This is a genomic window from Salinispora vitiensis (assembly GCF_000378825.1).
GTDB classification, from domain to species: domain Bacteria; phylum Actinomycetota; class Actinomycetes; order Mycobacteriales; family Micromonosporaceae; genus Micromonospora; species Micromonospora vitiensis.
Genome location: NZ_KB900388.1, coordinates 2,445,749 through 2,559,535, shown reverse-complemented (window position 1 = coordinate 2,559,535; position 113,787 = coordinate 2,445,749). Strand labels below are relative to the sequence as shown.

Below are 113,787 nucleotides of genomic sequence, written 5' to 3'. Positions count from 1 at the left end.
CCAACGGATCATCCGCCGGCCGCTCGTACCGCTCCCGGCCGAGTTTGACGTCCAACGACTCGCCGTCGAGTTGTTCGTCGGCGGTGGTCCCGAACCGGTCGACCGCGACCGGCATCCGGTCTCCGGGCAGCTGAGCCGGGTCTGGGCCGTCTGCCTCCCGCCCGGTCCGGACATCGTCCTTCGCTGTCGAGTCGTCGTCGGCGGTGTCGGGCAGGCCCATCGCCTCCGGGTCGGACACCGGAGTCGGGTACTCGTCGTCGCGCATGCCGATGCTCTACCCGCTGCCCCACGTCTCATAACCGTCGCTCCGGCCGCTGTCGCCGGTCTGTGGGTGCTGGTGGCGCTGTGCCGCCACCCGATCTGCCAGGTTTCGGCTCCCCGGCCCCTGGGTAATGGGACCCTCTGACCGGGAGGACCCGCCACCGTCACGATGCCTGGAGGTGACCATGCGCGTCGGTCTCGTCTGCGCGCACGCCGACCCGTCCCGGCCTGCCGGTGGCCGGTCTGTCGGGACCCATCAGCACATCGCCCGGGTCGCCGCCGAACTCGCCGGGCGGGGGCACGACGTCCGGCTCTACGAGCGCCACGACGCCCCGGAGCAGGCGGCGACGGCGACGGCGGACGGCTACCTGGTCGAGCGGGTCCCGGTCGGTCCCGCCGCGGCGGCACCCACCGGCGAGTTGGTTGGCCACGTCGCCGAGTACGGCCGTTGGCTGGCCGGTCGGTGGGCGGAGGACTGGGTGCCGGAGCTGGTGCACGGGCACTACTGGCTCGGTGGGCTCGCGGCCGCCCACGCCGTTCGCGAGACCGACATCCCGATCGTGCAGACGTTCCACTCGCTCGGGTTGGAACAGCTGCGCCGGCTCGGTGCGCGCTACGGTGCGCCACCGGAGCGAATTCCGTTGGAGCGGGCACTCGTACGCGTGGTGGACATCGCGGTGGCTCAGTCCAATGACGAGGTGGACGAGTTGGCCCGGCTGGGTCTGCAACGTGCCTCCGTGGCACTGGTCCCACCGGGGGTGGACGCGGAGCTGTTCCACCCGGACGGGGAGGCGGCGCCGCGCGAGGCGCGACCGCGGATCCTCTCCGTGACCACCCTCGACGCCGGCCACGGTCAGGAGGATCTGATCCGGGTGATCCGGATGATTGGCGACGCGGAACTGGTGATCGTCGGCGGCCCGCCGGGCGAGCGGCTCGCCGGGCACGCTGAGGCACGCCAGCTGCTGGAGCTGGCCGAACGCAACGGGGTGGCCGACCAGGTGACTCTGGTGGGGGCGGTGCCGCACGAGCAGCTGGCCACCTGGTATCGCTCGGCAGACGTGGTGGCCTGTACGTCGGGCTACCTGTCGGCCGGTCGGGTGTCGTTGGAGGCGATGGCCTGCGGCGTGCCGGTCGTCGGGTACGCGACGGGTGGGGTCGCCGACGCCGTCGTGGACGAGGTCACCGGACGGCTGGTCCCGCCGGGCGATGTACGTGCGTTGGGGGTGACGTTGCGTCAGCTGATGGCCGACAGTGCCGGGCGGTTCGCGTACGGGCACGCCGCCGTGGACCGGGTGCGGTGTAGCTACACGTGGGAGCGGACCGGTGCCGCCCTGGAACGGCTCTACGAGCGGGTGGTCCGTTCTCGCGCCCCGGTCGAGGCCGCCTGAGCGCTCAGCCGCCCCGGCGGCACCGAGCTGGCCGGGTCAACGCTGACCACCACCGGTTCCCGCCTACTGGTCGGGGCGGACTGGTGCTGCGGCTCCGCGTACCGGGTCAGCCCCAGCACGGCGGCGAGGGTGACCAGGAAGCCGGCTGCGGCCAGCCACTCCCGTCCCGGCCAGATCTGGTCGCCGAGCAGCAGCAGCCCGATGACGGCTGCCGGCACCGCCCCGGCCGCGTCCATCGCGGCCACGGCTGCCGTGGTTGAACCGCGTTGCATCGCCAGGCCGAGTAGCAGCTGGCCGATGACCGAGTGGGCCACCAGCAGGTAGAACAGCGGATTGCCGAGGAACTCCTCCGCCGAGTGGGTTGAGGCAAGTGGTCGGGCCGCCACCGCCGCGGCGGAAAAGGCCAGGCCGGCGAGGGAGCCGAGCGCGACCGATCCGGGCGCGCCGTGCAGCCGTACCGCGAAGAAGCCCAGGATGGCGATCACGCCCAGGGTCACCGCCAGGGTTACCAGGCCGGCGGTGCCGAGCTGCCGCGAGGGTGCCGGCCGGGCCGAGAGCACCAGCCCGGCGATGCCGGCGACGAGCAGTACCAGCAGAACGACCTCCGCCCTGGGTAGTCGCCACCTCAGCAGGAGCACCCCGAGCAGGGCGGTCACGCCGAGCCCCGCCGCCATGCTTGCCTGCACCAGGAAGAGCGGCAGGTCCCGTCGGGCCAGGAAGGCCAGCACGAAACCGCCGACTTGGCAGCCCAGACCGAGCAGGTAGGTGCGGTGTCCGGCCAGTCGCAGCAGTAACCCCGGGTCGAACGAGTGGTGCACGGTGGTCCGGGTTGCCGCGACCGACTGCAGTAGGTTGGCGATCCCGTACGCGATGGTCATTGCCGCGAGGAAGTACCAACCGGAGGAAACCACAGCAGAGAGGATAGAGGCTGACCGAGATCAGCGCGCAGGTGCTCGCCCCAGACGGGCGACGACGCCGGTGTGCAGCGGACCGTTCGTGGCAACCGCGCTGATCCCGCCGGGGGCGGCGGCCCCCGGGACGGGCTGACCGGCCAGATCGGTGAAGGCGCCGCCCGCCTCGGTCACGATCGGTACCAGTGCGGCGACGTCCCACAGCGACAGCTCCGGCTCCACCATGATGTCCAACGCGCCCTCGGCCAGCAGCATGTAACCGTAGAAGTCGCCGTACGCCCGGCTGCGCCACGCGTCCCGCATGATCTGGAGGACCGCCGGCAGCCGCCCGCGCTCCTCCCAGCCGTCGAGTGAGGAGTAGCAGAAACTGGCATCGGTCAGCTCGGCCACCGCCGACACCTGGATCGGTGCGCCGGACGCCTGGTCTGGCCCCGCGTACGCCCCCTCGCCGAGCGCCCCCCACCAGCGCCGCCCCACGGCCGGTGCGGAGACCAGGCCGGCGACCGGTTGGCCCCCCTCGAGTAGGGCGATGAGCGTGGCCCACACCGGTACGCCGCGAACGAAGTTCTTCGTCCCGTCGATCGGGTCGATCACCCACTGCCGCCCGCCCGGGCGGGCGCCGGACTGCTCGCCGTACTCCTCACCGAGGAGGCCGTCGTCGGGGCGCTCGGCGCGCAGCAGAGCCCGAATCTCCTGCTCGACCGCGGTGTCGGCGTCGGAGACCGGGGTGAGATCTGGCTTCGTGTCCACCCGCAGGTCCCCGGCGCGAAACCGGGCGGTGGAGATCGCGTCGGCGGCGTCCGCGAGGCGGTGGGCGAGGGTGATGTCGGCGGCGTAACCCTTCATCCAGGGAAGAGTAGTGCCGGTCTGGTCAACTCTCCGCCGACGGGCTACTCGGGTCTCGGGAGCTGGGCTTGGTGCGTGGCTCGCTCTCGCCCGTGCGCGAGGCGAGGAGCCGCCGGTACGAGGCCAGCCGGCGCGGGTCGGCCTGGCCGGCGTCGACCCGGGCGCCCAGCCCGCAGCGCGGCGCACCGGCGGTGTGTGGGCAGTTCGCCGGGCAGTCGGCCGCTCCCTCGGCGAGGTCGGGGAAGCCGTGCAGGAGGCTCTCGGCGGAGACGTGGGCCAACCCGAAGCTGCGGATGCCCGGGGTGTCGATGATCCAGCCCTCGGCGGCGTCGGCGACCGGCGGCAGCCGGAGCGCCACCACACTGGTTGACGTGTGCCGGCCCCGACCGATCGCGCTGACCTGGCCGACTGCCCGGGTGGCCGCGGGGACCAGGCGGTTGACCAGTGTCGACTTGCCGACCCCGGAGTGCCCCACCAGCACCGAGATCCGTCCGGCCAGGAGACCGCGTAGCGCGTCCAGGGTCGCCTCGGGGCAGATCAGGACGGAGGGCAGCGCCAAATCGGCGTAGTACCCGAGCACCTCGTCCGGTCCGGCGAGGTCGGCCTTGGTGAGGCAGAGCAGCGGCTCGATGTCGGCGTCGTACGCGGCCACCAGGCAGCGGTCGATGAAGCCGGTCCGGGGCGGCGGATCGGCCAGTGCGCTGACGATCACGAGCTGGTCGGCGTTGGCGACGACGACCCGTTCCAGTCGCCCTTCGGCGGTGGTCGCATCATCCTCGGCGGTACGTCGCAGCACCGAACTGCGGTCGGCTATGCGCACGATCCGGGCCAGCGCCCCGGGCGTGCCGGACGTGTCGCCGACCAGCCCGACCCGGTCGCCCACCACGACGGACTTGCGACCCAACTCCCGGGCCCGCATCGCGGTCACCGGTGCCTGCTTCGGGTCGGCGTTCGCCAGCATGCAGGTGTAGCGGCCTCGGTCCACGGCGATGACGAACCCCTCAACCGCGTCCGCGTGGCGCGGGCGCTTCCGGGTACGCGGGCGTGAGGATCTGCCGGGCCGAATCCGGACGTCGTCCTCGTCGTACTCCCGCCGCCTCGTCGCCAGGACAGCTCCCCTCAGCTCTTGCCGGTTACCATCGCCGACCATAGCGCCGGGAATTCCGGCATCGTCTTCGAGGTGCAGGAAACGTCGCTTAGCTCGATGCCGGGCACGGCCAGCCCGGCGATCGCGGCGGCGTGCGCCATTCGATGGTCGTGGTAGGTCTCGAAGACTCCGCCCCGAAGCGGCCGGGGTCGGATCGCCAGCCCGTCCTGGAATTCGGTGAGGTCGGCGCCGAGTGCGGTGAATTCGCGGGCGAGCGCCGAGATCCGATCGGTCTCGTGCCCCCGGATGTGGGCGATCCCGGTGAACTGGGAGGGGGAGTCGGCGAGCATCGCCAGCGCGGTCAACGCCGGGGTCAGCTCACTCACGTCGGACAGGTCGGCAGTCACGCCGTGCACGCTGCCGGTGCCCCGCACGGTCAGCCCGGCGGTGGAGAGGGACACTTCGCCCCCCATCTCCTGTAACAGCCCGCGGAGCCGTTCGACTGGTTGGACGCTGCCGCCCGGCCAGCCGGTCACGGTTACCTCTCCGCCGGTGACCAGCGCGGCGGCGAAGAAGGGGACCGCACCGGAGAGGTCCGGTTCGATCTCCCAGCCCCGGCCGGTCACTGGGCCCGGTTCGACCGTCCAGACGTCAGGGGTGGTGTCGTCGATGGCGGCTCCGGCGGCTCGCAGCATCTGCACCGTCATCCGGAGGTGGGGCGCGGAGGGCACCGGTGGGCCGACGTGTCGAACGACCACCCCTCGGTCGAAGCGGGGAGCCGCCAGTAGCAGCCCGGAGACGAGCTGGCTGGAGGCGCTGGCGTCGATCACGACCTCGCCGCCGCGAATGTTGCCGGCACCGAGCACGGTCAGCGGCAGACTGCCGGAGGCCGGCGAGGTGATTCGGACGCCGAGGTGGCGCAGCGCGTCCAGGAGCGGTCCGAGTGGACGTTGGCGGGCCTGCGGGTCGCCGTCGAAGGTGATTCGACCATCGGCGAGGCCGGCCACCGGGGGCAGGAAGCGCATCACCGTGCCGGCGAGGCCGACATCGATGTGTGCCGGTCCGGCGAGCGGGTGCGGCCGGACCAGCCAGCGTTCGTCGTCGCTGATCGAGACGTGCGCACCCATCGCCCGTAACCCGTTGGCCATCAACTCGGTGTCCCTGGCCCGTAGGGGCCGGGCGAGCGTCGATGGGCCGGTAGCCAGGCCGCTGAGCACCAGGGCACGCGCGGTCAGTGACTTGGATCCGGGTAGGCGCAGCGTCGTCGAGACCGGGTCCGAGGCGGTCGGCGCGGTCCACGGCCGTAGCGGCCGGGTAGCGGTCAGATGTCCCACGGTTACATTCTGCCGCCTTCGCCAACCGTTACCGACGGCTACCCCCGGTTGTTGGCCGGGTTCACGGGACGGCGGGCGACCGGTCGGGGCGCTAGCGTGTCCGGTGTGTGCGGGAGATACGCGACGACCCGGTCCGCGGGGGACCTGAGTGCGATGTTCGAGTCGTACGACGAAACGGGCGGTCGGCTCAGCGCGGCCTACAACGTCGCCCCCACCGATCCGGTGCCGTTGGTTCAGGCCACCGCGGCCGGCCAGCGGACACTCTCCCTGGGGCGCTGGGGCTTCGTCCCGGCTTGGTCACGCTCCCCGGCCGGCGCTGCTCGCATGATCAATGCTCGGGCTGAGACGGTGGCCACCAGCCGTGCGTACGCCCGTGCCTTCGCCCGCCACCGTTGTCTGCTGCCGGCGGACGGTTGGTACGAGTGGGTCCGTCACCCGGGCGGCAAGCAGGCGTACTACCTGACCCCCCGGGACGGCTCGGCGGTCGTCTTTGCCGGCATCTGTTCGGTGTGGGAGGGCCCGGACGGTCCGTTGCTCACCTGCGCCATCGTGACCACCTCCGCCCGCGGTGGCTTGGCCGACGTGCATGACCGGATGCCGCTGCTGCTGCCCAGCGAGCGGTGGGGTGCCTGGCTGGGGCCCACGGACCGGCCGGCGGACCTGCTCGCCCCGCCGTCGCTGGCGTGGCTGGCCGGGCTGGAGATCCGTCCGGTTGGGCCGGCGGTTGGCAATGTCCGTAACGACGGCCCGGATCTCGTCGAACGGGTTGCTGCGTCAGCACCGCACCGGCGTGGCAGCGGGCTCGGAGAGGAGACACTTTTCTGAAGTATCCGCCTTAGGGTCAGGTGATTTGTCGGTTTTAAGCGTAAAACTTTCTTGGTTTATTTAACTTTTTCCCGCTACCCCTTGTATCGACTTCAAAAAGTGCGATACACCAGAGCGCCGGTGGTGGGCGTCGATTCGCATGCGGGCGAATCGCGCCCCAAATTTTCCGGTCCCACGGGGGAGGTGGGTGGATGACCAGGGCACGTATGCCCCGTCCACACGAGGTTGCTGCGGCACGACGTGACACGCGCCTGTTGCGGGCGATGCACGAGCGCCAGCAAGACGAAGCATGGCGCACCAGAGGCCTGTGCCAGAGCGTTGACCCGGAGACTTTCTTTCCGGCGCCCAACGAGCCTGCGGACGCCGCTATCGCGCTCTGTCACACCTGCGATGTCCAGGGGGCTTGTCTCGCCTGGGCGTTGGAGGTCGGCGACTGCTACGGCGTGTGGGGTGGCACCACCCCACGCGAACGCCGGGCCATGCTGGTCGCCTGGCGCGGCGAGCACGGCCCGCCCGCGCTGACGGACGCTGCCGGGCCGCTGGTCCGGGGCCGACGGCTGACCCCGGTGCCGCTCGGCCGCTGAGGGTCGGTGCGGCCGAGCGGCCGGAGCAGCGTCGCGAGGGTCAGAATCGTGGGGTGCCGCCGACCGAAGAGATCAACACCCCGCACGGGCCGGCCGGGGTGGACCTCGACCGACCAGTCGGTTCGCCCTCCGCCCTGCTGGTGCTCGGTCATGGGGCGGGCGGCGGGGTGGATGCGCCGGACCTGCTCGCGCTGCGGGACGCCGGGCTAGCCGCCGGGCTGGTCGTTGCCCGGGTGACTCAGCCCTACCGGCTCGCGGGCCGCCGCGCGCCCGCGCCCGCGCGGCAGCTCGACGCCGCCTGGACGGTGGTGTTGTCCGTGCTTCGAGCACGGTGTCCCAAGGTTCCGCTGGTGGTGGGCGGCCGCTCCAGTGGCGCCCGAGTGGCCTGCCGTACCGCCGACGCGGTGGGGGCAGCCGGCGTGGTGGCCCTGGCGTTTCCGTTGCACCCACCGGGCCGACCGGAGCGGTCTCGCGCCGCCGAGCTGCCGGTCAGCGTGCCAACGGTGGTGGTGAACGGCGACCGGGATCCGTTCGGGATGCCGGTGGCCGCGGTGTCGACGGTGTGCGTCATCCCCCGGCCGGGGGAGCGACATGAGCTGCGCAAGGATCCGGTGGGCACGGCGGCGGTCGTTCTCGACTGGCTGCGCGCCGGTGGCTGGACCCGCCCCCCGGATCGGTCGTCGCGTGGGGCCGCATCGTCCGACTGCGCCGAGGAGGCGTGACCGCGGTGGGAGACTCTCGTTGCTTTGGATGGTGCCGCCCGCCCAGTCCGGTGGCGGCGCCGGTCCTCCCGGGCCCTTCCTGGTCCCAGTTCCGGTCCCCGCCGAGGTCGGGCCGGGACCAGGAAAGGGGGCCGATGGCTGGAATCCCGCCCCGCCGACCTGCGTTACACCCCCCGGACGACTTTTCCGACGAGGGGGATGGCCGATGCCGGTCGAGACGCAGGCCCGGGAGTTGGACGATCGGGACACGCGGCGGCTACACCGTGTGCTGGAGGGGCCGAGCTGGCCAGCGGTGGCGTCGGTAGCCCAGGCCTCACTCGGGCACCTGGGCGGAAGTGAATCTGTCGGCGAGCGGGTACACGTATCCTCGGCGGGGAAACGGCCGACGCGAGGGGATGTGCGGTTGACCACCGAGAAGACGGACGAGCGCAGGGCCCGCTTCGAGCGGGATGCGATGCCCTTCGTTGACCAGCTCTACGCAGCCGGCCTACGGATGACCCGCAACCCGGCAGATGCCGAGGACCTGGTCCAGGAGACGTATCTGAAGGCGTACGCGGCCTTTCACCAGTTCGAGCAGGGCACCAACCTGAAGGCCTGGCTGTATCGGATCCTGACCAACACCTACATCAACTCCTACCGGCGGCGGCAGCGGCAGCCGATTCAGGCGCCGACCGACGAGATCACCGACTGGCAGCTTGCCGAGGCCGAGTCGCACACCTCCAGCGGGCTGCGCTCCGCGGAGACGGAGGCGTTGGATCGGTTGCCGGACAGCGACATCAAGCAGGCTCTCCAGCAGCTACCCGAGGAGTTCCGGCTGGCGGTCTACCTCACCGATGTCGAGGGCTTCTCCTACAAGGAGGTGGCCGAGATCATGGGTACGCCGATCGGCACGGTGATGTCACGCCTGCACCGCGGCCGTCGTAATCTGCGCAAACTGCTGGAGCAGTACGCGGCCGAGCGGGGCTTCAGCTCTGCGCCGTCGGCCAAGGGCTCGACCGGCCGGGGGGTGTGACGTGAGCTGTGGAGAGCCGCACGAGACGGATTGCCGTGAGGTGTTGGCGGAGGTCTATCTCTACCTGGACCTGGAGTGCGCCGAGGAGCGGCGGAAGCTGATTCGACACCACCTCGACGAGTGCGGGCCATGCCTGCGCGAATACGGTATCGAGCAGGAGGTCCAGGCGCTCGTGGCCCGTTGTTGCGGTAACGAGACCGCTCCGGACCAGCTTCGCGAGCGGCTCCGCAGCAAGCTCGCCGAACTCGTGGTCTTCGGCGGTAGCGAGTCGCGCGAGTTGGCTGACTGACCGGGGTGACACCGCGGTGGCCCGGACCGATTTCGGTCCGGGCCACCGTCGTCCCCGCTGGCCGAGCCGGCTGGGCCTGGTCGCGGCGCGGCTCAGGAGTTGGGGCGCTTGCCGTGGTTGGCCGCGCCCTTCTTGCGGGCTTTCTTCTTTCGGGCCTTCTTGGCCATGGTGACCTCCTCGTGCTTCGTGGACGTCGCGGCAGCATGGCCGCCGCAACGGGAAACCGGACGCGTCCGACCCTAGTGCCGCTGCCGCGGACCGGCGGGCCCGGCCCGCGGCGCCGCCCCGGCGAGGAGGCGCGCTGCTTCTCGGAGCGTGTCCGGGCGGTCCTGGCACGGAAGTGGCTGGGATCGGGTCTTGGCGTGGCCACCCGCCCCGACCCGGCTCATGATTGGATACGTCGGCAGGACAGTCGCGAGAGAAAGGGCTGTGGAGATGGCCGAGGAGATCCGCGCCGAGATGGTGGCGAACGTCTGGAAGGTCGTCGCGTCGGCCGGGGACACCGTGTCCGAGGGGGACACGCTGGTGATCCTGGAGTCGATGAAGATGGAGATCCCGGTCGTCAGCGAGTCGGACGGCGTCGTGCAGGAGCTGGCGGTAAACGAGGGGGACGTGGTGCAGGACGGCGACCTGATCGCGGTGATCGGTTGAGTGTCCTGGTCCGTCCCGTCGAGCCGGCTGACCATGCCGCGGTCGCCCGGCTGACAGTCGCCGCCTACGAGGCGGACGGACAGCTCAAGGGGGAGCACGGGTACGCGGCTGTGCTCGCCGACGTCCCGGCTCGGGTTGAGCACGGCGAGGTGCTGGTTGCCGTGGACGCCGGCACCGGCGCCGTGCTCGGGTCGGTCCTCTTCGTGCTGCCCGGTACTCGTTACGCCGAGCTCTCCGGGGCCGGTGAGGCAGAGTTCCGGATGCTCGCCGTGGACCCGGCGGCGCAGGGGCGGGGGGTTGGCGCGGCTCTGGTGGAGGCGTGCGTGGCGCGGGCTACCGAGTTGGGCTGTTCCGCGCTGGTGATCTGCATCCGGGATGGCCTCGCCGCCCCGGCGCAGCGGCTTTATCGGCGGCGGGGGTTCATCCGGGCACCGGAGCTGGACTGGTCGCCGGTGGCCGATGTCCTCCTGCGTGGAATGCGGCTCTCGCTGCCCGCCTGAGCTGGCGGTTGGATTAGCGGGGGTCGTCGGTCGTGGGTGGGCCGATGGCGGTGATGAGTTCGTCGGCCACCTTCAGGGCGACCCCCCGTCGTTCCTGGTCGGTCAGGCCGGGCGCCCGTACCCCGAACCAACTGCTGTGTACGGAGAAGAGCGCGAGGGTGGCCCGGAGTTGGGCCTCGGGGGAGGAGTCGTCGCCGCAGAGCAGGTCGGCCAGCTGGAGCATCCGCTCCCGGATCCGCTGGCCGGCGGTGAGACTCCGTAGCGCGGTCTGGTTCTGCTCGAAGAAGCGCATCACCGACGAGTGTTGCCCGGCGCACATGGTGTCCGCGTACCGACCGATGATGCTCCGTCGGGTGGTCAACGTGGCGGGTTGCGCCTTGGCCCAGGCGACGAGGTCGTCCAGCTGATCGAGGCGGTCCTCGACGAAGCTGTTGACGATCTCGTCTTTGCTCTTGAAGTGGTAATAGAGCGCGGCCTTCGTCACATCGAGCCGCTCGGCGATCTCGCGGAGCGAGGTCTTCTCGTAGCCCTGCTCGGTGAAGAGCTCCAGGGCGACGGTCTTGATCCGTTCCCGCGTGCTGCTGGTGCTCTCCCGCACTGTCATCACCTGACCCGCTTGACTGTCGTCGGCACCCCAACTTACCGTACGGCTAGTAAGCTGGCTAGCCGGTCGGCAAGTAAGCTCACCACCCCGAGGGGAACGACGTATGACCCAGGCAACCCAGACCGCCCCGGCGCTGAGGCCACCGAATATTCGGATCGTGCTCTTCGGCCTGATGATCGCCATGATGCTGGCGATGTTGGACAACATGATCGTCAGCACCGCCCTGCCGAGGATCGTGGGTGAGTTCGGCGGGCTGGACCACTTCACCTGGGTCGTTACCGCCTATGTCCTCGGGACCACCGTCTCCACTCCGATCTGGGGCAAGCTCGGTGATCTCTTCGGCCGGAAGCCGATCTTCCTCACCTCGGTGGTGATCTTCCTGGTCGGGTCCGCGCTCTGCGGTATGGCGGGCTCCGACCTGCTCGGCGGGCCGGATGACGGGATGATGGAGCTGATCGCCTTCCGCGCGGTGCAGGGCCTCGGCGCGGGTGGCCTGATGGTCGGTGTGTTGGCGATCATCGGCGATCTGGTGCCGCCCCGCGAGCGGGGCCGCTACCAGGGGATGATCGCCGGGATCATGGCGATCGCCCTGGTTGCCGGGCCGTTGGTCGGCGGCTTCATCACCGACCACCTCTCCTGGCGCTGGGCCTTCTATGTCAACCTGCCCCTCGGCGGGGCCGCGCTGGTGTTGCTCGTCGCCACCCTGCGGCTGCCCCGGCACCGCACCGCGCACCGAATCGACTGGCTCGGTGCCGCGCTGCTCGCGGTCGGGATCACCGCGATCGTGTTGATCACCACCTGGGGCGGCAACGAGTACGCCTGGCGTTCGCCACAGATCGTTGGCCTGGTGGTTCTCGCGGTGGCGTCGCTCGCCATCTTCGTGCTCGTCGAGCGGCGGGCGGCTGAGCCGGTCCTGCCGCTGTCCCTCTTCGCGAACCGTAACTTCGCGCTGATCTCGGTGATCGGCTTCCTGCTCGGCTTCGCGATGTACGGGGCGATGAGCTTTCTGCCGCTCTACCAGCAGACCGTGCAGGGCGCCTCAGCCACCGAATCCGGGTTGCTGCTGCTGCCGCTGATGTTCGGCATGCTGGTGGTCTCGTTGGTGGTGGGGCGGACGATCACCAGGACCGGCCGGTACCGGGCCTTCCCCATCATCGGCGGTGTGGTGATGAGTGTTGGCATGGTCCTGCTGACGCGGCTCGACGCGCAGACCGAGGTGGCGGAGTCCTCGCTCTACCTCCTCGTGCTCGGCGTCGGCATGGGTTTTCTCATGCAGACGACGATGCTGATCGCGCAGAACAGCGTGGAGCAGCGTGATCTGGGCGCGGCCAGCGGCGCGGCGACCTTCTTCCGGTCGATCGGCGGCTCGTTCGGCATCTCGCTCTTCGGAGCCGTCTTCGCCAGCCGGTTGGCCAGCTCCCCCGCCGGCGGGATGTTCGGTGGCGGTGAGGCCGGGGCGGCGATGGACCTCGCGAAGCTTCGGGAGCTACCGGAGGCGGTCCGGGAACTGGTCCTCGGCGGCCTCGCCGACGCGATCTCGCACGTGTTCCTGTGGGCCCTGCTGTTCACCGTTGTCGTACCGATGTTCGCCTGGCTCATCAGGGAGATTCCGCTGCGTACCGAGAACATCCCGGTGCCGGCCGGCGAGGCGGAGCGCCAGCGCCCGGAGACCCACCGCTGACCTGGCACGGCCCGGCGAGGTCAGCGGCGGCGGAAGATCGTCGTAAGGCCTCGCCAGAGGCGGCGGAGCGGCCCGGTCGCTGCTGGAGTTGGTGGCCGGCCACCGGCCAGGGCCTGGGCCAGCGCTCGGGACTCCGGGGCCAGGTCCGGGGTGGCCAGGGCCAGGTGCGCCAGGGACCGGGCGATCGGGACCGGTCGGGTTCGTGCCACCTCAACCGCATCGGTGAGTCGTTCGGCGACCACCGCGGCGATCTCGGGGCGGACCGTCGGGTCGACCCAGGCGGCGGTGACCAGGGCGAAGAGTGCGGCTTCGGTGGCCCAGTCCTCGACGCCCCAGACCAGGTCCAGCAGGATCGACCGGCGGGTGGAGGTCGGCCACGGCTCGTCGGTGCGGTGGTGCAGCAGCCCGAGGCAGGCCCACACCTGAACGCTGCGGACCCAGAGCGATGGGTCTTGCTCGTCGAGGACCCGGCCCAGCGTGGTCGGTGGGGTCGCCGGCGGATGCGCCAGCAGACCGAGCAGGTCGGTCAGGTCCAGGGTGGCCAGGGCCACGCCGGCGTCGTACGCCGCCGGTGGGTGGGGCCAAGCCGGATGCACGAACTGCCGGAGGTGGTCCGCGGCCAGTGGCGAGGGTGCCTCGATGGCGGGTGTGCCGTCGTGCCGCCACAGGCGCCAGTCCACCGCTCGGCGGGGCTCGCGGGGGTCCGGTCCCGGACCCGGCGCCAGCTGGACGCGCAGGCCGGGCGCGGCCCGGGTGAGGGTGTGTAGGGCGCTCGGCGGTACCGGCGCCCCGAGCCGGATGGTGGCTCCCAGCTGACCGCCGGCATGGTTGGCCCGGAGCACGTCAACGGCGGGGCCGCCGGCCGGCGTGATCTGCCCGAGCCAGGGTTGGCCGGCGCAGGATTCGGCGAGGTCGGTGTGCTCGTGGGAATCCTCGGGGTACTCCCGGATGAAATCCGCCAGGGCGACCAGGTGGGCGACATCGCCGTCGCGCCGGAAGCGCAGCCGCTGTGCGGTGTGCACCGCACAGTCAAACGTCGGGTCCCGGGCGAGTGCCCGGTTGATCCAGTCCAGGGCTTCGTCCAGCCGTCCGTGGTCGCCGAGGGTACCGGCGATGTCGGCATAGACGGCCAGGTCGTCGGGGTCGTGCGCAACGGCACGTTCCAGCGCCGCGAGGGCGTCTGGGATCCGCCCCGCGCTGCGATAGGCGTACCCGAGCCACACCTCGCCGATCTTCGACGGCGTGGTGCGTAACCCCTGGGATGCCCACTGGACGGCGAGCGCTACCTCGCCGAGCCGGCGGGCCAGTGCGGAGGCGGCCCCGAACAGCAGCGCGTGTCCGTGGTGGGCGGTCACCGCATTGCGGGCCAGGGTGAGGTACGGGGTGAGGGCGGCTCGGCTGGCTCGGGGAACCGGGTCGGCGGTCACGGCGCAGATCTGCATGAGAATCTGGGCGGCGCGCTCGGGCCCGAGGCGTTCGGCCAAGTCGGGCGCGGTCACCCAGGGCACCTCGGCCCACGGCTCGGCCGGTGCGTGGCCAGTGGCCGCAACGAGCAGGTCCAACCCCTCGGCGGGCCGGCCGGCGGCGGCGAGTAGGTGGGCCCGGGCGACGACGGTCCCGACGAAGACGTTCTGGTGCAGGGGAAAGAGGTCGAGTCCGTCGCCGGAAACGGCAGCGAGCCGGGCGAGCAACTCGTGGGCCTCGGGGAGGGTTGGCGCCTGCGCCAGCGCCCCCGCGATGTGGGCGGCGGCGTGCGCCAGATCGCCCTCGGCAAGGGCTAGTCGGGCCAGGGTCAGTTCCTCCGCCGCCGGCAGGTCTCGCTTGTCCGGGGACACCTTTTCTCCCGCCGTGGTGGTATGCGCTCCGGTCGGTCAGCGTAGGTGATAGTGAGGATTTTTAGCGATGGTCGCGGGTTGCTGTTCGTTGTGTTGCGCTTCGGCGCTGAAAAGTGCAAGACTGAACACAATCGCGCGGGAATCGCGCACCAGGAGGAGTTTCTGTGACGCGTCCAGGGGCCGGCATGGCCGCCGACATTGACGAGCAGCCGGCGGCGTACGCCCGCCTGCTCTCCGCCGAGCACGCCGGGCCGATCGCCCGGGTCGCCGCCGCCATCGCCGCGCACCGACCGCGGCACGTGGTGTTCACCGCCCGCGGCACCTCAGACCACGCCGCGCTCTACGGCACCTACCTGACCGAGATCCGGTTGGGTCTGCCCGCCGGGCTCGCCTCGCCCAGCTCCATCACGGCCTACGGCGCCCGGCCGGACCTCTCCGCCGCGCTCGTGGTCGGGGTGAGCCAGAGCGGCGGCTCGCCGGACCTCACCGCGGTGCTGCAGGCCGCCCGGAACTCCGGCGCGCTCACCCTCGCGGTCACCAATGCGCCCGACTCGCCGCTGGCCCAGGCGGCGGAGCTGAGCGTGGACATCGCCGCCGGGCATGAACGGGCCGTGGCCGCCACCAAGACGTACACGGCTGAGCTGCTCGCCCTGCTCATGTTGGTGGAGGGCATCCGGGCCGGCGACGGCGTGCTGCCGGCCGCCGAACAGACCGCCCTCAACACGCTGCCGGAGCTCGCCGCGCGTACCCTCGCCGATCCGACGCCGGCCCAGCTCGCCCCCCGCTACCGCTTCGCCGCGCAGCTGGTCACGACCGGCCGGGGGTACGCGTACCCGACCGCGCGCGAGGCCGCGCTGAAGCTGATGGAAACCTCGTACCTACCGACGCTCGCCTTCTCCGGTGCCGATCTGCTGCACGGTCCGCTGGCCATGACCGATCCGGACGTGCCGGTGCTCGCGGTGGTCGGCTCCGGCCCCGGCGGCCAGGCGATGGGGGAGGTGCTGCCACGGCTCGGCGAGCGCCGCGCCGATGTGGTGGTGGTCGGCTCGGCGGAGGTGCCCACCACGACGCGGATCGCCGTTCCCGAGGTTGACGAGCGGTACGCGCCGCTGCTGGACATCCTGCCGCTGCAGCGGCTGGCCCTGTCGCTGGCGTTGGCCCGGGGCGAGAACCCGGACGCGCCCCGCGGCCTGAAGAAGGTCACCGCGACGATGTGAGCCCCGGCGTGGCAGGCTGGGCGGCGTGTCCACGCTGCGCGACCTCGCCGACGAGCACACCCAGCTTCGTCCCGCTGACATCGACCACCTGCACCGGATCGCGGGCGACTGGCAGCTGCTCTCCGACATGTCCTTCGCCGACCTGCTGCTCTGGGTGCCGGTGGGCGAGGACGGAACGTTCCTCTGCGTGGCCCAGGTTCGACCGACCACCGCGCCCACCGCGTACCAGCATGATCAGGTAGGGCGAATCACCGGTGGGCCGGAGGTGGACCACCTGGAGGTCGCCTACCGGCGAGGCCGGATCTGGCGGGAGGGCGATCCGGTCTGGTACGGGGACGTGCCCGCGCGGCACGAGGCGATCCCGGTACGGCTGCGGACCGACGACGGTGAGCAGGCCGAGGTGATCGCCGTGGTCGGCCGGGACACCAACCTGTCGACCGCGCGGACTCCCAGCCAGCTGGAGCTGAACTATCTGACCACGGCGGACGACCTGGCGCAGATGCTCGCCGACGGCACCTTCCCGCCGCCCCGGCACCCGGGGGAGACCACCTCGGCTCCCCGGGTCGGCGACGGGCTGGTCCGGCTGGACGCGGGCGGCAGAGTGACGTATTCGAGCCCGAACGCGCAGTCGGCGTACCGGCGGGTCGGCTACGCCTCGGACCTGGTGGGGGAGGACCTCGCGGCGCTGCACCGGCGCCTCGCCGACGACCCGTTGGAGGGGACCGACGCGGCCAACGCGGCGCTTGCCGCGCTGCGGGGTGAGGCGCCGCCCCGCCGTGAGATCAACGCGCGCGGGGCGACCATGCTGACCCGGGCGCTGCCGCTGATCCCCGCCGGAGTGCCGATCGGCGCGCTGGTGCTGGTCCGCGATGTCACCGAGGTCCGGCGTCGGGACCGGGCGTTGATGACCAAGGACGCCACCATTCGGGAGATCCACCACCGGGTGAAGAACAACCTCCAGACGGTCGCCGCCCTGTTGCGGCTGCAGGCCCGCCGGGTGGCCATGCCGGAGGCGCGGATCGCGCTGGAGGAGTCGGTCCGCCGGGTCGCCTCGATCGCGCTGGTACACGAGACGCTCTCCATGTCCAACGATGAGGTGGTCGAGTTCGACGGGATCGTGGACCGGGTGGCGAGCGCGGCGACCGAGGTGGCGGCGACCGAGTCGACCGTCCGGATGCGCCGTCAGGGCAGCTTCGGCGTGCTCACCGCCGAACTCGCCACCTCGCTGGTGATGGTCCTCAACGAGCTCCTGCTGAACGCCGTCGAGCACGGGTTCCCCGGCGATGACGAGGCTGGTGAGCAGTCCGGAGCCGCCGGCTGCTCCCCCGAGGTCGTGGTCTCGACGCACCGGTTTCGCAAGATCCTGCATGTGTCGGTGGCCGACAACGGTGCTGGGCTGCCGCCGGGCTTCGACGCTGAGCGCGGCGGCAGCCTCGGTCTGCAGATAGTCCGGGCGCTGGTCACCGGGGAACTGCGCGGCACGATCGAGTTGCGGACGAGTGCCAGCGGAGGCACCGAGGCGCTGCTCGTCCTTCCCCTCAACCGGCTGTGACCAGCGGGGAGATCGGCGCCGGCTAGCGGCGTACCAGGGCGACGGTAAGGCCCGGGGGGTGCCAGATCCGCTCGACCATCCGCCCGTCGCGCAGCGCCGCCCCCTTCGGGCCGGGTACGGCGGCCAGCGGGTCGTGGTGCCGACCGGCCAGCACCAGCCAGACCCGGTCCGCGTTAGCCAGACACTGGGCCGGGCGGGCACACTCGGCGGCCCACAGGTCACCCCGGCGGGCCGCACTGGCGGTGAGCAGTACGTCCTGGGGAATGTGGTCGCCCAGGTGATAGGCCAGGCCCAAATCGAGGAAGAGCCAGCCCTCCCGGGGCGAGTAGACGATCGCGTCGGTGGGGCGCTGTCCAGCCGCCACGATCTGGGCCGCCCCGGCGTAGTCGACCGGCGCCGAACGGGGCCACTCGTGGGTCCGCCGGAGCGCCGCCTGGGCCGGCAGGCCGAGCGCCCCGGCCAGGGCCACGACGGTCAGCGCCGGTAGCAACGGCACCCGGGCCAGGGCGGCACCGGCCAGCAGGCAGCCGAACGGCACCACGAAGACCAGGTATCGGGGTACCCAGAGGGGGACAACCGCGCCGACGGCGAAGACCAGCAGCACCGGCAGGAGCACGGCCAACCCGGGCAGCAGCGCCGACCGTCCCAATGCTGCGGCGCCGAGTGCGGCGAGCCCGACCAGCAGGCCGCCGACCACCCCGCTCTGCGTCACCCCGCCGGCCAAGGCGGCGAGATCGGCGGGGCGGGCCGGGTCCACCCAGTCGAGTTGGCGGGCGTGCTGGCCGTGGGCGACCCAGAGCAGCGGACCGACCAACAGCACCACGGGAACGAGCGCCAGCAGCCAGGACCCGACGAGGTGTCGGTCGGGGTGCCGGCGCCGGGCGGCGAGCACCACCACCGCGTGGGCCGGGAGCAGGGTGAGGGCGACCAGGTGGGTCAGGCCCAGCGCGGCCAGCGCCGCGGCGTACCCGGCCCAGCGGAGCCAACGACGGGTCGATTGTCCCGTCGGCCGCGGGTTCACGGCAGTGACGAGCAGCAGCGTCGCCAGGACCGCGAGGGCGGTGGCCAGCGCGTACGGGCGGGCCTCCTGTCCGTACCGGGAGGTGCTGGGAAGCACCGCGAAGAGGAGGCCGGCGAGCAGTCCGGCCGACCGACCGTACAGCCGGGCGCCGAGGAGTGCGGTCAGGGCCGCGGTGGCGGTCATGGCGAGTACGGCCGGCAGCCGCAGGGCGGCCACCGAATCGCCCGCTCCGGCCACCCAGATCTGCATCAGCAGGTAGTACGGCCCGGTGGCGGCGTCGATCGTGTCGGCGAGCCGGACCAGGTCGCCGAGCGGGCGGGTGGCCGCGCTCCACGTCGCCAATTCATCTCGCCAGAGCTGTGCCCCGGCCACGTCGGTGAGGGTGACCGCGAGCGTCAGCAGCGCCGGCGGCAGCCACACCGGCAGCTGCGGCACGGTTCGCGTGCCCATGCCGCTGAGCCTCGCACAGCGGCGGGCCCACCGGGGCCGGACCGGAGCACCGCCGACCGTGATGTGGGATGCCGCACCCGAACCTTGGCTGCTCCGGTGACGACGTGGCAGCATAATGGAATGGCTGCCGCCGTTGTCCGCTACTTCGTGGCCCGTCGCCACCTCGACTTCGGCCGCATGCGCAGCGCGATCTGTCCGGCCCACTGACGACGCCCGACCCAGCTGTCTCGGGCACGCTGCGCCGGCTGATCCGCCCCAGCCCAACCCGTCGTGCCGGGGCCGGCCACCGCGCTCGGCGCAGCGGCCACGAGGCACCCCAGACAATGGAGGAAGCCACGATGGCGCTGCGCAATCCGGCCCGGCCCGAGGATCCGATACCCCAGTCGGACCGGGCCCCCCGCCGTCCCCGCGGGGAGGGCCAGTGGGCTCTCGGCCACCACGAGCCGCTCAACGCCAACGAGCGGATCAAGAAGGACGACGACCCACTCAACGTCCGGGCCCGGATCGAGAACATCTACGCCCACCAGGGCTTCGCCTCGATCGACCCGCAGGACCTGCGGGGTCGGTTCCGTTGGTGGGGGCTGTACACGCAACGCAGGGCCGGCATCGACGGTGGGCGTACCGCCGTGCTGGAGCCGCACGAGCTTGAGGACGAGTTCTTCATGCTCCGGGTGCGGATCGACGGCGGGCAGCTCTCCGTGGCCCAGCTCCGGGTGGTGGCCGAGATCTCCCGCGAGTTCGCCCGGGACACCGCCGACCTCACCGACCGGCAGAACATCCAGTACCACTGGATCCGGGTCGAGGACATGCCGGAGATCTGGCGTCGACTGGAGTCCGTCGGCCTGCAGACCACCGAGGCCTGCGGGGACTGCCCCCGGATCGTGCTCGGTAGCCCGGTCGCCGGCGTAGCCCAGGACGAGGTGATCGATCCGACGCCGGCGATCGACGAGATCGTCCGCCGTTACGTCGGCGACAAGCAGTACGCCAACCTGCCTCGCAAGTTCAAGTCCTCGATCTCCTGGCTGGTGGACACGCCGTACGAGACGAACGACATCGCCCTGCTCGGGGTGGTGCATCCCGAGCACGGACCCGGCTTCGATCTCTGGGTCGGTGGCGGCCTCTCCACGAACCCGATGCTCGCCCAGCGGCTGGGCGTCTGGGTGCCGTTGCACGAGGTGCCGGACGTGTGGGCGGGGGTGGTGGGCATCTTCCGCGACTACGGGTACCGGCGGCTGCGCCACCGTGCCCGGCTGAAGTTCCTGGTCGCCGACTGGGGGGTGGCGAAGTTCCGGGAGGTGCTGGAGCAGGAGTACCTGGGCCGGGCCCTGCTGGACGGACCGTCGGCCGAGCTGCCGGCGCAACAGATCGACCACATCGGGGTGCACGAGCAGCGTGACGGGCGTAACTACGTCGGGGCCGCTGCGACGGTCGGCCGGGTCTCGGGTAGCCAGCTCACCCGCCTCGCCGACGTGGCCGAGGCGCACGGCAGCGACCGCGTCCGGCTGACCCCGTACCAGAAGCTGTTGGTGTTGGACGTGCCGCCGGACCGGACGGAGTCCCTGGTCGAGGCGCTGGGTGAGATCGGCCTGTCGGCTCGGCCATCGGCGTGGCGGCGGGGCGCCATGGCCTGCACCGGCCTCGAGTTCTGCAAGCTGGCCATCGTCGAGACCAAGGCGCGGGGCGCGGAGTTGGTGGCGCGGCTGGAGGAGCGGCTGCGGGACTTCGACGCCGACATCACCATCCACCTCAACGGCTGCCCGAACGCGTGCGCCCGTACCCAGGTCGCCGACATCGGCCTCCGCGGCCAGCTGATGGTCGGCGCGGACGGCCGCCAGGTGGAGGGCTTCCAGGTGCATCTCGGCGGTGGTCTGGGCATGGCGCAGGACCGGGCCGCGGGGTTCGGCCGCAAGCCGCGGGGCCTGAAGGTCACGGCGGCGGAGCTTCCGGAGTACGTGGAGCAGCTGGCTCGGCGCTACCTGGCTGGGCGTACCGACGGCGAGACGTTTGCCAGTTGGGTGCTCCGGGCGGACGAGGGGGAGCTGCGATGAGTGACACCCGTTCCGCCCCGCTGTACTGCCCGTACTGCGGGGAGGAGGACCTGCGGCCGAACGAGGCGGGGCACGGCGGTTGGGAGTGCCACGCCTGCGCCCGGGTCTTCACCGTACGGCTGCAGGGCCTGTTGGCGAAGGCGGTGCTCCGGTGAGTGGTCTGCGCTGGGCGGCCGATCTGGGCCTGGTCGGGGCCGGCGAACCGGCCGCCGCCGAACTGAACCGGCGGGAGTTGCGCACCTTGGCGGAGGAGGCTGGCCGGGACCTGGCGGGCGCCCCCGCGCTGGAGGTGGCCCGGTGGGCGGCCGAGACGTTCGGTGACCGGCTCTGTGTCACCAGTTCGATGGCCGACGCGGTGCTCGTACACCTGTTCTCTCGGGTCGCACCCGGCGTTGACGTGGTCTTCCTGGACACCGGGCTGCACTTCCCGGAGACGCTCAAGGTTCGGGACCAGGTCGCCCGCACGATGCCGGTGAACGTCCGTTCGATCCGACCCCGGCTGACCGTCGGCCAGCAGGACGGCGAGTACGGGCCGCGGCTGTTCCACCGTTCCCCGGATGACTGCTGCCAGCTGCGCAAGGTGGAGTCGCTGGAGCGGGCCTTGGTCGGCTACGACGCGTGGGCCGCCGGGCTGCGCCGGGACGAGTCGCCGTCCCGGGCGAACACCCCGGTGGTGACCTTCGACGCGGGGCGGGGCAAGGTGAAGATCAACCCGATCGTGGCGTGGACGCAAGCCGATGTGGAGACCTACATCTCCCGTTGGGATGTGCCGGTCAACGAGCTGTTCGGCCGCTCCTACAGCTCGGTCGGCTGCTGGCCCTGCACCGGGCGGACGAAGGCTGGGGAGGATCCCCGGGCTGGCCGGTGGGCGATGTTTGAGAAGGCCGAGTGCGGCCTGCACGGTTGAGCGGGACCGGGGGCGACGGAGATCCGGTGCTCCTGGTCGCGCATGGCAGTCGGGACCCGCGGGCCGCCGCGGCGACGCGGGCGCTGGCTGCGGCGGTGTCCGCCGCTCGGCCTGGCCGGCGGGTGGTGCCGAGCTGGCTGGACCACACCCGGCCCGGCCCCACGGAGGCGCTACGGGAGTTGGTTGGCGCTGGTTTTCACCGGGTGGTGCTGGTGCCGCTGCTGCTGACCGCCGCGTTTCACCGGCGGGTGGACATCCCGGAGGCCGTTGCGGCGGTCCGTCAGACGGTTCCCGAGCTGGCGGTACGGGTGACCGACGTGCTCGGTCCCGCTGCCCGGGCGGTCGATCCGGCGTTGTTGGCCGGGCTGCGCCGTCGGCTGCTCGAGGCCGAGCCGGGGGGCTACGACGGGTTGGTGCTGGCCGCTGCGGGCACCCGGGATCCGGTCGGGCGTGCCTCGGTGGGGCGGGTGGCGGCATCGCTGGGGGCGGCCCTGGCCGTTCCGACCCGGGTTTCCTATGCCTCGGCTGCCCCGCCCGCCGCTGGGGTGGCGGTGACCCGCCTGCGCGTACGGGGCGCGCGACGGGTGGCGGTGGCCGCGTATTTTCTGGCGCCCGGGTTGTTCCATGACGCGGTGGCCGTCTCGGCCCGGCAGGCCGGTGCGGTGGCGGTGGCGGCTCCGCTCGCCGATGCTCCCGAGCTGGTTGACCTGGTCCTTCGCCGGGTTGACGCGGTGTCGGACTAGGCCCTGTTGTGGTGTCGCCCCGCTGGTGGCGGGGTCTTGGTGGTGGCGGGGTCCCGGTTGACACCCCGCCGGGCAGCGAAACACCCCGGCGGTCGAGCCGACCGGGGCGTTTCGCTTTCGGCTGGTGGTCAGGCGGTGTGAGCGCGCAGCACCCGGAGGCCGCCGCGACGCTTGACGGCGCGCCGCTCCTCCTCGCTCATCCCGCCCCAGACGCCTGCGTCCTGGCCGGACTCGAGGGCCCACTGCAGGCACTGGTCCGTCACCGGGCAGCGCCGGCAGACGGCTTTGGCCTGCTCCACCTGCAGGAGGGCCGGACCGGACGTCCCGATCGGGAAGAACAGCTCGGGGTCCTCGTCGCGGCAGACAGCATGGTGGCGCCAGTCCATGGCGGCAACACTCCTCATTCTGGATGGGTGGCAGATGGCTTGCTATATGCATCCGCAGCGCCGGCCGTAACGGTTCGCGCCCGGCTTGCTGGCAGTGCGTGAGCAGGCTGTTGGCTCCGTCGACCTACTGGATCCGCTCATTCTGCTGAGCGAATCCAGGTGATGTCCCGGAAACTCAAGTCGCTTGTGAATACTTTCACGAACGCTCGCGATGTCAAGGGTGACGCTCCGGAAAACTTCACGCGGTGAGCAAGCCCACAACCAGTTTGTCCTGATTTGCCCGAGGCTCCGGATACTCGGAGTACCACAGTCGGGGATCAATATAGTACGGCGGCACTGATTTCGCTGACATTTCCGTCACTCACCCCAACGTGGCGCCAATCGTCATCGGACGGGCCGGCTCAACCGAGGGGAGTACCCGAGGACTAGCAGATTACTCGCACTGCTGCGGGTGTGGCGGTGAATTCAACTTTTTCGCGCTCGCCCAGATACTCACCGTCGAGCTGGAACGCCTGTGGGTGACGGGCGATCAAGGTGAACTCGGTCAGGTCGTGGAGGCGGAGTACCTGTTTGCCACGCGGACCCGGTGTTCGGCCGAAGAATTGAGTGATCGTCCGTGTTGTGCTGGTCACCCGGAGCTGCCGCAGTGCGAAAGCGTCTAGGCCGAGGTCGAACGATGCCTCCGGATTCGGGTTCACCTCCCGGTCGCCGAGGTACGTCCAGGGTGCGGTGTTCTGGACGATCACGGTGGCGAGCTGCTCCTCGGTGGGTTCGTCCGGCCGCTGGAGGGCGATGGCGGGGTGTCGGCGGTCCGAGGCGAGGAAGTACTGGGCCAGGGTTGATCGGAAGTACAGGCCGGGCGTGGAGACCTCCCCGCGCCGGCGGGACCGTTCCACCCGGTGGATCACCGCGGCGTCAACTCCGAAGCCGGCGCAGAAGGTGAAGTAGCGCTCATCCGCCCGGCCCAGGCCGATGGTGCGGTGCCGGTTTAGCCGCAGCCCTTCCAGGATCATGCTGGTGCTGTCCGGCCACTCCCGGGGTAGGCCGAGAGCGCGGGCGAAGACGTTCGTCGAACCGCCCGGCACGGTTGCCAGGGCGGGCAACTGCTCGGCCGGCGTCCTCCCGGTCGGCCCTGTCGTCGGCAGCGCGGACATCAGCCCGTTGACGACCTCGTTGACCGTGCCATCGCCACCGAGCGTGACGACCAGGTCAACGCCCTCCTCGGCCGCCTGGCGGGCCAGGGTCGTGGCGTGCCCCCGGTGTCGGGTGTAGCGCACCGACAGATCGACTTCACTGCGTAGCGCCCGGACCAGGACATCCCGGCTGCGCTCGCTGGTGGTGGTGGCCTTGGGGTTGACCACCAGGACGGCCCGCATGGGCGGCACTGTACCGCGTGACGGCATCGGTATCGTGGTCGCGTGACGATCGCCTCCAACCAGATACCCGGCCCGCTCCGCTGGGCCGTCCTTACGCTGCGTGGTGAGGCGGGCGCCGTCGGTCTGATCGCTGGCTGGCTGCTCTGGGCAAACCTCACGGCGCCCAGCGTTGACCTGACATCGGCGCTGCTGTTGACGGTGTTCGCCGCTGGTGTGGCAGCCGCGCTCTGGGCGCTGGGCGGGGCGCTCGCCCGGTGTCGGGCGGGCGCCCGAGCTCCGGCGATCGTGCTTCAGCTCATGCTGTTGCCGATCGGATGGTTCATGATCCAGGGCGGGCTTGGTTGGCTGGGCGGGCCACTGATGGCACTGGGCCTCGGCGTCACCGCCCTGCTGCTCAGTACCCCGACGACCCGTGCCCTCGGCTTCGAGTAAGGGCGTTTTCGAGTGCGGGCGCTGGCAGCCGTCGGTCCTGGCGGGTGCGGCGCGACCTAGCCGGCGACGCGACGGGTCAGCAGGGAGATGGTCGCGCGATCGTTGTCAGTGGTAGCGGCGGCCGAGGTGGTCAGGGCGGTGAGCACCCTCCAGGCAAAGGAGGACTCGGCCGGCAGTCGCGCACCGCGGGAGGTTGGCACCGTGACATCGACGGCGAGGGCATCGTCGGTTACGGAGAACCGGCACTCCAACTCGGCGTGCTGGGTGGCGACCGAAAGCAGCATGGCGCAGGCCTCGTCGACCGCGATGCGGAGATCCTCGATCTCGTCGAGGGCGAACTGCAGCCGGGCCGCGAGCCCGGCGGTGGCCGTGCGGAGCACGCTCAGGTAGCCGCCGTCCGCGGGCACGGTGAGGTGCACCACGTCGTCGCTGGTGGGTTGGCTGGTCGTCGGAGTCACGCGTCATCCCCCCGGGACGCCCGTTACCCGGATCGGGGATGGCGGCCCGCCAGGGAACTCTACCCGGTACCCCGACGCAGCCACCACGGCGACGGCCGGCGCCTCCGCGGACGCGCCGGCCGTCGCCGTGCCGTTTCACCTACGCCTTCTTGGTCTCCCAGAAGATCTTCGAGATCTCGTCGATCTTCTGCAGCAACTCGTCGGCCTTCGCCGGGTCGGTCGCGCCCTTGGCGCCGGCCGCGCCGGCCAGCTTGGTGGCCTCGTTGAAGAGCTGGTGCAGGTGCGGGTACTTCTCGAAGTGAGCCGGCTTGAAGTAGTCGGTCCACAGCACCCACAGGTGGTGCTTCACCAGCTCGGCCCGCTGCTCCTTGATCAGGATGGCCCGGGTGCGGAACTCCGGGTCGGTGTTGGCCTGGTACTTCTCGCAGATCATTTTCACCGACTCGGCCTCGATCCGGGCCTGTGCCGGGTCGTAGACGCCGCAGGGCAGGTCGCAGTGGGCGCTGGCGGTCACTCGGGGGGTGAGGATGCGTGGAAGTCGCATCAGGAGCCTCCTGGGAAGTTTGCGATGATCGAGCACGACATTACTTGGAGGCCGTACCCGGTGGAGGTGAACGGCATGCCCCCGTTCCCGCCGTGCCCGGCGCCGGGTGCCCGGTGGACGCTCTCCGCCGTCCTGGTGACGGGCCCCTCGATGGCGCCGACCCTGCGGCACGGCGACGCGGTACTGGTACGCCGGGGGGAACGCGGAATCCGGGCCGGTGACGTGGTGGTCGCGGTTTTTCGGAGTCGCCCCGACCTGCTGGTGGTCAAGCGGGCGATCGGTCCGACCGCGGAGGGCTGGTGGCTCGTGGGCGACAACCCGTTGATCACTGACGACTCACGGGCGTACGGTGGGGCGGACATCTGGGGGCGGGTGGTGGCGCGCTACTGGCCGCGGCCTCGGCTGCTGCGCCGCCATGGAGTATGACCCTACTCACATCCGGGCGGCATGCGCCGCACTATGCTCGGCAGGTGTCCCGGGTGACCCCCATGCCTAGCGCCGCCGGTCAACGCCCACCTCGCGCCCGGACCGGCTGGTCCAGCTGTATCGACAGATCCTGGAGTCACCAATGTCATCGTCCACTGTGGACCCCGCGGACCCGGTCTTCCAACTGCATCAGGGCGGGAAGCTGGCCGTCGCCTCGACCGTCCCGCTGAACAGCCGGGAAGACCTCTCCCTGGCGTACACCCCGGGGGTGGCCCGGGTCTGTGCGGCGATCGCCGCCGACCCCCGGCACGCTGATGACTACACCTGGGCCGGGCACACGGTCGCGGTCGTCACCGACGGCTCCGCCGTGCTGGGGCTCGGCAACATCGGCCCACACGCCGCCCTGCCGGTCATGGAGGGCAAGGCCGTGCTCTTCAAGCAGTTCGGTGGGGTGGACGCGGTGCCGATCTGTCTGAACACGCAGGACGTGGACGAGATCGTGGCAGCGGTACGGGCTCTCGCCCCCTCCTTCGGCGGCATCAACCTGGAGGACATCAGCGCGCCGCGCTGCTTCGAGGTCGAGCGGCGCCTCGACGAGGCGCTGGACATCCCGGTCTTCCACGATGACCAGCACGGCACCGCGATCGTCGTGCTCGCCGCACTCCGCAATGCGGCGGTGCTGCTCAGCCGAAAGCTCGGCGACCTTCGGGTGGCGATCAGTGGCGCGGGCGCCGCCGGGGTGGCGGTGACCAAGATGCTCGTCGCCGGCGGAGTCAACCCGGACCAGGTGGTGGTCTGTGACTCCCGGGGCATCATCGGGCCGCACCGCGAAGGTCTCACCAGTGCCAAGGCCGAGCTGGCGGAGCTGACCAACGGTTCCGGCCGGCGGGGCGACGTGGCCGAGGCGCTGCGCGGCGCCGATGTGCTGATCGGGGTCTCCGGTGGCCAGATCCCCGAGGCGGCGGTGGCCGGCATGGCTCCGGGTGGGATCGTCTTCGCGCTGGCCAACCCCACCCCCGAGGTGCAGCCGGAGGTGGCCGCCCGGCACGTCGCGGTGGTCGCCACCGGTCGAAGCGACCACCCCAACCAGATCAACAATGTGCTCGCCTTCCCCGGTGTCTTCCGCGGGGCACTGGACGCAAGGGCCACCCGGGTCACCGACGGCATGAAGGTGGCAGCGGCGGACGCGATTGCCGGGGTAGTGGCCGACTCGCTCACCCCCGAGGCGATCGTCCCGTCACCACTCGACCCGCGGGTCGCCCCCGCGGTGGCCGAGGCGGTCGCGGAGGCCGCACGCCGCGGCGGCGTAACCCGATAGCCGCCGCGGCAGGGTTGCCCGATAGCCCCCGCGGCGGGGCTGTCCGATAGCCGCCGCGGCGGGGTTCGCGCGGCGCGGTGGCGCAACCCCGACGTGTGGCCTGGCACACGCCAATGGGCCTTCTGGTCGCCCGCCCGGGTTGTTACCGTGCCGATCATGCGTGCCGCCTTCGCCTCCCGCTTCGACGACGCCAACCCGCTCGCCGCGCTCACCGTGGGCGAGCGGCCGGAACCCGCGCACCACGGCGACGACTGGGTGACCATCCAGGTCACCGCCAGCTCGCTCAATCACCACGATCTCTGGTCGCTGCGCGGCGTCGGACTACGCGCGGAGCAGCTGCCGATGATCCTGGGCTGCGACGCGGCCGGCGTTGACCCGGCCGGCAACCCGGTGGTTGTCTACCCGGTGCTCCCCACCCCGAGCGATCCCCGCCGGGTCTCGATTCTCTCCGAGCACTTCCCGGGCACGCTGGCCGAACGGGTCGCCGTACCCCGGGCGAATCTGCTGCCGCTGCCGGCGGGTCTGGCGGCGACCGATGCCGCCTGCCTGCCCACCGCCTGGCTGACCGCGTGGCGGATGCTCACCACCCGGGGCCGGGTGGACGAGGCCGCCGCCGTGCTGGTGCAGGGGGCGGGAGGAGGCGTGGCCACCGCGGCCGTCGCGCTCGCCGCCGCGATGGGTAAGCGGGTCTACGCGACCAGCCGGGACGCCGCCAAGCGGGAGCGGGTCGCGGCGCTCGGCGCCACCGCCGTCGAACCGGGCGCCCGGCTGCCGGAGCGGGTGGACCTGGTGATCGAGACAGTCGGTGCCGCGACCTTCGACCACTCGCTGAAGTCAGCCGCGCCGATGGCCCGGATCGTGGTCTCCGGCGCTACCGCCGGACACGAACCCACCGTCAACCTGCGCCGGGTCTTCGCCATGCAGCTGGAGATCCTCGGCACCTCCATGGGCACCCCGGACGAGCTGGCCGCGCTGCTGGCCTTCTGCGCCGAGCGGGGGCTGCGCCCGGTGGTGGACCGGGTGGTGCCCTTCACCGTGGTCGAGGAGGCCTTCGCCCGCCTGCACTCCGGCGACGTCTTTGGCAAGGTGGTCGTCGACCACCTTGCCTGAGCGACGTCAGCTTCGGCCCGCCACCTCCCGGGCGGAACGGGCGATCTCCCGCTCCTCGTCGGTGCCGATGACGAAGACCGCCACCTCGCTCCCGTCCGGCGAGATGACCCGGTCGCCACTGCCGGCGTTGCGCTCCGGATCGACCGCGATCCCGAGGCGCTCCAGTCCGGCCAGGGCCACCGTGCGGAGCTCGGCGGTGCGCTCGCCGACGCCGGCGGTGAAGGTCACCGCGTCGACCCGGCCGAGCAGCGCGTAGTACGCCCCGACGTAGCTGGTGATCCGGCGGCAGTACACGTCGAAGGCGAGCCGGGCGGCCGGGTCGCCGTCCGCCCGGCGGGCGAGCACCTCGCGCATGTCGTTGTCGCCCATGAGCCCGTACAGGCCGCTGCGGTGGTTCAGCAGGTCGTCGATCTCGTCGACGCTCAGCCCGCCCTCCCGCCGCAGGTGAAAGATCACCGCTGGGTCCAGGTCGCCGCTCCGGGTGCCCATGACCAGTCCCTCGAGCGGGGACATCCCCATCGAGGTGGCCACGCTGCGCCCGCCGGCCACGGCGGCGGCGCTCGCGCCGTTGCCCAGGTGCAGGGTGATGGTGTTGGTGTCGGCGTACGGACGACCCAGCAACTCCGCCGTACGCCGGGAGACGTACGCGTGGGAGGTGCCGTGGAAGCCGTACCGCCGGATGCCGTACCGGTCGGCTGTCGCCCGGTCGATCGCGTAGGTGGCGGCGGACTCGGGCAGCGTGGTGTGGAAGGCGGTGTCGAAGACGGCTACCTGGGGGACACCGGGCAGCGCCGCCCGGGCGACCTCGATGCCGGCCAGGTTCGCCGGGTTGTGTAACGGGGCGAGTGGCACCAGCTCTCGGATCGCGGTGAGCACCGCGTCGTCGATCAGGACCGGCTCGCCGAAGCGGCGGCCACCGTGCACCACCCGGTGGCCAACGGCGGCGAGCCCGGTCAGGTCGAGTTCGGTGAGGATCCCCCGGATGGCGGTACCGTGGTCCGCCGGCCCGCCCCCGGGTTCACCGATCCGCTCGACGGCGCCCCGGTCCAGGACGTCGTCGCCTTCGTAGAGCCGCCACTTGACCGACGACGACCCAGAGTTGAGTACCAGCACCCGGCTCATTTGCCTGCCTCCCCGGCCTGGATCGCGGTGATTGCCACCGTGTTGACGATATCCGGGACGGTCGCACCCCGGGAAAGGTCGTTCACCGGCCGGCGGAGCCCCTGCATGACCGGCCCGACCGCCACCGCGCGGGCAGACCGCTGGACCGCCTTGTACGTGTTGTTGCCCGTGTTCAGGTCCGGGAAGACGAAAACCGTCGCCCGGCCGGCGACCGTGCTGCCGGGAAGCTTCGTCGCCGCCACCGTCGGGTCGATCGCCGCGTCGTACTGGATCGGCCCCTCGACCAGCAGGTCCGGGCGGCGCTCCCGAACCTGTCGAGTGGCCTCCGCGACCTTCTCCACGTCGGCGCCGGCGCCCGAGCTGCCGGTCGAGTACGACAGCATCGCCACCCGCGGCTCGATGCCGAACCGGACGGCGGTGTCGGCGGACGAGATCGCGATGTCGGCGAGTTGCGCGGCGTCCGGGTCGGGATTGACCGCGCAGTCGCCGTAGACGAGTACCCGGTCGGCGAGCAGCATGAAGAAGACGCTGGAGGCGATGGAGACGCCGGGCAGGTTGCGGATGATCTCGAAGGCGGGGCGGATGGTGGCGGCGGTGGTGTGGGTGGCGCCGGAGACCATGCCGTCGGCGTACCCGGCCCACACCATCATCGTGCCGAAGTAGTTCGGCTGGGGCACGATGTCGTGGGCGAGGTCCGGGGTGACGCCCCGGTGGGCGCGGAGCTGGGCGTACCCGTCGGCGAACTCGTCGCGCCACTCGCTGGTGAACGGATCGATCACCCGTGCGCCGGCGATGTCGACGCCCAGTTCCCGGGTCCGGCGGGCGATATCGTCGGGCCGGCCGAGCAGGGTCAGCTCGACCACATCGCGGCGCAGCAGGATCTCGGCTGCCCGCAGGATCCGCTCCTCGTTCCCCTCCGGCAGCACCACATGCCGGCGCTGTGCCCGGGCCCGGTCGATCAGGTCGTACTCGAACATCAGCGGGGTGACCCGCTGGGACCGGGTGACCCGCAGTCGGCGGGACAGGTCGTCGGTGTCCACGCAGCGTTCGAAGGCGCCCAGCGCGGCCTCCACCTTCCGCGGGTTGCTGGCGCTGAGCCGGCCCTCGATCCGGTTGCAGGCGGCCACGGTGTCGTAGCTATCGCTGGGCACGGCGAGCACGGCGAGGCCCGGCCGGAGCCGCTCGACCAGCCGCATGGTGCGCGGATCCGGCGTTTCACCGAGGGTGAGGACCAGTCCGGAGAGCGCGACCTGTCCCGCGACGTGCGCGGCGTTGGTGGCAACCAGGAGATCGTCCCGATCCCCTGGCGTGATCACCAGGGCGCCTTCGGTCAGGTGGTCAAGCAGTGTGGGCACGTGGGCCGCGCCGACGACATAGTCGAGTACGTCGCGGCTGAGCGCGGCGTCGTCCCCGCCGAGCTGGGTGGCGCCGAGCGCCGTCGCCACCTCGGCAACGGTCGGCGCCGACACGCTGGGCACCTCGGGGATCAGGTACGCGGGCACCGGCAGTTCAGGCAGGGTGAGCGGACCGGTCACCCGGTTCGCGACGACCGCCAGCACCGTCGCGCCGAGGTCCGCCAGGTCGTGGTACGCCCCCCGGGCCGCCGCCGCGACGGTGCTGTTCTCCTGCTCGTACCCGTCCACCACGGGGACCACGACGCTGCCGAACTCGGTCGCGAGCCGGGCATTGAAGGCCAGTTCCCGGGGCCCGGCGCCGGCGCCGTCGCCGTCGTCGGCGAAGTCGCTGCCCACCACGACCACGGCCGGGAACTGCCGCTCGATCGCGCGGTACCGCTCGACGATGCGGGAGACGAGTTGCTCCCGCCGGCCTTCGGCGACCATCCCGGTGGCCTCGGCGTAGGTGGTGCCGGTGAGGTCCTCGATCGGCAGGTCGACCCGATAACGTTCGCTGAGTAGGGCGAGGATCGGGTCCGGCTGGTCGCCTCGGACCAACGGCCGGAAGATTCCGACTCGGCCAACCTGTCGGGACAACAGCTCCGCCAGTCCCAGGGCGACGGTGGACTTGCCGCCACCGGAACTTACGCTGGTCAGATACACACTCCGCGCCACGAGATCCACTCTAGGAGCTCGGTGGGCTGTCCGCCCGGGTCCTTCGGCCCAGTCATCCGGCCCGGGGGGCCCGGGTCTTCGTCCTGCACCGCGATTCTCCGGGGGGTTTCGTGCCGTTCCCGGGGGTTTCATGCCGTTTTTGACAAGTTCGTGCCGTTTGGCTCCCGGGGGACTTTGCGGCCCTACTCGTCGTCCTCGTCGTCCAGCCGAGCCAGGTAGGTGGCGAAGCGCTCGATCGGGGTCTCGAAGTCGGGGTTCTGGTCGACGAAGTCGCGTAGGCGCTCGGCAAGCCACTCGATGCTGACCTGCTCGTCGCCGCGGCGCTCGGTCAGTTCCTCGATCCCTCGGTCGGTGAAGTACATGCGTTCCTCGGTCACGTCGTGAAGTGGGGGGCCGGGACCGTTGTCCGGGCCCCCCACATGTACGGGTTGGGTGGTGCTACGGGCGGGGGAGTGCGGCGTCGAGCAGGGCGGAGAGCTCGACGTCGTGCATCTTGGCCGAGCCGACCGCCGGGGCGGCGGCCGCTGGGCGGGAGATGCGGCGCAGCCGTACCCCGTCCAGGTGTTCCAGCATGTTGAGCGCGACGAACGACCAGGCGCCCTGGTTGGCCGGCTCCTCCTGGACCCAGGCGAAGTCCACCGCGTTCGGGTACGCCGCGAGCGCGGCCCGAATCTCCTCGATCGGCATCGGGTAGAGCTGCTCGACCCGGATGATCGCGGTGTCGGTGATACCGCGATCCTGCCGGGCCTGGAACAGGTCGTAGTAGACCTTGCCCGAGCAGAGCAAGACCCGCTTCACCTGCTCCGGGGCGGGGGTGCCCCCGTCGGGCAGCACCGGCTGGAAGGTGCCGTTGGTGAAGTCCTCGACCTGCGAGACGCAGAGCCGGTGCCGCAGCAGGGACTTCGGCGTGAAGACGATGAGGGGCTTGCGCTTCGGCGACAGGGCCTGTCGACGCAGCAGGTGGAAGTAGTTCGCCGGGGTCGTCGGGATCGCCACCCGCATGTTGTCCTCGGCGCAGAGCTGGAGGAACCGCTCCGGGCGGCCGGAGGTGTGGTCCGGGCCCTGGCCCTCGTGGCCGTGCGGCAGCAGCAGCGTGACCGCGGAGCGCTGGCCCCACTTCACCTCGCCGGAGGAGATGAACTCGTCGATCACCGACTGGGCGCCGTTGACGAAGTCACCGAACTGGGCCTCCCAGCAGACCAGCGCGTTGACGTTCTCCACCGAGTAGCCGTACTCGAAGCCCATCGCCGCGTACTCGGACAGGAGCGAGTCGTGCACGAAGAAGCGGGACCGCACGCCGCCGACGGTGAGTGCCGCCAGAGGCAGGTGGTCGTCGCCGGTCTCGGCGTCAACGACGGAGGCGTGCCGCTGCACGAACGTGCCGCGGCGCGAGTCCTGCCCGGCGAGCCGGATGGTGACCCCGTCATGCAGCAACGCGCCGAAGGCGATGATCTCGCCGAAGCCCCAGTCGATGTTGCCCTCGCTGGCCATCTTGGCCCGCCGGTCGAGCAGCTGCTGGATCCGCTTGTGCGGGGTGAACGCCTCCGGCAGGTTGACGTGCGCCTCGCCGATCGTCCGGATGACCTCGGCGTCGGTGGCGGTCTCCACCGGCGGCTCGGGCTCGTCCTTGCGCTGCGGTCGGCTGAGCTGACGGGGTGCGGTGGCGGCGTCTCGGGTGGCCTTGAAGACCCGCTCCAGCTGCGCCTGGTAGTCGCGCAGCAGCTCCTCCGCGTCCTCCAGGGTGATGTCGCCCCGCCCGATCAGCTCCTCGGTGTAGAGCTTGCGAACCGATCGCTTCGAATCGATGATCCGGTACATCTCCGGGTTCGACATCGACGGGTCGTCGCCCTCGTTGTGCCCGCGGCGCCGGTAGCAGACCAGGTCGATGACGACATCCTTGTTGAACGTCTGCCGGTACTCGAAGGCCAGCTGGGCGACCCGCACCACAGCCTCCGGGTCGTCACCGTTGACGTGGAAGATCGGCGCCTGGATCATCCGGGCCACGTCGGTGCTGTAGAGGCTGGAGCGGCTGTACTCCGGTGCGGTGGTGAAGCCGACCTGGTTGTTGACCACCACGTGCACCGTGCCGCCGGTGCGGTAGCCGCGGAGCTGGGACAGGTTCAGCGTCTCGGCGACGACTCCCTGGCCGGCGAAGGCCGCATCCCCGTGCACCGCCAGCGGCAGTACGGTGTAGCCCTCCAGCTTGAGGTCGATCCGGTCCTGCTTGGCCCGGACGATGCCCTCCAGCACCGGGTCGACGGCCTCCAGATGCGACGGGTTCGCCACCACCGAGACCTTGACCGAGTGCTTGCCGTCCGGGGTGGTGAACTTGCCGTTCTGCCCGAGGTGGTACTTCACGTCGCCGGAGCCCTGCGTGGAGCGCGGGTCCAGGTGTCCCTCGAACTCGGAGAAGATCTTCTCGTACGGCTTGCCGACGATGTTGGCCAACACGTTCAGCCGGCCCCGGTGCGCCATGCCGATGACGACCTCGTCCAGCCCACCTTCGGCGGAGGCCTCCAGGACCTCGCCGAGCAGCGGAATTAGCGACTCGCCCCCCTCCAACGAGAAGCGCTTCTGGCCGACGTACTTGGTCTGCAGGAAGGTTTCGAAGGCCTCCGCAGCGTTCAGCCGGTTGAGGACGTGCTTCTGCTCGTTGACCGACGGCTTCTCGTACTTGCGCTCGACCCGCTGCTGGATCCAGCGCCGCTCCTCCGGGTCCTGGATGTGCATGTACTCGATGCCGACCCGGCGGCAGTAGGTGTCCCGGAGTGCGCCGAGGACACTGCGCAACTTCATCCGCTGCCGATTGGCGAACCCGTTCACCGGGAACTGGCGGTCCAGATCCCAGAGGGTGAGCCCGTGCTGGAGGACATCCAAGTCCGGGTGCTTGCGGATCTTGAACTCCAGCGGGTCGGTGTCGGCCATCAGATGGCCCCGCACCCGGTAGGCGTGGATCAGCTCGTGAACCCGGGCAGTCTTGTTGATCTGCCCCTCGCCGTCGATCGCGACGTCGCGCATCCAGCGCACCGGCTCGTACGGGATGCGGAGCGAGGTGAAGATCTCGTCGTAGAAGCCGTGCTCGCCGAGGAGTACCTCGTGCATCACCTTGAGGAACTCGCCGGACTGCGCGCCCTGGATGATCCGGTGGTCGTAGGTGCTGGTCAGCGTGATGACCTTACTGACCGCCAACTCGGCGAGGGTGCCCTCGCTCATGCCCTGGTACGGCGCCGGGTACTCCATCGCGCCGACACCGATGATCGCGCTCTGGCCGGTCATGAGTCGTGGCATCGAGTGCACGGTGCCGATGCCGCCGGGGTTTGTCAGCGAGATGGTGGTGCCGCCGTAGTCCTCCATGGTCAGCTCGTTCTTCCGAGCCCGCCGGACCACGTCCTCGTACGCCTGCCAGAACTGCCGGAAGTCCAGCTGCTCACAGGCCTTGATGGAGGGCACCACGAGGTTGCGGCTGCCGTCCGGCTTGACCAGGTCGATCGCGATTCCGAGGTTGATGTGCTCGGGGCGGACCAGCGTCGGTTTGCCGTCCACGACGGCGAAGGAGTTGTTCATCTCCGGGTGCATCGCCAGCGCGCGGACCAGCGCGTACCCGACCAGGTGGGTGAAGCTGACCTTCCCGCCGCGACCGCGGGCGAGATGGTTGTTGATCACGATGCGGTTGTCCACCAGCAGCTTGGCCGGGACGGCGCGCACGCTGGTCGCGGTCGGCACGCTCAACGAGGCGTCCATGTTCTGGACGATTTTGGCGGCGACCCCGCGTAGCGGTGCGGTCTGCGGGCCGGACGAGGTGGGCGTGGCGGCCGGCTTCGTGGGGGCGGGCTTAGCGGCTGGCTTCGTGGCGGCCGGCTTGGCGGCGGGCTTGCTGGGAGCGGCCTTGGTCGACCCGGATCCGCGCTCCGGGGTGGTAGCGGGCGGTGCGGCCGAGGAGGCCGGCCGGCCGTCGGGCTCCGGCTTCGCGGCCGGTTCGCCATCCCGCGTCTCTCCCGAGCCCGGGGTGGGCCGGTAGTCGGCGAAGAAGTCGTGCCAGGCCGGGTCGACGCTGGTGGGATCGGTGAGGAACCGCTGGTACATCTCTTCGACGATCCACTCGTTCGGGCCAAAACCCGCCAGTGGGTTCTCCTGCGAGGTCTGCTGGGTCGACACGGCCGGTAATCGCCTCTTTCACGCAAGTTTGTGGGTTACGCCGAACGCCGGGGGCCCCGGACACACGAGTCAGGTTCCAGGCTACGCCGTACCAAACCGATAGGAGTTGCCGACTCGGCTCCGTGGGTGGTTTCACAGAAAATGCCAGAAGTTTGCCAGTCGCGGTGTCTCCCGTCAGCTCCTGGTAACCCGGCCCGAGCCCGTTAACCGCGGACGGGCGTACCTGCCCGAAGAGCAGGCACGCCCGTCCACCTGATGGACTCCGTCAGGAGATGTCCCGCCGACGCATGAGGAGGATGCCGATCAGCCCGGAGACCACCCCATAACCGATGAGTACGGCGGCGCCGGCCCAGCGCGGCGGCTCCCCCGGGATGTCGACCCCGGTGATCATGAGTGCGGAGGCCAGCGACGGCACCAGTAGTTGCAGGTTGTTGACCCAGTCGCCGAACTTGCTGGCCGCCATGGCGAGCACGGTCAGCGCCCCGATCGTGCCCCCCAGATACAGCAGAATCCCGGTTACGGTGGCGCCGATCTGGCTGCGGATGAGCGTCCCCAGGCCGACCCCGAAAAATGCCCAGAGCAGGTAGGCCAGCCCGTTGAGCGCGACGGCCTCCCAGACGGCGCCGCCCCACTGGGCGCCCACCCCGACCTGCTCCAGGATCGCCATCCCGGCGAGCAGGTTCGCGCCGGTCGTCCCCAGCCAGAAAATCAGCGCCAGGCAGGCGGTCGCGGCGAGCTTGGCCAGGACGACCGCGCTGCGCCGCGGAGTGGTCAGGAAGGTGGTGGTCACGGTCTGGTGGAAGAACTCACCGGTTACCACGATGATGCCGAGCAGCATCACCATCAGCAGGGCGAGGAACTGGCCGTTGGTGTAGAGGTTGGCCGCCAGCGCATCCGGCTGGGACACCGCCCGCACCGCCTCGGCCTGTTCCGCCGGCACGTCGCCGAACCGGTCCCGGGCGACCAGCTCGGTCTGCCACCAGTTCAAAAGCAAGGCCATGCCCCACAGTGGCAGGTAGATCAGAGCCATGATCCACCACGTCTTGGTCGTGCGGATCTTGAACAGCTCGGCGCGGATCAGGTTGCTCATCGGATGCCTGCCCTTCCGGCCGTCAGCTCCAGGAAGACGCCCTCCAGGTCGGGGCGTTCGGTGGCGAGTTCGTGTAGTTCCACGCCGGCGGCCAGGGCGGCCCGGCCGACCGTCGGCCCGTCCGCGCCGACGACCAGCAGCGCTCCCTGGTCGTCCACCTCCACCGTCGCCGAGGCCTTCTCCAGTGCGGTGCGTAGCGTCTCGGCCTGCGGGGTGCGCACCCGGACCCGGGCGGTCTGCGCCATCGAGCCGATGACCCGATCCACCGGGCCCTGCCGGACCAGTTGGCCCGCGGCGATGATGACGACATCGTCCGCGAGGAGCTGCATCTCCGACAGCAGGTGGCTGGAGACCAGCACGGTGCGCCCCTCGGCGGCCAGGCCCTTCAGGAAGCCGCGCATCCACCGGATGCCCTCCGGGTCGAGCCCGTTGGCCGGCTCGTCCAGAATCAGCACCCGGGGGTCGCCGAGCATCGCCGCGGCGATGCCCAGGCGCTGTTTCATGCCCAGCGAGTAGCCCTTGAACCTGCGCTGGGCCGCCGGCGCCAGACCGACCTGGGCCAGCACCTCGTCAGCCCGGGAGCGGGGCAGCCCGGCGGCGGTGCAGATCATCCGCAGGTGGTTGATGCCGGTACGCCCCTTGTGCGCGCTGGAGGCCTCCAGCACCGCGCCGACGTGCCGCAGCGGGTCGGGCAGGCTGGCATACCGTTGCCCGCCGATGGTGGCCTGGCCAGCCGTCGGGGTGACCAGGCTCAGCAGCATGCGCAGGGTGGTGGTCTTGCCGGCACCGTTCGGGCCCAGGAACCCGGTGACTCGACCCGGCTCCACCCGGAAGGAGAGGTTGTTGACCGCGCGAACGTTGCCGTAGATCTTCGTCAGCCCGGAGACCAGGATCTCGCCGGTGGTATCGGGGCTCGACCGTCCGTCCGTCATTCTTCTCCCAGGGTTGTGTCGGGATCACCGTCGCCAGTTTGACCGGGCGGCGCAAACTCACCGCGGCCTGGCATTCTGCCCGGACCGATGCCGGTCGGCTACCCCGCGATCCAGGTGGCACGGGCGTAGCCGAGAAGCCCACCGTCCGGGCCGAACAAGCTGCTGTGCACCTCGGCTTTGCGGCCCTGGGCGCGCACCAACACCCCGGTGACCACGCACTCGTCGTCGGGGCGCGGTGCGGCCAGCACCACCGCGGAGATCCGGCCCAGCAGGTACGGCCGGCCGGGCGCGATCACCGACCAGCCCCCGGGGCAGTCCAGCGCCGCCCACGTGGTGACCACGTCTGCTCCCGCCGGCACCCGGAACGGGGCGGCGGTGCGCCCGGCGGCCAGCGGACCGGGGAAGATCCGCAGCCCGTCGGCGCGCTCCGGGCCGCACACGTAGCAGCTGGGAAACGGGTGGTTGACCAGCCCGGGGTAGTCGGCTGCGGCAGCCCGGGCGGTCGCCAGATCCACCGGTTCCGCCACTGGCTCGAAGGCGGCAACCGTCGCGATCTCGGCGATGAGGTGGCCGGCCGGATCGCGGACCTCGCCCGCGTCGAGGGTCAACGGCGTCTCCAGCGGCGGCGGCCGGCGCAGGGTCACCTGCACCGGATCCGGGTCGGGTCGGGGGTGCCGACTGCCGGGCGTCGGTAGCGGAGCGTTCTGGGCGGCCACCGCGAACGTACCCGCGCTCCACCCGCCGTTTCCCGAGCCCGGCGGGCCGTTGTGCCGCGAGTCGATGATCACGCTGTCCTCCTCCGGTCGGCGCCGGCCCGGTCGCCGGGTCCGCCGGGCAGCCTCCCATGGCCCTGCCGCAGCTGCCCAGGGGGCGGCCGGATCCTCCGTTCACAGGGTCTTTTCAGGAACCACCCAGGCATGTCGCAGCCGGGGCGCGGATGATGGCCGCATGGCGGCTACCCAGACCGAGGCCCGACTGCTCGTCGTCGAGGACGACCCGAACATTCTCGAGCTGCTCTCCGCGAGCCTGCGCTTCGCTGGTTTCGACGTGGCGACCGCGACCAGCGGTAGCGCCGCGCTGAGTACGGCGAAGACCCACCGCCCCGATCTGGTCGTGTTGGACATCATGCTGCCGGACCTGGACGGGTTCGAGGTCATCCGGTTGCTGCGCGAGGGGGGCACCCGTACCCCGGTCGTCTTCCTGACCGCGCGGGACGCCACCGACGACAAGATCCGCGGCCTGACCCTGGGTGGCGACGACTACGTGACCAAGCCGTTCAGCTTGGAGGAGCTGACCGCCCGGATCCGGGCGGTACTGCGCCGCAGCGCCAGCGGTGAACAGGCCCCGGCCCGGCTCACCTTCGCCGACCTCGAACTCGACGAGGAGGCCCACGAGGTGCACCGGGCGGGGCAGCGGGTGCAGCTCTCCCCGACGGAGTTCAAGCTGCTGCGGTACCTGATGTTGAACGCCAACCGGGTGCTCTCCAAGGCGCAGATCCTCGATCACGTCTGGAACTACGACTTCCGGGGCGACGACAACATCGTCGAGTCGTACATCTCGTATCTTCGACGCAAGGTCGACAACACCCAGCCCCGGTTGATCCACACCCTCCGCGGAGTCGGGTACGTGCTCCGCAAGCCGGCAGCGTGAACGCCGTTTCGCAGGCGAAGGCCGGACTGCGCCGGATCCCGCTCCGGGTCAAGCTGATCGCCGCGGTCCTCAGCCTAGTGGCGGTCGCGCTCCTGGTGATCAGCACGTTGACCACGGTTTTCCTCCGGAGCTACCTCATCGACCAGGTGGACGTGGGGTTGAGGGTCACGACCCAAAACTTCGACTCTTCACAGTTACCGGACGGCGAGTTCAACATGTCCGATCGTATGCCTGTCTTTCCGACGGACTATCTGATCGTCGTAATAAGTGCCAGAACCGGGCCGAACGGCGTGGGGTGGTACGACGTAGACCGGTTCGAGGGTCGGGACCTACCGCCGGTGTCGACGGACGCCGCGAGTGTCGCGCGCCTGGCCGGTGAGCCGTTCACCGTCCGCGCGCGGGGCAACGATGTGCACTGGCGAATGCTCTACACGGAGCTGCCGACCGGAGATTGGCTGGTCGTCGGGCAGCACCTGACCGAGGTGGATCAGGCCGTCAAGCGGCTGGTCTGGATCGATCTGCTGGTGGGCACATCGGTGTTGCTCCTGCTCGCCTCGATCGGCGCGGGCATCGTCCGTGCCAGCCTGAAGCCCCTCGACGAGATCGAGCAGACCGCCGCCGCGATCGCCGGCGGCGACCTGACCCGCCGGGTGCCGGACCCCGAGGCGGGTAACCCGCAGCCGACCTCGGAGCTGGGGCGGCTGTCCCGGGCGCTCAACATGATGCTTACCCAGATCGAGGCGGCCTTCGCCGCCCGAGCCGCCTCGGAGACCGCCGCCCGCGCCGCCGAAACCACCGCTCGGGACGCCGCCGCGCACGCCCAGGCGTCCGAGTCCCGCGCTCGGAGCTCTGAGGAGCGGATGCGGCAGTTCGTCGCGGACGCCTCGCACGAGCTGCGTACCCCACTGACCACCATCCGGGGCTTCGCCGAGCTGTACCGGCAGGGCGCTGCGCGGGATCCTGAGCAGACCGGCGACCTGCTGCGTCGGATCGAGGACGAGGCGGCCCGGATGGGGCTGCTGGTGGAGGATCTGCTGCTGCTCGCCCGGCTGGACCGGGAGCGTCCGCTGTCGCCGGCCCCGGTCGAGCTGCCGGTGCTGGCCGCCGACGCGGTGGCGGCGGCCCGGGCGGTGGCCCCGGACCGGCAGATCGACCTGGACATCGTCCCGGGCTCCGGGCCGCTGGTGGTGTACGGCGACGACGCGCGACTGCGGCAGGTGATCGGCAACCTGATGACCAACGCCCTGACGCACACCCCACCGGGGGCGTCGGTGACGCTACGGCTGCGGTCCGAGCCCGGTGCGCTGGCGGTGGTGGAGGTCGCCGACACCGGGCCGGGGCTCTCCGGTGAGCAGGCCGAGCGGGTGTTCGAGCGCTTCTACCGGGTGGACGCGGCCCGGACCCGCCGGGCCGGTGGCAACACCGGGACCGGGCTGGGGCTGGCGATCGTCGCCGCGCTGGTCGCCGCCCACCAGGGCGCGGTGGAGGTGGCGCAGACTCCGGGCGGAGGCGCGACCTTCCGGGTCCGGCTGCCCCTGGCGCCGGCACCGGACGGTGTCGAGGTGTAATTTCAGCCAATCCACAGCTGGGTTCCAGGCTGATCGAAGTGGTAGCGGAGAAGGTGGTTCCATGACCGACTACGAGTCCGACCCGCAGCGTCGGCAGACCCCCGGGGAGGCCGAGCCGCCGCACCCCACTGCTGATCTGTCCCGCCTCGAGGGCACCCAGTCCGACTCTTCGGCCGCTACCCCCGGTGCGGACCGTGGCGCCGCGCTGCCCGCCGACGCCCCGGCCGACCGTACGGAGGTGTTGCCGCCTTCGGTCCCGGACGCCCCGCTGTCGGCCGACCGTACGGAGGTGTTGCCGCCTTCGGTCCCGGACGCCCCGCTGTCGGCCGACCCCGCGGTGCCGCTCGACCCCCAGCTCGGCGCCGCGCCGGTCACCGGGCCGCCCGGTGGGCACCCCTATCCACCCGGCTACTCGCCACAACACCCCGGCGCTCCCTGGTACGGGCCGCAGTCCACCGCGTGGAGCGGGGGGCAGCCGGGCGGGTACGGAGCCCCCTTCTACCCGGGTCAGCCAGCGCAGCTGCCCGGGCAGGCCACACCACCGTGGGTGGCGCCGCGAACCGGTCCGAATCCGGGCAGCCGGGTCGCGAAGTTCATCGGCGCGGGCGTCGCGGTGCTCGCCCTGATGTTCGGCTCCGGTGTCGCCGGCGGCGCACTCGCACTCGCCCTGAGCGACGGCTCCGGCATCACGCGTACCTACTCCGCGGCCCCGATCATCGACAGCGCCGACCTGCCTCGGATCGCCGCCGCGGTGCAGCCGAGCGTGGTGTCGATCGGCACCGACAGCGGCGGGGGCTCGGGCGTGATCCTCACCGCCGACGGGTACGTGCTGACCAATAACCACGTGATCGCCACCGCCAGTGGCGGCACCGTGCTGGTGACCTTCGCCGACGGCGAGACGGCGTCGGCGGAGATCAAAGGCACCGACCCCAAGACCGACCTGGCGGTGGTGAAGGCCGCCGGGGTCAGCGACCTGACGCCGGCGGAGTTCGGCGACAGCGACGAGATGCAGGTCGGCGATCAGGTTCTCGCCCTCGGTAGTCCGCTGGGCCTGCAGGGGTCGGTGACCGCCGGCATCCTCAGCGCGCGGGACCGCACCATCCAGGCCGGCGGTTCGGAGCGGGACCCGGCGGCGGGAGTCACCTCGATCTCGGGGCTGTTGCAGACCGACGCGCCGATCAACCCGGGCAACTCCGGTGGGGCGCTGGTCAACACCCGAGGTGAGGTGATTGGGATCAATACCGCGATCGCCACCAGCGGCCAGGGCAGCACCGGCAACATCGGGGTCGGCTTCGCCATCCCCAGCAACAAGGCCGAGGATGTCGCCGAGAAGCTGCAACGGGGTGAGAAGGTCAGCCACCCCACCCTCGGTGTCAGCGTCACCGCCGCCGAGGGCGGCGGCGCCCTGGTGGCCGATGTCCTTCCCGGCAGCGCTGCCGAGCGGGCGGGTTTCCAGCAGGGCGACGTCATCACCCGGTTCGGCGAGAAGGTGATCAGCGACTCCGAAGATCTGGTCGCCGTGGTCCAGGCCGGGAAGGTGGGGGACCGGGTGGATGTGACCTACAAGCGAAACAATATTGAAGCGACGGCAACCGTGACGCTCGCCGAAGCGTCCTAAGAAGTGATGCCCACCCAGGGCGTCACTGCGATCGGGACTTTCCTCCTCCCTCCTGCGGCGGGTGGTGGAGCCAAGGGGGTTGGCTCCACCACCCGCCGCGTCCTTTGGTGACGGTGGTTCACCCCGGAGTGGGTGAACCACCGTCACCTCGGCTTCCGGCGTAGTCGACGGGCGAACCAGGGCCGGGCCGGAGCAGCGGGGGTGCGCCCGGCTTGTCCGGTTTAGCCGGGTGACAACCGGGAAACCGCCGCCGACTGGCAGCCGTGCTGGGGGCGGGCATGGCGGTGCCCACCAGCGGCCCCGGAGGGGGACTCGTGGCGCGCAACCGCGGGGACGGCAGCGTGGCCGGGCGGCCACTACGGATCGCGATGGTGGTCCCGCCGTGGCTGTCGGTGCCGCCAGCCGGCTACGGCGGCCTGGAGCACGTCGTCGCTGGCCTGGTGGACGGGCTGATTGCCCGGGGCCACCCGGTGACCCTCTTCGGGGCGGGCGAGCAGACCGGGACCACCGCGCGCTACGTCTCGACCGACGCCGAGCTGAAGTTTCACCGGATGGGTGAGGCGCTGCCCGAGCTGGCCCACCTTGTTCAGGTGAATCAGTTCGTCACTCCGGAACACTTCGACGTGGTCCACGACCACACCACGATCGGACCCCTGTTGGCCGGCCGCCGGTCCGTGCCCACAGTCGCGACCGTGCACGGCAACCCGGTCGGGGAGTACGGCACCGTACTGGGGGATATCGACCAAGATGTCGGTCTGGTTGCCATCTCCCACGCCCAACGGCGGCTCAACCCGCGGCTGCCCTGGGTCGGCACCGTGCACAACGGGCTGGACATCGAAGAAATCCCGCACAAGCTGACGCCGGGTCGGGGGCCGGTGCTCTGGCTGGCCCGGTTCAGTCCGGACAAGGGGCCCGATCTCGCCATCCGTGCCTGCCGAGCGGCCGGCCTGCCACTGATCCTCGCCGGCAAGTGCAACGAACCAGCCGAACGTCGCTACTTCGACGAGGTGGTCCGGCCGATGCTCGGCGAGGACGTCACCGTCATCCTCGACGCCGACCGGCGGGACTCGTTCCGCCTGCTCCTCGACGCCCGCTGCCTGGTGCTGCCGATCCAGTGGGAGGAGCCCTTCGGCGTCGTCATGCTGGAGGCGATGGCCACCGGGACGCCGGTGGTGGCGCTACGTCGAGGTGCCGTGTCGGAGTTGATCGTGCCGGGCCGTACCGGGCTGATCTGCGAGAGCGGGGACGAGTTGCCGGGGGCGCTGCGGCAGGTGGGCGGGCTGGACCCGGCGGTCTGCGTCGCGCATGTGGCGGAGAACTTCTCCATCGCCCGGCTGGTTGACGGCTACGAGACGGTGCTGCAGCGGTTCGTCGCGGCGGTGGTCCCCGCGCGCGAACCCGCCCCCACCACGTTCCGCTGAGGGCGGCGGAACGGGTCCACGTAGGGTGACCGGGTGGAGGAGATCTGTGTGGTGACGACGGTGGTGGACGAGCGTTCGGTCGCGGCGGGGCTCGCGGACGCGGCGGTTGTCGATCACCTGGCGGCCTGCGCGCAGGTGGGCGGCCAGGTGGACAGCACGTACTGGTGGCAACAGCGCGTCGAGACCAACTCCGAATGGTCCGTGCAGTTCAAAACCGCCCCGGGCCGAGTCGCCGCCCTGGTCGAGCAGATCCGGGCCAACCACCCCTACGACGTACCGGAGATCCTGGTGAACCGGGTGGAGAGCAACCCCGACTACGCCGCCTGGGTGCACGAGCAGACCCGTCCGTAGCCCGCCCCGGTAGGGCGTACCCCACCGTCGGCCGGGGGCGTAATCCCACCTCCAGTCGGGGGCGTACCGGCTTACTCGGCGCGACCGTCCTCGGCAGACTCGATGTCGAGGTCGAGCTGACCGGCGCGACCGGAGTCGAGGAGGGGGTGGGCGATGATGCGGCAGCTGGTGTCGGATCCGCCGGTACGGGGCAGCGACTACGCCGAGCTCTCCCGGCGGATTCGGGCGGCGGGACTCCTGGAGCGCCGTCCCGGCTGGTATGCGGTGCGGATCGCGGCAACCAGCGCGTTTTTCGGCGCGGCCTGGGCGCTGGTCATCCTCGTCGGCGACTCCTGGGGACAGGCCGCGGTCGCGGTGCTGATGGCGGTCGCCAGCACCCAGGTGGCCTTCCTCGGCCACGACGCCGGGCACCGACAGATGTTCCGGCGGCGCGGGCCGAGCGAACTGGTCGGCCTGCTCGCCGGGAACCTGGCGGTCGGGCTCAGCTACGGGTGGTGGGTGGAGAAGCACAATCGGCACCACGCCAACCCCAACCACGCCGACGAGGACCCGGACGTGGCGGCGGGCGCGTTGGTCTGGTCGGTGGAGCAGGCCCGGGCGACCCGGGGGTTCACCCGGTGGCTGGCTCGCCGGCAGGCGTTCCTCTTCTTCCCGATGCTGCTGCTGGAAGGGCTGAACCTGCATCTGTCGAGCCTGCGGGCCATCGCTGGGCGAGGGCCGGACGGGCGGTTCCAGACGCCGATGCGGCACCGGGGTGCGGAGGCGTTCCTGCTCGCCGCGCACACCGTTGGCTACGTCGGTGGCCTGCTGCTGGTGATGTCACCGGGGAAGGCGTTGGTCTTCGCGGTGGTGCACCAGGGGCTGTGGGGGCTGTACATGGGGTGCGCGTTCGCTCCGAATCACAAGGGCATGCCGATGCCGACCGTCGGTGACCAGCTGGACTTCCTGCGGAAGCAGGTGATCACCGCACGGAACGTACGAGGTGGTCGGTTTGTCGATGTCGCATTGGGTGGGTTGAACCAGCAGATCGAGCACCACCTGTTTCCGAGCATGCCGCGCGGCAACCTGCGCCGGGCCCAACCGATCGTCCGGGCCTACTGCGCGCAGCGGGGCGTCCCGTACGTCGAGGTGGGGCTAATGGAGTCGTACCGGCAGGCGCTCGCGCACCTGCACGCGGTCGGCCGACCGTTGCGCTGAGCGGGTAGCGCTCCGGCAGTGGCGAGCCGGCGTCGGCACCGCTGGTCAGCTCCCTACCAGTGGTGCCGGTAGGGTCGGCTCGTGGCAGCCGTGCGCACCGGGCGGAGGGCGACCCTCGTGGGGGAGATCCGATGAGATTCGAGATCAGTAAGGTGCTGGACGCCATTGAGGGCCGGGTGTCCACCGACCCCTGGCTGACCCGCGCGGTGCTCGACCTGGCCGAGGTGATTCGGTACCAGGATATTGACGGTGGTCGGCCGGCCAGTCTGCTCCGCCTCGGCATGGTGATTGACGCCCTGGCGCGTCACCTGGAGGAGGACAGCGTCCCGGTCTACGCGGTGGTGCACCGCGGCGTGCTCTCGGACGCCGACCTGACCTCGAACGAGCGGATGGTGGTGCGGCGCTGGGCCGACGACGGCTTGGTGGAGGTGCTGGACAATCCCGGTGGTCGGATGCTGGAGGTCGCCGACCTGCTCGGGCTTCCGGTGCTGAGCCGGGCCCGGTTCGACGGGTTGCGGGGCCGTTACCCCTGGGTGGCCGACCAGCCCGGCCGGGTGGTCGCCCCGGTCCCCGCCCAGAGTGGGCCGACCTTCGTCGCGCACGTCGGGGGTGGGGACGCCCTCTCCGCCGGGGAACGGTCCGTGGCCGGCGCCAAGCTGTTGGCGCGGCACTGGCGCTGCCCCGAGTCCCCGTGTGCGCTCTTCGGCCAGGGCGGTGGGGGTGGGGCCTTCGCCGATCTGGCCGCGGTCAGCGATCGCAGCCCGGTGACGCAGCCGCCGCCCAGCTTGCGCGGGGGAGTGCCGACCTGCCCCCGGCACGGCGCTCGGCTCAGCGACGCGGGTCCGCGTCCGCGGTCGGCGGTGTTGGCGGTCCGGGTCGGTGGCCTGATCCGGCGTCGGTTCGTGCTCACCGACTCCGAACCGGTGCTGGTCGGGCGGGCTCCGGAGGCGGACGGCGGGATCATCCTCGGCCAGTGGCTCAACGATGAGGCCCGCCGGTGGATCAGCCGCAGCCACCTGCGACTGGAGTTGCGGGTCGGCGAGATCGTCGTCACCGACGTGAGTACCAACGGCTCGGGGATCCGGCCGAACGGGTCGATGGTGGAGGCGGAGCGGGTCCCGCTGGCGCCGCAGCAGTCTCGGGTGCTGGCCGAGGGGGAGATGGTGGAGCTGTACCCGGGCGTGCAGGTCGGGCGCCCGGACGAACTGCCGGCCGGCGCGCCGTACACCCCGGCCTCGGTGATGGCCGAGGCGCCGACGATGGCGATGCGCCTGCCGCGTTGATCCGGCCACCGCAGGGTGCCGGGCCGTGACCCGGCTCCCCCGCGGTGGTACGAGGGCTATTCGGTGAGGATCGCCGCGAGCTGCGCCACCGCGTAGTCGATCTCTTCCTCGGTGATGACCAGGGGCGGGGCCAGGCGGAGGGTGGAGCCGTGGGTGTCCTTGGCGAGGACGCCGCGGCTCATCAGCCGTTCGCTCGCCTCCCGCCCGCTCATCAGAGCCGGGTCGATGTCCAGGCCGGCCCAGAGCCCGCGGCCCCGGACCGCGAGCAGGCCCTTGCCGACCAGCGCCTGGAGCCCGGCGTGCAGGCGGGCGCCGAGTTCGGCGGAGCGGCGCTGGAATTCGCCGGTGGCCAGGAGCCGGACAACCTCGGTGGCGACCGCGGCGGCGAGGGGGTTCCCGCCGAAGGTGGAGCCGTGCTGGCCCGGTTGGAGCACGCCGAGCACGTTGGCATCCGCCGCGACGGCCGAGACCGGCACGATGCCGCCGCCGAGAGCCTTACCGAGCAGGTACATGTCCGGCACCACAGCGTCGTGCTCGCAGGCGAACGTGGTGCCGGTGCGGCCGAGGCCGGACTGGATCTCGTCGGCGATCAGGAGCACGTTCCGGTCGGTGCAGACCCGCCGTACGTCCGGCAGGTAGCCGGCCGGCGGCACGATCACCCCCTGCTCGCCCTGGATCGGCTCGAGCAGCACCGCGACGGTGTTCTCGTCGATGGCGGCGGTCAGCGCCGCCAGGTCGCCGTAGGCGACGAGGCGGAAGCCCGGCGTGTACGGGCCAAAGTCGGCGCGGGCGTCCTCGTCGGTGGAGAAGCTGACGATGGTGGTGGTGCGACCGTGGAAGTTGCCCTCGGCCACCACGATGTTCGCCTGCTCCGCCGCGACCCCCTTGACCCGGTAGCCCCATTTGCGGGCCACCTTGATGCCGGTCTCGACGGCCTCGGCCCCGGTGTTCATCGGCAGCACCAGCTCTTTGCCGCAGAGCTGGGACAGCTCCCGACAGAAGTCGGCGAACTGGTCGTGGATGAAGGCGCGGCTGGTCAGGGTGAGCCGGTCCAGCTGGGCGTGGGCGGCCTCGACCAGCCGCGGGTGGCGGTGTCCGAAGTTGAGCGCCGAGTAGCCGGCCAGGCAGTCTAGGTAGCGGCGGCCGTCCACGTCGGTCACCCAGGCGCCGTCGGCCGAGGAGATGACCACCGGCAGCGGATGATAGTTATGCGCTGTCCACCGTTGTGCGTCGCGTACGGCCGCGGGTGTCCGTACCTCGTCTTTGATCATCTACTCGCCTCCCTGCCGGAGTCGCAACGTGCAGCACTTCGGGCCGCCGCCGGCCTTACGCAGCTCGGACAGGTCGATCCCGATCGTCTGGTAGCCCCGCTCCCGTAGCTGCGCCGCCAAGCCGGTGGCCTGCGCCGGCAGGACGACGTGCTGGCCGTCGCTGACCGCGTTGAGGCCCAGGACCACGGCGTCGGCCATGCTGGCGAGTACGGCGTCCGGGAAGAGCCGGCGCAGCACCGCCTGGCTGCCGGGGGAGAAGGCCTCGGGGAGGTACGCGACGGTGTGCTCGTCCAGCACGGTCAACGCGGTGTCCAGGTGGTAGAAGCGGGGGTCCACCAGCTGCATGGTGAGGACCGGGTAGCCGAAGACCTCCTGCAACTGCGCGTGGGCGGGGTGCGCGGTCCGGAATCCGGTGCCGGCGAGGAGGTGGCCACCGGCGAGCAGGATGTCGCCTTCTCCCTCGTTGACGTGCTTCGGGTCGTGCACCTCGAGGCCGGCGGCTTCGAACCAGGCCCGGTAGGCGGGCGCCTCGTCGGCGCGCTGCGGGTCTCGGAACTGCACCGCCATGGCCCGGCCGCCGAGGACCGTGCCGCCGTTGGCGGCGAAGACCATGTCGGGTAGGCCCGGCAGCGGGGTGATCTCCTCGACGGTGTGGCCCAGGTCCCGGTAGGTCTGGCGTAGCTGTTCCCACTGCCGGTTCGCCAGGTCGACGTCGACCGGCGCGGTCGGATCCATCCACGGATTGATCGCGTAGTCGACGGCGAAGTATGTCGGCCGGCACATGAGGAAGCGCTGGCGGGTGGCGTCCATCGGCATTGTCCTGCTCCCAGGGGTCGGGCGCGCCCCGGCCACCGTGGCCCGTGGGCTGGCGCCGTTGCTCCACGGTATGTGGGGCAGGCCAGCGGGATCCACCGTAGGAAGTTGCTTTGGCCGTCGGATCATTGCGTTTGACGCCTTATCAGCAGCGTTTCATTGCAGGTGCGCTCCGGAGGGGGTCCCGACTGCTCCGGCCCGGACGGTGAGGTGGGCCCGCGTCACCGTCCGAGGGCGTCAACGGCCTTCCGCGCGGCGATCAGCACCGGGTCCCAGACCGGGGAGTACGGCGGGGCGTACCCGAGGTCCAGGGCGGTCATGTCATCCACCGTCATGCCGTTCCAGAGCGCCACGGCCAGGGCGTCGATCCGCTTCGCCGCCTCCGACCAGCCCACGATCTGGGCGCCGAGGAGCCGCCCGGTGGGCCGTTCGGCGATGAGTTTGACGGTCATCGGGCGGGAGCCGGGGAAGTAGCCGGCGCGGTTGGTGGACTCGGTGATCACCGAGACGAACTCGAAACCCGCCGCCGCGGCGTCCTGCTCCCGGAGCCCGGTACGGCCGACCTCCAGGTCGCAGACCTTGATCACCGCGGTGCCGATCACCCCGGGGAAGGTCGCGTAGCCGCCACCGATGTTGACGCCGGCGACCCGGCCCTGCTTGTTGGCGTGCGTGCCGAGCGGGATGTGTACGGGCATTCCGCTGACCCGGTGCAGGCACTCCACGCAGTCACCGGCGGCCCAGACGTCGTCAACTCCGGGTACCCGCATCCGCCGGTCCACCCGCAGCGCCCCGCTGGGCCCGATCGGCAGCCCGGCGGCCTCGGCGAGCGCGACGTTGGGCCGGACACCGAGGCCGAGTACGACCAGGTCGGCGGGGATCGGTCCGTCGGAGGTGAGCACCGTGCGGACCCGCCCGTCTCGCTCCTGTAGGCCGGTCACCTCCAGGCCGGTGCGGATCTGCACCCCCACTCCGTGCATGGCGTCATTGACCAGCTCGGCCATGTCCGGGTCCACGGTCGACATCGGTTGACTGGCCTTCTCGACCAGGGTGACCTCCAGTCCACGCTGGATCAGCGCCTCGGCCATCTCGACTCCGATGTAGCCCCCGCCGACCACGACCGCCTGGCGGGGTCGCGGATCGGTGTCCAGCCAGTCCCGGAGGGCGGCGCCGTCGTCGAGGGTCTGCACGCCGAAGACGCCCTTCACCCCGGTGCGCGCCCAGCCGGGCCGCAGCGGGTGGGCACCGGTGGCGTAGACCAGGGTGTCGAATCGCTCGCGGACCTCGCCGCCGTTGGCCAAGTCCCGGGCGACCACCTCGCGCCGGTCGAGGTCGATCGCGGTGACCTCGTGCCGGAGCCGGACTCCGATGTCGAATCGCTCGCGGAAGGTCGTCGGGTCGCGGGCGACCAGTTGGTCGCGTTGCGGCACCAGGCCGCTGATCCAGTACGGGATGCCGCAGGCCGAGTAGGACGTGAACCGGCCCCGCTCGAAGGCGATGATCTCCAGGTCGTCCGGGCCGCGGCGGCGGCGGGCCTGGGACGCCGCCGCCATCCCGGCGGCATCGCCGCCGATGACGATCAACCGTTCTGCCACCAGCTCATCCTGTCACGGATCGACCCGGGCCCGGGGGTGCTGAGCGGAGGTGGAAGAGATCGACATTGACAACTGCGTGGCGGGCACGTACAACCGGAGAGAGCGCTCTCTCGACCCGTCCCCCAGAGAGGCACGTTCATGGACACCCCACCCGGGGCGCCTGCCGCCCTGCCCGCGAGACGCCGGAAGCGACTGGCGTTGGCGCTGTTCACTGCCCTCACCACCACCGCCCTGGCCGGTGTCGCGGTCACCGCGAGCGCCGCCGTGCCCACGCCCGCCCCCGGCTGGAGCCTGGTCTGGAGCGACGACTTCGACGGCGCCGCCGGCACCCTGCCCTCCTCGGCCAACTGGATCATCGATCTCGGCACCAGCTACCCCGGCGGCCCGCCCAACTGGGGCACCGGCGAGATCCAGACGTATACCGACAGCACCGCCAACCTCAGTCACGACGGTGCGGGCAACCTACGAATCACCCCCCTGCGCGACTCGGCCGGCGGGTGGACCTCGGCCCGGATCGAGACCGTACGGACCGACTTCAAGCCCCCGGCCGGCGGCGTCCTCGCGATCGAGGGCCGGCTCCAGGTGCCGAATGTGACCGGGGCACCGGCGGCCGGCTACTGGCCGGCGTTCTGGGCGCTCGGGTCGCCGTACCGGGGCAACTTCCAGAACTGGCCGAGCGTCGGCGAGTTCGACGTGATGGAGAACGTCAACGGGATCAACTCGGTGTGGGGCGTGCTGCACTGCGGCTATGCGCCGGGCGGGCCGTGCGACGAGTTCAACGGCATCGGTGCCGCCCGAACCTGCCCGGGAGCCACCTGTCAGTCGGCGTTCCACACCTACCGGTTCGAGTGGGACGCCTCGGTCAGCCCGCAGGAACTGCGCTGGTACGTCGACGGCGAGCAGTACCACACGGTGACGCAGACCCGGGTCGGTGAGCCGGCCTGGTCGCAGATGACCAGTCACGACGGCTACTTCCTGCTGCTCAACGTGGCGATGGGCGGCGCCTTCCCGAACGGTGTCGCCGGGGGGACCACCCCGACCGCCGCCACGGTGCCGGGGCACCCGATGCTCGTGGACTACGTCGCGGTCTACAGCCGGGGCGCCGGCACCGCGCCACCCACCACCGCCCCACCCACCACCGCCCCGCCCACCACCGCGCCACCGACCACCCCACCGCCGGGTGGGGCGCGGGACGCGTACGCGACGATCGAGGCCGAGTCGTTCGACGGCCAGTACGGCGTTCAGGTGGAGAACGCCACCGAGGGCGGGGAGAACATCGGCTACCTGCGCAACGGTGACTGGGCCCGGTACGACAACGTCGAGTTCGGCGCCAACGCACCACGGGACTTCGTCGCCCGGGTCGCCTCCGGCGCCGGTAGCGGGGTGAGCGGGTTGGTCGAGGTGCGCCTGGACAGCCCGACCAGCCCACCGATCGGCAGCTTCGCGGTCGGCAACACCGGCGGCTGGCAGAGCTGGCGTTCGGTGCCCGGCAACGTCGCCGGCCCCACCGGTCGGCACACGGTCTACCTGACCTTCACCAGCGGCCAGCCGAACGACTTCGTCAACGTCAACTGGTTCACCTTCCGCCGCTAGCGGTGCGAGTGGCCCTGGTCGGCGCCCGTCGGCGTCAGCCAGGGCCGCTCGCCGGCTTCTCCCCTCGGCAGCCCGACCAGGATCGGCACGCCCACCGCGGCGCCGCGGACAACCGATCGAGCACCTGAGCGCGACCGCTTCCTGGGCGGGCAACGAGTCGACCCGAGTGGGCTAAGCTCCTCGGATCGATCGACGTTACTGGGAGGTAGCATGTCGGAGCAGCGGGTCGCGATCGTGACCGGCGCGGCGCGGGGCATCGGAGCGGCCACCGCCCGACGGTTGGCCGCCGACGGGTTGGCCGTAGCGGTGGTGGACATCGACAAGTCCGCGACCGATGCGACCGTCGCCGCCATCGCCGAGGCGGGTGGACGGGCGCTCGGCGTCGGTGCGGACGTGTCGGACCGGGCCCAGGTGGAGGCGGCCGTCGAGCGGGTCGCCGCCGAGCTCGGTGCCCCCACCGTCCTGGTGAACAACGCCGGTGTGCTGCGGGACAATCTGCTGTTCAAGATGTCCGACGCGGACTGGGACACGGTGCTGGGCGTGCACCTGCGGGGTGCTTTCCTGTTCAGCCAGGCCACCCAGCAGCACATGGTCGAGCAGCGGTGGGGCCGGATCGTCAACCTCTCCAGCACCTCCGCGCTCGGTAACCGGGGGCAGGCGAACTACGCCGCGGCCAAGGCCGGTCTGCAGGGCTTCACGAAGACCCTCGCGATCGAGTTGGGCCCGTTCGGGGTGACGGTCAACGCCGTCGCTCCGGGTTTCATCGTCACCGACATGACCGCGGCGACCGCCGCCCGCATGAAGGTCGACTTCGAGGCGCTGCAGAAACACGCGGAGGCGGAGATCCCGGTCCGCCGGGTGGGCCGCCCGGAGGACATCGCGCACACCATCTCGTTCCTGGCCAGCGCGGGCGCGTCCTTCCTCTCCGGGCAGGTCCTCTACGTCGCCGGCGGGCCGAAGGACTGATCCGGCGCGACCCGGGACGGCCTCGACCGGCTGGCCGCGGCCAGGTCGAGGTCGTGGCGGGTACGCCAGAGCCAGAGCAGCCCGAGCACCGGCAGCACCAGCGGGATGTAGCCGTACCCGCTGCCGAAGCCGGACCAGACCGTCTCGTCCGGGAACAACTCCGGCCGGGCCCGGCTGACCGCGCCGACACCCACCACCCCGACCAACTCGACCGTGCAGCAGGCCAGTGCGATCAGGCGGCCGGTGCGACCGGCCCGGCCCAGCCCCACCGCCGCCACGATGTAGACCGCGGCGGCGAGGGCGGAGAGGAGGTACGCCATCGGCGCCGCCTCGAACCGGGTGGCGATCTGGAGGCCGGCCCGGCTGGTGGCGGCGATGGCGAAGAGCAGGTAGACCGCGATCAGGAGGCGACCGGGGCCGGAATTGGTCCGGGTCCGATCGGCGGGCGGGCGCCCGGCGGGTTGCGGGCGCTCGGCAGGTCCCGGGCGCTCGGTGGGTTGCGGGTCAGCCACCGAGCACCGTCCAGGTCTGCTGGAGTCGGACCAGAACCACCGGGGTGACCAGGCAGATCGTGCAGACGATGGCCGACCCCCACCGGGTGGGTTCCATTCGGGCCAGCACCCAGGCCAGCGGGGGTAGGCAGACCAGGGTGGCCAGGTAGCCGAAGAAGGATCCCGGCTCGTCCGGCCGCTGGCCCCCGCCGAGGGCGACCAGGGTGACTACGGTGAGCACGAGCAGCGCCGCTTCCAGCACGGCCAGGCCGGCGAACTGCGCCCGGTCCGGGGCGCGGTGCCGCAGCGTCGCCACGAGCGCCCAACCCGCGATGAGGAGGGAGAGCGCGATCGGGACGGCGGCGAGGAGCCCGTCGACTGGGAGGTCGCCAGCAGCGCTGGTGGTCGCGCTCGCTTCGGTCACCGGCACACTCTACTAATCCGGGTAGTACACCTTCCGGCGGTGTCCTTGCCCCGCCGGATAGCGTTGGCTGCGACACCGCGGTGGGCCGCGGCGCCGACTGGTTGGAGGTTCGTGGTGCGGTTTGGGTTGTTCGGTACCGGGCACTGGGCGGGCGAGACGCACGGAGCGGGCCTGGCCGCCCATCCCCGTACGGAATTGGTCGGTGTCTGGGGGCGGGACCCGGTCAAGGCCGCCGCGCTCGCCGAGCGGTACGGCGTGCCGGCGTTCGACGACGCCGACGCGCTGATCGAGGCGTGCGAGGCCGTGGCGATCGCCCTGCCACCAGATGTGCAGGTCGAGCTGGCGACCCGGGCCGCCGCGGCGGGACGGCACCTTTTACTCGACAAGCCGCTCGCGTTGACCCTCGCCGACGCCGACCGTCTGGTCGCCACGGCCCAGGCTGCCAACGTCGCCTCGCTGGTCTTCTTCACCCAGCGCTATCACCAGAACGTCACCAACTTCCTCGCCGCCACCGCCGCGGACGGCGGCTGGCAGCACGCCGAGGCGACCCTCTTCGCCTCGATCTTCCAGCCGGGCAGCCCGTACGCGGGCTCTGCCTGGCGGCGTGAGCACGGCGGGCTCTGGGACATCGGTCCGCACGCGCTGTCCCTGGTCCTGCCGGTCATGGGGCGAGTCACCCGGGTCGCGGCGATGGGTGGCCCCCGGGGTCTGGTGCACCTGCTGCTCACCCACGACAACGGCGCTACCAGCAGGCTGTCGCTCACCCTGGACGCTCCCAGCGGAGCGGTCCGTCAGGACGTCGTCTTCTACGGCGACAGCGGCATCGAGACCGCTCCCCACGGCAACGGCACCCTGGCCGGGGCGTTCGGGACGGCGATCGACCAGCTCCTGGCGGAGATCGACTCGGGGACCCGGGATCACCGCCTCGACGTCCGGTTCGGTCGTGAGGTGGTGGCCATCCTGGCCGCGGCGGAGACGGCCCGCACCGAGGCCCGCACTGTTGAGGTGCCCGCGTAGCCGCCTAGCACGTCCCGACCGGCGCCGGTACGGCGATGATCTGCACCTGCGTCGGTAGGGCGAAAATCTGTCGTGCGCGGCGACCGGGGCGACTACAGTCCGGGCCATGTTCGCGTACCCCCTGACTGAGTGGGCTGCCGTGCCGGCCGCCCACGGGCCGCTGTTGGTGGCCCGTCCGCGCGTTCGGCGTCCGGCCCCGGCCGGCGCCCGCCGCGCCTGACCAACCGCGCACCGCGCGCCCGCGCCGAGGGCCGTCCGAGTCCCGATCCATTCGGACAGGCCCCGATTCCGGCTGCCTGTCCAGCGTCGCCACCGGGCGACAGACAGGACGACGATCCATGGCGCCCCGCCGTACCCAGGTAACCGAACGTGACCGGTCCCGTCGCGTACTCTCCCAGAATTTTCTCGTTGATCCGGCCGCGATCAGCCGGCTGACCCGGGCCGCCCAGCCCGACCTGGACCGCCTTCTGCTGGAGGTGGGTGCCGGGCATGGCCAGTTGACCCGGCTGCTCGCCGCCCGCAGCCGTCGCCTCATCGCCTACGAGGTAGACCCGGTCGCCGCTGCCGAGCTGCTCCGAAGCTGCGCGGGTCTGCCCACTGTGACCTGTCGGCAGGCCGACTTCCTGACCGCCCCGGCCCCGCGGGCACCCTTCGATGTGGTCGGCAACATTCCGTGGTCACTGACCTCCGCCGTGGTCCGCTGGTGCCTGGCCGCGCCGGGCCTACGCGCGGCCACCCTGCTCACCCAACTCGAGTACGCCCGCAAGCGCAGCGGTGACTACGGGCGGTGGACGCGGTTGACCGTGCGCAGCTGGCCGGAGTTCAGCTGGCGGCTGGCCGGGCGGGTGCCCAGAACGGCGTTCCGTCCGATCCCGCGGGTGGACGCCGGCATCCTGCGCATCGAGCGCCGCCGGGAGCCGCTGCTGCCGGTGGCGGCGCTGCCCGCGTACCGCCGGATGGTGGAGTTGGGCTTCGACGGCGTCGGCGGCTCGCTCGCGGCGTCGCTGGCCCGCCACCACCCGCGGGCGCGGCTGGCGGCGGCACTGCGCGCGACCCGACTCGATCCGGCGACCCCGGTCGGTCAGGTCTGGCCGGAGCAGTGGCTGGTGCTGTTCCGCCTGCTGGGGGCTTAGCGCATGTTTGCCCACCCGGTGGGCAGGGTAGCCGCCCGGCATGCTGGTGCGGCGGCTCGGCGCCCCGAGTGATTTCGACCCGTTGCTGGAGCGCGCCCGGGACGCCCGGATCGTGATGCTCGGGGAGGCGACCCACGGCAGCCATGACTACTACCGGCTGCGCGGGGAGCTGACCCGGCGGTTGATCGCCGAGGGTGGCTTCTCGTTCGTCGCGGTGGAGGGGGACTGGCCGGACTGCGACCGGGTGCACCGCTCGGTCACGGCCGCCCCCGACGCCGCCGTCGAACCGCAGGCCGCCCTCGAACGGTTCGAACGGTGGCCCACCTGGATGTGGGCGAACGCGGAGGTGGCCCGCTTCTGCCGCTGGCTGCGGGGGTGGAACGGGCAACGGCCCGAGCCGGAACGGGTCGGTTTCCACGGGCTGGACGTCTACAGCTTGTGGGAGTCGATGCAGGCCATCTTCGACTACCTGGGGGAGGAGGCGCCGGGGGCGCTGGACGCCGCGCAGGACGCCTACCGGTGCTTCGAGCCGTACGGACGGCGGATCGAGGAGTACGGCGCAGCGAGCCGGTTCGTCTCCGCGCGCTGTGAGGACGAGGTGGTCTGCCTGCTGGCGCGGATTCGGGAACACGCGGCGACCGACGGTGCGGGCGCCTTCTCGGCCTGGCAGAACGCGGAGGTCGTCTCCGGCGCGGAGCGGTACTACCGGGCGATGATCGGCGGTGGGCCGGAGTCGTGGAACATCCGGGACCACCACATGGCCGACACGCTGGACCGGCTGCTGGAGCGCTACGGCCCGGAGGCACGTGGGGTGGTGTGGGCCCACAACACCCACGTCGGGGACGCGCGGGCAACCGACATGGTCGCCGACGGCATGGTGAGCCTCGGCCAGCTGGCCCGGGAGCGGCACAGCCGGGACGATGTCGTCCTGGTCGGGTTCGGTAGCCATCGGGGCACGGTGGTCGCCGCGCCGCAGTGGGGCTCGCCGGCCGAGAAGATGAACGTTCCGCCGGCCCGGGAGGGGTCGGTGGAACGGCGGCTACACGAGCTGCTGCCGGAACAGGCAGTGCTGGTCTTCGGCGGCGCCGACCAGCCCGGCTGGGTGACCGAGCCGCTGGACCACCGGGCGATCGGGGTGGTCTACAACCCCTCGCTCGAGTCCTGGGGTAACTATCAGCCGACCCGGCTGGGGGAGCGGTACGACGGGTTCGTCTGGTGCGACGAGGCGACCGCGCTGGACCCGCTCCCCGCCCGGGGCACCCGCGGCGAGTTGGAGACGTACCCGGCCGGGGTGTAGCGGGCCCGCCAGGGGGAGGCCCGGGTCCACGTACAGCGGGAGGGGCCCCTGCTCCGGCACGTCACGCGTACCGGAGCAGGGGCCCCTCGCCAACCTCAGGTGCGGGCGGGCTCCTGCTCCGCCAGGTGGTTCCGCAGTCCTTCACCCTCCACGTCCACGTTGGGCAGGACCCGGTTCAGCCAGCGCGGCAGCCACCAACCGGCGTCGCCGAGCAGCGACATGACCGCCGGCACGATCGTCATCCGGACCACGAACGCGTCGATGGCGACGCCGACCGCCAGCGCGAAGCCCATCGACTTGATGATCGGGTCCTCCATGAAGATGAAGCCACCGAAGACGGAGATCATGATGAGTGCGGCCGCGGTGACCACCCGAGCACCGTGACCCATCCCGTTGATGGTGGCCTGCCGGGCGGTGTCGCCGTGGATGAAGTCCTCCCGCATCCGGGAGACGAGGAAGACCTCGTAGTCCATCGCCAGTCCGAAGAGGATACCGATGAGCAGGATCGGCAGGAAGCTGATCAGCGGCCCCGGTGTGTCCAGACCGACCAGGTCGGCGAGGTGGCCCTGCTGGAAGACCGCGACGGTGAGTCCGAAGGTGGCCGCCACGGTGAGCAGGAAGCCCAGCGCGGCCTTCACCGGCACCAGCAGCGAGCGGAACACCAGCATCAACAGCACGATCGACAGCCCGACGACCAGGAGTAGATAGATCGGCAGGGCGTCGGCGAGTTTCTCCGAGACGTCGATACCGATCGCGGTTACCCCGGTGAGCAGCACGTCGGCCCCCTGGATGCCGCCGACCGAGCCGCGGATGTCGTCCACCACCTGCTCGGTCGCCGGGTCGGTGGGACCGGTCTCCGGGATCACGCCGAGCAGGGCGGTCCGCCCGTCCGGACTCAGCTGCGGTGGCGTCACGGCCAGGACGTTGTTGGTGTCCTGAACCAGGGCCGCGACCTGGGGTACGGCTGCCGCCGTCGCCTGCGGGCTGTCCCCGGCCACCACGATCGCCAGGCGACCGGTGAAGCCCGGTCCGAAGCCCTCGCTGATCAGGTCGTTGGAGACCCGGGCCGGTGAGCCGACCGGTGCGGTCCCCTGGTCCGGGAGGGCCAGCCGCATGTCGGAGGTGGGTAGCGCGAGCGCGCCCAGCCCGAGCAGGGCGACCAGGATCACCGGCACCCGGAACCGGATGACCAGCCGGGCCCAGCGGAAGCCGAAGGTGGAGCGGTCCTCGGCCGACGCGGCCGGTTCGGGTGCGTCCGTCTTCGACTCGGTCGGGGTGGACCGGTACTGGTGCCGTTGCTTGCGGCGGAGCACCCGGCGGCCGGCGAAACCGAGCAGCGCCGGCTGCAGGGTGAGGGCGACCAGCACGGCGACGACGACCGTTCCGGCGGCGGCCAGACCCATCACGGTCAGGAACGGGATGTCTACCACTGCCAGTCCGGCGAGCGCGATGACCACGGTGGCGCCGGCGAAGAGCACAGCCGAGCCGGCGGTGCCGACCGCCCGGCCGACCGCCTCGTCCGGCGGCAGGCCTTCGAGCAGGTTCTGCCGGTAGCGGGAGGTGATGAAGAGCGAGTAGTCGATGCCGACCGCGAGACCGAGCATCAGGGCGAGGATCGGCGCGGTGCTGGTCAACTCGACCGTGCCGCTGAGCGCGTAGAGACCGGCCATACCGACGCCGACCCCGATCAGCGCGTTCAGCATGGTCATTCCCGCCGCTACCAGCGAGCCGAAGGTGATGACCAGGACGATCGCCGCGACGGCGACGCCGATCGCCTCGGAGGAGCCGGCCTTCGGCTCGGCGTTGAGTACCTCACCGCCGGGGGCGACCTGCCAGCCCTGCGCCTTGGCTGCGGCGCCGACCTGCTCGTACGCCTCCCGCTCCTCGTCGGTGACCTTGTCCGCGCCCTCGGCGAACTGGACCTGGATCAGCCCGTACTCGCCGTCGGGGCTGATGGCCTGGGCCGTGGCTGGGTCCACCGCGTTGAGCACGCCGGGCAGTGTCGCGGCCTCCTGGGTGACCTCAATGGCCACCGCCTGGCCCTGCGGCGTGCCGAGCAGGCCCGGCTGTGGGGCTTTGAGCGCGATCGTGCCGGTGGCGCCGCTGGCCGCCGGGAACTGCTCCTCGAGCAGATCCCGCGCCTGCTGCGACTCGGTGCCGGGCATGCTGAAGTCGCTCGCCGTCGGGCCGCGCAGGTTCAGGGCCGCCAGGCCGAGACCGACGAGCACGACTAGCCAGATCGCGGCGACGAGGCGTCGTCTGCGCATCGCGCCGCGGCCGAGCCGGTAGAGCAGGGTCGACATGAGTCGATATCCTCCGTCGTTATTGGTTGGGGTCAGTTGACCGGTTCGAGTGCCCGGCGGACCAGTGCGAGCAGCGCCGGACGTAGTTCCGCCTCGGGGAGGTCGATGAATTCGCCGCACGTCTCGGCGATGCCGGCGAGGATCACCAGCGCCGCGACCCGGGCAGCCGGGTGGTCGGAATGTCCGGCGAAGGCGCGGGCGAGCCGATCCGGGATGTGTTGTAGGTGGCTGAAGGGGGGTTGCTGGAACAGGCCGGGGAACTCGCCGCGGAGGAACGCGGTCTCGCGGCGGAACTGGACGGCCAGGTCGACGAAGCCCTCGGCCGCGACCCGTTGCGCCTCCGCCGGGCTGCTTGCGGCGGCGATGCGCTCGTCGAGCTCCCGTAGCTGATCGATCGGCCGGGCTACCAACTCGGCAAGAATGGCCCTCTTGTCGGCGAAGTGGTAGAGCACCGCCGCCTTCGAGCAGCCCACGTCTGCCGCGATCTCCTGCAACGACGTGCCCCGGTAGCCGGATTGCGCAAACCGTCGCCCCGCCGCTGCGAGAATATCGTCGTGCCGCTCGGGCGCTGCCCGTGTCATGTCGGTCCCACCTCCTCGAACAGCATGCCTGACCGATCGGTCAGATGCCCGGCTGATGTGGAATCCAGTGGCGTTCGCCACACCCAGGTAGGTCCGTTTGGCCGTGTCGAGGGAACTTTGGGCGATGCTCTGGCGGTGGCCCCCGCCCGGTGCCGGAGCGCGGCTGGCCGACGTGTTCGCGTTGACGGCCTGGTGTGTTGACCACCGCCTCAGCCGTCGGCAGGGTGACCAGATGGGCAAGGTCGAGGAGACCCGGGACGGGGTGGCGCTGACCAACCTGGGGCAGCCGCTGTTCGACGGTGCGGGCGCGACAAAGCGCGACCTGGTGAACTACCTGGACATGATGCGCGACCGAATCCTGCCGCACCTGCGGGAACGGCCGCTGTCGGTCATCCGGGTACGCCCCGGGCAGCCCCCGTTCATGCAGAAGAACCTGCCGAAGTACACCCCGGACTGGGTTCCCCGTACGGGGGTGTGGGCGGCAGCGTCGCACCGCGAGATCTCGTACGCCCTCTGCGGCGACCGACGTACGTTGCTCTGGCTCGCCAACCAGCGGGCGGTGGAGTTCCACCCCACCCTCGCCACGGTCGCCGCCCTGCAGTGCCCGACCCACCTCGTGCTTGACCTGGACCCGCCGGAGGGCGCCCCGTTCGAGGTGGCGGTGGCCGCGGCCCTTTTGGTCCGCCGGGCTCTCGCCGGCGCCGGGCTTGCCGGTGCGGCGAAGACCAGTGGTGCCAAGGGGGTGCACGTGTTCGTGCCGGTGACGGCGGAGGCGACGGCCGAGGAGCTGGCCGCCGCCACCCGAGCGCTCGCGCTTCGGGCCGCACGCCTCGACCCGGAACTGGCGACGACCGCCTTCATCCGGGAGGACCGGAGTGGGAAGGTCTTCATCGACTCCACCCGCGCTGGTGGGGCGACGGTGGTGTCCGCCTATAGCCCGCGGCTACGGCCCGGCGTGCCGGTTTCGTTCCCGGTGCCCTGGGACCTCCTGCCGGCGGTCACGCCCACCGATTTCACGATTCAGACCGCGCCCGCCCTGGTCGCCGCGGCGGACCCGTGGGCGGACGGGATGCCCCCGGCGCAACGGCTCCCCGCCGACCTGATCGCCGAGGGGCACACCATCCCGGTGGCTCGGGTGCAGGCGATGCAGGAGGGGAAGCGCCGGGCCCGTGCCCGGCGGGTTGCCGGCTGAGTGCGTCCATCGCTCCGCGGTCAGCTGACGGCCAGATCGAGGACGTCGGCGAGTTCAGCCGGGGCAGACAACATCGGCCAGTGCCCCGTGTGCAGGTCGAACCGGCGCCACGGCGGCTGGCAGAGGGACGCCAGGGCCGGTACCCCGGCGTTCAACAACTCCCGGAAGTCGTTGCACGTGACCAGGACGCGGTCGACGTCGTGGCGGGGTTCGGCCGGGCCGGCGAGCCGCTGCTCGTAGGTCCCGAAAGGTTGGGCGGTGGCACGGGCCCGCAGCAGCTCCCGTTCGTTCTGGTCGAGTCCGTCGAGGCTGCTGGACATCCCCAGGACCTCAAAGGGGGGCATCGGAAGTCGCCAACCCCCGCCATCCGTTGCGACCTGGTGGCGCAGCTGGTCGGCAGCCTCCGGTGGCATGAGGTCGAGCATGCACATGCCAGTGGCGAACGGAGCGCTGTCCACGTACACCACCCGCTGCAGCCGTTCATCGAGTTGTGCAGCCGCTCCGGTGACGGGAGCACCGGCGTAGCTGTGGGCGACCAGGGTGATGTCGTGCAGGTCACTTCGCTGGACGAAGTCGATTATGTCGGCGATGTGGGTCTCCAGGTTCGTCGCCGGAGTGCCCCGGTCGGCGTACTCGCCGAGGCCGGTCAGCGTCAGCGGAAGCGCCGTGTGCCCGCGCCCAGTCAGCGCGTGGGCGGTGTCTTGCCAAGCCCAGGCGCCGAGCCATGCGCCGGGAACGAGTACGAAGGTAGCCATGTGATCTCCCTGACTTGAGGTGTCGTAAGAGTAGGATCAATACAGGACAGCTTCCGTCCGGATATGGTAAGTGACCTATGTCTCATCCGCTGACCCGTGTCCTGACCCTGCTCGAGCTCCTGCAGTCGCACCCGCGGCTTACTGGTCGGGAGCTGGCCGATCGGCTCGGCACCGACGTTCGAACCGTCCGTCGCTACGCCGCCCACCTGCGCGATCTCGGGATTCCGGTAGCGGCCGAACGGGGCCGTCACGGCGGCTACTGCCTGGCCCGCGGCTATCGGATGCCGCCCCTAGTCCTCACCAACGACGAGGCCCTCGCCGTTGTCGTGGGACTGCTCGCCGCGGAGCGGCTGGGCATGAGCATGACCACCCCGGCGCACTCGGGTGCCCTGGCCAAGATCGAACGGGTCCTTCCGCGCGGCCTGCGGGAACCGCTGGCTGCCATCCGGGAGACCCTCTCCTTCACGACGAACACGGTGACCGCACAGGCACCCGAGACGGGCGTGCTGCTGGCCCTGGCCCAGGCGTCGCGCGCCCGCACCGCGGTCCGCATGAGCTACCGGTCCTGGCGACAGGAGCAGACCGAACGCGACCTCGACCCGTACGGTGTCGTCTTCCATCGCGGCCGCTGGTATGTGGTCGGACGCGACCACCAGTACGACAGCCCAAGAACCTTCCGTATCGACCGGATCGCTGCGCTTGCCACTGGTACGCGAACCTTCACGGTCCCGGACGGCTTCGACCCCGTCACCCACCTGACGTCGGCGCTGGCCCGTGTTCCGTACCGCTGGGACGTCGAAGTTCTCATCCACGGGCCGCTGGACGAGGTCGCCCGCCGACTGCCGCGCTCCGCCGTGACGCTTGCGGCGGATGCCGCCGGTGTCGTGCTGCACGCGCGGGCCGAGCGCCTGGACGGCATGGCCCGCCTGCTGGCCGCACTGGAGTGGCCCTTCACCATCCGCCGGCCCGACGAGTTACGGCCGGCGCTGAGGGACCTGGCTGACCAGCTCACGGCAGCCGCAGACCGGGGTGCCGAATAGGCTGTCGTAGCGGGAGGGCGCGACCGGCGTCGTGTTGCCGCCGGCATCGCCCGGCGGTCCTGGGGCCTTAAGCCACCGCGGGAAGGATGACCTGTTCCAGCACCGTGAGCGGGGTCCGCCACTGGTCGGGGTCGTCGTAGTTGCCGGCGGTGACGGCTACGGTGAGGTCCAGTTCGGGCAGGACGAACAGGCGCTGGCCGCCGTTTCCCATGCCGGCCACCAGCCGATGGCCCTGGATGGATTCGATGTACCACTGGTAGCCGTACTGCCCGCCCCAGGTGGTGTGCAGGCGCGGCTGGAGCATCGTGCGGATCAATTCGGCGGGGACGATCCGCTGACCGTCCCAGGTTCCCTCGGCCAGCACCAGCTCACCGAGCCGGGCCAGGTCGCGCGGCGCGAGTCGCAGCCCGGACGCTGCGGAGGCCACTCCGTCCGCGCCGGTCATCCACTCGAAGCTGCCGATGCCCAACGGCGCGAACAGCACGGCCTGCGCGTACTGCGGCAGCGACTGCCCGGTGCCGCCGGCGATCAGCCGGCCGAGCAGAGCCGTGGCACCGCCGCAGTAGGTCCATCGGGTGCCGGGCGGCTCGACGACCGGCCGCCCCAGGATGTACCGGTATCGGTCCGGCGCCAGCTCCATCGCGATCTCGGCGTTGGCCGGGCTGTCGTACGGGAGGTCTTCGCGCCATTCCAGGCCCAACGACATCGTCAGCGCGTGCTCGACGGTGAGCCGGGCCCGCCGGGGGTCGGCCGCCAGGTCGGGGTACTGCGGGAACCACGGCAGGAGCGGCTCCGCTGGCGGCGGGACCAGTCCTTCGCCGAGCGCGATGCCGTACAACAGGACGGTCACGCTCTTGGTGACGGATCGGATGTCGTGCAGGACCCCGGGCCCGAACTCGACGACGCCCAGTGAGTCGCCCCAGACGAAATCTTCGCCGGCCTGGTAGTACTCCAGCACGGTTTGACCACCGCGAACCGACGCGACGGCGTGCAGACCGCCGACCTGCCCAGCTTGGAGTATCTGGTCGAGACGGGCACGCAACTGCGTCGTCATGGACCCTCCGAGGGGGGCGAGGTCGGCCAGCGGGACAGCATGCTCGTTATAGCGGAACTTCCGCTTCTGGAGCGACCCGGTCGGAAGGAAATCCAGCCCGGCCCGCGGCGGGTGCCCCGGCGGGCGATCATGCCGGCGCGGCAAGTGTTCAGTGCTGGTTCCAGCTCAGGCCCCAGTACGCGAGGACCTTCCGCTGGTCGCCGGCGTAGCGGGCCGTGCCGCCGTCGCGTTGCCAGAAGGGGCAGCCCAGATGGATTGTCACCGCACGCTGTCCGGGGTAGCCGAACACGACGCTGCGCCGCAGAGACGGGATGTACATCAGGCAGGCGTCATCGTCTCCGGATGAGATCGCCAGCCCGTTGATGTAGTCGGTCAGCTCGGTGACGTCGCTGGTGTTGCGCCTGGTGCTGCCGAGGCTCCATGGTTCTGTCCCCAGCGTGGGGTAGCTGCACATCAGAACCTCGGTCGCCCCGGTGGGGACCATGACCTCCGGTGCGAACGGGGTGGCCGGCGGTACCGTTTCGTACCACTGCTCGGGACAGCGGACCGGCCCCGCATCGGTGTTCGCCACGGATGCGGCCTGCACCGGGCCCAGCTCGGGCCCCGGGTCGCCCGGTACCACTCCGGTGGCCAGCGCGAGACCGACGGCGACAGCAGCAGCCAGAAGGAGACCGCCCGCATGGCGACGCGCGCGGCCGGGAGTGGGACCCTGCGTTTGTTGGGTCTTCATCGGCATGTCTCCCTCTGCCCTTGCGCGGCATCGTACGCCGCGTTGCCCCTGCACTCCGACAAGTCGGTGGGCTGGGCCGCGTCAAGTCCTGCGACCCACCGCCCGGGTACCGCCGCCCCTGGCTTCGGCGACGAAACTCGGCCGGCACTGCGCACCGAATCGCGGACAGGGCCGAGTGGCCTGGGCAGTCGGTAGAGGTGTTGCCCAGGCGAACACCTCGCCCACACGGCGGGGATCCGGATGCCGAGGATGCACCCGCCCTCCGGAAAATGATCAGCCGCTCACGGCTCTGCCGAGAAGAGGTAGTTCTGGCGGCCGATGGGCAGTGGCGGCTTCAAAGCACCTTCCCCTAAAGATAGATAATCAGTGTCGATGCGGGGACTGGGCGTCACAGAAGGTAACCGGTCCGCCATGTGCTTCAGCTCCCGGTGCTGCCGACGCCACGGGCAAGGCCCCGGTCGTTTCGAGGTAGCGGCAGCCCGATCACAAAACAGAAGGGGCGGACGCCTTGGCGTCCGCCCCTGTCGCTCAAACGTTCTACGTGCCCCCGGCAGGATTCGAACCTGCGCTCCCGCCTCCGGAGGGCGGTGCTCTATCCCCTGAGCTACGGGGGCTCAGCGACCGGAGAAGAGTAGCAAACCCTTCCCGCGATCACCGAATCGGTACGCACGGATGCGCTCCAACCGCCCGCATCCGGCCGGGCCGGTGGTCACGCGGCGACGGCGCGACCGCAGCTGGGCAGCGGGTGTAGCGCGATGCGGCGGGGTAGCCGACGTGGCCACTCATTGCGGGGCCACGAGCCGTCCACGATCAGGTGGACGGTGCGTTGCTCCGCTCCGCTGAGTCGGAGTACGAAGTCGCGGGGGAGCGGCGGGTCCACCGACGGCGTAGTGACCATGAATTGGACCCGTCCCCGAGACGAAACCGCGGAGATGATGTCCGCCGCTGGCATCGTGCCGCGGAGCCGGATCCGGCCGATCCAGTGCACGTCGGCCAGGTGCTCCTGAGCGGCCCGGATGATCGCCGGGTACTCGGTGCGTACCCAGCGCTCCACCGCGCCGACGCAGAGCCCGCAGGCGCGCTCGCGTGGCTCCCGGGGGCCGAGCCCCCATGCCCGCAGGTATGCCCCGACAGCGCCGTTGTCGAGCGGCAACCCGAACCGGTTCTGGATGATGGTGTGCAGGCCCTGCCGCGTCCAGAGCCCCTCCTCCAAGCCGAACGCGTCGGGGTAGCTGCCCCGCAAGGTGTCGATCAGCTCGAGTTCCTGTTCGCGGCTGAGCGCTCCTGGCTCGCTCTGCCGCACTCCGCGACGGACGGCCGCCACCGCCCCGTCACCGCCGATTGTGTGGCGCCGGCACCAGCTGGTGACCGAACGCCGTGCGTCTCTCAGTGCAACACCCACGTCTTACGCAACGAGCCCGAATCACAACTGGTCACGATATGTGCGGAGAAACTTCTCTTTGAGATGTATTCGCCCTAACCGGGAGTAACCCCGTGAATCGGACTTACCGCGTCCTCTGACCATGACAAACGACCCGCACCACCCGGTGGTGGTGCGGGTCGCGGACGGCCCGGCCGCCCGATCAGCCCTTGATGCGCTCGAGTGCGTTGCGCAGGTTGGTCAGATCTGTCTGCTGGGTGTTCTTCATCGTCTGCGCGGTCTGGACCACGTCCTGCTCGTCGCTCTGGTCGAGCAGCGCATCAACCATGTGGATGCCACCGATGTGGTGCGTGATCATGAGCTCGAGGAAGAGGACATCCAACTCCGTGCCCTGGGCCTCCCGGAGCTGGGTCATCTGCTCCGCGGTGGCCATCCCTGGCATCAGCCCGTCGCGGATCATCTCGGTGCCGTCCGGCAGCCACGCCATCCGGGGCTCCGAGCCGGTCGGGTCCAGCTCCCAGGACCGCAGCCAGCCCTGCATGATGCCGATGTCACCCTGCTGGCCGAGGGCGATGTCGTTACCGATCGTCTGGACCTCCCGGTCCGTGCCGTGCTTGAAGGCGATCAACCCCATCTCCACCGCCTGGGCGTGGTGGGTGGTCATGTCCCGCGCGAAGCCCGCCTCGGCGGAGGTATCCCCCGGTCGATTGAGGTCGGGGGTGAGTAGGCCGCCCGCGTAGCCGAGCAGGAGGCCGATCACGATGGCGATCGCCACCACCGCCGTGCCGAACTGGGCAGCGGGTCGACGGGCGCCCTCGGCGGGCGGAGCCCCGTCGGGCTTGTCTTCGAGGGTCGTGCGGGTGGACATCCCGGCTCCTTAACTACTGTGGCATCTGCGGGCCGAGATCCCGCGGTGTGGTGCCGACGGCGGTGACGCCCTGGGCGCAGAGGGCGGTGGGGCCCTCGATGGAGGCGTTGACCCTCAGCGTCTTGATGAAATCGTCGATCCGGCCGTCATCGGCGTTGTCGACCTTGAGCTGGTAGCCCCAGGCCTGGAGCGAGATCGGCTGGTCCAGGCCTTCGTACGGGCTGAGGAAGAGCTTCTCGTTGCCGCGTACCCGCTCGGCCAGCTTCTCGACCTGGCCGGCGTCGAGGTCCGGCTGGTAAGTGATCCACACCGCGCCGTGCTCCAGGCTGTGCACGGCGTGCTCGTTGGCGATCGGGGCGTCGTAGATGTCGCCCATGCAGTTCTGCCAGGCGTCGTTGTGTGGGCCGGCGACCGGGGGCAGGACGGAGTACTCGATCGAGCCCTGCTGGTGGTTGCCGCCCGCGACCAGCTCCGGGTCCTGCTCGCGGAAGTTGACGAGGTCGGCGATATCGTTCGCCCGCTCGTCCCACGGCTTGGAGCCCTGGAACGCCGCCCAGCCGCCGTAGCCGACGATCGCGACAGCGAGCACGCCGACGGCGACGAAGAGGGCGATCGGCCCCCAGTTGCGCTGCTGGCTCACCTTGACCGGAGTGATCGGCTTGCGTGGCTTCTTGCCGCCGCGCTGGCTGCCCACTGGTTTACCGGACCCCGGTCTGCCCCCCGCTGGCTTGCCGGATCCGGGCTTGCCGCTGGCCGGTCTGCCCCCGGCTGACTTCTTCGTGGTGCTGGCAACGGTCGGACGGCGCTCCGGGCCGCCCGGGGTGCTGATGCTCATCGTGCCTCGTCAGGTCGGTCGGTCGGGGGATCTGGCGGGCTGGGATCACATGCTGGGTCGCCGCCGCGGGGACTGAGTCTACCCCCGATAGCATGGTTCGGTGACTCCCGCAGAACTCGCCGAGGTCGTCCTCACCGCAGCCCACGCCGTCTTCACCGAGCGGGGCCTGGACCGCTCCACGCTCCCGGAGCAGACCGCGGTGGAGCGACCCCGCAACGTCGAGCACGGGGACTACGCCTCGACGCTGGCCCTGCAGCTCAGCAAGAAGGTGGGGGTCCCGCCGCGGGAGCTCGCCGCCGCGCTGGCCGAGCAGCTCGGCCGGGCCGTGGGGGTCAAGTCGGTGGAGATCGCCGGCCCGGGCTTCCTGAACATCCGCCTCGACGCGGCCGCCGCGGGCCAGCTGGCCCAGGTGATCGTCGAGACCGGCGCGGAGTACGGCCGCAGCGGCCGGCTCGCTGGTCAGTCGATCAACCTCGAGTTCGTGTCGGCCAATCCGACCGGCCCGGTGCACATCGGCGGCGTCCGGTGGGCGGCGGTCGGTGACGCGTTGAGCCGGTTGCTGCGCGCCACCGGGGCTGCCGTCGCCACCGAGTACTACTTCAACGACGCCGGTTCGCAGATCGACCGGTTCGCCCGCTCCCTGCTGGCCGCTGCGAAGGGGGAGCCGGCGCCGGAGGACGGGTACGCCGGCGCGTACCTCGCGGAGATCGCGCAGCAGGTCCAGTCCCGGCGGCCGGACGTGCTGGCGCTCGACGACGCCGCCGCCCAGGAGGTGTTCCGGGTCGAGGGCGTCGAGCTCATGTTCGCTGAGATCAAGTCGTCGCTGCGTGACTTCGGCGTGGAGTTCGACACCTACTTCAACGAGAAGGACCTGCACGACCGGGGCGAATTGGAACTCGCCCTGGCGCGGCTCCGGCAGCAGGGCCACATCTTCGAGGCCGACGGCGCCACCTGGCTGCGCACCACCGACTTCGGTGACGACAAGGACCGGGTACTGCGCAAGTCCGACGGCGAGTGGACGTACTTCGCCGCGGACTGCGCCTACTACCTGGACAAGCGGGAGCGCGGTTTCGAGCGGGTCGTGCTGATGCTCGGCGCGGATCACCACGGCTACCTGGGCCGGATGAAGGCGATGGTCGCCTGCTTCGGCGACGACCCGAGCCGCAACCTGGAGATCCTGATCGGGCAGATGGTCAACCTGGTCCGGGACGGGGCCCCGGTGCGGATGAGTAAGCGGGCCGGCACCGTGGTGAGCCTGGAGGATCTGGTCGACGCGGTCGGTGTGGACGCCGCCCGGTACGCCCTGGCGCGCTACTCCACCGACTCCCCGATCGACATCGACATCGAGCTGTGGACCCGGGCCAGCCGCGACAACCCGGTCTACTACGTGCAGTACGTGGCGGCGCGTACGGCGAATGTCGGGCGTAATGCCGCGGAGGTCGGGCTGGCCCGGGGCGGCTCGGCGGACTTCCACCCCGAGCTGCTCGACCATGACAAGGAAAACGAGCTGTTGAAGGCGCTGGCCGAGTTCCCGGCCGTGGTGGCCACCGCCGCCGAGCTACGGGAGCCGCACCGGATCGCCCGGTACCTGGAGGACCTGGCCGGGGCGTACCACCGCTTCTATGACAACTGCCGGGTGCTCCCCCGGGGCGACGAGGAGATCACCGACCTGCACCGCGCCCGGCTCTGGCTCAACGACGCCACCCGCGTGGTCATCGCCAACGGCCTGCGGCTGCTCGGCGTCGCGGCCCCAGAGCGGATGTGACATGCGAGCGCGAGGAGTGAGCTTGCGAGCCCCGCAGTCGGGAAGCGGAGATTAAGTAATGCGTGCACACGAGGCCGGTGCCCTGCATGGGGAGATCGGCAGCCAGGGGACGGCGTGGCTGCGTGCCCCACAGGACGTCAATGCCCTGCTGCCCGGGCTGTGGCCGCGCACCGTCAGCCGGGCGGCGGACGGTGCGCTCGCCGTCGCGGGTTGTTCGGTGCGGGAGCTCGCGGCCGAGTTCGGTACCGCGGTGTATCTCCTGGACGAGGAGGATCTGCGGAGCCGCTGCCGGGAATTCCGTGCCGCTTTCCCGACCGAGGATGTCTACTACGCCGGCAAGGCGTTCCTCTGCCGGGCGGTCGCCCGAATGGTCGCCGAGGAGGGGCTGTACCTGGACGTGTGCAGCGGTGGCGAGTTGGCTACCGCGCTGGCGGCCGGGGTGCCGGCGGAGCGGATCGGCTTCCACGGCAACAACAAGTCGACCGCCGAGTTGAGCCGGGCGCTGGAGGTCGGGGTGGGGCGGATCATCGTCGACTCATCCCACGAGATCGACCGGCTCACCGCGTTGGCCCGCGCGCGGGGCGTCCGCCCGCGGGTGCTGGTGCGGGTCACCGTCGGCGTGGAGGCGCACACCCACGAGTTCATCGCCACCGCGCACGAGGACCAGAAGTTCGGCTTCTCGCTGGCGGACGGTGCGGCGATCGCCGCCGCGCTGCGCATCCTCGACGAGGACGTGCTGGAGCTGCGCGGTCTGCACTCGCACATCGGGTCGCAGATCTTCGATGCGAGCGGGTTCGAGGTCTCCGCCCGCCGGGTGCTGGCGCTCCAGGCGCAGATCCGCGACGCGCGGGGGGTGCAGTTGCCGGAGCTGGACCTGGGCGGCGGGTTCGGCATCGCGTACACCTCGCAGGACGACCCGGCCACGCCGGCCGACTTGGCGAAGCGGCTACGCAAGATCGTTGACGGGGAGTGTGCCGCCGAGCGGCTGGCGGTGCCGCACCTGTCGATCGAGCCGGGCCGGGCGATCGTCGGCCCGGCCATGTTCACGCTCTACGAGGTGGGCACGGTCAAGTCGGTGCCGGTCGGAACCGGTGGCGACGCGACGGATGGGCGTCGTTGCTATGTGAGTGTTGACGGCGGCATGAGCGACAACATCCGGGCCGCGCTCTACGACGCGTCGTACTCGGCGACCCTGGCGTCCCGGGCGAGCGCCGCCGAGCCGGTGCTTGCCCGCGTTGTGGGAAAGCACTGTGAGTCCGGGGACATTGTGGTGAAGGATGAATTCCTGCCCGCGGACGTGCAGCCCGGAGATCTTGTCGCCGTGCCCGGCACGGGTGCGTACTGCCGGAGCATGGCCAGCAACTACAACCACGTGCCGCGCCCCCCGGTGGTCGCGGTGCGCGACGGCCGGGCTCGCCTGATCGTCCGCCGGGAGACCGAAGAGGACCTGCTCGCTTTGGATGTGGGATGACATCACCTGTGCGCGTGGCGCTGCTCGGCTGTGGCACGGTCGGCAGCGAGGTGGTTCGGCTGCTGCACTCGCAGTCCGCCGATCTCGCCGCCCGGATCGGCGCCCGGCTGGAGATCGCCGGCATCGCCGTACGGCGGATCGGCCGGGACCGGGGGGAGCTGCCGGTCGACCCGGCCGTCTTCACCGCTGACCCGTTCGACCTGGTCAAACGGGACGACATCGACGTGGTGGTCGAGTGCGTCGGCGGCATCGAACCGGCCCGGAGTTGGCTGGTGGAGGCGCTGCGGGCGGGTAAGAGCGTGGTAACCGCGAACAAGGCGCTGCTCGCCGAGGACGGCGGGGCGCTGCACGACGCGGCGGCGCAGGGCGGGGGCGACCTCTACTACGAGGCGGCGGTGGCCGGTGCGATTCCGCTGCTGCGCCCGCTGCGGGAGTCGCTGCACGGGGACCGGGTCACCCAGGTGACCGGCATCGTCAACGGCACCACCAACTTCATCCTCTCCGCCATGGACACCACCGGCGCTGGCTTCGCCGAGGCGTTGGCCGAGGCGACCGATCTGGGGTACGCCGAGGCTGACCCGACGGCCGACGTGGAGGGCTTCGACGCGGCGGCCAAGGCGGCGATCCTCGCCTCACTGGCATTCCACACCCGGGTCGGTGCGGCGGATGTGCACCGGGAGGGCATCACCGAGGTCACCGCCGCCGATGTCGCCAGTGCCAAGGCGATGGGCTGCACCATCAAGCTGCTCTGCATCGCGGCCCGGGGCACCGCGGCGGATGGCCGGGAGACCGTCAGCGTACGGGTGCATCCGGCGATGATTCCGCTCTCCCATCCCCTCGCCAGCGTGGGGGACGCCTTCAACGCGGTGTTCGTGGAGGCCGAGGCGGCGGGGCAGCTGATGTTCTACGGGCCGGGTGCGGGTGGGGCGCCGACCGCCAGCGCGGTGCTCGGCGACGTGGTGGCGGTCTCCCGTAACCGGCTCGCCGGGGTCCGGGCGGCCAGTGAGTCCGCCTACGCCGACCTGCCGGTGCGGCCGATGGGGGAGGCGCTCACCCGGTACCACATCAGCCTCGACGTGACCGACCGCCCCGGCGTGTTGGCGGCGGTGGCGGGCGTGTTCGCGGAGCACGGTGTATCGATCGCAACCGTTCGGCAGGGCGCCGCGGGCAGCGGCGTGGCCGGCCGGGACGAGGATGCCGACCTAGTCATCGTCACCCATGTCGCGCCGGACGCCGCACTCGCCGCGACGGTCCAGGCGTTGCGCGGGCTGGACGCGGTCCGGTCGGTGGCCAGCGTGCTGCGGGTCGAGGGAAGCGCATAGCTCAGTCGGGTGGAGGCGGAGGAGACGACATGTGGCGGGGTCTTATCGACGCGTACCGAGAGCGGCTGCCGGTCACGGCGACCACCCCGGTCGTCACCCTGCACGAGGGGAACACCCCACTGCTGCCGGCGCCGGTGCTGTCGGCGCGGACCGGGTGCGAGGTCTTTCTGAAGGTCGAGGGGGCCAACCCGACCGGCTCCTTCAAGGACCGGGGAATGACCGTCGCGGTCTCCAAAGCGGTCGAGGCCGACAACAAGGTGATCATCTGCGCCTCGACCGGTAACACCAGCGCATCGGCCGCGGCCTACGCGGCGCGAGCTGGCCTGACCTGCGCGGTGCTGGTGCCACAGGGAAAGATCGCGCTGGGCAAGCTCGCCCAGGCGTTGGTGCACGGTGCCCGGCTGCTCCAGGTCAGTGGCAACTTCGACGACTGCCTGTCGTTGGCCGCCAAGCTCGCTCAGGACTACCCGGTCGCGCTGGTGAACTCGGTGAACATCGACCGGCTACACGGCCAGAAGACCGCCGCCTTCGAGATCGTCGAGGCGCTTGGCGCGGCACCGGACATTCACTGCATGCCGGTCGGCAACGCCGGGAACATCTCCGCCTACTGGCTCGGCTACTCGGAGGAACAGGCCGCCGGAAATATCACCCGGACCCCGAAGCTGTACGGCTTCCAGGCCGCTGGTGCGGCGCCGATCGTCACCGGGCAGGCGGTGCGCGAACCCGCCACGATCGCCACCGCGATCCGGATCGGCAATCCGGCGAGCTGGCCGAGAGCGCTGGATGCCCGGGACGCCTCGGGCGGTCTGATCGCCGCGGTCACCGACCGGGAGATCCTGACCGCGTACCGGCTGCTCGCTCGCGATGTCGGGGTCTTCGTCGAGCTGGGCAGCGCCGCGAGTGTCGCGGGGCTGCTCCAGCAGGCCGCCGCGGGTACGGTGCCGCCGGGTTCCACGATCGTCTGCACGGTCACCGGTCATGGCCTGAAAGACCCGGAGTGGGCGATATCGACCGCCCCCGCGCCGATGACCATCGCCAATGATCCGCTGGCCGCGGCCCGTTCGCTCGATCTGGCCTGAAGGCCGCGACGGGCTCGTTCGCGGTGCCGGCGAACGAACCCGCGGGCGTTGCTGATTGAACTCGCGGGCCGCAACGGGTGAACCCCGTCGCGCCGGTGCCGGACCAGTACGGGACACTCGACTCACCCGCACCCAATTCCCGCATCAGGAGTGAGCCCAGCCGATGTCGCTGCTCGCCAGATTCAGTCTTGCCAATCGAGGGCTGATTGCCCTTGTCGCGGTGGTCGCCACGGTGTTCGGAGCGTTCGCCGTACCGTCGCTGAAGCAGCAACTCCTACCGTCGATGGAGTTCCCGGCCGCCTTCATCGTGGCGGCCCATCCCGGCGCCGGTCCGGAGGCTGTTGAGTCGCAGGTAACCGTGCCCATTGAGAACAGCCTCCAGGGCGTCACCGGGCTGGAGAAGATCACCTCGACCTCCCGCGAGGGGTCGGCGACCATCCAGGTCGAGTACGAGTTCGGTACCGATGTGGACGATGCGGTCAACCAGCTGCAGGGCGCGGTCAACCGGGTTCCCGGGCTGCCGGACGGGGTTGAGCCGCAGGTCATCGCCGGCGGCACGGATGACCTGCCGGCGGTGGTGCTCGCCGCCTCCGGTGGGGCGGACCAGCGTGCGCTCGGCGAGCAGCTGCGCAGTACGGTCCTGCCGGAACTGGCCGCGATCGAGGGTGTGCGTACGGTCGACCTGACGGGCACCCCCGACGAGGTGCTGGCGATTACCACGGATGTGGCGAAGCTCACGCAGGCCGGCATTCGGCCCGACGCCTTCGCCCGGGCGCTGCAGGCCAACGGCGTCGCTATCCCGGCCGGCGCGGTTGTCGACGGTCAACGAACGCTCCCGGTGCAGGTCGGCACCCCGCTGGGCACCCTCGACGAGCTGCGCGACATCATCCTCACCGTGGCGCCGGCCGACCCGGTGCGCCTCGGCGACGTGGCGACGGTCGAGGAGCAGCCCACGCCGGTCACCGCGATCACGCGTACCAACGGCCAAGACAGCCTGGGCATCGCCGTGACCGCGACGCCGGACGGGAACGCGGTGGAGATCTCCCAGGAGATCCGGGACCGGCTCGCGGAGCTGCGCACCGCCTCCGGCGCCGAGCTGACCGTCGTCTTCGACCAGGCCCCCTTCGTCGAAAAGTCGATCAAGGGTCTCGCCACCAAGGGGCTGATCGGCCTCGTGATGGCCGCCCTGGTGATCCTGGTCTTCCTGTTCTCGGTGCGCTCCACCGTCGTTACCGCGGTCTCGATCCCGTTGTCGGTGGTGGTCGCGCTGATCGCGCTCTGGATCGGCGACTACTCGCTCAACCTGCTCACCCTCGGCGCGTTGACCATCGCCGTCGGCCGCGTCGTCGACGACTCGATCGTGGTGCTGGAGAACATCAAACGGCATCTCGAGTACGGCGAGTCCAAGCAGGAGGCCATCCGTACCGCGGTCCGGGAGGTGGCCGGGGCGGTGACCGCCTCCACCCTCACCACGGTCGCCGTCTTCGCCCCGATCGCACTGGTCGGTGGATTCATCGGGCAGCTCTTCGCGCCATTCGCGATCACCGTCACGGTGGCACTGCTCGCCTCGCTGCTGGTGTCACTGACCCTCATTCCGGTGCTGGCGTACTGGTTCCTCCAGCCGGCCGGTCAGACGGCGGGCGAGGCGGCGGTGCGTCAGGCCGCGGAGGAGAAGGAGCTGCGTAACCCGCTGCAGCGCGCGTACCTGCCGGTCATCGGCTTCGCCACCCGAGCACGGTCGACCCGGTGGATCACCCTCGGCCTCGGCGTCCTGGTCCTCTTCGGCACGTTCGGCCTCTCCCGCCAGCTGGAGACGAACTTCCTCGACGACTCCGGCCAGGACACGATGACCATCACCCAGGAACTGCCGGCGGGCACCGGGCTGGCGGGCACGGATGCGGCGGCCCGACAGGTGGAGGAGGTCCTGGCCGGGACCGAGGGCATCGAGACCTATCAGGTCACGGCCGGTGCGGGGGGTAACCCGTGGGCCGGTGCCGGTGGCAACAGCGTGGCGACCTGGTCGCTCACCCTCACGGATACCGACGCCGAGCAGACGCGTGCTGTCCTGCGCGAGAAGTTCGATGAGTTCGGTGCCGAGGCGGGTGAGTTCCGGTTCGGGGCCGGGCAGGGTGGAGCCGCCGGGAATCAGCTCGAGGTGGTCGTGCAGGCCGCCGATCCGGCGATCCGTTCCCAGGCCATTGACGAGGCGTTGGCGGCGATGACGGGGCTGCCCGGCGTCGAGGACGTGACCACCAGCGTGGCGACCCAGGTCGGGCAGATCGAGGTCAAGGTTGATCGGGCGAAGGCCGCGGCGGCCGGGCTCACCGAGGCGGGTGTCGGGCAGCTCGTCGCGCAGGCATTCCGGGGCGCCCCGCTGGGGCAGCTGACGATCGAGGGCCAGCAGCGGGACGTGGTCCTGCAGACCGGCCAACCGCCGCTGTCGCCCGAGGAGTTGCGGGCGCTGCCGGTCGGCGCGGTCCCGCTGGGCGCCATCGCTGAGGTCAGTGAGGTTCTCGGCCCCCAGCAGATCACCCGGATCGACGGTGAGCGCAGCGTCTCGGTGACCGGCACGGCCACCGGCTCCGACCTCGGCGCGACCAGCCAGGAGCTGCAGGAACGGCTGGACGCGATCGACGTCCCCGGGGCCACCTTCGTCATCGGTGGCGTCAGCGCGGACCAGGAGGAAGCCTTCGCCGATCTGGGGCTGGCGGTGCTCGCCGCGATCGCGATCGTCTTCCTGATCATGGTTGTGACGTTCCGTAGCCTGACTCAGGCGCTGATCCTGCTGGTCTCCGTGCCGTTCGCGGCGACCGGCGCGATCGGGCTGCTACTGGCTACCGGCACCCCCCTGGGCGTGCCGGCGTTGATCGGTGTTCTCATGCTGGTCGGCATCGTGGTGACCAACGCGATCGTCCTGCTCGACCTGGTCAACCAGTACCGGGCGCAGGGCCTGGGGGCCCGGGAGGCGGTTGTCGAGGGCGGCCGGCGGCGGCTGCGCCCGATTCTGATGACCGCGGTCGCGACCATCTTCGCGCTGCTGCCGATGGCCCTCGGCCTCACCGGCGAGGGCGGCTTCATCTCGGAGCCCCTGGCGATCGTGGTGATCGGTGGTCTGCTCAGCTCGACCTTGCTCACCCTGGTGCTGGTTCCGACCCTGTACGTGATGGTGGAGCACGCCAAGGAGTCGATCCGGGACTGGCGGGCCGGTCGGCGGGGGCCGCGGGCCGGGGCGGATGCCGCGGTCGGCACGCCCGCCTCAGCCGAGCCGGCGGCCACCGGGCCCGGTGCGGCCTCCGCCGCGGTCGGCGGTCCCGGTGCGGCGGAGTCGGCGGGTTCGGGCGGTGGCGCCGACACCGGCACCGCCGGCGAGGTGTCCGACCAACCGACACCCTCGCCGGCGCTGGTTGAGGGAACTGACCAGTTCGAGGTGCTGCGACTGCCCAGAAGCCGTACCTCGCCGCTTCCGCCAGCGGAGTAACTACGCGGCTCGCGGACGCCCTCGACGGCTGGTCGAGGGCGTCCGCGCCGTTTCCGGGCCCTGCTGTCCGCACGATGACCAAAGCGCGGCATCGCGGTGGATAGGGTTCGGTGATGCCGTCCGTCCTCTCGGTTCTGCGTCGTAACCGGAGCTTCCGCAAACTGCTCCTGGCCGAGCTGATGGTCTTCGGCGTGGACTGGTTCGTCATGGTTCCGTTGCTGGTGCTCCTGCCGGCGTTGACCGGCAGCGGCGTGTGGGGTGCGCTGCTGCTGGCCATGGACACCGGCGTCGTGGCGCTGCTGCTGCCGTACACCGGGGCGGTGGCGGACCGGTTCGACCGGCGCCGGATCATGATCGGGGCCAACCTCGCCGCGCTGGTCGGCGTCCTGCTGCTCCTCGGGGTACGCGATGCCGGCACCGCCTGGCTGGCCTTGGTGGGGATCGGGGTGGTGGCGGTAGCCAAGGCGTTCTACTCGCCGGCGGCGCAGGCTGCTCTGCCGAACGTGCTGGACCGGGACGAGTTGGCGGCGGGTAACGCGGTCGCGGGTTCGGCGTGGGGCACGATGACGATTGTCGGGGCGTCGCTGGGCGGGGTGCTGAGCAGCGCCACCGGACCGTACGTCGCCTTCTGGGTGGCGGCCGGCGGTCTGGTCCTGGCGGCGATCCTGGCCGCGCTGATCCGCCGGCCGTTGCAGGCCCCCCGAGAGCAGGATCGGCCGGCACAGCAGACCTGGGCGGCGGTCCGGGAAGCGCTTGGCTACATCGGCCACCGGCCCCGGGTGCTGGCCTTGGTCACGGTGAAGTCGGCAGTCGGTCTCGGTAACGGTGTGTTGACGGTTTTTCCCTTGCTGGCAGCGACCTATGGGGCCGGCCCGATCGGCGCCGGTCTGCTCTTCGCGGTCCGTGGGGCGGGAGCTCTGGTCGGTCCGATCCTGATGCGACGGGTCCTGGGTAACCGGGCCTGGCTGCTGCCGGGCCTGGCGCTGTCCATGTCGCTGTACGGGCTGGCCTACCTGGGCACCTCGGCGGTGAACTGGTTCCCGCTGGTGCTCGTGTTGGTCTTTGTGGCGCACTTCGCTGGGGGCAGTAACTGGGTCATGTCCAACTATGCCCTCCAGGGTGAGGTCCCGGACCGGTTACGTGGGCGGGTTTTCGCCACCGACATGATGCTGGCGACGCTCGCCATCTCGGTGAGCCAGCTGGTGGTGGCGTCGGTGATTGACGTGGTGGACGAACGGGTGGTGCTGGCCGGTGGTGGTCTCGTCACCCTGGTCTACGCGATCGGCTGGCGGGTGGCGACCCGCCACCTCTCGCTGACCGAGCCGGTCGCCGAGCCGGAGTCGGCTCAGCGTTGACCGGCCGCGGGTTCTCCGCCCATTATCTCCCCGACAGCCGGGCCGGGGGCGGTGGTTCGAAACGTCGGTACGCGGTCCTAGCATGAGCGCGTGTCGACCAATTTCTTGCCCGGCCCGGTCCGGGTGCGAGTCGCTGCCACCAGCGCCAATCTGGGGCCGGGGTTCGACGCCGTCGGGCTCGCCCTTGGACTCTATGACGATGTCTGCGCCGAGGTCACCGCTGGCGGTGTCACGGTGCGGGTGCTCGGCGAGGGCGCCGGTGAACTGCCCAGCGACGAGCGGCACCTCGTGGTGGGCGCGATGCGGGCCACCTTTGCCGAGTGTGGCGGCCAGCCGGCGGGGCTGGCGGTGGAGTGCGTCAACCGGATCCCCCAGGCGCGTGGCCTCGGCTCGTCCTCGGCGGCGATCGTCGCCGGGGTGCTGCTGGCCCGGGCCCTGCTGCCCGACGGGCAGCAGCGGCTGGACGATGCGGCCGTGCTCCGTCTCGCGGCCCGGCTCGAGGGCCATCCGGACAATGTGGCGCCCTGCCTGCTGGGTGGGTTCACCGTCGCCTGGACCGAGTCGGAGGGAGCTCGGGCGGTGTCGCTTCCGGTCGCCGTCGGGGTCCGGCCGACGGTGTTCGTGCCGACGGAGCGGGGGCTCACCGCCGCCGCGCGGGCCGCCCTGCCGGCTACCGTGCCGCACCAGGACGCGGCGCACAACGCGGGCCGGGCCGCCCTGCTGGTCCATGCCCTCAGCGTCGCGCCGGAGCTGTTGCTGCCGGCCACGGTTGACCGGTTGCACCAGGATTATCGGGCCGAGAGCATGCCGGCGACGGCCGCGTTGGTCGCCGAACTCCGCGCGGCGGATGTGCCAGCGGTGGTCTCCGGGGCCGGCCCGACTGTGCTGGCGCTGCGTGATCCCCCCGCCGACCTGGTAACGGGGCCAGACTGGCAGGTTTGGTCGTTGCCGGTAGAGGTGCACGGCGCCCGGGTGGGACGGGGTAGACTGGGACACGCGGAGCGGGATCCTGTTGCCGCAGGTCGGAAGAGTTGATTACGCTCTAGACTTAGCACAGCCGCGAAGCACGCGATCTTCCTGCGGGTCGGCGCACCCCCGAAGCTATCGGCGGTCTGCCCGTCACCCCTGCCTAGAAACGCCGCACCGCAGTGCGCACCGGTCGCGGCAGACGGCGAGCCCGTCCTCATCACCTCGGTGAGTCGGGAAGGCTACCGGCTGCTGTGCCACCATCTCCCGCGACGCGTCCATGCGAGGCGGGTGCACCGAGGCCGCCCGGCCACCTGTATGTCGATTCCGGGCAGTCCCGGCCTATCGAGGGAAGGATTCCATTGAGCGACACCACCGACGTGACGTCGGATGTTTCCAACGTCGCTGGCGATGCCACGACCGCTGCTCCCACCCGTCGTCGGCGTAGCGGCACAGGTCTGTCGGCGATGCTGCTGCCGGAGCTTCAGAGCTTGGCCGCGTCGCTCGGCATCTCGGGCACGGCCCGCATGCGCAAGGGTGAGCTGATCAGCGCGATCACCGAGCGTCAGAGTGGCGGGGCAGCCACCGGAACCCCTCGACCGCGGGCCGAGGTTGCGGCTGCTGCGGCCCCCGCCCGGGGGGAGGTCCACGCGGAGGTTCGGGAGTCGGGCGAGCGGCCGGAGGCCGAGTCGCGTCCCGCCGAGTCGTCAACAACCACGCCGACCACCGGCCGCGCTCGTGGCCGACGTGGCCGGGCGGCCAGCGAGGCCGGTGAGGCCCGCGCTGAGACGCGACCGGAGGGGACCGAGGCCGGCGAACGCCGGGAGCGCGGTGAGGGTCGCGGCGGCCGGGACCGTGCTGAGCGCGGCGAGCGTGCTGAGCGCGGCGAGCGCGGCGAGCGTGGTGACCGCGGCGAGCGTGGTGACCGTGGCGAGCGTGCTGAGCGCGGTGACCGTGGCGAGCGTGCTGAGCGCGGCGAGCGCGGCGAGCGTGGTGACCGCGGCGAGCGTGGTGACCGTGGCGAGCGTGCTGAGCGCGGTGACCGTGGCGAGCGTGCTGAGCGCGGTGACCGTGGCGAGCGTGGCGACCGTGTTGAGCGCGGCGAGCGTGGTGACCGTGCTGAGCGCGGCGAGCGGGGCGACCGGAACGACCGGGGTCAGCGTGACAACGACGGCGAGGAGGAGAACGAGGGCGGCGGTCGGCGTGGCCGGCGCAGCCGCTTCCGGGACCGTCGGCGCGGCCGTGGTGACCGGGACGGCGATGGCGGCCGGGAGCCTCAGGTTAGCGAGGACGACGTCCTGGTCCCGGTGGCCGGCATCATCGACGTGCTCGACAATTACGCTTTCGTCCGGACCACCGGTTATCTGGCCGGCCCGAACGATGTTTACGTCTCTATGTCCCAGATCAAGCGGTACGGTCTGCGGCGCGGTGACGCGATTACCGGTGCCGTCCGCGCGACGCGGGAGGGCGAGCAGCGGCGGGACAAGTACAACCCGCTGGTCCGGCTGGACACCATCAACGGGATGGAGCCGGAGGAGGCGAAGCGCCGGCCGGAGTTCTACCGACTCACCCCGCTCTACCCGCAGGAGCGGCTGCGGCTGGAGAGCGAGCCGCACATCCTCACCACGCGGGTGATCGACCTGGTGATGCCCATCGGCAAGGGCCAGCGGGCACTCATCGTTTCGCCACCCAAGGCCGGTAAGACGATGGTGTTGCAGGCGATCGCGAACGCGATCACCCACAACAACCCGGAGTGCCACCTGATGGTGGTGTTGGTGGACGAGCGCCCAGAAGAGGTCACCGACATGCAGCGGTCGGTGAAGGGTGAGGTCGTCGCGGCGACCTTCGACCGTCCGCCGCAGGACCACACCACCGTCGCCGAGCTGGCGATCGAGCGGGCGAAGCGGCTGGTCGAGCTGGGCCACGACGTGGTCGTGCTGCTGGACTCGGTGACGCGGCTCGGCCGGTCGTACAACCTGGCGGCGCCGGCCAGCGGCCGGATCATGTCGGGTGGTATCGACTCCACCGCGTTGTATCCGCCCAAGCGGTTCCTGGGTGCGGCCCGCAATATCGAAAACGGCGGTTCGCTGACCATCCTCGCCACCGCGCTGGTGGAGACCGGTTCGACGGCGGACACGGTCATCTTCGAGGAGTTCAAGGGCACCGGCAACGCGGAGTTGAAGCTGGACCGGAAGATCGCCGACAAGCGGACCTTCCCGGCCATCGACATCCACCCGTCCGGCACGCGTAAGGAGGAGATCCTGCTCGCACCGGAGGAGCTGGCCATCGTCCACAAGCTCCGGAAGGTGCTGCACGCGCTGGACTCACAGGCCGCGCTGGATCTGTTGCTGGACCGGCTCAAGCAGTCCCGGACCAACATCGAGTTCCTGATGCAGATCGCGAAGTCGACGCCCGGGGAGTGAGCCCCGGTCGGCCCGGGGCACGGCCGCGTGGGTCGTGCCCCGGCGCCGGGTAACAGCGGCGACACCGCGGCGGACCGTCCGTGCGCCTGGAGCGGAGGCGCCCGGGCGAATGCTCGGCGGCGGATCGGGGAATGCGGTGGTACGGGCCGACGTTTACGCTGCCAGTGCTGTGGCACGGCCCGCCTGCCAAGCCGACGTGACCCCGTGGCAGACTGGTTCGTCGGCCACCGGTTCCGGTTCACGCCCATCCGTCGTACACCTGCGGCCGGGCGACCCGGCGACCACCAACGAGAGGACCGAGGCGACATGAAGCCCAACATCCACCCGGAGTACGCGACCACGGAGGTCGCCTGCTCCTGCGGTAACACCTTCACCACCCGCAGCACCGCCAAGGGCGGTTCCATCCACGTGGAGACGTGCAGCGCCTGCCACCCGTTCTACACCGGTAAGCAGCGCGTTCTGGACACCGCCGGCCGGGTGGCCAAGTTCCAGCAGAAGTACGCCAAGGTTCAGGCCAAGAAGGGCAAGTAACGCCCCGGTCGGCGCCCGTGTCCGGTTTTTTGCCGGGCGCGGGCGTCGTCCGTATTCCGCCCCGGCGGCCCGGGGCATCGCCGTCCAGCGCCGTTGTCGAAGGAGTAGCTGTCCATGAGTAGCGAGCGTCTGGCCACCCTCCTCGACGAGTACGCGGAGCTGGAACGGCGGCTGGCCGACCCGGCTATTCACGCCGACCAGAACGCGGCTCGCCGAGTGGGCCGTCGGTACGCGGAGCTGGTGCCGCTGCACAAGGCCGCCACCGAGCTGGCGCAGGCCCGAGCCGACCTGACGGCGGCGAAGGAGCTGGCCGCCGAGGAGCCGGCCTTCGCCGCCGAGGCCGAGGCGATCGCGGCGACCCTGCCGGCGCTGGAGGAGTGCCTCGCCGAGCTGCTGATCCCGCGGGACCCGCACGACGCCAAGGACGTCATCGTCGAGATCAAGGCGGGGGAGGGGGGCGAGGAGTCGGCGCTCTTCGCCGGCGACCTGCTGCGGATGTACACCCGGTATGCCGAGCGCTGTGGCTGGCTGGTCGAGGTGATCGACGCGCAGGACTCCGACCTAGGCGGGGTGAAGGACGTTTCACTCGCCATCAAGTGCAAGGGAGTGCCGGAGGGCGGCAACGGGGTGTGGTCCCGGCTCAAGTGGGAGGGCGGGGTGCACCGGGTGCAGCGGGTGCCGGTCACCGAGTCGCAGGGACGCATCCACACCAGCGCCGCCGGCGTACTGGTGCTGCCGGAGGCCGAGGAGATCGACGTGACGATCGACCCGAACGAGCTTCGGATCGACGTGTTTCGCTCCTCTGGTCCCGGTGGTCAATCGGTGAACACCACCGACTCCGCGGTCCGGATCACCCACCTGCCGACCGGCATCGTCGTCTCCTGCCAGAACGAGAAGTCCCAGTTGCAGAATCGCGAGCAGGCGATGCGGATCCTGCGGGCCCGACTCCTGGCGGTGGCGCAGGAGCAGGCCGACGCCGCCGCTTCCGACGCGCGTAAGGCACAGGTCCGGACGGTGGACCGCTCGGAGCGGATCCGCACCTACAACTTCCCGCAGAACCGGATCACCGACCACCGGATCGGCTACACCGCGTACAACCTGGACCTGGCTCTCGCCGGAGAATTGGACGGCGTGCTGGCGGCGCTCGCCGAGGCCGACCGGGCGGCCCGGCTGGCCGGCAACGTGGAGTTGGGGCGCCGCTGACCCGCCCGGCCCGGGCAAGCGCCCCGCCCGCCCCGGGCAGCGCCCCGCGGACGGTACGCGGGCCCGCTCGGTGGCTGTCAGGAGGCGCGGGGGCGGGTCTTGGCGCGCAGCATCTCCCGGTCGGCGGTCTCGAAGGCGACGCTCAGTGCGTCCGGTAGGTCGGTGCCGGTGGCGGCCACCTCGGCGAAGCCGATGCTGACCCCGACCGGGGTGCCGGGCACGAGCGATTCCCAGTCCTCGGTCCGCACGGCGGACTTGATCCGGCGCGCCACCTCCTGGGCCTCGGCCATGTCCGTACCGGGTAGCACCACGACGAACTCGTCGCCGCCGTAGCGGGCTACGAAGTCGTCTCGCCGCATCACCCGGTTGACCACTCCGGCGATGCGCTGCAGGACCAGGTCGCCGGAGTGGTGTCCGTGGTAGGTGTTCACCGCCTTGAACCCGTCCAGGTCGCAGACGCCGATCACCACCCGTTCCCCCTGGGCCATCACGGCGGCGATGTGCCGTTCCAGCCGGCGTCGGTTGGGTAGCCCGGTCAGCGGGTCGGTCAGCGCCTCTCCCTCGAAGCGGGCGGCCTCGCGGCGCATCTCCTCGTGGTCGATGCGAGCGGCGATTCCGTCGATGTAGACGTCCCGAAGTCGATCGTTGCGTTGCGCGGCGAGCCGGAACGCCCGCCGGTCGACCCGATGGGCGGCGACGTGCTCACCGGCCCGGCCCAGCGCGATGCTGCGGAGCCGATCGGGTTCGGCCGCGCCCAGGGTCTCGGTGGAGACCTGCACGGTGTCCAGTCGGCTGACCGCCTCGATCGGGCGGTCGGCCGCGATGGCCAGGCAGACCCCGCCGAGTTGGCGCATGTCCCGCGCCCGGGCACTGTCGCCGCCGTGGCCCAGCAGTCGGGCCGGAGCGGCGTCCGTTCCCACCTCCAACCGGTCACCCAGGGCGGCCTGCCGCGCTGCGGCGTAGCCGTACGCGGCGAGGCTGCTGGGGCGGAGCCGTCCGGCCTGTCCGGCTTGCAGGAACTGCCTCAGGTCGCTGCCGATGTCGCGGAGGACCCGCAGGCAGCCGTCGCTGTCGCCGGTGTGGTCCAGCGCGACGGCGTTGCGCAGTCGGATGCCGGGGGCGGCGAAGGTCTCCGCCGGGATGCCGGCGGCGAGCCCGAGCTGTCGTGCCCGCTCGATCGCACCCAGCGCGTATCCGTGGAAGCTGAGGTAGGAGTAGGCCATCGCGAGGTCGTGCCAGCCCCAGGCGGTGTCCCGGTCGGGGTCGCTGACGGCGCCCAGCGCGCGAGCGGCCCGTACCAGGTGCATGACACACCGGTCCAGCGCGCCCTGGTGGTGGGCGGCGAGCGCGGCGAGCGCGTGGAGGTGCCCGTGCGGGTACGGCTCGGCGAGGTCCCGGACGGCGGTGGTGGCCTCCTCGATGGCCCGGGTGTACTCCGCGGTCCGGCCCAGGTTGACCACCGCGGAAAGGCGTTGTACCAGGGCGTCGGCCCGGGCGTATCGGTCGTCGGTGGTGGCGAGCACCTCCGAGAGGATGCGGTACGCCTCGGCGGAGCGGCTCGATTCCTGCAACCCGCGTGCCCGGGTCAGGGTGTCAACCTGGTCGCTGACTTGGTCCAGCCAACCCACCCGCGACCTCCTGTCTGTGTGCGTCTGACCGCACCGGCTCGTGGTTGGTTGCGTGACGCTTCATGATTATGGCGTGAGCTTTTTGGCGCAACAGCCGTCCGAAGGGACGAACCGGGAGCGACCCACGCGGGCGGTCGTCCGGGCCGCCCGGGTGCTGGCCGATGCCGGGGTGGAGGGATCCCGGGGTGAGGCGGAGGTGCTGGCCGCGTACGTCCTGGGGGTACCGCGGGGACGGCTGGCGTTGGCCGACGGGCTGAGCCTGGAACAGCGTCGCCGGTTCGACGCGTTGGTGGCGCGCCGCGCCGGCCGGGAACCGTTGCAGCACCTCACCGGCAGCGCCCCCTTTCGGCATCTCGACCTGGCGGTCGGGCCGGGCGTCTTTGTGCCTCGCCCGGAGACGGAGCTACTCGCCGGGTGGGGTGTTGAGCAGGCACGCCGGGAGGCGGCGCCGCTGGTTGTGGACTTGTGCAGCGGCTCCGGGGCGATCGCCCTGGCGGTGGCGCAGGAGGTACCGGCGGCCCGGGTGGTCGCGGTGGAGCGTTCCCCGGCGGCGCTGTCGTGGCTGCGGCGCAACGCGGCCAGCCGGGCCGCTGCCGGCGATCGGCCGGTTGAGGTGGTGGTTGCCGATGTCGCGGCGCCGGAACTGCTCGACGACCTTCTGGGCCGGGTGGATGTGTTGCTGTGCAACCCGCCGTACGTGCCGGCGGACGTGGTGGTGCCGCCGGAGGTCGGCCGGCACGATCCGGCGTCTGCGGTCTTCGCCGGCGCGGACGGGTTGGCCGTGATCCGGCCGGTGGTGTCCCGGGCCGCGCTGTTGCTGCGGCCCGGGGGCCGGCTCGGGATCGAACACGACGACACGCAGGGTGCGGCGGTGCCCGGGCTGCTGGCCGGGGATGGCCGGTACGACTCGATCGCCGAGCACGCCGACCTCGCCGGCCGCCCCCGATTCGCTACCGCGGCCCGGCGTCGGGAGGCCGGGGGCCCGCGAGGGTCCGGTGGGGACGGCGGTGACCCGCGAGGGCCCGGCGGTGACGGCGGGAACCCGCCCGAGCCCGGCGGCGTTGGCGGCTAGGCCGGTGAACTCGCCCACCTCCGGGGTAGGGGTGGAGCGCGTGTCTCCCGCCACCCCGGTATGGCCGGCACACCGCCCGGACGCGGGCGTGGCAGACTGCTGCTCGTGATGCTCTACGACTGCCGGTCGCCCGTCGACCGGGACCGCGGCATCGCGGCAGCCATCAAGGCGATCCGCGACGGCGAGTTGGTCGTCCTGCCGACCGACACGGTCTATGGGATCGGGGCGGACGCGTTCGCTCCGCACGCGGTCAAGGCCCTGCTCGACGCCAAGGGCGGTCAGCCGGTGCCGCCACCGGTGCTGATCGGTTCCCGGCACACCCTGGACGGGCTGGTCTTCTCGTTGCCCAGTGCGGCCCGGGACCTGGTGGCGGCCTTCTGGCCGGGTGCGCTGACCATCGTGGTCGAGCACTCGCCCAGTCTGCGCTGGGATCTGGGGGAGACCGCGGGCCGGGTCGCGGTGCGGATGCCGTTGCATCCGGTCGCGCTGGAGGTCCTCCGGGAGACCGGCCCGATGGCGGTGGCGTCGGCGAATACGGCTGGGCTGCCCGCGGCGACCACCGCGGAGGCGGCCCGTGGACAGCTCGCCTACTCGGTGCGCACGTACCTGGAGGCGGGTCCGGCGGTTGATCCGGTGCCGAGCACGATCGTGGACCTGACCGGGCCGGTGCCCCAGCTGCTCCGGGCCGGTGCGATCGAGCTGGACCGGCTGCGGGATGTGGTGCCGGAAATCGACTCGAACCGGGTGGCCTGAGTGCCACCGTTTACCGTTCTCCACGTCTGTATGGGCAATATCTGTCGCTCGCCGATGGCGGAGCGGCTGCTGGTCCTGGCTGTCCAGGAGCAGCTGGCCCGGCGCGGCGATGCCGTACCGGGGCGCGCCGACGAGCTGCTGCACAGTCACAGCGCCGGCACCGGCGGCTGGCACGCCGGTGAGGAGATGAACCCGCCAGCGGCCCGACAGGTGACTGGGCGGGGCGGTGGCACCGATGGTTTCGCGGCCCGCAAGCTGCGTTCGGAGCACATCGACGGCGCTGACCTGGTGCTCACCGCGACCGCCGACCAGCAGGAGTTCGTGTCGGTGTTGCGGCCGGACGCGGTTTCCCGCACCTTCGTGCTGGGTGAGTTCGGCCGTCTGCTGCCCGTGGTGGACCTGGCTGGTCTGCCGGCGGCCGGAGCGAACCCGGCTGCCGTCTACGCGCGGGGTGTGGCGCTGGTGGAGGCGATCGACGCCGTTCGGGCTGGGGCCGAGCCACTGCCCACCGATGACCTGGACGACCCGTGGGGCCGGGGCGACCAGTGTTTCGGCCGGGTCGCGGACGAGGTGGAGGCGACGGTGCGTCCGTTGACGGCGGCGTTGTTGCCGTAACCCACCCGGGTTACTCGCCGAGGAACGAGACGGACAAGAGGCGCATTCAGGTCATTCTGGACGGGTCCTGCCGGCTCCTGCGGGGAGAGCTGATGTCCCGGGCACGCCTGAACAAGCTGATGACAGTCCTGCTCGCCGGCCTGCTGGCCGGTCTCGGGCTCGCGGTGGCGGCCTTGCCCGCCGCCCTGGTGTACGGGGTCGGCCTCTCGGCGCTCGCCGCGCCCTACACCGAGCTGCCGAACACCCTACGGACGCCGCCGACCCCCCAGCGGTCCAACCTGTACGCCAACGACGGCAGTACGTTGATCACGTCCTTCTACCAGGAGGACCGGGTGGATGTGCCGCTGAACGAGGTTGCCCCGGTGATGCGTCAGGCGATCCTCGCCGCTGAGGATGCCCGCTTCTACCAGCACCGGGGGGTGGACCTGCGGGGCGTGGTCCGGGCCTTTACCGCCAACCAGCGCGGCGGGGTGGTCCAGCAGGGGGCGTCGACCCTGACCATGCAGTACGTCCGCAACGTGCTGTCCAGCGACCCCCGTCTAACCGAGGAGCAGCGCCGGGCCGCCACCGAGGTCACCCCCGCGCGCAAGGTGCAGGAGGTGCGGTACGCGCTGGCGCTGGAGCGGGAGCTGGGCAAGGACGAGATCCTCGCCCGGTACCTCAACATCGCGTACTTCGGTGCCGGTGCGTACGGGGTGGCGGCAGCGAGTAAGCGCTACTTCACCAAGTCCCCGGCGGACCTGAACCTGGCCGAGGCGGCGTTGCTCGCCGGACTGGTCCAGTCTCCGCACACCGACGACCCGATCAACGGGGATGCCGATGCCGCGTTGGAACGCCGGGCGTACGTGCTGGACCAGATGGTCGAGGCCGGTCAGCTCGCGGCGGAGGAGGCGGCCCGGGTGGCGGCCGAACCACTGCGGCTGCGTCCGACCGAGACGCCGAACGACTGCGCGGCGGTGCCGGCGGAGCAGAACGACTGGGGCTTCTTCTGCGACTGGTTCACCCGCTGGTGGAATTCGCAGGAGGCGTTCGGATCGACGGTTGACGAGCGGCAGCTCGCCCTGCGTCGGGGCGGCTACCAGATCGTGGCGTCCCTGGACCCGGCGGTGCAGCAGGCCGCGATTGAGCAGGTGCGGCGGATCTATTCGGCGGAGCATCCGCACGCGCTGCCCACCGCCGTGGTGCAGCCCGGCACCGGGCGGGTGCTCGCGATGGCGGTCAACCGTACCTACGGGGTGGCGCCGAACCCGGCCGGGTGGAAGAACCGCCCGAACACGGTCAACCAGCTGGTCGCGGGGGGCGGCGCGATCCAGGGCTACCAGGGCGGAAGCACATTCAAGCTGTTCACCGTACTGGCCGCGGTGGAGTCGGGGTTGCCGTTGAACACCGTGTTTGACGCGCCCGACCGGATCGTCACCGGTTTCCCGGTCAGCGGTCCGGTGAGCTGCGACGGCAGGTGGTGCCCCCGCAACGCCAGCCCGCTGGTCCGGGGCGAGCACACCATGTGGAGCGCGTTCGGCAAGTCGGTCAACACGTACTTCGCCTGGTTGGCCGAGCAGGCCGGCGCGGATCGGGTGGTGGAGATGGCCGAGCGGCTGGGCATCAAGTTCCGGGCACCCAGCGACGAGCAGCTGGCCCGGCACGGTGCCCAGGCGTGGGGCCCGTTCACCCTGGGGGTCTCGGCCACGACTCCGTTGGACCTGGCGAACGCGTACGCCACCATCGCGGCCGAGGGCCGGTGGTGCGCGCCGCTACCGGTGGTGCGGATCACCGACGCGGCCGGGCGGCCGGTCGCGGCGGGGTCGCCGGACTGCCGGCAGGTCGTGGACCGGGACGTGGCCCGGGCGGCGGTGGATGCCGCCCGCTGCCCGGTCGGGGACCAGTCGATGTACCGGGGCTGTGAGGGGGGGACCGCGGAGGAGTTCCGCTCCCAGCTGGGACGTCCGGTTGCCGGTAAGACCGGCAGTTCAGAGGGGTACGGCACGGAATCCTTCGTCGCGTTCACGCCGCAGCTCGCGGTGGCGGCGATCGCCACCAATCCGGATGAGCCCCGCGATGCGGTGGGGCACGCGGTCCAGGCGCGGATGGCCGACGGGGTGGCGGAGCTGATGTCCGTCGCGCTGCGGGGGCAGCCGGTTCGGGACTTCGTCCCGCCGAGCCAGGTAACCGCCTTCGACGTCACTCAGGCTCGGACCGGGCAGTAGGAGTGCCGCCACCGGGACGGACGTTCTCGCCGCGGTGCGGCGCGGTCCCGCCCGCGGGGCGCGGGAGTCGCCTGCCGGTGTGCCCCGTCGCACCGCCGCACCTGGCGTCGCGCGGCCACCGGCGCGGGGAGCAATAGACTGTGGTGCTGTGAGCACCGAGACGACGCCGACCGCCCGGGGGCGGGACGACGACCAGCCGCGGCGGACCGATCCTGCCGCGGGCGAGCCGGGCGCGATCCGTGCGCGGCTGCCGTACCTGCGGCTGCCCCTGGCCGCGTGTGCCCTCCTCGCGGTCGCCGCGGTACCGGTCGCGGCGGCCGTCCGGGGTGCGACCTCCGCGGTCGCGGTGGCGGCGGGGATCGCGCTCGTTGTCGTGAGCTATCTGGTCTCCGGTCTCTCGGTGGCCTGGGCGGACGCGGTCAGCCCGCAGCTGATCATGTCGGTTGGGCTGGTCACCTACGTCACGAAGATGGTGCTGCTGGGCGTGGCGATGGCGGCGGTCGCCGCGACCGGTTGGGCCGGGCTGCCGGACCTGGGGGTGGCCATCATCGTCGCCGTGGTGGTCTGGACGGCCGCCCACCTGACCTGGGCGCTCCGCGCTCCGCTACCCACAGTCGACTCGTCGCGGAGCTGAGTGGCGTCGGCGGGCACCCCAAGGCGGACGACTGGCGCCTACCCGACGTTTTGATGTCCTGTGCGGCGTGTCGGACAGGAGTAGGCTAGCCCGGATTGATGCGCCAGCCGCCGCCCGCACGCCATCCTGCAGTGTGGGGGGTGCCGCACACTCCTGCGTGTTACGGCTGCTAATGTACGCGTCGTAATGGCCGACAACCCAGACCGCGAACCGTCCGACGCGCACTCGTCGGAGGGTGTAGCGGGTGCCGTGCTTGGCTACCTCCTCGCCGGCATCCTGGTCTGGGGATTTCTCGGCTGGTTGGCAGAGGGCTTCCTCGGCGTGCCGGCCGGCGTGGGGATCGCCGTCGGCATGATGCTCGGCGCAGCCGCAGCGATCTACCTGATCATGAAGAGGCTCGGTGCCTGAGTGTCGGCACGCGCCGGTCTGTCGAGTGTGGAGGATGACACGGTGAGCGGACAGCTGGTCGTCGCCCAGGACCTTCCCTGGCCCCCCAGCGTCAATGACTTCTACCCGCCAGCGGTGGCTGGACCGTGGGTCACGAAGTTCACCCTCATGGTCTGGCTGGCCGTCGGGCTGGTGATCATCTTCTACATGACCGCCTACCGGAACCCAAAGCTGGTCCCCAGCAAGGGGCAGTGGCTGGCCGAGTCGGTCTACGGGCTAGTTCGGGACAACATCACCCGGGAACAGATGGGCAATGCCGGCATCCGGTTTGCCCCCTACTTCACGGTGCTGTTCAGCTTTATTCTGCTCACCAATATCTTCAGCATCGTTCCCGGGCTGCAGATCTCGCCGAATTCGCACATCGCCTTCCCGATCGTGCTCACCGCGATCTCCTACGTGCTCTATCTCGCTGTCGGGGTCCGCAAGCACGGTCTCTTCAAGTACCTCAAGATGACCCTGATCATCCCGGGCGTGCCGTGGCCGATGCACTTCCTGCTGGTCCCGATCGAGTTCTTGCAGAACTTCATCAACCGGCCGGTTACCCTGGCCCTCCGGCTCTTCGCCAACATGTTCGCCGGTCACCTGCTCCTGCTGGTCTTCACCGTCGGTGGCTTCGTGATGCTCTCCGCGGACAACCTCTTCGTTCAGGTGACCTCGGTCTTCTCCTTCGTGATGGCGATCGTGATGGCCTTCTTCGAGGTGCTGGTGGCCGTGCTGCAGGCGTACGTCTTCGTAACGCTGACCGCTAACTACGTCGGCACCTCGCTGGCCGAGGAGCACTGAGATCCCGCTCGGCGGGCTGCCCGGCCCGACCAAGCTTTCTGGTACAAACCCCGAACACGTGAGCCCTCACGTGTGAGCTAGGAGGAATACCCGCAATGGACGTTCTCGCCGCCCTGGAAGGCAACCTCAACACCGTCGGCTACGGCCTCGCCGCCATCGGCCCCGGTATCGGTGTTGCGCTGGTCTTCGCGGCCTACATCCAGGCCAGCGCCCGCCAGCCGGAGTCCGCCGGCTTCAACCGCACCTGGCTGGTCCTGGGCTTCGCGCTGGTCGAGGCGCTCGCCCTCTTCGGCCTGGTGCTCGCCTTCGCCTTGAGCTGACGAGTACCCTTCCCCGACCCGGAGGTCTGACATGTATCTCGCCGCCGAAGGGCACAACCCGATCCTGCCGATCTGGCAAGAGCTCGTCGTCGGGACCGTCGCCTTCGCCCTACTCGTCTTCGTGATGCTGAAGTACGTCATGCCGCGCATGGAGACGATGTACCAGGCGCGGGTAGACGCGATCGAGGGTGGCCTCAAGCGCGCCGAGGTTGCCCAGGCCGAGGCCAACCAGCTGCTCGAGCAGTACCGGGCCCAGCTGGCCGAGGTCCGCACCGAGGCGGCCCGGATCCGGGACGACGCCCGAGCCGACGCGGAGGGCATCCGGCAGGACATCCTCGCCAAGGCGCGGGAGGAGTCCGACCGGATCATCGCCGCGGGCAAGGAGCAGCTCGTCGCCGAGCGGACCACGATCGTGCGCGAGCTGCGCACCGAGGTCGGCACGCTCGCGGTGGACCTGGCCAGCAAGATCGTTGGCGAGTCGCTCGCCGACGAGGCACGCCGGGCCGGCACGGTCGATCGGTTCCTGGACGGTCTCGAGAGCGCGGGGGCCCGCTGATGCAGGCCGCCACCAGCCGGGAGTCGTACAAGATCGCGGCCGACCGCCTCGACGCGTACGTCCGGGGCGCGGAGTCTTCGGCGGTGGCCGCCACCGCCGAGGACCTTCTCTCCGTCGCCGACCTGCTCCGGCGCGAGCCACGGCTGCGCCGGGCCCTCGTTGACCCGGCCCGCTCCGGTGCGGACCGGGCCGAGCTGCTCGCCGGAATTCTCCGCGGGAAGGTCGGCGGGGACGCGCTCGACCTACTGACCACGCTGGTCTCCCACCGCTGGTCGGCCTCGTCGGAACTCCTCGACGGTGCCGAGCGGCTCGGGGTGGCCGCGCTGTTGGCCGCCGCCGACAAGGCGGGCGACCTCGGTGAGGTCGAGGACGAGCTGTTCCGTTTCGGTCAGGTCGTGGCCGGCCAGTCGGCGCTCTCCAACGTGTTGTCGGACTCGGCGGCCCCGGCCGCGCAGCGGGCCACCCTCGCCGGTGAACTGCTCGCCGGCAAGGCCCGCCCGGTCACCGTCCGGCTGGTCGAGGTGGCGCTCGGCGGGTTCGGTGGGCGCTCCTTCGTCGGGGCGCTCACCCGGCTGGTCGAGCTCGCCGCCGACCAGCGGGACCGGCAGGTGGCGTACGTGACCGTCGCGGCCCCGTTGGGTGCGGAGGAGGAGCAGCGCCTGGTCGCCCGCCTCTCTGCCATCTACGGTCGCGAGGTGACCGTCAAGCAGTCGGTCAACCCCGAGGTTCTCGGTGGAGTCAGCGTCCAGGTCGGCTCCGACCTGTACGACGGCACCGTCCTGCGCCGCCTCAACGAATCCCGTAACGCGCTCGCAAAGCGCTGAGCCGGAACTGCCGCGCCAGCGCCTGACTAGACGTCATTCGGACCGGTCGGTACTAGGTATCCCGGGCCCCTGATACTTAAGGAAGCAGAGGATGGCCGAGCTGACCATCTCGACGGAGGAGATCCGCGGCGCCCTGGAGCGCTACGTCTCCTCCTACAGCGCCGACGTGTCCCGCGAGGAGGTCGGCACCGTCGCTGACGCCGGCGACGGCATCGCCCACGTCGAGGGCCTGCCCTCGACCATGACCAACGAGCTGCTCGAGTTCGAAGACGGCACGATCGGTGTGGCGCTGAACCTCGACGTCCGGGAGATCGGTGTCGTCGTCCTCGGCGACTTCGCCGGCATCGAGGAGGGGCAGCGCGTCAAGCGCACCGGCCGGGTGCTCTCGGCCCCGGTCGGCGACGCCTTCCTCGGCCGCGTGGTAAACGCGCTCGGCGAGCCGATCGACGGCCTCGGCGACATCCCGAACGAGGGCTACCGGGAGCTGGAGCTCCAGGCACCGAACGTGATGTCCCGGAAGTCGGTCGACGAGCCGCTGCAGACCGGTATCAAGGCCATCGACGCGATGACGCCGATCGGCCGGGGCCAGCGCCAGCTGATCATCGGTGACCGGAAGACCGGTAAGACCACTGTCGCCCTGGACACCATCCTTAACCAGCGGGACAACTGGCGCTCCGGCGACCCGAAGAAGCAGGTCCGCTGCATCTACGTCGCCGTCGGCCAGAAGGCCTCCACGATCGCCTCGATCAAGGGCGTGCTGGAGGAGGCGGGCGCGATGGAGTACACCACGATCGTGGCCTCCCCGGCGTCCGACCCGGCCGGCTTCAAGTACCTCGCCCCGTACACCGGCTCGTCGATCGGGCAGCACTGGATGTACGGCGGCAAGCACGTCCTCATCGTCTTCGACGACCTGAGCAAGCAGGCCGAGGCGTACCGTGCCGTGTCGCTGCTGCTGCGTCGCCCGCCGGGCCGCGAGGCGTACCCGGGTGACGTCTTCTACCTGCACTCCCGGCTGCTGGAGCGCTGCGCGAAGCTCTCCGACGAGATGGGCGGCGGCTCGATGACCGGTCTGCCGATCATCGAGACCAAGGCGAACGACATCTCGGCGTTCATCCCGACCAACGTCATCTCCATCACCGACGGCCAGATCTTCCTGGAGACGGACCTGTTCAACCAGGGCGTCCGGCCGGCGATCAACGTCGGTACCTCGGTCTCCCGGGTCGGCGGCGCCGCGCAGGTGAAGCCGATGCGGAAGGTCGCCGGCTCCCTGCGGCTGAGCCTGGCCCAGTTCCGTGAGCTGGAGGCGTTCGCCGCCTTCGCCTCGGACCTGGACAAGGCCTCCCGCGCCCAGCTGGAGCGGGGTTCCCGCCTGGTCGAGCTGCTCAAGCAGTCGAACTACTCGCCTTTCCCGGTGCAGGATCAGGTCGTCTCGGTCTGGGCCGGTGTCGAGGGCAAGCTGGATGACATCCCGGTCGGCGAGATCCGTCGCTTCGAGTCGGAGTTCCTGCAGTACCTGCGGCACAAGCACGAGGGGATCCTCGCGCAGATCGCGGGCGGCACCTGGGGCGACGACGTCATCGCCTCCCTGGACGCGGCGATCAGCGACTTCAAGAAGCTCTTCCTGGGCAAGGAGGACGAGCGGCGGATCAACGAGCCGGCCGCCGAGCCGCTGGCTGGTGTGGAGGACCGGGAGACGGTTACCCGGTTCCAGGACGAGCCGACCGACCGTCCGGCTGGAAGCTGACCGATGGCCGCCCAGGTACGCGTACTCCGCCAACGCATCCGCGCGGCGAAGTCGATGAAGAAGATCACCAAGGCGATGGAGCTCGTCGCGACGAGCCGCATCGCCAAGGCCCAGGAGCAGGTGGCGGCCTCCCTGCCCTACTCCCGGGCCATCACCGAGGTGCTCACGGCGCTGGCGTCCAACACGCGGATCGACCATCCGCTCCTCACTCCCCGGGAGCGAGTGCGGCGGGCCGGCGTGCTGCTGGTCACCAGTGACCGGGGCCTGGCCGGCGGCTACAGCTCCAACGCCATCAAGACGGCGGAGTCGCTGCTCGCCCGGCTGCGCGCCGATGGCAAGGAGCCCTCGCTCTACGTCATCGGCCGCAAGGGCGTGCAGTACTACCGGTTCCGTAACCGGCCGATGACGGCGTGCTGGACCGGCTTCTCGGAGCAGCCGACCTTCGCCGACGCCCGGGAGGTGGGTGAGACGCTGATCAAGGCGTTCACCGCCGGCGTGGACGACGGCGACGGGGATCCGGGGCCGGACGGGGTCTTCGGTGTGGACGAGCTACACATCGTCTCCACCGAGTTCAAGTCCCTGATGACCCAGGTGCCGGTACCGCGGATCCTCGGACCGATGCAGATCGAGGACAAGCCCCGTTCCGAGGGCATTCTGCCGGCCTACGAATTCGAGCCGGAGGCGGAGGCGCTCCTCGACGCGCTGCTGCCGAAGTACATCAACACGCGGATCTACGCGGCGTTGGTCGAGTCGGCGGCGAGTGAGTCGGCGTCGCGGCGGCGGGCGATGAAGAGCGCCACCGACAACGCCGAAGAGATGATCGAGAAGTACACCCGCGAGATGAACTCGGCCCGCCAGGCCGGGATCACCCAGGAGATCAGCGAGATCGTCGGCGGCGCGAACGCGCTGGCCGCGTCGGGAAGTGAAGTGTGATGACTGTTTCCGCTACTGCTGATGGGCCGGCCGGCACCAACGCGGCCACCGGTCGCGTGGTCCGGGTCATCGGCCCGGTCGTCGACGCCGAGTTCCCGCGCGACGCGATGCCGGACCTGTTCAACGCCATGCACGTGGACGTGACCCTCTCCGGCGGCGAGAAGACGCTGACCCTGGAGGTCGCCCAGCACCTGGGGGACAACCTGGTCCGCGCCATCTCCATGCAGCCGACCGACGGTCTGGTCCGCGGGGTGGAGGTGCGGGACACCGGGTCGCCGATCACGGTCCCCGTGGGTGACACGGTCAAGGGCCACGTGTTCAACGCGATCGGCGAGTGCCTCAACCTGGAGCCGGGTGAGACGCTCAGCCCGGACGACCACTGGCAGATCCACCGCAAGGCCCCGGCCTTCGCGGACCTGGAGCCGAAGACCGAGATGCTGGAGACCGGCATCAAGGTCATCGACCTGCTCGCCCCGTACGTCAAGGGTGGCAAGATCGGTCTGTTCGGCGGTGCCGGCGTGGGCAAGACGGTGCTGATCCAGGAGATGATCACCCGGGTCGCCCGGAACTTCGGTGGTACCTCGGTCTTCGCCGGGGTGGGTGAGCGGACCCGCGAGGGTAACGACCTGATCGCCGAGATGACCGAGTCCGGCGTGATCGACAAGACCGCGCTGGTCTACGGCCAGATGGACGAGCCGCCGGGCACCCGCCTCCGCGTCGCCCTCTCCGCGCTGACCATGGCGGAGTACTTCCGGGACGTGCAGAAGCAGGAGGTGTTGCTCTTCATCGACAACATCTTCCGGTTCACCCAGGCTGGCTCCGAGGTCTCCACGCTGCTCGGCCGGATGCCGAGCGCCGTGGGTTACCAGCCCACGCTCGCCGACGAGATGGGCGAGCTCCAGGAGCGGATCACCTCGGTCCGGGGGCAGGCGATCACGTCGCTGCAGGCGATCTACGTGCCCGCCGACGACTACACCGACCCGGCGCCGGCCACCACCTTCGCCCACCTGGACGCGACCACCAACCTGGAGCGTTCGATCTCCGACAAGGGCATCTACCCGGCGGTGGACCCGCTGGCGTCCTCGTCCCGGATCCTCGCCCCGGAGTTCGTCGGCCAGGAGCACTTCACGGTGGCCACCGAGGTGAAGCGGATCCTGCAGCGGTACAAGGACCTGCAGGACATCATCGCGATCCTGGGTATTGAGGAGCTTTCCGAGGAGGACAAGCTCACGGTCGGCCGGGCGCGCCGGATCGAGCGCTTCCTGTCGCAGAACACCTACGCCGCTGAGCAGTTCACCGGCATGAAGGGCTCGACGGTCCCGATCAAGGAGACCATCGAGGCGTTCAAGAAGATCAGTGAGGGTGAGTATGACCACTTCCCCGAGCAGGCCTTCTTCATGTGCGGTGGCCTGGACGACCTGGAGAAGAAGGCCAAGGAGCTGATGGCGGAGGGCTGATTGCCCCACTGTGGCTACCGCCGCAGGCAGCGCGCGCAGCGACGAAAGGCCGCTCTGGTTGACACCGGGGCGGCCTTTCGGTGCATTCGTTGCCGCTGCTGGCCGCGAGCTCCGCATCGGCGGTGGGTGATCTTGATGGGTGGCGCGGTACCGTTCACGCGCGTCGCGCTTCCTGTTCGCGCATTCGTGCAATCATGCGCTGACGTACGCCCGTCCCGACAGACGTTGACGAACGGAGATGATCGTGGGTAAGGCCGGCAAAGGCGGTAAGAAGAAGCCGTCGGTGTGGGCGGGCGTGCCACGGTGGGCCCAGGTGTGCACCGTCTTCGGCGCGGTCTTGATGTTTGTCAGCGGCGTGGCACTGGTCGGCGTCGAGGCGCTGGTGGCACGGTACGAGGGCGCGGTGGGCAAGGCGGACCTTTTCGGGGATCAGGCGGCGGGAGCCAGTGAGCGCACGAGCGACATCGAGGGCCCGCTCAACATCCTGCTCGTCGGTGTTGACCCCCGCAAGGAGGAGCAGCTACCGCTTGCTGACTCGATCATGGTGCTGCACGTGCCGGAAGGGCTCGACCAGGCCTACCTCTTCTCGATGCCCCGGGATCTCTACGTCGAGATTCCCGCTTTCGACAAGGCCGGGTTCAGCGGCGGTACGGACAAGCTCAACGCGGCGATGTCGTACGGCAGCCGGGTGCAGGGGGAGAACCCCAGCACGGCGCAGGGCTTCGAACTGCTCGCCGAGACGGTCCAGTCGATCACCGGCATCCAGCGGTTCGACGCCGGGGCGATCATCAACTTCGGTGGTTTCATCGACATTGTGGATGCGATGGGTGGCGTCACCATGGACATCGAGCGTGAGGTTCGCTCGGAGCATCGCCACCCCGACGGCACGCACCGGGAGCTGCGCCCCGGCGGTGGGGGGTACCTCGGTGAGCAGGCCGTCTACCCGGAGGGGGAGCAACTCCTCGTGGGTTGGCAGGCGCTGGACTACGTCCGTCAGCGCTACCCCAAGAACGGTGTGCCGGACGGCGACTACGGCCGCCAGCGGCACCAGCAACAGTTTGTCAAGGCCATGGCGAGCCAGGCCCTCAGCGCTGATGTGGTGACCAACCCGATCAAGCTGGACTCGGTGCTTCGGGCGGCCGGTGAGTCACTGGTCTTCAACGGTCGGGGGCACAGCGTGATTGACTTCGGTCTCGCCCTGAAGGACCTCCGGCCGGGCAACATTCAAATGATCAAATTACCCGGTGGTGGCATCATGGATGGCGGGAAATACCGCGGTGAGCGCTTCGAGCCGGCCGTTCAGGATTTCTTCAAGGCGCTGCAGGATGAGCAGCTCGATGCGTTCCTGCTGGAGCACCCCGACTTCCAGAACAAGATCTGACCGCATCGGGCCAAATCCGAACCCGAGTGGCGTACGTCTCGCCACCCGCGTTACCGGCACCCCGATGGCGAGACTAGAATTTCGGCAACCCGCCGCCGCAGCAAGGAGACAGCGTGGCACAGCAGCTTCACGTCGAGCTCGTAGCCGTCGACGAGACGGTATGGTCCGGCGAGGCCGAGATGGTCATGGCCCGGACGACCGAGGGTGAGCTTGGTGTGATGCCGGGGCATGCTCCCCTGCTCGGCCAGCTCGCGGAGTCCGGCCAGGTTCGGATCAAGGTCCCCGGAGGTGACCAGCTCTCCTACGAGGTGGCTGGCGGTTTCCTCTCCGTGAGCGACAAGGGCGTCACCGTCCTGGCCGAGAGCGCCAGCCCGGTCCGGGCCGCGCAGGGTAGCTGAGCGCCACCCGGCGATGGAGATCGTCGAAGGGGTCGGGATCGGCATCGCCGTTGTCGTCGGCGCGCTCCTGATCCTCTTCGTCCGGCGGGCGTTGGTCACCCGCAGCGGGGGGATTATCCGGCTCAGCGTCCGGACCTCCGCGATGCTCGATGGCCGGGGTTGGGCCCCCGGCTTCGGCCGTTTTGTGGGGGACGAGCTTCGCCTCTACCGGATGTTCAGTCTCGCCCTCCGCCCCCGGCGGACGCTCTCCCGGAAGGGCCTCGCGGTGGAACGCCGTCGGCTGCCGGAAGGGCAGGAGCGGTTCTCGATGCCCGCCGATTGGATCATTCTCCGCTGCACCAGCCGGCGCGCCCCGGTCGAGATCGCTATGGCGCGCTCGACCGTCACCGGGTTTCTCTCCTGGCTTGAGGCCGCTCCTCCGGGGGTGGCCTCGCCGAATCTAACCGCCCAGGACTGGCCGGCGGCCTAGCGCCCCCGTCGCGGGCGGGTACGGAGCCTGCCGGGACACAGCGCGGGTGCGGAGCTCATCGACCGAGCGGGCCCCGGCGGAGCGGCACCGCGAACCCCGTTTTTGGCACCGGGAAGCCCCGGCCGAACGGCACCGGAAGCCCCGGCGGGGTGGCACCGCGGGAAGCCCCGGCCGAACGGCACCGGAAGCCCCGGCCGGGACAATCCTGTTGTTTTCCCCGTCGAGCTGCTGCCCTTGGGCGCGGATGGTATCCGGCAGGTCGGGTATGCAGACCTCGGTGCGGCGCGCCGGCTCCCACACCGGCGCGTCGGACAGTTCGGTCAGTGTTTGCCGCCGGGTACCCATAGCACATCTCCGGCCGGATTTGCCGTCCTTGACAGGATAAAGAGTAGATCGGAGAGCCGGTTGAGATACTTTGCCGGGAGCGTGCTGGTTCGGTCGGGGTCCTGGGTGATCAGGGCCCAAGCCGCACGCTCGGCGCGCCGGGACACCGTCCGCGCAACATGCAGTAGCGCCGCGCCAGCGGTGCCGCCGGGGAGGGTGAAGGAGTCGAGCTTGCTCAGGCGTGCGTTGTATTCGTCGCACCAGGCCTCAAGGCGCTCGACGTACGCCTCGCTGACCCGCAGCGGGGGGTACTTCGGGTTCGGCTCGACCGGCGTCGCCAGGTCGGCCCCCACGTCGAACAAGTCGTTCTGGATAGCTCCAAGGATCGTGCTCAGCTCTTCGTTGAGCTGCCCGAGGGCGAGCGCCACGCCGATCGCCGCGTTGCACTCGTCTACGTCCGCGTACGCGGCGATCCGGGGGTCGGTCTTCGGAACCTGCTCGTTGTTGCTCAACCTGGTCGTGCCGGCGTCGCCGGCCTTGGTGTAGATGCGCGTGAGGTGGACGGCCATGACGCACAGCCTACGGACACCGGATCTGATGATCCCGGACCGGCCGGATCCCCCCTGGCTGACCGACCCGGGTGATGCCGGTGGTGCGCCGGTTGACGATGTCATTCGGGTGCGTGGTGGCATCCCGATGGCCGGCACCGTGCACGTGGTGGGAGCCAAGAACTCTGCCCTGAAGCTCATGGCGGCTGCGCTGCTGGCTCCGGGCCGGAGTGTCATCACCAACGTCCCACGGATCACCGATATCGCGATCATGGGGCAGGTGCTGCGTCGGCTCGGCTGCGGGGTTCGGTTCGACGAGGACGATCCGGTGGACCCGATGGTGGCGTACGGCGGGGTTCCCCGCTCCCGGTCGGTGATCATTGACGTGCCGGAGCGCCCCGACATCGACGCGGACTGCGATCTGGTTCGTCAGCTGCGCGCGTCGATCTGCGTCCTCGGTCCGCTGTTGGCGCGCCGGGGAGCTGTCCGGGTGGCCCAACCGGGGGGCGACGCGATCGGCTCGCGCGGGCTGGACATGCACATCTCCGGGCTCACCCGAATGGGCGCCGAGATCTCCGGGGACCGCGGCTGCGTGGTCGCCACGGCTCCACGCGGGCTGCGCGGTGCCGAGATCGTGTTGGACTTCCCCAGTGTTGGCGCTACCGAGAACCTGGTGATGGCCGCGGTGCTCGCCCAGGGCACCACGGTCATCGACAACGCCGCCCGGGAACCCGAGATTGTGGACATCTGCACCATGCTCCAACAGATGGGTGCGCTCATCGACGGTGCCGGCACCTCGACGTTGACCGTCGTCGGCGTGCCGGGGCTGCATCCGGTGCGGCACGCCACCGTGGGGGACCGGATCGTCGCGGGTACGTGGGCGTTCGGCGCGGCGATGACCCGGGGTGACGTGACGGTGACCGGCGCCTCCCCGGCCTTCCTCGACATCGCCCTGGACAAGCTGGTCTCCGCCGGTGCGATGGTGGAGACCCGGCGGGACGCCTTCCGGGTCCGGATGGAGGACCGCCCCCGTGCGGTGGATGTGGTCACCCTGCCCTACCCCGGGTTCGCCACCGACCTGCTACCCATGGCGATCGGGCTGGCGGCGGTCAGCGACGGCGCCTCCCTGATCACCGAAAACATCTTTGACGGTCGGTTCATGTTTGCCAACGAGATGATGCGACTCGGCGCGGACATTCAGACCGACGGCCACCATGCCGTGGTCCGGGGGCGACAGCAGCTCTCCGGGGCGCTGGTCCGAGCCACCGACATCCGGGCCGGAGCGGGCCTGCTGATCGCCGGGCTCTGCACCGACGGGGTCACCGAGGTCTCCCGGGTGCACCATGTGGACCGGGGCTACCCGGACTTTGTGGCGGACCTGCGGGCCCTCGGCGTCGAGGTGGAGCGGGGTGGCACTGCCGACGGGGGCATCGCGCTCGGACGGTGAGGGTGCCACGGTGGGCTTGGCGGGCGCTCAGCCGACCGCCGCCCTGCCCTTAAGCTGCGTTCAGGTCTGCCGGTTAGGGTGCAGGCAGACACCAATCGCAGTGAGGGAGTAAGCAGATGGCGGGTCGACTCGCAGTTGTCGGTGCTGGGCTGATGGGCTCGGGAATCGCCCAGGTCGCGGCGCAGGCGGGCTGGCAGGTGACGCTGCGGGATCTGGATGACACGGCCACGAAGCGGGGCCTGGCGGGCATCCAGCGGTCGCTGGAGAAGTTCGCCGAGAAGGGAAAGATCTCGTCGGCCGACGCCGAGGCGGCACTCGGCCGGATCACCCCCACCACGGACCTGGCGGCGGCCGCCGACGCGGACATCGTCGTCGAGGCGGTCTTTGAGAAGCTCGAGCTCAAGCACGAGGTCTTCCGCGCGTTGGACAAGATCTGCAAGGCGGATGCGGTGCTGGCCACCAACACCTCGGCGATCCCGGTCACCCAGATCGCCACCGCCACCGACCGCCCCGAGTCGGTGGTCGGCACCCACTTCTTCTCGCCGGTACCGATGATGAAGCTGTGCGAGTTGGTTCGTGGCTACAAGACCAGCGACGCCACCATCGACACGGCGAAGGCGTTCGCCGAGGAGATCGGCAAGACGGTCGTGGTCGTCAACCGGGACACCGCCGGCTTCGTGACCACCCGGCTGATCTGCGCGTTGGCGATGGAGGCGGTCAGCCTGGTCGAAGCCGGCGTGATCTCCGCCGAGGATCTGGACAATGCCTGCAAGCTGGGCTTCGGCCACGCCATGGGCCCGCTGGCGACGGTGGACCTGACCGGGGTGGATGTGCTGCTCAACGCCACCCGCAACATCTACACCGACACTGCGGACGAGAAGTTCTTCCCCCCGGAGCTGCTCCAGCGGATGGCCACCGCCGGTGACCTGGGCCGCAAGACCGGCCAGGGCTTCTACTCGTACGGCTAGCCGGGGCCGACCGGCTGGGCGGGCCCCTTCGAGACCGCGGTCCGAAGGAGCCCGCCACTGTCGTCGGCTGATCCGGGCTCGCCCTCAGCCGTCGCGGCGGGTGGTCCAGCGGAAGGTGCCGAGGCAGAGCAGCAGCCCGATCACGCACCAGGCGGCCAGCACCAGGGCGACCCGACCCAGCTCGTACGAGCCACCCGGCTCCTGCCCGGCGAAGGTGTCGGGCAGGAAGACCGAGCGGAGCCCCTGACACATCCACTTGAGCGGGAAGAGCGCGGCCACCTGCTGCATCCAGCTCGGCAACTCGGTGAAGACGAAGAACACCCCGGAGGTGAACTGGAGGATGAGGGCGACCGGGGTGACCACCGCCGAGCCGCTGCGGGCCGTCCGCGCCAGCGAGGAGATCGCGATGCCGCAGAGCGTGCAGGCGGTGATGCCGAGGACGGAGACCCAGCCGAAGGTCAGCCACTTCGTGGCGGTGCCGGGCAGCTGTAGGTCGAACGCGGCCACCGAGACGGCGAGCAGCAGCGCGGTCTCGACGACGCCGACCACCACGACCATGATCACCTTGCCGGCGAAGTACACCCACTTCGGCATCGGGGTGCCGCGGTAGCGCTTGAGTACCCCGCGGTCTCGTTCGATCGGAATCCAGATGCCGAGGTTCTGGAAGCTCACCGTCATCAGACCGGCGGCGATCATGCCCGTGATGAAGTACTGGGGAAAGCTCACTCCGGGCGCGATCTCGCCGTCGAAGACCGCGGCGAAGATCAGGATCATGACGATCGGGAACCCCATCGTGAACACGACGGACTCCCGACTGCGCAGGAACTGGGTGAGCTCCAGCCGGCCCTGCCGCAGCGCGAGGGCGAGTGGGCCGGGCTGGTGGCCGGCTGCTCGGGCGGCGGTGGCGGGCTTCAACGTCGTGGTCATCGGTGTCCGATCATCTTCAGGTAGATGTCCTCGAGGGTCGGCCGGGTAACCGTGAGCCCGGGCACCTCACCGTCGAAGCGCGCGGCCAACTCCGTCACCACCTCCGTGGGCGTCGCGCTCTCCGTGCTCTCGGTGCGCCCCTCGGGCGTACGCCAGGAGACCGTCGCGTGGGCCTGTTGTCGGTTGCCCAGGTGCTCGGGGGCGGCTACCTCGATCAGTCGGCCGCCGGCGATCACCCCCACCCGGTCTGCGAGCGCCTCCGCTTCGTCGAGGTAGTGCGTGGTCAGCACGATCGTTGTCCCGGCCGCCGCCAGGTCCCGGATCAGCTGCCAGAACTCGCGCCGCGCCTCCGGGTCGAAGCCGGTGGTCGGTTCGTCGAGGAAGAGCAGCTCGGGTCGGCCGATGATGCCGAGCGCAACGTCCAGGCGGCGCTTCTGTCCGCCGGAGAGGGTGTGGGTGCGGGCCCGGGCCTTGCCGGCCAGCCCGACCCGGGCGATCACCTTCTCCGGGTCGTCGGCGTCGGCGTAGAAGCCGGCGAAGTGGTGGACCAGTTCGGAGACGCTGAGCTCGTCGAACTCACCGACGCCCTGGAGGACGATGCCGATCCGGTTGCGCCAGTCCGCGGCGGGATTCGCCGGGTCGCTGCCGAGCACCGAGACCTCGCCGGCGTCACGTCGCCGGTAGCCCTCCAGGATCTCCACGGTGGTCGTCTTGCCGGCGCCGTTCGGGCCGAGGAGGGCGAACACCTCACCTCGGCGGACCTCCAGGTCCACCCCGGCCACGGCCACGTTCTTCCCGTACGCCTTGCGTAGCCCCCGCGCGACGATCGCGAGCTCGTTGTCCATGCAACAAGTGTGCTGCCCCCGCGCAACGGGCCGGGCGCCGGGGTGTGGTGGCCGCTGTGGAATTTTCCACAGCCCGATTTACCCGTCAGTAACTTAAACTCCCGCCATGGACGAGAAGGCCCCCCCAGGTCGGCTGCCCGAGCGGGACCGTCCGTGGGTGATGCGAACCTATGCCGGGCACAGCTCGGCCGCTGCGACCAACGCCCTCTTCCGCCGCAACCTGGCGAAGGGGCAGACCGGGCTCTCGGTCGCCTTCGACCTGCCCACCCAGACCGGGTACGACCCCGATCACGAGCTCGCCGCCGGGGAGGTCGGCCGGGTCGGGGTGCCGGTGGCGCACCTCGGTGACCTGCGGGCTCTCTTCCAGGGCCTTCCCCTGGCCGAGATGAACACCTCGATGACCATCAACGCGCCCGCGATGTGGCTGCTCGGCCTGTACCGCACCGTCGCCGCCGAACAGGGGGCGCAGCTCGACCGCTGCGCCGGCACCACCCAGAACGACATCATCAAGGAGTACCTGTCCCGTGGGACCTACATCTTCCCGCCGGCAGCGTCCCTGCGGCTGACCGCCGACCTCATCGCGTACACGCTGGGGGAGATGCCCCGGTGGAATCCGGTCAACATCTGCTCGTACCACCTTCAGGAGGCCGGCGCCACCCCGGTCCAGGAGGTTGGCTTCGCGCTCGCCACCGCGGTCGCCGTCCTCGACGCCGTCCGGGACTCCGGCCAGGTGCCGGCCGAGCGGATGGGAGATGTGGTTCAGCGGATTAGCTTCTTCGTCAACGCCGGAGTGCGCTTCGTCGAGGAGGTCGCCAAGATGCGGGCCTTCGGTGCCCTCTGGGACGAGATCACCCGCGACCGCTACGGCGTGGCGAACCCGAAGCAGCGCCGGTTTCGCTACGGCGTCCAGGTCAACTCGCTGGGGCTGACCGAGGCGCAGCCGGAGAACAACATCCAACGCATCGTTCTGGAGATGCTCGGCGTGACCCTCTCTCAGAACGCCCGGGCCCGGGCGGTGCAACTCCCCGCCTGGAACGAGGCCCTTGGCCTGCCCCGACCGTGGGACCAGCAGTGGTCGCTGCGGATGCAGCAGGTGCTCGCGTACGAGTCGGACCTGCTGGAGTACCCCGACCTGTTCGACGGTTCGCACCTGATGACGGCGCTGGTTGACGAGATCGTCTCCGGAGCCCGGGTCGAGTTGGAGAAGGTGCTGGAGCTGGGGGGCGTGGTCGCCGCGGTCGAGACCGGCTACCTGAAGAGCGCCCTGGTCGCCTCGCTCGCCGACCGGCGACGCCGGATGGAGGCCGGCACCGATGTGGTGGTCGGCGTCAACCGGTTCACCGAGACCGAGCCCTCCCCGCTGACCGCGGCCGGCGCCGCCGCGATCGAACAGGTCGACCCGGCGGTGGAGGTAGCCGCCACGACCGCCGTACGCCAGTGGCGGGCCAGCCGGGACGCGGCGGCCGTGGACGCCGCGCTCGCCCGGCTCCGCGCGGACGCCGCGTCCACCACGAACCTGATGTCGGCCACGCTTGACTGCGTACGCGCCGGGGTGACCACCGGTGAGTGGGCGGGCGCGCTGCGGGAGGTCTTCGGGGAGTACCGGGCCCCCACCGGCCTGTCCGGGGCGGTCGGTTCCGGCGCGGACGGTCCGCTGGCGGCGGTCCGGGCCCGGGTCGTCGCCACCGCCGGGCAACTGGGCAGTGGGCGGCTGCGGCTGCTGGTCGGCAAGCCCGGTCTGGACGGGCACTCCAACGGTGCCGAGCAGATCGCGGTCCGGGCCCGGGACGCCGGCTTCGAGGTGGTCTATCAAGGCATTCGGCTGACCGCCGGGCAGATCGTGGCCGCCGCCGTGGAGGAGGACGTGGACCTGGTCGGCCTCTCGGTCCTCTCCGGCTCGCACCTGGCGGCTGTGCCGGCCGTCCTGGCGGGGCTGCGCGCCGCCGGGCGGGGGGATCTGCCCGTCGTGGTCGGCGGCATCATTCCGGAGGCGGACACGCAGACCCTCCGGGACGCCGGGGTCGCCCGGGTCTTCACGCCGAAGGATTTCGCGCTCACCGGGGTGATCAACGAGTTGGTGACCGTGGTCCGCCACGCCAACGGCCTACCGGAGCAGTAGCTCCGTTACCCTCGTCGGGTGCGGTTGGTGATTGCGAAATGCTCTGTGGACTATGTTGGACGGCTCTCGGCCCACCTGCCGCCAGCCACCCGTCTGGTGATGGTGAAGGCGGACGGGTCGGTGTCGATCCACGCCGACGACCGGGCCTACAAGCCGCTGAACTGGATGAGCCCCCCGTGCCGGCTGGAGGAGTCCCCGGGCGTCTGGCGGGTGGTCAACAAGGCTGGTGAGGAGCTACGGATCACCCTGGAGGAGGTCTTCCAGGACACCGCGTACGAGTTGGGTGTCGACCCGGGCCTGCGGAAGGACGGCGTGGAGGCGCACCTTCAGGAGCTGCTGGCGGCCAGCCCGGAGACGCTGGGTGAGGGTTTCACCCTGGTGCGCCGGGAATACATGACGGCGATCGGCCCGGTGGACCTGTTGTGCCGGGACGCGGCGCAGGGCGCGGTGGCGGTCGAGGTGAAGCGCCGCGGTGAGATCGACGGGGTGGAGCAGCTCACCCGCTACCTGGAACTACTCAATCGGGACCCGCTGCTGGCGCCGGTGCAGGGCGTCTTCGCCGCGCAGGAAATCAAGCCACAGGCGCGGGTGCTCGCCACCGACCGCGGGATCCGCTGCGTGGTCGTGGACTACGACAAGCTGCGCGGCATCGAGCGGGACGAGCTGACGCTGTTCTGAGCCGCCCGCGGGTCAGCGGCCGTAGAAGCGCTTGACGAGTTTGACCAGTCGGGCGACGTCCGCGTCGGTGCGATCGAAGGTCGTTGCGGGCAGCAGTGACCGGGCCCGGCGCCGGGTGATGGCCTTGGGGCGGGCGAACTCCCGCAGCCCGTCCGCGCCATGGATCCGCCCGAACCCGGAGTCGCCCACGCCACCGAAGGGCAGGGTGGACATCCCGGCGAAGGTCAGGGCCGAGTTCACCGAGGCCATCCCGGAGTGCAGCCGCCGGGCGACCGCCATGGCCCGACGCCGGCCGAAGACCGAGCCGCCCAGCCCGTAGCGCAGCGCGTTGGTCCGGGCGACCGCCTCGTCCACGTCGCGGACCCGGTTGATGGTCAGGGTGGGGCCGAAGGTCTCCTCGCGTACGGCGGCGGAGTCCTCCGGCACGTCCACCAGCACGGTCGGTTGCACGTACGGCGGCTGCACCGCGTCTGCACCGCCGAGCACCGCCCGGCCGCCGCGGGCCAGCGCGTCGTCGATGTGCCGGCGGATCACCTCCAGCTGGCTCGGCATGGTGATCGGGCCGATGTCGGTGCCGTCGGCGCCCACGGTGAGTCGTCCGGCCCGCTGGACCACCCGGTCAACGAAGCGGTCGAAGACCCCCTCGACGGCGTAGACCCGCTCGATGCCGATGCAGGTCTGGCCGGCGTTGGTGAGACCGCCCCAGACGGCTGCCGCGGCCGCGGCGTCCAGGTCGGCGTCGGTGTCGACGATCATCGCGTCCTTCCCACCGGCCTCGATGAGCACGGGGGTCAGGGACTCGGCGCAGGCGGCCATCACCTTTCGACCAGTAGCTGTGGACCCGGTGAAGGCCACCTTGTCGACCCCGGATCGGCACAGCGCCGCGCCAACGTCACCGAGGCCGTGCACCGCGGCGAACACCGGCTCCTCGGTGACGACCTCGGCGAAGCTGTCCACCAGCCACTGGCCGACGGTCGGGGTGTACTCGCTGGGCTTGAGGACCACGGCGTTGCCCGCGGCCAGGGCGTAGGCGATGGAGCCGATCGGGGTGAACACGGGGTAGTTCCACGGGCCGATGACGCCGACCACCCCGTACGGCTGGTATTCCAGGTGGGCGGCGAACTCCGCCAGCATCAGCCGGGACCGTACCCGGCGGGGGCCGAGCACCCGCTTGGCGTTGCGCGCGGCCCAGTCGAGGTGCTCGACGGCGGTGACCACCTCGACGACGGCCTCGGCGACCGGCTTACCGCCCTCGAGATGCACCAGCTCGGCGAGCTCCTCGATCCGGGACGCCAGCCGGCTCCGCCAGCGCAGCAGCCGTTCCCGTCGGGCGGCGACGCCGAGCCCGGCCCACCACCCGCTGGCGGCACGGGCCCGGGCGACGGTTGCTTCGACATCGGCGGGGGAGGCGACTGGCAGCCGCCCGGCCTCCGCGCCGGTCGCCGGGTTCGTCGACACGAGTCGACCGTCCTCGATAACCGGCAGGCCCGGAACATGTACAGCCGTCATGGCAGAAGTCTAGACCCGGCTTGCTACTCGCCGGTAGGGCCGGCGCTGTCCGCCTACCGCCGCCCCGGCGCCGTGACATAGCCCACGGCATCTCGACAACCCTGCGGCACATGGCAGACTCGCGCGCATACCTTAGCGGCCGTTAACGCCGGCTGCATGGAGCTGACCAGGGAGGCTTGGCGTGACGCGCGAGTTCGCCAGTGTGGGTGTGGTGGGTCTGGGCACCATGGGTGCCGGCATCGTCGAAGTCTTCGCCCGAAACGGCATCGACGTCGTTGCCGTCGAGGTGACCGAGGCGGCGCTGGAGCGCGGCCGGGCCACCCTCATCGGCTCGACCGACCGGGCGGTCGCCAAGGGCAAGCTCGCGGCGGCCGACCGGGACGCGCTCCTGGCCCGGGTCGACTGGCAGGTCGGGCTGGCGGCCCTGCACGCGGTCGACCTGGTGATCGAGGCCATTCCCGAGCAGCTCGATCTGAAGCAGCGAATTTTCGCGGAGCTGGATCGGGTCTGCAAGCCCGAGACGGTGCTGGCCACGAATACCTCGTCGCTGTCGGTAACCGAGATCTCGGTGGCCACGACCCGCCCCAACCAGGTCATCGGCATCCACTTTTTCAACCCGGCGCCGGTCATGAAGCTGGTGGAGATCGTCCGGACGGTGGTCACCTCGGCCGAGGTCGTAGCCGACGTGGAGCGGCTCTGCGCGCGGCTGGGCAAGGTCGACGTGACGATCAGCGACCGAGCGGGCTTCATCGCCAACGCTCTGCTCTTCGGTTACCTCAACCATGCGGTCAGCCTGGTCGAGGCGCGCTACGCCAGCCGGGAGGACATCGACGCGGCGATGAAGCTCGGCTGCGGGTTGCCGATGGGTCCGTTGGCGTTGATGGATCTGATCGGGCTGGACACCGCGTACGAGATTCTGGACACGATGTACCGGCGGGGCGGCCGGGACCGGCGACACGCTCCGGTGCCGCTGATCAAGCAGATGGTCACCGCCGGGCTGCTCGGTCGGAAGTCGGGGCGCGGCTTTTACACCTACGAGCGGCCGGGCTCGCCGGTGGTCGTACCGGACGACCAGACGCCGGTGGGTGCGGAGTCGACGCTCGAGGCCGGTGCGCGGGGCATCGCGAAGGTCGGTGTGGTCGGTTCCGGGACGATGGCGACCGGCATCATCGAAGTCTTCGCGAAGGCTGGCTACGAGGTGGTCTCGGTGACCCGCGGGGCGGAGAAGTCCGGCAAGCTCTTCGAGGCGGTCAAGACCTCGCTCAACAAGGGCGTGGTGCGGGGCAAGCTGGGCGAGGCCGACCGGGACGCCGCGCTGGGCCGGGTCACGTGGTCCGCGACGTTGGAGCACCTCGCCGACGTCGACCTGGTGGTCGAGGCCGTCATCGAGGAGCTGAGTGTCAAGAAGGCGCTCTTCGCCAGCCTCGACGAGATCTGCAAGCCCGGTGTCGTGCTCGCCACCACCACCTCGTCGCTGCCGGTGATCGATGTCGCGATGGCCACCCAGCGTCCGGCGGACGTGGTCGGCCTGCACTTCTTCAACCCGGCACCGGTCATGTCGCTGGTGGAGATCGTGCGGACCATCCGCACCTCGGCGGAGACCACCGCGACCGCGAAGGCGGTCTGCGGGGAGCTGGGCAAGACTGGCGTGGTCTGCGGTGACCGATCCGGGTTCATCGTCAACGCGCTGCTCTTCCCGTACCTCAACGACGCGGTGAAGATGTTGGAGGCGAGCTACTCGACCGCCGACGACATCGATCATGCGATGAAGCTCGGCTGCGGGTATCCGATGGGTCCGTTCGAGTTGCTCGACGTGGTCGGCCTCGACGTGTCCCTGGCTATTCAGCGGGAGCTGTACCTGGAACTGCGCGAGCCGGGGTTCTCTCCCGCGCCGTTGCTGGAGCACCTGGTCACCGCCGGCTATCTGGGGCGGAAGACTGGCCGGGGCTTCCGCGATCACACTCGTCGCTGAGCAGCGGGGGCAGGTGCGGGCCGGTCGCGTCGCCGGCCCGCCGACGCCGCACCACGTCCTCCCGCCGTACGCTGGAGGGTGTGAGCCCTCGTCGTAACCGATCCCGCCGGGATGAGAGCGTGCAGTTCGATTCCGCGCGGCTGCGGCAGGGGGTCGAGTCGGTGCAGCAGTGGCGGGACGGCGACTGGCAGGTCCGGTTGATCAGCGGCGGCGCGTCGACGAAGACCTACCGTTGCCCCGGTTGTGACCAGGAGATCCGGCCCGGTGTGGCGCATGTCGTGGCGTGGCCCGCCCAGGGGTGGGGGGACCTGACCGACCGCCGGCACTGGCACAGCGGCTGTTGGCGGGCCCGGGACCGGCGGGCACCGATCGTGCAACGGGGCCGCGGCGCGCCCCGCCACGGCTGAGACGCGCCCCGCCACGGGTGAGGGGCGATCGGGCTGCCGTCTTCCTGACCCCGACCGGGTTGCCGGCCCGGTGACGGGGGAGACTGGGCGGGTGAGCACACCCATCCGCGCCTCGTCGATCCTGCCCAGCCGCCGGGAGGAGATCGAGCTGCACACCGCCGACGGGCTGCGCCTCGTCGGTGAGCTGGCCCGACCGGTCGACCGCGCGCCGGTCGCCACGCTGGTCTGCCTGCATCCGCTGCCCACCCACGGCGGGATGATGGACAGCCACGTGTTCCGCAAGGCCGCCTGGCGCCTACCGGCCCTGGCGGACCTGGCGGTGCTGCGGTTCAACACCCGGGGTACGACCAGCATGCGCGGTACCAGTGCGGGGACGTTCGACAACGCGGTCGGCGAGCGGTACGACGTCGCCGCCGCCATCGAGTACGCGGAGTTCCACGAGCTGCCGGAGATCTGGCTGCTGGGCTGGTCGTTCGGCACCGACCTGACCCTGCGGTACGGCTGTGACCCGGCCGTGGCGGGTGCCCTCCTGCTCTCCCCGCCGCTGCGGTTCTCCGGCCCCGAGGACCTGGCGAGTTGGGCCTCCGCCGGTAAGCCGATCACGGCGCTGGTGCCGGAGTTCGACGACTACCTGCGGCCCGAGGAGGCGCGGGAGCGCTTCGCGGCCGTGCCGCAGGCTGAGGTGGTCGGGGTGCCGGGGGCCAAACACCTGTGGGTCGGTGACGCCGAGACCGTCCTCGACGAGGTCGTCCGGCGGGTCAACCCCTCCGTCCCTGTGCCGCTGCCGACCACCTGGGACGGCCCGATGGAGACCGGCGATGTCAGCGCGTACGCCGATCGCACGGTCGCGGCCTTCGCCGACCGGCCGGTGCCGGGCCCAACGGCCGGCTAGCGGGAGTTAGCGGGAGTCCTGGCGCGGGATGACCACCTCGCGGAGGATCAGCTGGAACGCCGCGACGGTGGGGATCGCGATGAGGGCGCCCACCACGCCGATCAGGGCGACGCCGAGCAGCGCCGCCACCAGGGCGGCCACCTCGTTGACCTGCACCGATCGGCGCATCACCTTGGGGTAGATCAGGTAGTTCTCCACCTGCTGGTAGATGAGGAAGAACAGCACGCAGGCGATCCCCACCGGCAGGTCGGTGGCGAAGCCGACCAGGCTCACGATCACCGCCCCGAGCGTGGCACCGATCTGCGGGATCAGGTCGGTCACCGCCACCACGACGGCTAGGGCGAACGGGTACGGCAATCCGGCAAGCAACGCGAAGACGAAGGTGGTCGTACCGGCGAGGAGGGCGATGATGAGCGCCCCGACGATGTACGCGCCGACCTTGGCGATGATTTCATCACCGATGAGACGTACCCGGTCCCGACGGGACCGGGGGACGAGCGCGTAGCCGAGCGACCGCAGCCGGTTGAAGTACGCCAGGAAGTAGATGGTGAGTACGAGCACGGTCAGGGTTCGGAAGGCGGTGCCGAAGATGAGCTGGGCGCCGCCGAGTACTCCGTCGAGTGCCTGGCCGAGAGTGCCGGTGTCCGCGGCCTGCTGCGCCCGTTCCACCAGGTCGTACCGCTCGATCAGCTCGTTGATGGTCTCATTGCGCCGCAGTGTCTCCAGGTAGCTGGGGAACTGCTCGAGGAACTGGTTGGACTGGGTGATGATCGGTGGCACCAGGGCGACCGCGCCGCTGCACAGCAGGAGGAGCAGGGTCAGCATGACGACCGTGACCGCCAGCCCGTGGGGCAGCCCGAGCCGGCGTAGCCGCGCCACCGCCGGATAGAGCCCGACGGCGAGGAAGAGCGCGATCACGACGGGGACGAGTAGGCCGGCGGCGTTGCGCACGCCGAGGAAGAGGGCGTAGGCCAGCAGCGCGCCGAGCCCGCCGGTGAAGCCGACGAGGAAGCTGCTCCGCCGCAGGGGC

The 113,787-nt window shown here is 70.8% G+C and carries 103 protein-coding genes, 1 tRNA gene and 1 pseudogene (2 of these 105 only partly in view); 66 read left to right on the top strand and 39 right to left on the bottom strand.

Features of this window, described 5'->3' with window-relative positions; translation table 11 throughout:
- Positions 1–265: the 5' portion of a DUF5709 domain-containing protein gene (locus tag SALPAC2_RS0111820; protein ID WP_018216867.1), read on the bottom strand. It extends 308 nt beyond the left edge of the window; only the first 265 of its 573 coding nucleotides appear in the window; it begins with the start codon at positions 263–265; its stop codon lies beyond the left edge, outside the window.
- Between the two features lie 181 nt (positions 266–446).
- Between SALPAC2_RS0111820 and SALPAC2_RS0111815 the strand changes: the two genes are divergently transcribed.
- The gene (locus SALPAC2_RS0111815; protein ID WP_018216866.1) at positions 447–1,649 is read left to right on the top strand and encodes a glycosyltransferase; all 1,203 of its coding nucleotides are present in this window, start codon (positions 447–449) and stop codon (positions 1,647–1,649) included.
- Here SALPAC2_RS0111815 and SALPAC2_RS0111810 read toward each other — a convergent pair.
- From SALPAC2_RS0111810 to aroA, 4 genes are read right to left on the bottom strand one after another with little or no spacing between them, the layout of a single operon-like run.
- Positions 1,604–2,527, bottom strand: coding sequence for a hypothetical protein (locus tag SALPAC2_RS0111810; protein ID WP_018216865.1), 924 nt, complete (start codon positions 2,525–2,527; stop codon positions 1,604–1,606). The two genes, SALPAC2_RS0111815 and SALPAC2_RS0111810, sit on opposite strands and share 46 nt — an antisense overlap.
- Positions 2,528–2,587: 60 nt before the next feature.
- Positions 2,588–3,406 carry a histidinol-phosphatase gene (gene hisN / locus SALPAC2_RS0111805; protein ID WP_018216864.1) on the bottom strand — a complete coding sequence of 273 codons (819 nt, stop codon included), beginning with the start codon at positions 3,404–3,406 and terminating at the stop codon, positions 2,588–2,590.
- A gap of 25 nt (positions 3,407–3,431) precedes the next feature.
- Positions 3,432–4,556 (bottom strand): ribosome small subunit-dependent GTPase A, encoded by a 1,125-nt coding sequence (gene rsgA / locus SALPAC2_RS0111800; protein WP_018216863.1) that lies wholly within the window; start codon positions 4,554–4,556, stop codon positions 3,432–3,434.
- A complete protein-coding gene (gene aroA / locus SALPAC2_RS0111795; protein ID WP_018216862.1) occupies positions 4,526–5,827 on the bottom strand; it encodes a 3-phosphoshikimate 1-carboxyvinyltransferase in 1,302 nt (433 codons plus the stop codon). The genes rsgA and aroA overlap by 31 nt, the downstream gene beginning before the upstream one ends.
- A 105-nt stretch (positions 5,828–5,932) precedes the next feature.
- Here aroA and SALPAC2_RS0111790 point away from each other — a divergent pair, with 105 nt between their 5' ends.
- The 7 genes from SALPAC2_RS0111790 to SALPAC2_RS0111760 all read left to right on the top strand — a co-directional run bounded on the left by SALPAC2_RS0111790 (position 5,933) and on the right by SALPAC2_RS0111760 (position 10,410).
- Positions 5,933–6,652 carry an SOS response-associated peptidase gene (locus SALPAC2_RS0111790; RefSeq protein ID WP_033661885.1) on the top strand — a complete coding sequence of 240 codons (720 nt, stop codon included), beginning with the start codon at positions 5,933–5,935 and terminating at the stop codon, positions 6,650–6,652.
- Between the two features lie 191 nt (positions 6,653–6,843).
- Complete coding sequence (locus SALPAC2_RS0111785) at positions 6,844–7,236, top strand: WhiB family transcriptional regulator (RefSeq protein ID WP_026184652.1); 393 nt, start codon at positions 6,844–6,846, stop codon at positions 7,234–7,236.
- A gap of 53 nt (positions 7,237–7,289) precedes the next feature.
- Positions 7,290–7,958, top strand: a complete 669-nt coding sequence (locus tag SALPAC2_RS0111780; RefSeq protein ID WP_018216859.1) for an alpha/beta hydrolase family protein — start codon at positions 7,290–7,292, stop codon at positions 7,956–7,958.
- Between the two features lie 205 nt (positions 7,959–8,163).
- Positions 8,164–8,970 (top strand): sigma-70 family RNA polymerase sigma factor, encoded by an 807-nt coding sequence (locus SALPAC2_RS0111775; RefSeq protein ID WP_018216858.1) that lies wholly within the window; start codon positions 8,164–8,166, stop codon positions 8,968–8,970.
- 1 nt (position 8,971) lies between these two features.
- A complete protein-coding gene (rsrA, locus tag SALPAC2_RS0111770) occupies positions 8,972–9,259 on the top strand; it encodes a mycothiol system anti-sigma-R factor (RefSeq protein WP_018726056.1) in 288 nt (95 codons plus the stop codon).
- A 429-nt stretch (positions 9,260–9,688) separates the two neighbouring features.
- Complete coding sequence (locus SALPAC2_RS0111765; protein WP_018216856.1) at positions 9,689–9,910, top strand: biotin/lipoyl-binding carrier protein; 222 nt, start codon at positions 9,689–9,691, stop codon at positions 9,908–9,910.
- Positions 9,907–10,410 carry a GNAT family N-acetyltransferase gene (locus tag SALPAC2_RS0111760; RefSeq protein WP_018216855.1) on the top strand — a complete coding sequence of 168 codons (504 nt, stop codon included), beginning with the start codon at positions 9,907–9,909 and terminating at the stop codon, positions 10,408–10,410. The genes SALPAC2_RS0111765 and SALPAC2_RS0111760 overlap by 4 nt, the downstream gene beginning before the upstream one ends.
- 13 nt (positions 10,411–10,423) lie before the next feature.
- Here SALPAC2_RS0111760 and SALPAC2_RS0111755 read toward each other — a convergent pair whose 3' ends face one another.
- Entirely contained in the window at positions 10,424–11,014 is a 591-nt protein-coding gene (locus SALPAC2_RS0111755; protein ID WP_026184651.1) for a TetR/AcrR family transcriptional regulator, read from the bottom strand.
- A gap of 103 nt (positions 11,015–11,117) precedes the next feature.
- Between SALPAC2_RS0111755 and SALPAC2_RS0111750 the strand changes: the two genes are divergently transcribed.
- Positions 11,118–12,695, top strand: coding sequence for an MDR family MFS transporter (locus tag SALPAC2_RS0111750; protein WP_018216853.1), 1,578 nt, complete (start codon positions 11,118–11,120; stop codon positions 12,693–12,695).
- A gap of 20 nt (positions 12,696–12,715) precedes the next feature.
- Here SALPAC2_RS0111750 and SALPAC2_RS0111745 read toward each other — a convergent pair whose 3' ends face one another.
- Positions 12,716–14,530 carry a tetratricopeptide repeat protein gene (locus SALPAC2_RS0111745; RefSeq protein WP_018216852.1) on the bottom strand — a complete coding sequence of 605 codons (1,815 nt, stop codon included), beginning with the start codon at positions 14,528–14,530 and terminating at the stop codon, positions 12,716–12,718.
- Positions 14,531–14,715: 185 nt separating this feature from the next.
- On the opposite strand from SALPAC2_RS0111745, the gene SALPAC2_RS0111740 reads away from it, so the two are divergent.
- On the top strand, positions 14,716–15,747 hold the full coding sequence (locus SALPAC2_RS0111740; RefSeq protein WP_018216851.1) for an SIS domain-containing protein: 1,032 nt from the start codon (positions 14,716–14,718) through the stop codon (positions 15,745–15,747).
- Between the two features lie 25 nt (positions 15,748–15,772).
- A complete protein-coding gene (locus tag SALPAC2_RS0111735; RefSeq protein WP_018216850.1) occupies positions 15,773–17,299 on the top strand; it encodes a sensor histidine kinase in 1,527 nt (508 codons plus the stop codon).
- Positions 17,300–17,321: 22 nt separating this feature from the next.
- Here SALPAC2_RS0111735 and SALPAC2_RS0111730 read toward each other — a convergent pair whose 3' ends face one another.
- Entirely contained in the window at positions 17,322–18,770 is a 1,449-nt protein-coding gene (locus SALPAC2_RS0111730) for a glycosyltransferase family 39 protein (protein ID WP_018216849.1), read from the bottom strand.
- Positions 18,771–19,093: 323 nt separating this feature from the next.
- On the opposite strand from SALPAC2_RS0111730, the gene SALPAC2_RS0111725 reads away from it, so the two are divergent.
- Genes SALPAC2_RS0111725 through SALPAC2_RS0111710 form a run of 4 tightly spaced genes read left to right on the top strand, consistent with a single transcriptional unit; the run spans position 19,094 to position 22,468 of the window.
- Complete coding sequence (locus tag SALPAC2_RS0111725; protein ID WP_018216848.1) at positions 19,094–20,818, top strand: nitrite/sulfite reductase; 1,725 nt, start codon at positions 19,094–19,096, stop codon at positions 20,816–20,818.
- The gene (locus SALPAC2_RS27530) at positions 20,815–20,973 is read left to right on the top strand and encodes a hypothetical protein (protein ID WP_018216847.1); all 159 of its coding nucleotides are present in this window, start codon (positions 20,815–20,817) and stop codon (positions 20,971–20,973) included. Before SALPAC2_RS0111725 ends, SALPAC2_RS27530 begins: the two co-directional genes overlap by 4 nt.
- Positions 20,970–21,725, top strand: a complete 756-nt coding sequence (locus SALPAC2_RS0111715) for a phosphoadenylyl-sulfate reductase (protein ID WP_018216846.1) — start codon at positions 20,970–20,972, stop codon at positions 21,723–21,725. The genes SALPAC2_RS27530 and SALPAC2_RS0111715 overlap by 4 nt, the downstream gene beginning before the upstream one ends.
- Complete coding sequence (locus tag SALPAC2_RS0111710) at positions 21,707–22,468, top strand: sirohydrochlorin chelatase (protein WP_026184649.1); 762 nt, start codon at positions 21,707–21,709, stop codon at positions 22,466–22,468. Before SALPAC2_RS0111715 ends, SALPAC2_RS0111710 begins: the two co-directional genes overlap by 19 nt.
- A gap of 128 nt (positions 22,469–22,596) precedes the next feature.
- Here SALPAC2_RS0111710 and SALPAC2_RS0111705 read toward each other — a convergent pair whose 3' ends face one another.
- Positions 22,597–22,854, bottom strand: a complete 258-nt coding sequence (locus SALPAC2_RS0111705; protein WP_025616811.1) for a WhiB family transcriptional regulator — start codon at positions 22,852–22,854, stop codon at positions 22,597–22,599.
- 425 nt (positions 22,855–23,279) lie between these two features.
- Positions 23,280–24,230, bottom strand: coding sequence for a diacylglycerol/lipid kinase family protein (locus tag SALPAC2_RS0111700; RefSeq protein ID WP_018216844.1), 951 nt, complete (start codon positions 24,228–24,230; stop codon positions 23,280–23,282).
- Positions 24,231–24,272: 42 nt separating this feature from the next.
- Here SALPAC2_RS0111700 and SALPAC2_RS0111695 point away from each other — a divergent pair, with 42 nt between their 5' ends.
- The gene (locus SALPAC2_RS0111695; RefSeq protein WP_018216843.1) at positions 24,273–24,662 is read left to right on the top strand and encodes a hypothetical protein; all 390 of its coding nucleotides are present in this window, start codon (positions 24,273–24,275) and stop codon (positions 24,660–24,662) included.
- A 56-nt stretch (positions 24,663–24,718) separates the two neighbouring features.
- On the opposite strand, the gene SALPAC2_RS0111690 is transcribed toward SALPAC2_RS0111695, so the two are convergent.
- Positions 24,719–25,120, bottom strand: coding sequence for an ATP-binding protein (locus SALPAC2_RS0111690; RefSeq protein ID WP_018216842.1), 402 nt, complete (start codon positions 25,118–25,120; stop codon positions 24,719–24,721).
- Between the two features lie 139 nt (positions 25,121–25,259).
- Entirely contained in the window at positions 25,260–25,664 is a 405-nt protein-coding gene (gene sodN / locus SALPAC2_RS0111685) for a superoxide dismutase, Ni (protein ID WP_018216841.1), read from the bottom strand.
- Between the two features lie 24 nt (positions 25,665–25,688).
- On the opposite strand from sodN, the gene SALPAC2_RS0111680 reads away from it, so the two are divergent.
- From SALPAC2_RS0111680 to SALPAC2_RS0111670, 3 genes are all read left to right on the top strand, one after another.
- A complete protein-coding gene (locus SALPAC2_RS0111680) occupies positions 25,689–26,090 on the top strand; it encodes a S24/S26 family peptidase (RefSeq protein WP_033661886.1) in 402 nt (133 codons plus the stop codon).
- A 142-nt stretch (positions 26,091–26,232) separates the two neighbouring features.
- Positions 26,233–27,408: an NAD(P)-dependent malic enzyme gene (locus tag SALPAC2_RS0111675; RefSeq protein WP_026184648.1), complete on the top strand. Its 1,176-nt coding sequence runs from the start codon at positions 26,233–26,235 to the stop codon at positions 27,406–27,408.
- 147 nt (positions 27,409–27,555) lie between these two features.
- On the top strand, positions 27,556–28,518 hold the full coding sequence (locus tag SALPAC2_RS0111670; protein WP_018216838.1) for a zinc-binding dehydrogenase: 963 nt from the start codon (positions 27,556–27,558) through the stop codon (positions 28,516–28,518).
- Between the two features lie 6 nt (positions 28,519–28,524).
- Here the strand turns inward: SALPAC2_RS0111670 and SALPAC2_RS0111665 are convergent, their stop codons facing one another.
- The 7 genes from SALPAC2_RS0111665 to SALPAC2_RS0111635 all read right to left on the bottom strand — a co-directional run bounded on the left by SALPAC2_RS0111665 (position 28,525) and on the right by SALPAC2_RS0111635 (position 38,674).
- The gene (locus tag SALPAC2_RS0111665) at positions 28,525–29,640 is read right to left on the bottom strand and encodes an acetate/propionate family kinase (protein ID WP_018216837.1); all 1,116 of its coding nucleotides are present in this window, start codon (positions 29,638–29,640) and stop codon (positions 28,525–28,527) included.
- Complete coding sequence (gene pta, locus SALPAC2_RS0111660; RefSeq protein ID WP_018216836.1) at positions 29,637–31,718, bottom strand: phosphate acetyltransferase; 2,082 nt, start codon at positions 31,716–31,718, stop codon at positions 29,637–29,639. Before pta ends, SALPAC2_RS0111665 begins: the two co-directional genes overlap by 4 nt.
- Positions 31,719–31,891: 173 nt before the next feature.
- A complete protein-coding gene (locus SALPAC2_RS0111655) occupies positions 31,892–32,086 on the bottom strand; it encodes a DUF6104 family protein (protein ID WP_018216835.1) in 195 nt (64 codons plus the stop codon).
- 61 nt (positions 32,087–32,147) lie between these two features.
- On the bottom strand, positions 32,148–35,864 hold the full coding sequence (locus tag SALPAC2_RS0111650; RefSeq protein WP_018216834.1) for a multifunctional oxoglutarate decarboxylase/oxoglutarate dehydrogenase thiamine pyrophosphate-binding subunit/dihydrolipoyllysine-residue succinyltransferase subunit: 3,717 nt from the start codon (positions 35,862–35,864) through the stop codon (positions 32,148–32,150).
- A 265-nt stretch (positions 35,865–36,129) separates the two neighbouring features.
- On the bottom strand, positions 36,130–36,954 hold the full coding sequence (locus SALPAC2_RS0111645; RefSeq protein WP_018216833.1) for an ABC transporter permease subunit: 825 nt from the start codon (positions 36,952–36,954) through the stop codon (positions 36,130–36,132).
- The gene (locus SALPAC2_RS0111640; RefSeq protein ID WP_018216832.1) at positions 36,951–37,886 is read right to left on the bottom strand and encodes an ATP-binding cassette domain-containing protein; all 936 of its coding nucleotides are present in this window, start codon (positions 37,884–37,886) and stop codon (positions 36,951–36,953) included. The genes SALPAC2_RS0111645 and SALPAC2_RS0111640 overlap by 4 nt, the downstream gene beginning before the upstream one ends.
- 98 nt (positions 37,887–37,984) lie before the next feature.
- The gene (locus SALPAC2_RS0111635; RefSeq protein WP_018216831.1) at positions 37,985–38,674 is read right to left on the bottom strand and encodes a hypothetical protein; all 690 of its coding nucleotides are present in this window, start codon (positions 38,672–38,674) and stop codon (positions 37,985–37,987) included.
- A gap of 160 nt (positions 38,675–38,834) precedes the next feature.
- On the opposite strand from SALPAC2_RS0111635, the gene SALPAC2_RS0111630 reads away from it, so the two are divergent.
- The 7 genes from SALPAC2_RS0111630 to SALPAC2_RS0111600 all read left to right on the top strand — a co-directional run bounded on the left by SALPAC2_RS0111630 (position 38,835) and on the right by SALPAC2_RS0111600 (position 46,974).
- Positions 38,835–39,536 (top strand): response regulator transcription factor, encoded by a 702-nt coding sequence (locus tag SALPAC2_RS0111630; RefSeq protein WP_018216830.1) that lies wholly within the window; start codon positions 38,835–38,837, stop codon positions 39,534–39,536.
- Positions 39,533–41,104 (top strand): sensor histidine kinase, encoded by a 1,572-nt coding sequence (locus SALPAC2_RS0111625; RefSeq protein WP_018216829.1) that lies wholly within the window; start codon positions 39,533–39,535, stop codon positions 41,102–41,104. The genes SALPAC2_RS0111630 and SALPAC2_RS0111625 overlap by 4 nt, the downstream gene beginning before the upstream one ends.
- Before the next feature lie 61 nt (positions 41,105–41,165).
- Entirely contained in the window at positions 41,166–42,722 is a 1,557-nt protein-coding gene (locus SALPAC2_RS0111620) for a trypsin-like peptidase domain-containing protein (protein ID WP_018216828.1), read from the top strand.
- Between the two features lie 314 nt (positions 42,723–43,036).
- A complete protein-coding gene (locus tag SALPAC2_RS0111615) occupies positions 43,037–44,143 on the top strand; it encodes a glycosyltransferase family 4 protein (RefSeq protein WP_018216827.1) in 1,107 nt (368 codons plus the stop codon).
- Between the two features lie 33 nt (positions 44,144–44,176).
- Positions 44,177–44,494 carry a divalent-cation tolerance protein CutA gene (gene cutA, locus SALPAC2_RS0111610; protein WP_018216826.1) on the top strand — a complete coding sequence of 106 codons (318 nt, stop codon included), beginning with the start codon at positions 44,177–44,179 and terminating at the stop codon, positions 44,492–44,494.
- A 153-nt stretch (positions 44,495–44,647) separates the two neighbouring features.
- Positions 44,648–45,691 (top strand): fatty acid desaturase family protein, encoded by a 1,044-nt coding sequence (locus tag SALPAC2_RS0111605; protein ID WP_018216825.1) that lies wholly within the window; start codon positions 44,648–44,650, stop codon positions 45,689–45,691.
- A gap of 131 nt (positions 45,692–45,822) precedes the next feature.
- Positions 45,823–46,974 carry an FHA domain-containing protein gene (locus SALPAC2_RS0111600; protein ID WP_018216824.1) on the top strand — a complete coding sequence of 384 codons (1,152 nt, stop codon included), beginning with the start codon at positions 45,823–45,825 and terminating at the stop codon, positions 46,972–46,974.
- 56 nt (positions 46,975–47,030) lie between these two features.
- On the opposite strand, the gene rocD is transcribed toward SALPAC2_RS0111600, so the two are convergent.
- From rocD to SALPAC2_RS0111585, 3 genes are all read right to left on the bottom strand, one after another.
- Positions 47,031–48,245: an ornithine--oxo-acid transaminase gene (gene rocD, locus SALPAC2_RS0111595; RefSeq protein ID WP_018216823.1), complete on the bottom strand. Its 1,215-nt coding sequence runs from the start codon at positions 48,243–48,245 to the stop codon at positions 47,031–47,033.
- Positions 48,246–49,055 carry a dimethylargininase gene (ddaH, locus tag SALPAC2_RS0111590; protein WP_018216822.1) on the bottom strand — a complete coding sequence of 270 codons (810 nt, stop codon included), beginning with the start codon at positions 49,053–49,055 and terminating at the stop codon, positions 48,246–48,248.
- Positions 49,056–49,279: 224 nt separating this feature from the next.
- Positions 49,280–50,650, bottom strand: coding sequence for an FAD-dependent oxidoreductase (locus SALPAC2_RS0111585; protein WP_018216821.1), 1,371 nt, complete (start codon positions 50,648–50,650; stop codon positions 49,280–49,282).
- A gap of 138 nt (positions 50,651–50,788) precedes the next feature.
- Here SALPAC2_RS0111585 and SALPAC2_RS0111580 point away from each other — a divergent pair, with 138 nt between their 5' ends.
- Both SALPAC2_RS0111580 and fabG read left to right on the top strand, forming a co-directional pair.
- Complete coding sequence (locus SALPAC2_RS0111580; protein ID WP_026184646.1) at positions 50,789–52,243, top strand: carbohydrate-binding protein; 1,455 nt, start codon at positions 50,789–50,791, stop codon at positions 52,241–52,243.
- A 210-nt stretch (positions 52,244–52,453) separates the two neighbouring features.
- Complete coding sequence (fabG, locus tag SALPAC2_RS0111570) at positions 52,454–53,209, top strand: 3-oxoacyl-ACP reductase FabG (protein WP_018216819.1); 756 nt, start codon at positions 52,454–52,456, stop codon at positions 53,207–53,209.
- Here fabG and SALPAC2_RS0111565 read toward each other — a convergent pair.
- Together SALPAC2_RS0111565 and SALPAC2_RS0111560 are read right to left on the bottom strand one after the other, a co-directional pair.
- Entirely contained in the window at positions 53,182–53,721 is a 540-nt protein-coding gene (locus SALPAC2_RS0111565) for a hypothetical protein (protein ID WP_018216818.1), read from the bottom strand. The two genes, fabG and SALPAC2_RS0111565, sit on opposite strands and share 28 nt — an antisense overlap.
- Positions 53,714–54,130: a hypothetical protein gene (locus tag SALPAC2_RS0111560; RefSeq protein ID WP_018216817.1), complete on the bottom strand. Its 417-nt coding sequence runs from the start codon at positions 54,128–54,130 to the stop codon at positions 53,714–53,716. Before SALPAC2_RS0111560 ends, SALPAC2_RS0111565 begins: the two co-directional genes overlap by 8 nt.
- Before the next feature lie 105 nt (positions 54,131–54,235).
- On the opposite strand from SALPAC2_RS0111560, the gene SALPAC2_RS0111555 reads away from it, so the two are divergent.
- The 3 genes from SALPAC2_RS0111555 (at position 54,236) to SALPAC2_RS0111545 (ending at position 57,571) form a co-directional block, all read left to right on the top strand.
- Entirely contained in the window at positions 54,236–55,141 is a 906-nt protein-coding gene (locus SALPAC2_RS0111555) for a Gfo/Idh/MocA family protein (protein WP_018216816.1), read from the top strand.
- A 338-nt stretch (positions 55,142–55,479) separates the two neighbouring features.
- A complete protein-coding gene (gene erm / locus SALPAC2_RS0111550; RefSeq protein WP_018216815.1) occupies positions 55,480–56,274 on the top strand; it encodes an ErmE/ErmH/ErmO/ErmR family 23S rRNA (adenine(2058)-N(6))-methyltransferase in 795 nt (264 codons plus the stop codon).
- 40 nt (positions 56,275–56,314) lie between these two features.
- The gene (locus tag SALPAC2_RS0111545; RefSeq protein ID WP_018216814.1) at positions 56,315–57,571 is read left to right on the top strand and encodes an erythromycin esterase family protein; all 1,257 of its coding nucleotides are present in this window, start codon (positions 56,315–56,317) and stop codon (positions 57,569–57,571) included.
- 95 nt (positions 57,572–57,666) lie between these two features.
- Here SALPAC2_RS0111545 and SALPAC2_RS0111540 read toward each other — a convergent pair whose 3' ends face one another.
- Together SALPAC2_RS0111540 and SALPAC2_RS0111535 are read right to left on the bottom strand one after the other, a co-directional pair.
- Positions 57,667–59,874, bottom strand: a complete 2,208-nt coding sequence (locus SALPAC2_RS0111540; protein WP_018216813.1) for an MMPL family transporter — start codon at positions 59,872–59,874, stop codon at positions 57,667–57,669.
- Between the two features lie 32 nt (positions 59,875–59,906).
- On the bottom strand, positions 59,907–60,455 hold the full coding sequence (locus SALPAC2_RS0111535) for a TetR/AcrR family transcriptional regulator (RefSeq protein WP_018216812.1): 549 nt from the start codon (positions 60,453–60,455) through the stop codon (positions 59,907–59,909).
- A 232-nt stretch (positions 60,456–60,687) separates the two neighbouring features.
- On the opposite strand from SALPAC2_RS0111535, the gene SALPAC2_RS0111530 reads away from it, so the two are divergent.
- A complete protein-coding gene (locus SALPAC2_RS0111530) occupies positions 60,688–61,647 on the top strand; it encodes a non-homologous end-joining DNA ligase LigD (RefSeq protein ID WP_085981297.1) in 960 nt (319 codons plus the stop codon).
- A 20-nt stretch (positions 61,648–61,667) separates the two neighbouring features.
- Here SALPAC2_RS0111530 and SALPAC2_RS0111525 read toward each other — a convergent pair whose 3' ends face one another.
- Positions 61,668–62,402, bottom strand: coding sequence for an alpha/beta fold hydrolase (locus SALPAC2_RS0111525; RefSeq protein WP_018216810.1), 735 nt, complete (start codon positions 62,400–62,402; stop codon positions 61,668–61,670).
- A 77-nt stretch (positions 62,403–62,479) separates the two neighbouring features.
- On the opposite strand from SALPAC2_RS0111525, the gene SALPAC2_RS0111520 reads away from it, so the two are divergent.
- Entirely contained in the window at positions 62,480–63,442 is a 963-nt protein-coding gene (locus SALPAC2_RS0111520; protein WP_018216809.1) for a helix-turn-helix transcriptional regulator, read from the top strand.
- A gap of 67 nt (positions 63,443–63,509) precedes the next feature.
- Here the strand turns inward: SALPAC2_RS0111520 and SALPAC2_RS0111515 are convergent, their stop codons facing one another.
- From SALPAC2_RS0111515 to SALPAC2_RS0111490, 6 genes are all read right to left on the bottom strand, one after another.
- Positions 63,510–64,496, bottom strand: a complete 987-nt coding sequence (locus SALPAC2_RS0111515) for a serine hydrolase domain-containing protein (RefSeq protein ID WP_018216808.1) — start codon at positions 64,494–64,496, stop codon at positions 63,510–63,512.
- Between the two features lie 148 nt (positions 64,497–64,644).
- Complete coding sequence (locus SALPAC2_RS27865) at positions 64,645–65,226, bottom strand: hypothetical protein (RefSeq protein WP_018216807.1); 582 nt, start codon at positions 65,224–65,226, stop codon at positions 64,645–64,647.
- A 542-nt stretch (positions 65,227–65,768) separates the two neighbouring features.
- A tRNA-Arg gene (locus SALPAC2_RS0111505) sits at positions 65,769–65,840 on the bottom strand.
- 95 nt (positions 65,841–65,935) lie between these two features.
- Complete coding sequence (locus SALPAC2_RS0111500) at positions 65,936–66,628, bottom strand: winged helix-turn-helix domain-containing protein (protein WP_033661890.1); 693 nt, start codon at positions 66,626–66,628, stop codon at positions 65,936–65,938.
- A gap of 181 nt (positions 66,629–66,809) precedes the next feature.
- The gene (locus SALPAC2_RS0111495) at positions 66,810–67,475 is read right to left on the bottom strand and encodes a DUF305 domain-containing protein (RefSeq protein ID WP_018216805.1); all 666 of its coding nucleotides are present in this window, start codon (positions 67,473–67,475) and stop codon (positions 66,810–66,812) included.
- Positions 67,476–67,488: 13 nt separating this feature from the next.
- Entirely contained in the window at positions 67,489–68,310 is an 822-nt protein-coding gene (locus SALPAC2_RS0111490) for a DUF3105 domain-containing protein (RefSeq protein ID WP_026184642.1), read from the bottom strand.
- A gap of 100 nt (positions 68,311–68,410) precedes the next feature.
- Between SALPAC2_RS0111490 and argS the strand changes: the two genes are divergently transcribed.
- The 10 genes from argS (at position 68,411) to prfA (ending at position 83,903) form a co-directional block, all read left to right on the top strand.
- Positions 68,411–70,075 carry an arginine--tRNA ligase gene (gene argS / locus SALPAC2_RS0111485; RefSeq protein ID WP_018216802.1) on the top strand — a complete coding sequence of 555 codons (1,665 nt, stop codon included), beginning with the start codon at positions 68,411–68,413 and terminating at the stop codon, positions 70,073–70,075.
- A 58-nt stretch (positions 70,076–70,133) separates the two neighbouring features.
- Positions 70,134–71,546, top strand: a complete 1,413-nt coding sequence (gene lysA / locus SALPAC2_RS0111480; RefSeq protein ID WP_018216801.1) for a diaminopimelate decarboxylase — start codon at positions 70,134–70,136, stop codon at positions 71,544–71,546.
- 8 nt (positions 71,547–71,554) lie between these two features.
- The gene (locus SALPAC2_RS0111475) at positions 71,555–72,868 is read left to right on the top strand and encodes a homoserine dehydrogenase (protein ID WP_026184641.1); all 1,314 of its coding nucleotides are present in this window, start codon (positions 71,555–71,557) and stop codon (positions 72,866–72,868) included.
- 29 nt (positions 72,869–72,897) lie between these two features.
- The gene (gene thrC, locus SALPAC2_RS0111470; protein WP_018216799.1) at positions 72,898–73,947 is read left to right on the top strand and encodes a threonine synthase; all 1,050 of its coding nucleotides are present in this window, start codon (positions 72,898–72,900) and stop codon (positions 73,945–73,947) included.
- A gap of 163 nt (positions 73,948–74,110) precedes the next feature.
- Entirely contained in the window at positions 74,111–77,425 is a 3,315-nt protein-coding gene (locus tag SALPAC2_RS0111465) for an efflux RND transporter permease subunit (protein WP_018216798.1), read from the top strand.
- 113 nt (positions 77,426–77,538) lie between these two features.
- Positions 77,539–78,780 (top strand): MFS transporter, encoded by a 1,242-nt coding sequence (locus SALPAC2_RS0111460; RefSeq protein WP_018216797.1) that lies wholly within the window; start codon positions 77,539–77,541, stop codon positions 78,778–78,780.
- A 90-nt stretch (positions 78,781–78,870) separates the two neighbouring features.
- Complete coding sequence (gene thrB, locus SALPAC2_RS0111455; RefSeq protein WP_018216796.1) at positions 78,871–79,815, top strand: homoserine kinase; 945 nt, start codon at positions 78,871–78,873, stop codon at positions 79,813–79,815.
- A gap of 293 nt (positions 79,816–80,108) precedes the next feature.
- On the top strand, positions 80,109–82,169 hold the full coding sequence (gene rho / locus SALPAC2_RS0111450; RefSeq protein WP_080636908.1) for a transcription termination factor Rho: 2,061 nt from the start codon (positions 80,109–80,111) through the stop codon (positions 82,167–82,169).
- Positions 82,170–82,475: 306 nt separating this feature from the next.
- Complete coding sequence (rpmE, locus tag SALPAC2_RS0111440) at positions 82,476–82,700, top strand: 50S ribosomal protein L31 (RefSeq protein ID WP_020608437.1); 225 nt, start codon at positions 82,476–82,478, stop codon at positions 82,698–82,700.
- A gap of 114 nt (positions 82,701–82,814) precedes the next feature.
- A complete protein-coding gene (gene prfA / locus SALPAC2_RS0111435; RefSeq protein WP_018216793.1) occupies positions 82,815–83,903 on the top strand; it encodes a peptide chain release factor 1 in 1,089 nt (362 codons plus the stop codon).
- Between the two features lie 77 nt (positions 83,904–83,980).
- On the opposite strand, the gene SALPAC2_RS0111430 is transcribed toward prfA, so the two are convergent.
- Complete coding sequence (locus tag SALPAC2_RS0111430) at positions 83,981–85,531, bottom strand: GGDEF domain-containing protein (RefSeq protein ID WP_018216792.1); 1,551 nt, start codon at positions 85,529–85,531, stop codon at positions 83,981–83,983.
- 73 nt (positions 85,532–85,604) lie between these two features.
- Here SALPAC2_RS0111430 and prmC point away from each other — a divergent pair, with 73 nt between their 5' ends.
- From prmC to SALPAC2_RS0111350, 16 genes are all read left to right on the top strand, one after another.
- A complete protein-coding gene (gene prmC / locus SALPAC2_RS0111425; protein ID WP_018216791.1) occupies positions 85,605–86,603 on the top strand; it encodes a peptide chain release factor N(5)-glutamine methyltransferase in 999 nt (332 codons plus the stop codon).
- Between the two features lie 108 nt (positions 86,604–86,711).
- Positions 86,712–87,356, top strand: coding sequence for an L-threonylcarbamoyladenylate synthase (locus tag SALPAC2_RS0111420; RefSeq protein ID WP_026184640.1), 645 nt, complete (start codon positions 86,712–86,714; stop codon positions 87,354–87,356).
- Entirely contained in the window at positions 87,357–87,971 is a 615-nt protein-coding gene (locus SALPAC2_RS0111415; RefSeq protein ID WP_026184639.1) for an arsenate reductase/protein-tyrosine-phosphatase family protein, read from the top strand.
- Positions 87,972–88,063: 92 nt separating this feature from the next.
- The gene (locus SALPAC2_RS0111410) at positions 88,064–90,175 is read left to right on the top strand and encodes a transglycosylase domain-containing protein (protein ID WP_018216788.1); all 2,112 of its coding nucleotides are present in this window, start codon (positions 88,064–88,066) and stop codon (positions 90,173–90,175) included.
- Positions 90,176–90,323: 148 nt separating this feature from the next.
- Positions 90,324–90,809: a hypothetical protein gene (locus SALPAC2_RS0111405; RefSeq protein ID WP_018216787.1), complete on the top strand. Its 486-nt coding sequence runs from the start codon at positions 90,324–90,326 to the stop codon at positions 90,807–90,809.
- A gap of 186 nt (positions 90,810–90,995) precedes the next feature.
- The gene (locus SALPAC2_RS0111400; protein WP_018216786.1) at positions 90,996–91,217 is read left to right on the top strand and encodes an MATE family efflux transporter; all 222 of its coding nucleotides are present in this window, start codon (positions 90,996–90,998) and stop codon (positions 91,215–91,217) included.
- Positions 91,218–92,039, top strand: a complete 822-nt coding sequence (atpB, locus tag SALPAC2_RS0111395) for a F0F1 ATP synthase subunit A (protein WP_018216785.1) — start codon at positions 91,218–91,220, stop codon at positions 92,037–92,039.
- Positions 92,040–92,134: 95 nt separating this feature from the next.
- Entirely contained in the window at positions 92,135–92,359 is a 225-nt protein-coding gene (atpE, locus tag SALPAC2_RS0111390; protein ID WP_018216784.1) for an ATP synthase F0 subunit C, read from the top strand.
- Between the two features lie 31 nt (positions 92,360–92,390).
- On the top strand, positions 92,391–92,915 hold the full coding sequence (locus SALPAC2_RS0111385) for a F0F1 ATP synthase subunit B (protein ID WP_018216783.1): 525 nt from the start codon (positions 92,391–92,393) through the stop codon (positions 92,913–92,915).
- Positions 92,915–93,739, top strand: a complete 825-nt coding sequence (locus tag SALPAC2_RS0111380; RefSeq protein ID WP_018216782.1) for a F0F1 ATP synthase subunit delta — start codon at positions 92,915–92,917, stop codon at positions 93,737–93,739. The genes SALPAC2_RS0111385 and SALPAC2_RS0111380 overlap by 1 nt, the downstream gene beginning before the upstream one ends.
- A gap of 91 nt (positions 93,740–93,830) precedes the next feature.
- The gene (atpA, locus tag SALPAC2_RS0111375) at positions 93,831–95,483 is read left to right on the top strand and encodes a F0F1 ATP synthase subunit alpha (protein ID WP_018216781.1); all 1,653 of its coding nucleotides are present in this window, start codon (positions 93,831–93,833) and stop codon (positions 95,481–95,483) included.
- Positions 95,484–95,486: 3 nt separating this feature from the next.
- On the top strand, positions 95,487–96,416 hold the full coding sequence (locus tag SALPAC2_RS0111370; RefSeq protein ID WP_018216780.1) for a F0F1 ATP synthase subunit gamma: 930 nt from the start codon (positions 95,487–95,489) through the stop codon (positions 96,414–96,416).
- The gene (atpD, locus tag SALPAC2_RS0111365) at positions 96,416–97,873 is read left to right on the top strand and encodes a F0F1 ATP synthase subunit beta (protein ID WP_018216779.1); all 1,458 of its coding nucleotides are present in this window, start codon (positions 96,416–96,418) and stop codon (positions 97,871–97,873) included. Before SALPAC2_RS0111370 ends, atpD begins: the two co-directional genes overlap by 1 nt.
- A gap of 238 nt (positions 97,874–98,111) precedes the next feature.
- Complete coding sequence (locus SALPAC2_RS0111360) at positions 98,112–99,254, top strand: LCP family protein (RefSeq protein WP_026184638.1); 1,143 nt, start codon at positions 98,112–98,114, stop codon at positions 99,252–99,254.
- Between the two features lie 113 nt (positions 99,255–99,367).
- Positions 99,368–99,652, top strand: coding sequence for a F0F1 ATP synthase subunit epsilon (locus SALPAC2_RS0111355; RefSeq protein ID WP_018216777.1), 285 nt, complete (start codon positions 99,368–99,370; stop codon positions 99,650–99,652).
- A 13-nt stretch (positions 99,653–99,665) separates the two neighbouring features.
- The gene (locus SALPAC2_RS0111350; protein ID WP_018216776.1) at positions 99,666–100,121 is read left to right on the top strand and encodes a DUF2550 domain-containing protein; all 456 of its coding nucleotides are present in this window, start codon (positions 99,666–99,668) and stop codon (positions 100,119–100,121) included.
- 320 nt (positions 100,122–100,441) lie between these two features.
- Here the strand turns inward: SALPAC2_RS0111350 and SALPAC2_RS0111345 are convergent, their stop codons facing one another.
- The gene (locus tag SALPAC2_RS0111345; RefSeq protein ID WP_018216775.1) at positions 100,442–101,014 is read right to left on the bottom strand and encodes a cob(I)yrinic acid a,c-diamide adenosyltransferase; all 573 of its coding nucleotides are present in this window, start codon (positions 101,012–101,014) and stop codon (positions 100,442–100,444) included.
- On the opposite strand from SALPAC2_RS0111345, the gene murA reads away from it, so the two are divergent.
- Both murA and SALPAC2_RS0111335 read left to right on the top strand, forming a co-directional pair.
- Entirely contained in the window at positions 101,013–102,440 is a 1,428-nt protein-coding gene (murA, locus tag SALPAC2_RS0111340) for a UDP-N-acetylglucosamine 1-carboxyvinyltransferase (RefSeq protein ID WP_018216774.1), read from the top strand. The genes SALPAC2_RS0111345 and murA overlap by 2 nt on opposite strands.
- A 116-nt stretch (positions 102,441–102,556) precedes the next feature.
- Positions 102,557–103,408 carry a 3-hydroxyacyl-CoA dehydrogenase family protein gene (locus SALPAC2_RS0111335; protein ID WP_026184637.1) on the top strand — a complete coding sequence of 284 codons (852 nt, stop codon included), beginning with the start codon at positions 102,557–102,559 and terminating at the stop codon, positions 103,406–103,408.
- A gap of 84 nt (positions 103,409–103,492) precedes the next feature.
- Here SALPAC2_RS0111335 and SALPAC2_RS0111330 read toward each other — a convergent pair whose 3' ends face one another.
- Together SALPAC2_RS0111330 and SALPAC2_RS0111325 are read right to left on the bottom strand one after the other, a co-directional pair.
- Entirely contained in the window at positions 103,493–104,335 is an 843-nt protein-coding gene (locus tag SALPAC2_RS0111330) for an ABC transporter permease (protein ID WP_018216772.1), read from the bottom strand.
- Positions 104,332–105,180, bottom strand: a complete 849-nt coding sequence (locus tag SALPAC2_RS0111325; protein WP_018216771.1) for an ABC transporter ATP-binding protein — start codon at positions 105,178–105,180, stop codon at positions 104,332–104,334. The genes SALPAC2_RS0111330 and SALPAC2_RS0111325 overlap by 4 nt, the downstream gene beginning before the upstream one ends.
- Before the next feature lie 106 nt (positions 105,181–105,286).
- Between SALPAC2_RS0111325 and SALPAC2_RS0111320 the strand changes: the two genes are divergently transcribed.
- Together SALPAC2_RS0111320 and nucS are read left to right on the top strand one after the other, a co-directional pair.
- Complete coding sequence (locus SALPAC2_RS0111320; protein ID WP_018216770.1) at positions 105,287–107,299, top strand: protein meaA; 2,013 nt, start codon at positions 105,287–105,289, stop codon at positions 107,297–107,299.
- A gap of 18 nt (positions 107,300–107,317) precedes the next feature.
- A complete protein-coding gene (gene nucS, locus SALPAC2_RS0111315) occupies positions 107,318–107,977 on the top strand; it encodes an endonuclease NucS (protein ID WP_018222864.1) in 660 nt (219 codons plus the stop codon).
- A gap of 12 nt (positions 107,978–107,989) precedes the next feature.
- Here the strand turns inward: nucS and SALPAC2_RS0111310 are convergent, their stop codons facing one another.
- Positions 107,990–109,486, bottom strand: a complete 1,497-nt coding sequence (locus SALPAC2_RS0111310; RefSeq protein ID WP_026184636.1) for an aldehyde dehydrogenase family protein — start codon at positions 109,484–109,486, stop codon at positions 107,990–107,992.
- Positions 109,487–109,667: 181 nt separating this feature from the next.
- Between SALPAC2_RS0111310 and SALPAC2_RS0111305 the strand changes: the two genes are divergently transcribed.
- The 3 genes and pseudogenes from SALPAC2_RS0111305 to SALPAC2_RS0111295 form a co-directional block, all read left to right on the top strand.
- Positions 109,668–111,458 (top strand): 3-hydroxyacyl-CoA dehydrogenase family protein, encoded by a 1,791-nt coding sequence (locus tag SALPAC2_RS0111305; protein ID WP_018216767.1) that lies wholly within the window; start codon positions 109,668–109,670, stop codon positions 111,456–111,458.
- 119 nt (positions 111,459–111,577) lie between these two features.
- The gene (locus SALPAC2_RS0111300) at positions 111,578–111,865 is read left to right on the top strand and encodes a hypothetical protein (RefSeq protein ID WP_018216766.1); all 288 of its coding nucleotides are present in this window, start codon (positions 111,578–111,580) and stop codon (positions 111,863–111,865) included.
- Positions 111,798–112,757 (top strand): annotated as a pseudogene (locus SALPAC2_RS0111295) (alpha/beta hydrolase); the annotation flags it as partial. The gene SALPAC2_RS0111300 and the pseudogene SALPAC2_RS0111295, both read left to right, overlap by 68 nt.
- A 6-nt stretch (positions 112,758–112,763) precedes the next feature.
- Here SALPAC2_RS0111295 and SALPAC2_RS0111290 read toward each other — a convergent pair.
- Positions 112,764–113,787: the 3' portion of an AI-2E family transporter gene (locus tag SALPAC2_RS0111290; protein WP_018216764.1), read on the bottom strand. It continues 74 nt past the right edge of the window; 1,024 of the gene's 1,098 nt are visible here — the last part of the coding sequence; its start codon lies off the right edge, out of view; it ends in the stop codon at positions 112,764–112,766.

Bases quoted from the DNA above. Each gene is read 5' to 3' on its own strand.
- SALPAC2_RS0111815 (WP_018216866.1), top strand. From the start codon at position 447: ATGCGCGTCGGTCTCGTCTGCGCGCACGCCGACCCGTCCCGGCCTGCC.
- SALPAC2_RS0111810 (WP_018216865.1), bottom strand. From the start codon at position 2,527: ATGACCATCGCGTACGGGATCGCCAACCTACTGCAGTCGGTCGCGGCA.
- hisN (WP_018216864.1), bottom strand. From the start codon at position 3,406: ATGAAGGGTTACGCCGCCGACATCACCCTCGCCCACCGCCTCGCGGAC.
- rsgA (WP_018216863.1), bottom strand. From the start codon at position 4,556: ATGGTCGGCGATGGTAACCGGCAAGAGCTGAGGGGAGCTGTCCTGGCG.
- SALPAC2_RS0111785 (WP_026184652.1), top strand. From the start codon at position 6,844: ATGACCAGGGCACGTATGCCCCGTCCACACGAGGTTGCTGCGGCACGA.
- SALPAC2_RS0111775 (WP_018216858.1), top strand. From the start codon at position 8,164: ATGCCGGTCGAGACGCAGGCCCGGGAGTTGGACGATCGGGACACGCGG.
- SALPAC2_RS0111755 (WP_026184651.1), bottom strand. From the start codon at position 11,014: ATGACAGTGCGGGAGAGCACCAGCAGCACGCGGGAACGGATCAAGACC.
- SALPAC2_RS0111750 (WP_018216853.1), top strand. From the start codon at position 11,118: ATGACCCAGGCAACCCAGACCGCCCCGGCGCTGAGGCCACCGAATATT.
- SALPAC2_RS0111740 (WP_018216851.1), top strand. From the start codon at position 14,716: ATGGCCGCCGACATTGACGAGCAGCCGGCGGCGTACGCCCGCCTGCTC.
- SALPAC2_RS0111730 (WP_018216849.1), bottom strand. From the start codon at position 18,770: ATGGGCACGCGAACCGTGCCGCAGCTGCCGGTGTGGCTGCCGCCGGCG.
- SALPAC2_RS0111725 (WP_018216848.1), top strand. From the start codon at position 19,094: ATGGAGGAAGCCACGATGGCGCTGCGCAATCCGGCCCGGCCCGAGGAT.
- SALPAC2_RS27530 (WP_018216847.1), top strand. From the start codon at position 20,815: ATGAGTGACACCCGTTCCGCCCCGCTGTACTGCCCGTACTGCGGGGAG.
- SALPAC2_RS0111705 (WP_025616811.1), bottom strand. From the start codon at position 22,854: ATGGACTGGCGCCACCATGCTGTCTGCCGCGACGAGGACCCCGAGCTG.
- SALPAC2_RS0111700 (WP_018216844.1), bottom strand. From the start codon at position 24,230: ATGCGGGCCGTCCTGGTGGTCAACCCCAAGGCCACCACCACCAGCGAG.
- sodN (WP_018216841.1), bottom strand. From the start codon at position 25,664: ATGCGACTTCCACGCATCCTCACCCCCCGAGTGACCGCCAGCGCCCAC.
- SALPAC2_RS0111680 (WP_033661886.1), top strand. From the start codon at position 25,689: ATGATCGAGCACGACATTACTTGGAGGCCGTACCCGGTGGAGGTGAAC.
- SALPAC2_RS0111675 (WP_026184648.1), top strand. From the start codon at position 26,233: ATGTCATCGTCCACTGTGGACCCCGCGGACCCGGTCTTCCAACTGCAT.
- SALPAC2_RS0111665 (WP_018216837.1), bottom strand. From the start codon at position 29,640: ATGAGCCGGGTGCTGGTACTCAACTCTGGGTCGTCGTCGGTCAAGTGG.
- SALPAC2_RS0111645 (WP_018216833.1), bottom strand. From the start codon at position 36,954: ATGAGCAACCTGATCCGCGCCGAGCTGTTCAAGATCCGCACGACCAAG.
- SALPAC2_RS0111640 (WP_018216832.1), bottom strand. From the start codon at position 37,886: ATGACGGACGGACGGTCGAGCCCCGATACCACCGGCGAGATCCTGGTC.
- SALPAC2_RS0111630 (WP_018216830.1), top strand. From the start codon at position 38,835: ATGGCGGCTACCCAGACCGAGGCCCGACTGCTCGTCGTCGAGGACGAC.
- SALPAC2_RS0111620 (WP_018216828.1), top strand. From the start codon at position 41,166: ATGACCGACTACGAGTCCGACCCGCAGCGTCGGCAGACCCCCGGGGAG.
- SALPAC2_RS0111605 (WP_018216825.1), top strand. From the start codon at position 44,648: ATGATGCGGCAGCTGGTGTCGGATCCGCCGGTACGGGGCAGCGACTAC.
- SALPAC2_RS0111600 (WP_018216824.1), top strand. From the start codon at position 45,823: ATGAGATTCGAGATCAGTAAGGTGCTGGACGCCATTGAGGGCCGGGTG.
- rocD (WP_018216823.1), bottom strand. From the start codon at position 48,245: ATGATCAAAGACGAGGTACGGACACCCGCGGCCGTACGCGACGCACAA.
- ddaH (WP_018216822.1), bottom strand. From the start codon at position 49,055: ATGGACGCCACCCGCCAGCGCTTCCTCATGTGCCGGCCGACATACTTC.
- SALPAC2_RS0111580 (WP_026184646.1), top strand. From the start codon at position 50,789: ATGGACACCCCACCCGGGGCGCCTGCCGCCCTGCCCGCGAGACGCCGG.
- fabG (WP_018216819.1), top strand. From the start codon at position 52,454: ATGTCGGAGCAGCGGGTCGCGATCGTGACCGGCGCGGCGCGGGGCATC.
- erm (WP_018216815.1), top strand. From the start codon at position 55,480: ATGGCGCCCCGCCGTACCCAGGTAACCGAACGTGACCGGTCCCGTCGC.
- SALPAC2_RS0111545 (WP_018216814.1), top strand. From the start codon at position 56,315: ATGCTGGTGCGGCGGCTCGGCGCCCCGAGTGATTTCGACCCGTTGCTG.
- SALPAC2_RS0111540 (WP_018216813.1), bottom strand. From the start codon at position 59,874: ATGTCGACCCTGCTCTACCGGCTCGGCCGCGGCGCGATGCGCAGACGA.
- SALPAC2_RS0111535 (WP_018216812.1), bottom strand. From the start codon at position 60,455: ATGACACGGGCAGCGCCCGAGCGGCACGACGATATTCTCGCAGCGGCG.
- SALPAC2_RS0111530 (WP_085981297.1), top strand. From the start codon at position 60,688: ATGGGCAAGGTCGAGGAGACCCGGGACGGGGTGGCGCTGACCAACCTG.
- SALPAC2_RS0111525 (WP_018216810.1), bottom strand. From the start codon at position 62,402: ATGGCTACCTTCGTACTCGTTCCCGGCGCATGGCTCGGCGCCTGGGCT.
- SALPAC2_RS0111520 (WP_018216809.1), top strand. From the start codon at position 62,480: ATGTCTCATCCGCTGACCCGTGTCCTGACCCTGCTCGAGCTCCTGCAG.
- SALPAC2_RS0111515 (WP_018216808.1), bottom strand. From the start codon at position 64,496: ATGACGACGCAGTTGCGTGCCCGTCTCGACCAGATACTCCAAGCTGGG.
- SALPAC2_RS27865 (WP_018216807.1), bottom strand. From the start codon at position 65,226: ATGAAGACCCAACAAACGCAGGGTCCCACTCCCGGCCGCGCGCGTCGC.
- SALPAC2_RS0111495 (WP_018216805.1), bottom strand. From the start codon at position 67,475: ATGTCCACCCGCACGACCCTCGAAGACAAGCCCGACGGGGCTCCGCCC.
- SALPAC2_RS0111490 (WP_026184642.1), bottom strand. From the start codon at position 68,310: ATGAGCATCAGCACCCCGGGCGGCCCGGAGCGCCGTCCGACCGTTGCC.
- lysA (WP_018216801.1), top strand. From the start codon at position 70,134: ATGCGTGCACACGAGGCCGGTGCCCTGCATGGGGAGATCGGCAGCCAG.
- thrC (WP_018216799.1), top strand. From the start codon at position 72,898: ATGTGGCGGGGTCTTATCGACGCGTACCGAGAGCGGCTGCCGGTCACG.
- SALPAC2_RS0111465 (WP_018216798.1), top strand. From the start codon at position 74,111: ATGTCGCTGCTCGCCAGATTCAGTCTTGCCAATCGAGGGCTGATTGCC.
- SALPAC2_RS0111460 (WP_018216797.1), top strand. From the start codon at position 77,539: ATGCCGTCCGTCCTCTCGGTTCTGCGTCGTAACCGGAGCTTCCGCAAA.
- rpmE (WP_020608437.1), top strand. From the start codon at position 82,476: ATGAAGCCCAACATCCACCCGGAGTACGCGACCACGGAGGTCGCCTGC.
- prfA (WP_018216793.1), top strand. From the start codon at position 82,815: ATGAGTAGCGAGCGTCTGGCCACCCTCCTCGACGAGTACGCGGAGCTG.
- SALPAC2_RS0111420 (WP_026184640.1), top strand. From the start codon at position 86,712: ATGCTCTACGACTGCCGGTCGCCCGTCGACCGGGACCGCGGCATCGCG.
- SALPAC2_RS0111410 (WP_018216788.1), top strand. From the start codon at position 88,064: ATGTCCCGGGCACGCCTGAACAAGCTGATGACAGTCCTGCTCGCCGGC.
- SALPAC2_RS0111400 (WP_018216786.1), top strand. From the start codon at position 90,996: ATGGCCGACAACCCAGACCGCGAACCGTCCGACGCGCACTCGTCGGAG.
- atpE (WP_018216784.1), top strand. From the start codon at position 92,135: ATGGACGTTCTCGCCGCCCTGGAAGGCAACCTCAACACCGTCGGCTAC.
- SALPAC2_RS0111385 (WP_018216783.1), top strand. From the start codon at position 92,391: ATGTATCTCGCCGCCGAAGGGCACAACCCGATCCTGCCGATCTGGCAA.
- SALPAC2_RS0111380 (WP_018216782.1), top strand. From the start codon at position 92,915: ATGCAGGCCGCCACCAGCCGGGAGTCGTACAAGATCGCGGCCGACCGC.
- atpA (WP_018216781.1), top strand. From the start codon at position 93,831: ATGGCCGAGCTGACCATCTCGACGGAGGAGATCCGCGGCGCCCTGGAG.
- SALPAC2_RS0111370 (WP_018216780.1), top strand. From the start codon at position 95,487: ATGGCCGCCCAGGTACGCGTACTCCGCCAACGCATCCGCGCGGCGAAG.
- atpD (WP_018216779.1), top strand. From the start codon at position 96,416: ATGACTGTTTCCGCTACTGCTGATGGGCCGGCCGGCACCAACGCGGCC.
- SALPAC2_RS0111360 (WP_026184638.1), top strand. From the start codon at position 98,112: ATGATCGTGGGTAAGGCCGGCAAAGGCGGTAAGAAGAAGCCGTCGGTG.
- SALPAC2_RS0111350 (WP_018216776.1), top strand. From the start codon at position 99,666: ATGGAGATCGTCGAAGGGGTCGGGATCGGCATCGCCGTTGTCGTCGGC.
- murA (WP_018216774.1), top strand. From the start codon at position 101,013: ATGACGCACAGCCTACGGACACCGGATCTGATGATCCCGGACCGGCCG.
- SALPAC2_RS0111345 (WP_018216775.1), bottom strand. From the start codon at position 101,014: ATGGCCGTCCACCTCACGCGCATCTACACCAAGGCCGGCGACGCCGGC.
- SALPAC2_RS0111335 (WP_026184637.1), top strand. From the start codon at position 102,557: ATGGCGGGTCGACTCGCAGTTGTCGGTGCTGGGCTGATGGGCTCGGGA.
- SALPAC2_RS0111330 (WP_018216772.1), bottom strand. From the start codon at position 104,335: ATGACCACGACGTTGAAGCCCGCCACCGCCGCCCGAGCAGCCGGCCAC.
- SALPAC2_RS0111325 (WP_018216771.1), bottom strand. From the start codon at position 105,180: ATGGACAACGAGCTCGCGATCGTCGCGCGGGGGCTACGCAAGGCGTAC.
- SALPAC2_RS0111320 (WP_018216770.1), top strand. From the start codon at position 105,287: ATGGACGAGAAGGCCCCCCCAGGTCGGCTGCCCGAGCGGGACCGTCCG.
- SALPAC2_RS0111310 (WP_026184636.1), bottom strand. From the start codon at position 109,486: ATGACGGCTGTACATGTTCCGGGCCTGCCGGTTATCGAGGACGGTCGA.